This is a genomic window from Nonomuraea cavernae, assembly GCF_040655715.1.
GTDB classification, from domain to species: domain Bacteria; phylum Actinomycetota; class Actinomycetes; order Streptosporangiales; family Streptosporangiaceae; genus Nonomuraea; species Nonomuraea cavernae_A.
In genome coordinates, this window is sequence record NZ_JBFAKL010000025.1 from 1 (window position 1) to 112,657 (window position 112,657).

110 protein-coding genes are annotated in these 112,657 nt (G+C 70.1%); 67 read left to right on the forward strand and 43 right to left on the reverse strand.

The genetic code is table 11. The annotated features are described in order from the left end of the window. Window positions 1–120 precede the first annotated feature (120 nt). The 5 genes from AB0I38_RS30045 to AB0I38_RS30065 are packed head-to-tail and all read right to left on the reverse strand — an operon-like array spanning window position 121 to window position 4,223. Window positions 121–912, reverse strand: a complete 792-nt coding sequence (locus AB0I38_RS30045; RefSeq protein WP_358485530.1) for a hypothetical protein — start codon at window positions 910–912, stop codon at window positions 121–123. After that, entirely contained in the window at window positions 909–1,745 is an 837-nt protein-coding gene (locus AB0I38_RS30050; RefSeq protein WP_358485539.1) for a class I SAM-dependent methyltransferase, read from the reverse strand. Before AB0I38_RS30050 ends, AB0I38_RS30045 begins: the two co-directional genes overlap by 4 nt. Before the next feature lie 37 nt (window positions 1,746–1,782). Then, entirely contained in the window at window positions 1,783–2,298 is a 516-nt protein-coding gene (locus tag AB0I38_RS30055) for a topology modulation protein (RefSeq protein WP_358485545.1), read from the reverse strand. A 42-nt stretch (window positions 2,299–2,340) separates the two neighbouring features. Next, window positions 2,341–3,411, reverse strand: a complete 1,071-nt coding sequence (locus AB0I38_RS30060) for a glycosyltransferase family protein (RefSeq protein WP_358485549.1) — start codon at window positions 3,409–3,411, stop codon at window positions 2,341–2,343. Then, window positions 3,396–4,223 carry a carbamoyltransferase C-terminal domain-containing protein gene (locus tag AB0I38_RS30065; RefSeq protein ID WP_358485561.1) on the reverse strand — a complete coding sequence of 276 codons (828 nt, stop codon included), beginning with the start codon at window positions 4,221–4,223 and terminating at the stop codon, window positions 3,396–3,398. Before AB0I38_RS30065 ends, AB0I38_RS30060 begins: the two co-directional genes overlap by 16 nt. A 112-nt stretch (window positions 4,224–4,335) precedes the next feature. Here AB0I38_RS30065 and AB0I38_RS30070 point away from each other — a divergent pair, with 112 nt between their 5' ends. Both AB0I38_RS30070 and AB0I38_RS30075 read left to right on the forward strand, forming a co-directional pair. Next, window positions 4,336–4,686 (forward strand): VOC family protein, encoded by a 351-nt coding sequence (locus tag AB0I38_RS30070; protein WP_358485568.1) that lies wholly within the window; start codon window positions 4,336–4,338, stop codon window positions 4,684–4,686. A gap of 231 nt (window positions 4,687–4,917) precedes the next feature. Then, window positions 4,918–5,082 (forward strand): hypothetical protein, encoded by a 165-nt coding sequence (locus tag AB0I38_RS30075; protein WP_358485572.1) that lies wholly within the window; start codon window positions 4,918–4,920, stop codon window positions 5,080–5,082. Between the two features lie 19 nt (window positions 5,083–5,101). Here the strand turns inward: AB0I38_RS30075 and AB0I38_RS30080 are convergent, their stop codons facing one another. Then, window positions 5,102–6,769, reverse strand: coding sequence for a hypothetical protein (locus AB0I38_RS30080; protein ID WP_358485577.1), 1,668 nt, complete (start codon window positions 6,767–6,769; stop codon window positions 5,102–5,104). Between the two features lie 170 nt (window positions 6,770–6,939). On the opposite strand from AB0I38_RS30080, the gene AB0I38_RS30085 reads away from it, so the two are divergent. Further along, a complete protein-coding gene (locus AB0I38_RS30085) occupies window positions 6,940–7,482 on the forward strand; it encodes a transposase (RefSeq protein ID WP_436838792.1) in 543 nt (180 codons plus the stop codon). Between the two features lie 209 nt (window positions 7,483–7,691). Here the strand turns inward: AB0I38_RS30085 and AB0I38_RS30090 are convergent, their stop codons facing one another. Beyond that, complete coding sequence (locus AB0I38_RS30090; RefSeq protein ID WP_358485583.1) at window positions 7,692–8,036, reverse strand: hypothetical protein; 345 nt, start codon at window positions 8,034–8,036, stop codon at window positions 7,692–7,694. A gap of 101 nt (window positions 8,037–8,137) precedes the next feature. Here AB0I38_RS30090 and AB0I38_RS30095 point away from each other — a divergent pair, with 101 nt between their 5' ends. Continuing rightward, window positions 8,138–8,755 carry a hypothetical protein gene (locus tag AB0I38_RS30095; protein ID WP_358485590.1) on the forward strand — a complete coding sequence of 206 codons (618 nt, stop codon included), beginning with the start codon at window positions 8,138–8,140 and terminating at the stop codon, window positions 8,753–8,755. Window positions 8,756–8,779: 24 nt separating this feature from the next. Here the strand turns inward: AB0I38_RS30095 and AB0I38_RS30100 are convergent, their stop codons facing one another. The 4 genes from AB0I38_RS30100 to AB0I38_RS30115 all read right to left on the reverse strand — a co-directional run bounded on the left by AB0I38_RS30100 (window position 8,780) and on the right by AB0I38_RS30115 (window position 11,408). Continuing rightward, the gene (locus AB0I38_RS30100; protein ID WP_358485595.1) at window positions 8,780–9,235 is read right to left on the reverse strand and encodes a hypothetical protein; all 456 of its coding nucleotides are present in this window, start codon (window positions 9,233–9,235) and stop codon (window positions 8,780–8,782) included. Window positions 9,236–9,418: 183 nt separating this feature from the next. Then, complete coding sequence (locus tag AB0I38_RS30105) at window positions 9,419–9,784, reverse strand: hypothetical protein (protein WP_358485601.1); 366 nt, start codon at window positions 9,782–9,784, stop codon at window positions 9,419–9,421. 106 nt (window positions 9,785–9,890) lie between these two features. Continuing rightward, window positions 9,891–10,820 carry a CU044_5270 family protein gene (locus AB0I38_RS30110; RefSeq protein WP_358485609.1) on the reverse strand — a complete coding sequence of 310 codons (930 nt, stop codon included), beginning with the start codon at window positions 10,818–10,820 and terminating at the stop codon, window positions 9,891–9,893. 3 nt (window positions 10,821–10,823) lie between these two features. Beyond that, complete coding sequence (locus tag AB0I38_RS30115) at window positions 10,824–11,408, reverse strand: RNA polymerase sigma factor (protein WP_358485616.1); 585 nt, start codon at window positions 11,406–11,408, stop codon at window positions 10,824–10,826. Between the two features lie 458 nt (window positions 11,409–11,866). Here AB0I38_RS30115 and AB0I38_RS30120 point away from each other — a divergent pair, with 458 nt between their 5' ends. Next, window positions 11,867–12,250, forward strand: coding sequence for a hypothetical protein (locus AB0I38_RS30120; protein WP_358485621.1), 384 nt, complete (start codon window positions 11,867–11,869; stop codon window positions 12,248–12,250). On the opposite strand, the gene AB0I38_RS30125 is transcribed toward AB0I38_RS30120, so the two are convergent. From AB0I38_RS30125 to AB0I38_RS30145, 5 genes are all read right to left on the reverse strand, one after another. Further along, window positions 12,216–13,085: a pentapeptide repeat-containing protein gene (locus AB0I38_RS30125; protein WP_358485625.1), complete on the reverse strand. Its 870-nt coding sequence runs from the start codon at window positions 13,083–13,085 to the stop codon at window positions 12,216–12,218. The two genes, AB0I38_RS30120 and AB0I38_RS30125, sit on opposite strands and share 35 nt — an antisense overlap. A 153-nt stretch (window positions 13,086–13,238) precedes the next feature. Next, entirely contained in the window at window positions 13,239–13,859 is a 621-nt protein-coding gene (locus AB0I38_RS30130; RefSeq protein WP_358485640.1) for a TetR/AcrR family transcriptional regulator, read from the reverse strand. Next, window positions 13,856–15,364 (reverse strand): FAD-dependent oxidoreductase, encoded by a 1,509-nt coding sequence (locus AB0I38_RS30135; RefSeq protein ID WP_358485646.1) that lies wholly within the window; start codon window positions 15,362–15,364, stop codon window positions 13,856–13,858. Before AB0I38_RS30135 ends, AB0I38_RS30130 begins: the two co-directional genes overlap by 4 nt. 229 nt (window positions 15,365–15,593) lie before the next feature. Beyond that, window positions 15,594–15,716: a hypothetical protein gene (locus AB0I38_RS30140; RefSeq protein WP_358485652.1), complete on the reverse strand. Its 123-nt coding sequence runs from the start codon at window positions 15,714–15,716 to the stop codon at window positions 15,594–15,596. A gap of 759 nt (window positions 15,717–16,475) precedes the next feature. After that, window positions 16,476–16,817, reverse strand: coding sequence for a hypothetical protein (locus AB0I38_RS30145; RefSeq protein ID WP_358485659.1), 342 nt, complete (start codon window positions 16,815–16,817; stop codon window positions 16,476–16,478). 576 nt (window positions 16,818–17,393) lie between these two features. Between AB0I38_RS30145 and AB0I38_RS30150 the strand changes: the two genes are divergently transcribed. Continuing rightward, entirely contained in the window at window positions 17,394–17,537 is a 144-nt protein-coding gene (locus tag AB0I38_RS30150; RefSeq protein WP_358485664.1) for a hypothetical protein, read from the forward strand. A gap of 622 nt (window positions 17,538–18,159) precedes the next feature. After that, window positions 18,160–24,078, forward strand: coding sequence for an RHS repeat domain-containing protein (locus AB0I38_RS30155; RefSeq protein ID WP_358485669.1), 5,919 nt, complete (start codon window positions 18,160–18,162; stop codon window positions 24,076–24,078). A gap of 327 nt (window positions 24,079–24,405) precedes the next feature. Here AB0I38_RS30155 and AB0I38_RS30160 read toward each other — a convergent pair whose 3' ends face one another. Further along, the gene (locus tag AB0I38_RS30160; protein WP_358485674.1) at window positions 24,406–24,771 is read right to left on the reverse strand and encodes a hypothetical protein; all 366 of its coding nucleotides are present in this window, start codon (window positions 24,769–24,771) and stop codon (window positions 24,406–24,408) included. A 180-nt stretch (window positions 24,772–24,951) separates the two neighbouring features. On the opposite strand from AB0I38_RS30160, the gene AB0I38_RS30165 reads away from it, so the two are divergent. Together AB0I38_RS30165 and AB0I38_RS30170 are read left to right on the forward strand one after the other, a co-directional pair. Then, window positions 24,952–25,788: an alpha/beta fold hydrolase gene (locus AB0I38_RS30165; RefSeq protein ID WP_358485680.1), complete on the forward strand. Its 837-nt coding sequence runs from the start codon at window positions 24,952–24,954 to the stop codon at window positions 25,786–25,788. Next, entirely contained in the window at window positions 25,781–26,344 is a 564-nt protein-coding gene (locus tag AB0I38_RS30170) for a TetR/AcrR family transcriptional regulator (protein WP_358485692.1), read from the forward strand. The genes AB0I38_RS30165 and AB0I38_RS30170 overlap by 8 nt, the downstream gene beginning before the upstream one ends. Window positions 26,345–26,471: 127 nt before the next feature. Here AB0I38_RS30170 and AB0I38_RS30175 read toward each other — a convergent pair whose 3' ends face one another. Then, window positions 26,472–27,890, reverse strand: coding sequence for an MFS transporter (locus tag AB0I38_RS30175; protein ID WP_358485700.1), 1,419 nt, complete (start codon window positions 27,888–27,890; stop codon window positions 26,472–26,474). 102 nt (window positions 27,891–27,992) lie between these two features. On the opposite strand from AB0I38_RS30175, the gene AB0I38_RS30180 reads away from it, so the two are divergent. Then, window positions 27,993–28,856 (forward strand): helix-turn-helix transcriptional regulator, encoded by an 864-nt coding sequence (locus AB0I38_RS30180; RefSeq protein ID WP_358485707.1) that lies wholly within the window; start codon window positions 27,993–27,995, stop codon window positions 28,854–28,856. Here AB0I38_RS30180 and AB0I38_RS30185 read toward each other — a convergent pair whose 3' ends face one another. Then, window positions 28,857–30,053, reverse strand: coding sequence for an MFS transporter (locus AB0I38_RS30185; protein WP_358486458.1), 1,197 nt, complete (start codon window positions 30,051–30,053; stop codon window positions 28,857–28,859). It lies immediately after the preceding gene. A gap of 632 nt (window positions 30,054–30,685) precedes the next feature. Here AB0I38_RS30185 and helR point away from each other — a divergent pair. After that, on the forward strand, window positions 30,686–32,833 hold the full coding sequence (helR, locus tag AB0I38_RS30190; protein ID WP_358485716.1) for an RNA polymerase recycling motor ATPase HelR: 2,148 nt from the start codon (window positions 30,686–30,688) through the stop codon (window positions 32,831–32,833). 93 nt (window positions 32,834–32,926) lie between these two features. On the opposite strand, the gene AB0I38_RS30195 is transcribed toward helR, so the two are convergent. Further along, on the reverse strand, window positions 32,927–33,256 hold the full coding sequence (locus tag AB0I38_RS30195) for a hypothetical protein (protein ID WP_358485721.1): 330 nt from the start codon (window positions 33,254–33,256) through the stop codon (window positions 32,927–32,929). Window positions 33,257–33,527: 271 nt separating this feature from the next. Here AB0I38_RS30195 and AB0I38_RS30200 point away from each other — a divergent pair, with 271 nt between their 5' ends. Further along, a complete protein-coding gene (locus AB0I38_RS30200; RefSeq protein WP_358485729.1) occupies window positions 33,528–34,259 on the forward strand; it encodes a UTRA domain-containing protein in 732 nt (243 codons plus the stop codon). Between the two features lie 45 nt (window positions 34,260–34,304). Here AB0I38_RS30200 and AB0I38_RS30205 read toward each other — a convergent pair whose 3' ends face one another. Continuing rightward, window positions 34,305–35,180: a hypothetical protein gene (locus AB0I38_RS30205; RefSeq protein ID WP_358485735.1), complete on the reverse strand. Its 876-nt coding sequence runs from the start codon at window positions 35,178–35,180 to the stop codon at window positions 34,305–34,307. A gap of 132 nt (window positions 35,181–35,312) precedes the next feature. Here AB0I38_RS30205 and AB0I38_RS30210 point away from each other — a divergent pair, with 132 nt between their 5' ends. The 6 genes from AB0I38_RS30210 (at window position 35,313) to AB0I38_RS30235 (ending at window position 43,168) form a co-directional block, all read left to right on the forward strand. Then, entirely contained in the window at window positions 35,313–35,816 is a 504-nt protein-coding gene (locus AB0I38_RS30210; protein ID WP_358485741.1) for a hypothetical protein, read from the forward strand. Beyond that, the gene (locus AB0I38_RS30215; protein ID WP_358485746.1) at window positions 35,816–37,222 is read left to right on the forward strand and encodes a hypothetical protein; all 1,407 of its coding nucleotides are present in this window, start codon (window positions 35,816–35,818) and stop codon (window positions 37,220–37,222) included. The genes AB0I38_RS30210 and AB0I38_RS30215 overlap by 1 nt, the downstream gene beginning before the upstream one ends. Then, complete coding sequence (locus AB0I38_RS30220) at window positions 37,219–38,517, forward strand: vWA domain-containing protein (RefSeq protein WP_358485755.1); 1,299 nt, start codon at window positions 37,219–37,221, stop codon at window positions 38,515–38,517. Before AB0I38_RS30215 ends, AB0I38_RS30220 begins: the two co-directional genes overlap by 4 nt. Window positions 38,518–38,530: 13 nt before the next feature. Next, the gene (locus AB0I38_RS30225) at window positions 38,531–39,643 is read left to right on the forward strand and encodes an ATP-binding protein (RefSeq protein ID WP_358485762.1); all 1,113 of its coding nucleotides are present in this window, start codon (window positions 38,531–38,533) and stop codon (window positions 39,641–39,643) included. Continuing rightward, window positions 39,640–42,423 carry a DUF5682 family protein gene (locus AB0I38_RS30230; RefSeq protein ID WP_358485768.1) on the forward strand — a complete coding sequence of 928 codons (2,784 nt, stop codon included), beginning with the start codon at window positions 39,640–39,642 and terminating at the stop codon, window positions 42,421–42,423. Before AB0I38_RS30225 ends, AB0I38_RS30230 begins: the two co-directional genes overlap by 4 nt. 181 nt (window positions 42,424–42,604) lie before the next feature. Continuing rightward, window positions 42,605–43,168, forward strand: a complete 564-nt coding sequence (locus AB0I38_RS30235; RefSeq protein ID WP_358485777.1) for a GNAT family N-acetyltransferase — start codon at window positions 42,605–42,607, stop codon at window positions 43,166–43,168. A 340-nt stretch (window positions 43,169–43,508) separates the two neighbouring features. On the opposite strand, the gene AB0I38_RS30240 is transcribed toward AB0I38_RS30235, so the two are convergent. The 3 genes from AB0I38_RS30240 to AB0I38_RS30250 form a co-directional block, all read right to left on the reverse strand. Beyond that, entirely contained in the window at window positions 43,509–43,724 is a 216-nt protein-coding gene (locus tag AB0I38_RS30240) for a sensor histidine kinase (RefSeq protein ID WP_358485787.1), read from the reverse strand. A gap of 205 nt (window positions 43,725–43,929) precedes the next feature. Further along, window positions 43,930–44,409 carry a hypothetical protein gene (locus AB0I38_RS30245; protein ID WP_358485794.1) on the reverse strand — a complete coding sequence of 160 codons (480 nt, stop codon included), beginning with the start codon at window positions 44,407–44,409 and terminating at the stop codon, window positions 43,930–43,932. Window positions 44,410–45,008: 599 nt separating this feature from the next. Then, window positions 45,009–45,620 carry a DUF6461 domain-containing protein gene (locus AB0I38_RS30250; protein ID WP_358485802.1) on the reverse strand — a complete coding sequence of 204 codons (612 nt, stop codon included), beginning with the start codon at window positions 45,618–45,620 and terminating at the stop codon, window positions 45,009–45,011. 196 nt (window positions 45,621–45,816) lie between these two features. Between AB0I38_RS30250 and AB0I38_RS30255 the strand changes: the two genes are divergently transcribed. The 6 genes from AB0I38_RS30255 to AB0I38_RS30280 all read left to right on the forward strand — a co-directional run bounded on the left by AB0I38_RS30255 (window position 45,817) and on the right by AB0I38_RS30280 (window position 51,545). Further along, window positions 45,817–46,548 carry a PIG-L deacetylase family protein gene (locus AB0I38_RS30255; RefSeq protein WP_358485809.1) on the forward strand — a complete coding sequence of 244 codons (732 nt, stop codon included), beginning with the start codon at window positions 45,817–45,819 and terminating at the stop codon, window positions 46,546–46,548. Between the two features lie 12 nt (window positions 46,549–46,560). Beyond that, on the forward strand, window positions 46,561–47,262 hold the full coding sequence (locus AB0I38_RS30260) for a 4-carboxy-4-hydroxy-2-oxoadipate aldolase/oxaloacetate decarboxylase (protein WP_358485816.1): 702 nt from the start codon (window positions 46,561–46,563) through the stop codon (window positions 47,260–47,262). Window positions 47,263–47,362: 100 nt separating this feature from the next. Further along, complete coding sequence (locus tag AB0I38_RS30265) at window positions 47,363–48,556, forward strand: 4-oxalomesaconate tautomerase (protein WP_358485824.1); 1,194 nt, start codon at window positions 47,363–47,365, stop codon at window positions 48,554–48,556. A gap of 172 nt (window positions 48,557–48,728) precedes the next feature. Continuing rightward, window positions 48,729–49,682 (forward strand): VOC family protein, encoded by a 954-nt coding sequence (locus AB0I38_RS30270; protein WP_358485835.1) that lies wholly within the window; start codon window positions 48,729–48,731, stop codon window positions 49,680–49,682. A 181-nt stretch (window positions 49,683–49,863) separates the two neighbouring features. After that, window positions 49,864–50,535, forward strand: coding sequence for a GntR family transcriptional regulator (locus AB0I38_RS30275; RefSeq protein WP_358485841.1), 672 nt, complete (start codon window positions 49,864–49,866; stop codon window positions 50,533–50,535). A gap of 344 nt (window positions 50,536–50,879) precedes the next feature. Then, the gene (locus tag AB0I38_RS30280; RefSeq protein ID WP_358485848.1) at window positions 50,880–51,545 is read left to right on the forward strand and encodes a DUF2306 domain-containing protein; all 666 of its coding nucleotides are present in this window, start codon (window positions 50,880–50,882) and stop codon (window positions 51,543–51,545) included. A gap of 100 nt (window positions 51,546–51,645) precedes the next feature. Here the strand turns inward: AB0I38_RS30280 and AB0I38_RS30285 are convergent, their stop codons facing one another. From AB0I38_RS30285 to AB0I38_RS30310, 6 genes are all read right to left on the reverse strand, one after another. Further along, window positions 51,646–52,395 carry a hypothetical protein gene (locus AB0I38_RS30285; RefSeq protein ID WP_358485857.1) on the reverse strand — a complete coding sequence of 250 codons (750 nt, stop codon included), beginning with the start codon at window positions 52,393–52,395 and terminating at the stop codon, window positions 51,646–51,648. Then, window positions 52,392–53,723 (reverse strand): vWA domain-containing protein, encoded by a 1,332-nt coding sequence (locus AB0I38_RS30290; RefSeq protein ID WP_358485863.1) that lies wholly within the window; start codon window positions 53,721–53,723, stop codon window positions 52,392–52,394. Before AB0I38_RS30290 ends, AB0I38_RS30285 begins: the two co-directional genes overlap by 4 nt. Beyond that, the gene (locus AB0I38_RS30295; RefSeq protein WP_358485870.1) at window positions 53,720–54,793 is read right to left on the reverse strand and encodes an AAA family ATPase; all 1,074 of its coding nucleotides are present in this window, start codon (window positions 54,791–54,793) and stop codon (window positions 53,720–53,722) included. The genes AB0I38_RS30290 and AB0I38_RS30295 overlap by 4 nt, the downstream gene beginning before the upstream one ends. Before the next feature lie 109 nt (window positions 54,794–54,902). Further along, window positions 54,903–55,046: a hypothetical protein gene (locus AB0I38_RS30300; protein WP_358485875.1), complete on the reverse strand. Its 144-nt coding sequence runs from the start codon at window positions 55,044–55,046 to the stop codon at window positions 54,903–54,905. Between the two features lie 88 nt (window positions 55,047–55,134). After that, a complete protein-coding gene (locus AB0I38_RS30305; RefSeq protein ID WP_358485882.1) occupies window positions 55,135–55,797 on the reverse strand; it encodes a response regulator transcription factor in 663 nt (220 codons plus the stop codon). Beyond that, window positions 55,794–57,017, reverse strand: coding sequence for a sensor histidine kinase (locus AB0I38_RS30310; protein ID WP_358485889.1), 1,224 nt, complete (start codon window positions 57,015–57,017; stop codon window positions 55,794–55,796). The genes AB0I38_RS30305 and AB0I38_RS30310 overlap by 4 nt, the downstream gene beginning before the upstream one ends. Window positions 57,018–57,104: 87 nt before the next feature. Between AB0I38_RS30310 and AB0I38_RS30315 the strand changes: the two genes are divergently transcribed. From AB0I38_RS30315 to AB0I38_RS30330, 4 genes are all read left to right on the forward strand, one after another. Beyond that, window positions 57,105–58,022 (forward strand): ATP-binding cassette domain-containing protein, encoded by a 918-nt coding sequence (locus tag AB0I38_RS30315; protein ID WP_358485901.1) that lies wholly within the window; start codon window positions 57,105–57,107, stop codon window positions 58,020–58,022. Then, entirely contained in the window at window positions 58,019–59,587 is a 1,569-nt protein-coding gene (locus AB0I38_RS30320; RefSeq protein ID WP_358485906.1) for a hypothetical protein, read from the forward strand. Before AB0I38_RS30315 ends, AB0I38_RS30320 begins: the two co-directional genes overlap by 4 nt. Before the next feature lie 84 nt (window positions 59,588–59,671). Continuing rightward, complete coding sequence (locus AB0I38_RS30325) at window positions 59,672–60,436, forward strand: ABC transporter permease (protein WP_358485912.1); 765 nt, start codon at window positions 59,672–59,674, stop codon at window positions 60,434–60,436. Window positions 60,437–60,557: 121 nt separating this feature from the next. Further along, window positions 60,558–61,499: an SPFH domain-containing protein gene (locus AB0I38_RS30330; protein WP_358485919.1), complete on the forward strand. Its 942-nt coding sequence runs from the start codon at window positions 60,558–60,560 to the stop codon at window positions 61,497–61,499. Window positions 61,500–61,614: 115 nt separating this feature from the next. Here AB0I38_RS30330 and AB0I38_RS30335 read toward each other — a convergent pair whose 3' ends face one another. After that, the gene (locus AB0I38_RS30335) at window positions 61,615–62,118 is read right to left on the reverse strand and encodes an Lrp/AsnC family transcriptional regulator (protein WP_358485931.1); all 504 of its coding nucleotides are present in this window, start codon (window positions 62,116–62,118) and stop codon (window positions 61,615–61,617) included. A 324-nt stretch (window positions 62,119–62,442) separates the two neighbouring features. Between AB0I38_RS30335 and AB0I38_RS30340 the strand changes: the two genes are divergently transcribed. Genes AB0I38_RS30340 through AB0I38_RS30375 form a run of 8 tightly spaced genes read left to right on the forward strand, consistent with a single transcriptional unit; the run spans window position 62,443 to window position 68,749 of the window. Then, a complete protein-coding gene (locus tag AB0I38_RS30340; RefSeq protein ID WP_358485938.1) occupies window positions 62,443–62,850 on the forward strand; it encodes a nuclear transport factor 2 family protein in 408 nt (135 codons plus the stop codon). Between the two features lie 21 nt (window positions 62,851–62,871). Beyond that, the gene (locus AB0I38_RS30345; RefSeq protein WP_358485948.1) at window positions 62,872–64,425 is read left to right on the forward strand and encodes an AMP-binding protein; all 1,554 of its coding nucleotides are present in this window, start codon (window positions 62,872–62,874) and stop codon (window positions 64,423–64,425) included. Then, window positions 64,418–64,876, forward strand: a complete 459-nt coding sequence (locus tag AB0I38_RS30350) for a hypothetical protein (RefSeq protein WP_358485953.1) — start codon at window positions 64,418–64,420, stop codon at window positions 64,874–64,876. The genes AB0I38_RS30345 and AB0I38_RS30350 overlap by 8 nt, the downstream gene beginning before the upstream one ends. Next, window positions 64,876–65,304 carry a MaoC family dehydratase gene (locus AB0I38_RS30355; protein WP_358485958.1) on the forward strand — a complete coding sequence of 143 codons (429 nt, stop codon included), beginning with the start codon at window positions 64,876–64,878 and terminating at the stop codon, window positions 65,302–65,304. Before AB0I38_RS30350 ends, AB0I38_RS30355 begins: the two co-directional genes overlap by 1 nt. Further along, entirely contained in the window at window positions 65,301–65,738 is a 438-nt protein-coding gene (locus AB0I38_RS30360; protein WP_358485961.1) for an acyl-CoA thioesterase, read from the forward strand. The genes AB0I38_RS30355 and AB0I38_RS30360 overlap by 4 nt, the downstream gene beginning before the upstream one ends. Before the next feature lie 23 nt (window positions 65,739–65,761). Further along, window positions 65,762–66,358: a nuclear transport factor 2 family protein gene (locus AB0I38_RS30365; protein ID WP_358485965.1), complete on the forward strand. Its 597-nt coding sequence runs from the start codon at window positions 65,762–65,764 to the stop codon at window positions 66,356–66,358. A gap of 38 nt (window positions 66,359–66,396) precedes the next feature. Continuing rightward, a complete protein-coding gene (locus AB0I38_RS30370) occupies window positions 66,397–67,995 on the forward strand; it encodes an AMP-binding protein (protein WP_358485971.1) in 1,599 nt (532 codons plus the stop codon). Beyond that, window positions 67,985–68,749 carry an enoyl-CoA hydratase/isomerase family protein gene (locus AB0I38_RS30375; protein ID WP_358485980.1) on the forward strand — a complete coding sequence of 255 codons (765 nt, stop codon included), beginning with the start codon at window positions 67,985–67,987 and terminating at the stop codon, window positions 68,747–68,749. Before AB0I38_RS30370 ends, AB0I38_RS30375 begins: the two co-directional genes overlap by 11 nt. Window positions 68,750–68,753: 4 nt before the next feature. On the opposite strand, the gene AB0I38_RS30380 is transcribed toward AB0I38_RS30375, so the two are convergent. After that, complete coding sequence (locus AB0I38_RS30380) at window positions 68,754–69,515, reverse strand: SDR family NAD(P)-dependent oxidoreductase (RefSeq protein WP_358485988.1); 762 nt, start codon at window positions 69,513–69,515, stop codon at window positions 68,754–68,756. A gap of 121 nt (window positions 69,516–69,636) precedes the next feature. Between AB0I38_RS30380 and AB0I38_RS30385 the strand changes: the two genes are divergently transcribed. The 9 genes from AB0I38_RS30385 to AB0I38_RS30425 all read left to right on the forward strand — a co-directional run bounded on the left by AB0I38_RS30385 (window position 69,637) and on the right by AB0I38_RS30425 (window position 78,200). Further along, window positions 69,637–70,797 carry an acyl-CoA dehydrogenase family protein gene (locus AB0I38_RS30385; RefSeq protein WP_358485997.1) on the forward strand — a complete coding sequence of 387 codons (1,161 nt, stop codon included), beginning with the start codon at window positions 69,637–69,639 and terminating at the stop codon, window positions 70,795–70,797. Next, window positions 70,797–71,594: an amidohydrolase family protein gene (locus tag AB0I38_RS30390; RefSeq protein WP_358486007.1), complete on the forward strand. Its 798-nt coding sequence runs from the start codon at window positions 70,797–70,799 to the stop codon at window positions 71,592–71,594. The genes AB0I38_RS30385 and AB0I38_RS30390 overlap by 1 nt, the downstream gene beginning before the upstream one ends. 2 nt (window positions 71,595–71,596) lie before the next feature. Then, window positions 71,597–72,787, forward strand: coding sequence for an NAD(P)/FAD-dependent oxidoreductase (locus AB0I38_RS30395; protein WP_358486016.1), 1,191 nt, complete (start codon window positions 71,597–71,599; stop codon window positions 72,785–72,787). A 93-nt stretch (window positions 72,788–72,880) separates the two neighbouring features. After that, window positions 72,881–74,059, forward strand: coding sequence for an ABC transporter substrate-binding protein (locus AB0I38_RS30400; RefSeq protein ID WP_358486021.1), 1,179 nt, complete (start codon window positions 72,881–72,883; stop codon window positions 74,057–74,059). 236 nt (window positions 74,060–74,295) lie between these two features. Continuing rightward, a complete protein-coding gene (locus AB0I38_RS30405) occupies window positions 74,296–75,186 on the forward strand; it encodes a branched-chain amino acid ABC transporter permease (protein WP_358486032.1) in 891 nt (296 codons plus the stop codon). Then, the gene (locus AB0I38_RS30410) at window positions 75,183–76,097 is read left to right on the forward strand and encodes a branched-chain amino acid ABC transporter permease (RefSeq protein ID WP_358486043.1); all 915 of its coding nucleotides are present in this window, start codon (window positions 75,183–75,185) and stop codon (window positions 76,095–76,097) included. The genes AB0I38_RS30405 and AB0I38_RS30410 overlap by 4 nt, the downstream gene beginning before the upstream one ends. Continuing rightward, the gene (locus tag AB0I38_RS30415) at window positions 76,094–76,858 is read left to right on the forward strand and encodes an ABC transporter ATP-binding protein (protein ID WP_358486051.1); all 765 of its coding nucleotides are present in this window, start codon (window positions 76,094–76,096) and stop codon (window positions 76,856–76,858) included. Before AB0I38_RS30410 ends, AB0I38_RS30415 begins: the two co-directional genes overlap by 4 nt. After that, window positions 76,851–77,573, forward strand: coding sequence for an ABC transporter ATP-binding protein (locus tag AB0I38_RS30420; RefSeq protein ID WP_358486057.1), 723 nt, complete (start codon window positions 76,851–76,853; stop codon window positions 77,571–77,573). Before AB0I38_RS30415 ends, AB0I38_RS30420 begins: the two co-directional genes overlap by 8 nt. Window positions 77,574–77,657: 84 nt before the next feature. Then, complete coding sequence (locus tag AB0I38_RS30425) at window positions 77,658–78,200, forward strand: hypothetical protein (RefSeq protein WP_358486063.1); 543 nt, start codon at window positions 77,658–77,660, stop codon at window positions 78,198–78,200. Window positions 78,201–78,267: 67 nt separating this feature from the next. On the opposite strand, the gene AB0I38_RS30430 is transcribed toward AB0I38_RS30425, so the two are convergent. Further along, the gene (locus AB0I38_RS30430) at window positions 78,268–79,116 is read right to left on the reverse strand and encodes an enoyl-CoA hydratase/isomerase family protein (protein WP_358486069.1); all 849 of its coding nucleotides are present in this window, start codon (window positions 79,114–79,116) and stop codon (window positions 78,268–78,270) included. A gap of 167 nt (window positions 79,117–79,283) precedes the next feature. On the opposite strand from AB0I38_RS30430, the gene AB0I38_RS30435 reads away from it, so the two are divergent. Further along, window positions 79,284–80,024, forward strand: coding sequence for a FadR/GntR family transcriptional regulator (locus tag AB0I38_RS30435; protein WP_358486076.1), 741 nt, complete (start codon window positions 79,284–79,286; stop codon window positions 80,022–80,024). A 112-nt stretch (window positions 80,025–80,136) separates the two neighbouring features. Here the strand turns inward: AB0I38_RS30435 and AB0I38_RS30440 are convergent, their stop codons facing one another. Further along, window positions 80,137–80,445 (reverse strand): ferredoxin, encoded by a 309-nt coding sequence (locus AB0I38_RS30440; RefSeq protein ID WP_358486082.1) that lies wholly within the window; start codon window positions 80,443–80,445, stop codon window positions 80,137–80,139. A 107-nt stretch (window positions 80,446–80,552) separates the two neighbouring features. On the opposite strand from AB0I38_RS30440, the gene AB0I38_RS30445 reads away from it, so the two are divergent. After that, window positions 80,553–81,698 carry a cytochrome P450 gene (locus AB0I38_RS30445; protein WP_358486100.1) on the forward strand — a complete coding sequence of 382 codons (1,146 nt, stop codon included), beginning with the start codon at window positions 80,553–80,555 and terminating at the stop codon, window positions 81,696–81,698. Between the two features lie 91 nt (window positions 81,699–81,789). Here AB0I38_RS30445 and AB0I38_RS30450 read toward each other — a convergent pair whose 3' ends face one another. From AB0I38_RS30450 to AB0I38_RS30465, 4 genes are all read right to left on the reverse strand, one after another. Next, window positions 81,790–82,827, reverse strand: coding sequence for an LLM class flavin-dependent oxidoreductase (locus AB0I38_RS30450; protein ID WP_358486113.1), 1,038 nt, complete (start codon window positions 82,825–82,827; stop codon window positions 81,790–81,792). Window positions 82,828–82,877: 50 nt separating this feature from the next. After that, entirely contained in the window at window positions 82,878–83,645 is a 768-nt protein-coding gene (locus AB0I38_RS30455) for a crotonase/enoyl-CoA hydratase family protein (protein ID WP_358486122.1), read from the reverse strand. Further along, a complete protein-coding gene (locus AB0I38_RS30460; RefSeq protein ID WP_358486136.1) occupies window positions 83,642–84,406 on the reverse strand; it encodes an SDR family NAD(P)-dependent oxidoreductase in 765 nt (254 codons plus the stop codon). The genes AB0I38_RS30455 and AB0I38_RS30460 overlap by 4 nt, the downstream gene beginning before the upstream one ends. 108 nt (window positions 84,407–84,514) lie before the next feature. Next, window positions 84,515–85,702: a thiolase family protein gene (locus AB0I38_RS30465; RefSeq protein ID WP_358486146.1), complete on the reverse strand. Its 1,188-nt coding sequence runs from the start codon at window positions 85,700–85,702 to the stop codon at window positions 84,515–84,517. 136 nt (window positions 85,703–85,838) lie between these two features. Between AB0I38_RS30465 and AB0I38_RS30470 the strand changes: the two genes are divergently transcribed. The 13 genes from AB0I38_RS30470 (at window position 85,839) to AB0I38_RS30530 (ending at window position 101,302) form a co-directional block, all read left to right on the forward strand. Further along, complete coding sequence (locus AB0I38_RS30470) at window positions 85,839–86,999, forward strand: acyl-CoA dehydrogenase family protein (protein ID WP_358486467.1); 1,161 nt, start codon at window positions 85,839–85,841, stop codon at window positions 86,997–86,999. A gap of 32 nt (window positions 87,000–87,031) precedes the next feature. Then, window positions 87,032–87,805, forward strand: coding sequence for an SDR family NAD(P)-dependent oxidoreductase (locus tag AB0I38_RS30475; RefSeq protein ID WP_358486156.1), 774 nt, complete (start codon window positions 87,032–87,034; stop codon window positions 87,803–87,805). Between the two features lie 95 nt (window positions 87,806–87,900). Continuing rightward, window positions 87,901–89,550 carry an AMP-binding protein gene (locus tag AB0I38_RS30480; protein WP_358486165.1) on the forward strand — a complete coding sequence of 550 codons (1,650 nt, stop codon included), beginning with the start codon at window positions 87,901–87,903 and terminating at the stop codon, window positions 89,548–89,550. Between the two features lie 26 nt (window positions 89,551–89,576). Then, window positions 89,577–90,743 (forward strand): acyl-CoA dehydrogenase family protein, encoded by a 1,167-nt coding sequence (locus AB0I38_RS30485; RefSeq protein ID WP_189128079.1) that lies wholly within the window; start codon window positions 89,577–89,579, stop codon window positions 90,741–90,743. Next, window positions 90,743–91,678, forward strand: a complete 936-nt coding sequence (locus AB0I38_RS30490; protein WP_358486181.1) for an HpcH/HpaI aldolase/citrate lyase family protein — start codon at window positions 90,743–90,745, stop codon at window positions 91,676–91,678. Before AB0I38_RS30485 ends, AB0I38_RS30490 begins: the two co-directional genes overlap by 1 nt. Next, a complete protein-coding gene (locus AB0I38_RS30495) occupies window positions 91,675–92,160 on the forward strand; it encodes a MaoC family dehydratase (protein ID WP_225263988.1) in 486 nt (161 codons plus the stop codon). The genes AB0I38_RS30490 and AB0I38_RS30495 overlap by 4 nt, the downstream gene beginning before the upstream one ends. Beyond that, on the forward strand, window positions 92,157–93,635 hold the full coding sequence (locus AB0I38_RS30500; protein ID WP_358486189.1) for an aldehyde dehydrogenase family protein: 1,479 nt from the start codon (window positions 92,157–92,159) through the stop codon (window positions 93,633–93,635). The genes AB0I38_RS30495 and AB0I38_RS30500 overlap by 4 nt, the downstream gene beginning before the upstream one ends. 27 nt (window positions 93,636–93,662) lie before the next feature. Beyond that, window positions 93,663–94,883, forward strand: coding sequence for a CaiB/BaiF CoA transferase family protein (locus AB0I38_RS30505; protein WP_358486192.1), 1,221 nt, complete (start codon window positions 93,663–93,665; stop codon window positions 94,881–94,883). Window positions 94,884–94,933: 50 nt separating this feature from the next. After that, on the forward strand, window positions 94,934–95,356 hold the full coding sequence (locus AB0I38_RS30510; RefSeq protein WP_358486194.1) for a PAS domain-containing protein: 423 nt from the start codon (window positions 94,934–94,936) through the stop codon (window positions 95,354–95,356). Next, entirely contained in the window at window positions 95,356–95,907 is a 552-nt protein-coding gene (locus AB0I38_RS30515; RefSeq protein ID WP_358486196.1) for a hypothetical protein, read from the forward strand. The genes AB0I38_RS30510 and AB0I38_RS30515 overlap by 1 nt, the downstream gene beginning before the upstream one ends. A 209-nt stretch (window positions 95,908–96,116) precedes the next feature. Then, window positions 96,117–99,617 (forward strand): indolepyruvate ferredoxin oxidoreductase family protein, encoded by a 3,501-nt coding sequence (locus AB0I38_RS30520; protein ID WP_358486198.1) that lies wholly within the window; start codon window positions 96,117–96,119, stop codon window positions 99,615–99,617. A gap of 195 nt (window positions 99,618–99,812) precedes the next feature. After that, the gene (locus AB0I38_RS30525; protein WP_358486206.1) at window positions 99,813–101,033 is read left to right on the forward strand and encodes a cytochrome P450; all 1,221 of its coding nucleotides are present in this window, start codon (window positions 99,813–99,815) and stop codon (window positions 101,031–101,033) included. A 50-nt stretch (window positions 101,034–101,083) separates the two neighbouring features. After that, window positions 101,084–101,302 carry a ferredoxin gene (locus AB0I38_RS30530; RefSeq protein WP_358486214.1) on the forward strand — a complete coding sequence of 73 codons (219 nt, stop codon included), beginning with the start codon at window positions 101,084–101,086 and terminating at the stop codon, window positions 101,300–101,302. Window positions 101,303–101,461: 159 nt separating this feature from the next. On the opposite strand, the gene AB0I38_RS30535 is transcribed toward AB0I38_RS30530, so the two are convergent. The 4 genes from AB0I38_RS30535 to AB0I38_RS30550 form a co-directional block, all read right to left on the reverse strand. Then, window positions 101,462–102,145 carry an SDR family NAD(P)-dependent oxidoreductase gene (locus AB0I38_RS30535; protein WP_358486220.1) on the reverse strand — a complete coding sequence of 228 codons (684 nt, stop codon included), beginning with the start codon at window positions 102,143–102,145 and terminating at the stop codon, window positions 101,462–101,464. A gap of 80 nt (window positions 102,146–102,225) precedes the next feature. Beyond that, window positions 102,226–103,023: a sugar phosphate isomerase/epimerase family protein gene (locus AB0I38_RS30540; RefSeq protein WP_358486226.1), complete on the reverse strand. Its 798-nt coding sequence runs from the start codon at window positions 103,021–103,023 to the stop codon at window positions 102,226–102,228. Window positions 103,024–103,329: 306 nt separating this feature from the next. Then, a complete protein-coding gene (locus AB0I38_RS30545) occupies window positions 103,330–103,965 on the reverse strand; it encodes a GyrI-like domain-containing protein (protein WP_358486234.1) in 636 nt (211 codons plus the stop codon). After that, window positions 103,949–104,482, reverse strand: coding sequence for a PadR family transcriptional regulator (locus AB0I38_RS30550; RefSeq protein WP_358486241.1), 534 nt, complete (start codon window positions 104,480–104,482; stop codon window positions 103,949–103,951). Before AB0I38_RS30550 ends, AB0I38_RS30545 begins: the two co-directional genes overlap by 17 nt. A gap of 209 nt (window positions 104,483–104,691) precedes the next feature. On the opposite strand from AB0I38_RS30550, the gene AB0I38_RS30555 reads away from it, so the two are divergent. The 7 genes from AB0I38_RS30555 (at window position 104,692) to AB0I38_RS30585 (ending at window position 111,516) form a co-directional block, all read left to right on the forward strand. Next, complete coding sequence (locus tag AB0I38_RS30555; RefSeq protein WP_358486245.1) at window positions 104,692–105,906, forward strand: ABC transporter substrate-binding protein; 1,215 nt, start codon at window positions 104,692–104,694, stop codon at window positions 105,904–105,906. A 75-nt stretch (window positions 105,907–105,981) separates the two neighbouring features. After that, complete coding sequence (locus AB0I38_RS30560) at window positions 105,982–106,842, forward strand: branched-chain amino acid ABC transporter permease (RefSeq protein WP_358486252.1); 861 nt, start codon at window positions 105,982–105,984, stop codon at window positions 106,840–106,842. A 46-nt stretch (window positions 106,843–106,888) separates the two neighbouring features. Beyond that, a complete protein-coding gene (locus tag AB0I38_RS30565) occupies window positions 106,889–107,911 on the forward strand; it encodes a branched-chain amino acid ABC transporter permease (RefSeq protein ID WP_358486262.1) in 1,023 nt (340 codons plus the stop codon). After that, window positions 107,908–108,735, forward strand: a complete 828-nt coding sequence (locus AB0I38_RS30570; RefSeq protein WP_358486269.1) for an ABC transporter ATP-binding protein — start codon at window positions 107,908–107,910, stop codon at window positions 108,733–108,735. Before AB0I38_RS30565 ends, AB0I38_RS30570 begins: the two co-directional genes overlap by 4 nt. Next, window positions 108,719–109,423, forward strand: a complete 705-nt coding sequence (locus AB0I38_RS30575; protein ID WP_358486274.1) for an ABC transporter ATP-binding protein — start codon at window positions 108,719–108,721, stop codon at window positions 109,421–109,423. Before AB0I38_RS30570 ends, AB0I38_RS30575 begins: the two co-directional genes overlap by 17 nt. Before the next feature lie 99 nt (window positions 109,424–109,522). Beyond that, window positions 109,523–110,182, forward strand: a complete 660-nt coding sequence (locus tag AB0I38_RS30580; protein ID WP_358486278.1) for a hypothetical protein — start codon at window positions 109,523–109,525, stop codon at window positions 110,180–110,182. Between the two features lie 89 nt (window positions 110,183–110,271). Further along, the gene (locus AB0I38_RS30585) at window positions 110,272–111,516 is read left to right on the forward strand and encodes an MFS transporter (protein ID WP_358486285.1); all 1,245 of its coding nucleotides are present in this window, start codon (window positions 110,272–110,274) and stop codon (window positions 111,514–111,516) included. A gap of 1 nt (window position 111,517) precedes the next feature. On the opposite strand, the gene AB0I38_RS30590 is transcribed toward AB0I38_RS30585, so the two are convergent. Then, window positions 111,518–112,543, reverse strand: coding sequence for an amidohydrolase family protein (locus AB0I38_RS30590; protein ID WP_358486292.1), 1,026 nt, complete (start codon window positions 112,541–112,543; stop codon window positions 111,518–111,520). Between the last annotated feature and the right edge of the window lie 114 nt (window positions 112,544–112,657).

The window sequence follows — 112,657 nt, forward strand, 5'->3', positions numbered from 1 at the left end:
CCACCCCTGGAAGTACTCAATGAGTCCCTCTCAACCCAAACAGCCGCATAGGCTACGCCCATAAGACGGCTGTCCGGAATCTCCGTGGCCCCTCAGGGGTTGCTGCACGAGGTCCTCCGGTCAACGGGATGGGGACGCCGGGGGTGTGGTGGCGGCCAGTCCGTCCAGTGAGGGGCGAAGGCCGGGCCACGAGTGGCGGTATCCGCCGGTGCCGAGGTAGGGCAGGGTGAGTATGTGGTGCAGGTCGGTGTAGCCGAGGAAACCGGCGGCCGTGACCGGGGTGAGACCGGCATCGAGCAGGGCTTTGTTGTAGCAGGTGAGCGCGGTCGCGATGTGACCGGGCAGGATCGGGCCGTGCGTCATGGCGAGGGTGACCACCAGCTTGGCCAAGTCGTAGCCGAACGGGGCCAGCGTGAGGTCATCGACGTTCACCATGACCGGACCTTCGGCGGTGATGAGCACGTTGCGCGGGTTGGTGTCCTTGTAGAACGCGGCCGGCGCGAGCGGGTCGGCTTGCAGGAGTCGTTGGGCGGCGACGAGCTGGTAGGGGGTGATCAGGCCGGCCTGCAGGTGGCGGTGGAGCGCGACCTGGCGGGGGGAGACGAAGTCGGCCAGTACGCTCCCGGCGGGCAGCGGGTGCGGCGTGGTGAGCTGGGCTCGGTGCAGGTCGTTCTGCCAGGCGGTGGTGTGCGCTCGGCCGAGGATGCTGGCGAGCGCGGGCAGGTCGGAGACGGTGGCGTGGCGGCCCTGCACGAATGCGAAGTCGATGCGGCGTTCGTGCACCGTCACGATGGGTGGCTGCCGAAGCGGCTGGGCGTGCTGGGCGAGCCAGGCGTGATGGGCCGCGGCCCGGCGGACGGCGTCGCGGGTGGCGTACGGCTTGGCGAAGTAGGTCATGTCGGGTGGGTTCATGTCGGTGTGGCGGTCAGGTAGGTGATGGTGGACGTCGCGGTGACGGGCTCGTCCGGCCAGGCGGCGCGCAGTCTGGTGGCGATGGCGTCGGGGTCGGTGGCCAGGCCGGGAGGCAGCTTGTACTTCGGGGTGGTGGCCAGATAGGCCGCGACGTGGTCCAGCCCGGCGAAGGCGAAGCGGTGCTTCTCCTCCAGCGTGGCCAGGACACGGAGATGGCCGGCGGTGAGATCGGCCAGGTTGCCGCCGTGCGCTGCGGCGTACAGGCTCGGCCGGTCCGCGGCGCCCGGGTCGAGTCCGGCGGCGGCCACCAGCCGGTCCAGTTCTCGGTAGCTGTCGGCGGATTTGGTCACCAGGATCGCGACCCCGCCTGGTGCGAGGACGCGGGCGATCTCGGCGATCACCGTGTGCGGGTCGGGCGCGTGGTAGAGGCAGAACGCGGCCGCTGCGAAGTCGCAGCCGTCATCGGGTAGGGGCAGGTGGTGGAAGTCGGCCTGCACGAACTCCACCGCGGCGGCCACGGCAGGGCTGAGGGCTGCCAGGCGGGCGCGGGCGGCGGCGAGCATCGCGGCCGACGCGTCCAGGCCCACCAGCCTGCGGGGGCGGAGTCGTTCAGCCAGGACCAGACTGCTGGTGCCCCGCCCGCAGCCGATGTCGGCGACCACCGACCGGCTGGGGTCGTCCACGTAGCAGGCGGCGACCTTGGCGATGACGTCGGCGACGGGCCGTCCGTGCGTTTTGGCGCGGTGCAGGGCGGAGGTGCGGGCCGCCAGACGGCCGCTGTCTCGGTAGAGGCCTGCGGTGGCGGCCGGGTCGGTGAAGACGCTGCCGGTCATGCCTGCCCACCGCCTGTGGTGCGGGGGCGGCCGGGGTTCAGCGGCCGGCGGCCACCTGCTCCAGCCAGCGGCGGGCGTGGGCGCGGCTGCGCAGCACCACTATCTGCGTGCTGTCTCTGGTGTGCTGGCGGATCTTGGCCAGCACCTGCGGCCGCATCCGCCGCCGGTAGGAGGCGACGTACCGGACGAACGACCAGTTGATGCGGTTGTAGACGCCCGCGTCGTGCTGACCGGCGCCGTGGCGGGCCTGCCGGGACAGGACGCCCCACAATGCGGCGACGGTGGGGACGTCCACCAGGATCACGGTGTCGCACGCCTGCAGCCGTACGTGCAGCGTGGAGTTGTAGTTGCCGTCGATGACCCATCGCGGCTCGGCGACCAGCTCGCGTTGGATCGTCTCGAACTTCTCCGCTGGCAGGGGGGTCCACTCGTCGTCGTAGTAGACCGCGTCGAGATGGGTGACCGGCGCATCGAGCAGGCGGCCGAGCTCGCGTGCCACGTACGACTTGCCGCTGCCGCCCGACCCGATGACGGCGACCCGGGACATGTGCATGGTTCTCCACGATAGTCGGGACAGCAGGACGCCGAGGGCTGGTCATGAGCGTCCCCCTGCCGGTTGCACGTCTCGGTTGGCGGTGAGCGGAGCGAGCATCTCGTTTAGGTTCTGGAGTTGGCGGCTGAGCCGGAACAACTCCAGCCGCTCCAGACACGCGGCCAGGAGGTTCACGTGCTCGTGGCTGCCTCGGATGTTGTCGAGCCAGTGCAGGGAACGGATCGTGTCGCCGCCCGAGTTCACGATCAGCTGCGGCGGCACGAACATGTGGACGCGGTTGATGGTGGCGGGCGCGAGCGGTAAGCACCCGGCCAGGACCGCCTCGAAGATGCGTTGTGTCATCTGCCCGGCGGCGGCGTACCGGTCCGGCAGCAGCAGCACCGTGGCGAGGCTCTGGCCGTACAGGGAGGCGACCTCAGTGAAAGGCACCCGGCCGATGAAGTTGAGGTTTGGCCAGCGGCTCGTGTGGGTCCACTTGCCGGCGATCAGGTGTCGTGTGCGGGCCGCCGCGGGCGCGAAGTACCGGTCGAACGCGGCGTTGCGGCCGTGCTGGTTGCCGATGTAGCACAGCGGGTTCGGCCGTTCCCGCTGGGCGAGTTTGACCGGGTCGGCCGCGTCCAGGAGCACGTCATCCAGCGGGAACAGCAACGGTACGGTGCCGCGGCGTGGGGTGAGAGTGGCCTCGCACACGACGACGTTGGGCCGCTGGCGCACGGGGTGGTGGGCGGGGAGTTGCCGGTCCTTGTCCCAGATGACGGTGGGGGTGTGGGCGCGGTGGGTGTAGTGGTAGAGCAGCCGGTTCTGCCGGTGCAGGTCGCAGGTGTGGCCGGGGCTGCCGCAGATCGTGGTGTTGCGGCCGGAGATGGGCCAGCGCCACTCCAGGAACAGCACATCGACGGGCGGGAGCCCGGCGTCGAACAGATGGCTGTCGGCGATGTGGTCTCCGGCTTCGGTCAGGTCCCGGTTCGGCTGGAGGAACACGACCTCGTGGTCGGCCGCGATGATGCCGTCGATGAAGGGGCGGCGATGGCTGCGGCCGCCGTCCGGGGTGTCGGTGATGCCGGGGCCGAGGAACCCCCAGAAGCTGTAGCCGATCTTCACTTGGTGATCCACCGGCCTTCCAGCAGCAGGGCGTCCAGGCCGCTTTCGGCGAGGCACTCCAGCGCCATGTCTGGGGGGCCGCAGATGGGCTTGCCCTTGACGTTCAATGAGGTGTTGATGAGGACCGGAACGCCGGTCCGGCGGGCGAACGATTCCAGGACGGCGTGCACGAACGAGTTGTCGTCCTTGGTGACGGTCTGCACGCGCGCGGTGCCGTTGGCGTGCACGACCGCGGGGATCTGCTCGCGCGCCAGGGCGGTCACTCCGGATGCCATCGACATGTACGGCGACTCCTGGCCGAGGGTGAAGTACTCGGCGGCGCGCTCGGCCGTGACCATGGGCGCGAACGGCCGGAACGGCTCGCGGTACTTCACCGTGTCGTTCAGCCGGGCCACCACGCCCGGCTCCAGGGGGGAGGCGAGGATCGACCGGTTCCCGAGCGCTCGTGGACCCGCTTCGATCCGGCCCCGGAACAGGCCGACGATGTCGCCCTGGGCGATCTGGTCGGCCAGGAACTCGGCCGGGTCACCGGGCACTGGCAGTTCGGACAGCTGGGGCCAGCGGGTGAGGTCCGGCAGGTGGCCGGCGAAGGACGGCCCGAGATAGCAGGCCCCGACGATGCCCGACAGCGGCAGCGGGCTCGCCTGGAGATGGACGGTCGCGGCCGCGCCGATGGCCGTGCCCGCGTCGCCCGGAGCCGGAGGTACGAACACCTCGTCGAACAGCCCCGACTCGGCGATCTTCCCGACGGCGCGGCTGGTCGCCAGTCCGTGCGATCTGTCGGACGTGTTAGTCCGCGCGGGCGTGTCGAATCCTCTTGTCATGTTGGCCCGCTTGGAAGCGCGAGTCTAGTGGACTGGAATTGCCACTTCTGCTCGTATCCCGGCTCGACCCCGCGACCTCGCCGGGCCGCCGGTCCTGTCTATGCTCAAGCCCATGGCACTGGAATGGGAACAGATCATCGTCGACTCCACCGACCCTGTCGCATTCGGGCGCTGGTGGGCCGAGGCTCTCGGCTGGGTTGTGGTCGACGAATCTGAGGAGATCGTCGAGATCCGGCCTGAGCCGGACCGGATGCCGGGGCTGCTCTTCGTGCCTGTCGCCCAGGGCAAGACGTCGAAGAACCGGCTCCACCCCGACTTCCGCCCCGACGACCAGGAGGCCGAGGTCGCCCGGCTGCTCTCCCTCCGTCCGGCGCGTCGACACCGTGCAGACGAGCAGCACTGGGTGACCATCCTCGACCCAGAGGGCAACGAGTTCTGCGTCCCGGGTGAACGGAAGAGCTGAGCGGAAGCACTGAGCGGAGGCCGGCAGTTATTCGAGGCCCCGAGTCGTACGGCGGAGCTCGAACCCCCTCGACGTTGCAGCAGGTCAGAGCGCTCAAGATCCACCCATGGCCGGAATTCCCGTTATCTCGACTCGACCCGTCCCTTGACCTGCCGGTCCGCGTCGGCATGTCGAATCCGACAACCAACTGACACGGAGCCGCGGATTTCGACATCGAAACGCGGATCCTACATGACGGCCGGCTCGTGCTCGGCCGCCGCTTCGGTCGTCGTGGCCGGGCGGCCCGTCGCTGCGCTGGGCATCGTGCTGTCCGCGCGGCGCGCCTGCGAGCTGCCCCGCCTGGTGGAGCCCCTGCGCGCCGCCGCGGCGGGCATCGCCGGGGCCTACGAGAGGTAAGCCCCGGCTCACTGGGACGCTATCCCGCCGGCTCGACGACGGTGACCACGTGATTGGTGCTCGTTCCCTTGACGGTCGAGCTCCCGACCAGCGTGACGGTGTAGGTGTGCTTCCCGGCCGTGGCCGGCGTGTCGGTGAAGGCGAACGTCCCGTCGGTGGCGGCGGCCAGTTTCTGACCCTTGGTGGTGACGGTGCCGTCCGGCGCGACGGCCCTGCGGCTGACGGTGACCGTCGTGCGCGGGTAGACGACGCCCTCGGCGGCAAAGGTGCCTCTGAACTCCAGCAACTCGCCGACGACGCCCGTCGCGGGCCCGGTCACGATGAGCGCCGGTTCGTTCCTGGCCACGGTGACGGTCGCCGTCGCGTAGGCCCCGTCGTACCAGGAGTTGCCCGGCCAGGACAGGCGATACCTGAACGCCCCGATGCCCGGTGGGGTGTCGGTGAACTCGTAGGTCCCGTCCGCCGCTGTGGTGACCTCCCGGAAGGGCCGGTCGGTGCCGTCGGGGAGCCAGCTGTACAGTTCCAGCGTCTGCACGCCGGGGGTCGCCCCGGTGCTGAGCGTGAGCCGTCCGCTGATGGTCAGCGGCTTGAGCGCGTTCGCCTCGGCGGGCGCCGTCAGGGTCAGGGCCGAGGAGTGGTAGGGCGCGGACGGCAGCCGCCAGAGGTGCATGCGCCCGGTGCCGGGCTCCTTCAGCACCGCGAAGGTGTAGATGCCGTAGAAGCCGATGCTACCCGGCACCAGCGCCTTTCCCTGGTGGCCGGCCGTGTAGATCACCTCTCTCGTGGTCGCGTCGTAGACCACGAGCTCCGCCGCGTCACCCGCGACCGAGTTCCAGCCGCCCACGACGTAGTAGCCGTTCTCGCTGGACGCGACGGTGGCGGCCAGGTCGTGCCCGGCCGGCCCCTTCTCGTCGTAGGCGTGAGCCCGGTCGAAGGTCGTGGTGTCCCAGGCGTCGAAGCGGTGGGCGCCGGACGGCACCGGCAGCACCGCCGACCCTTGGTAGGCAAGGGCCAGGTCCTCCAAAGGCGGCAGCCCGTCCGCGTCGCCGAGGATCTCGCCGAGCGGGTTGCCCGGGTCGCGGTTGACGTCGTACAGCCTGACGGTGGCGGGGCTGACTCCCGGCTCCGACACGGCGAGGAGGGCGCCGGCGACCGCGACCAGCGGAGGCCGGGTCGTGGCCGGCCCGACCTTGACGAGGATGGGGGTCGCCCGCACGTCGAGCGCGACGACCCCTCCCTCACCCGCCCCGCCGCAGCCGTATCCGATCCACAGCCGGTTGTGGGCCTGCGCCAGCGTGGACGGGCACGGATACGCGGACAGATCGATGCGCCGGGTGACGGCGACCGTGGCGGTGTCGATCTCGATCACCTCATGCGTACCGCTCAGCGTCGCGTACACCTTCCTGGCGCCGTCCGGCGCGGACAGGGCGGTGACTCCGGACAGGCCGCCGATCGTGGTAACGGCCTCGCCGTCGAGGTGCGTGACCACGATCCGGTCGTCGGCGGCGACGAAGACCTTGCCGTGGCCGGCCACCAGGTCCCCGCCTTTGCCCGCGACCCCGAGGTCGGCGACGAGGTCGGCGGCCGCGGTGGCGGGGGCTGGGGCGGCGAGCAGGCTCGCCGCCAGGAGCAGGGACCCGGCCGAGGCGACTAATCGGCCGATGCGTTCAGAGGCTGATGGACGCACATGCACTCCGTTCCGAAAGACGATCTTCTTTCTTCGAACGTATATTCGCATGTTGTGGCATCGCTGTGAAGGGCTAGTCGCAATGCCGTGACGCTGTTGGCGATCTTTGGGAGGGCATTCAGGCTGGAGGTGTCGGCTGGACTGTGGGCCGGTCGAGGAGGGCGAGGGTGATGTCGCTGCATCCACGAGTGAGCGCGGGGATTCCCGCGAAGACGGCGGAGTTAGCCTGGAAGGTGTGTCCGAAGGGCACACCGGCGATGCTGGTCCGGGATCGACTCGGAGAGATCTTCGATGATGAGGAGTTCGCCGACTGGTACCCGGTCGACGGGCGGCCTTCGCTGTCTGCGGCGCAGTTGGCGCTGGTCAGCGTGTTGCAGTTTGCCGAGGACTACTCCGACCGGCAAGCGGCCCGCGCCGTCGCGGTGCGGATCGACTGGAAGTACGCGCTGGGTCTGGAGTTGGAGGACGCCGGGTTCGACTACTCGGTGTTGTGTGAGTTCCGGGCTCGGCTGGCTGAACAGCCCGAACGCGCCGACCGGCTGCTGGGCATGATGCTGGATCGCTTGCACGTGGCTGGGCTGGTCAAGCAGCGGGGGCGACAGCGCACCGATGCGACCCACGTGCTGGCCGCGCCCCACCTGGTCCTCACCAAGGGCGACTCCCACCGCCTCGCCCAGGCCCTCGTCGGTAAGGGCGTCACCCCGCTCACCTGACCACCCCTCAGGACAACCCCGGCCACCAGTCTGGATTTCTGCTGGCCACCAACCGAGACAACCCAAGACCGTCTACCTGGGCATCCTCATGGCCGTTGACAGGAGTAGATGCGCGTAGCGGCGCGGAACTCTATCCGAGGGCGGCCGACTGGACCCTGCCCGGCCCGGCGCGTGCCCTTCCATGACCGGAGCGAGGGTGGTCTTACGGTCTATCCAGGGCTCACGGTGGCCTCCCACCGATCGACCCGACCGAACGACGGCGCCCACCGGCACACCGCCAGAGCCGTATCAATGATCTGGCGCACGGTTACCTCTTCACGCGCGTACCAGTCCGCCAGCAGCGCCCCGACGGCGCCCCCGATCGCAACCCCACCCAGCCGGGCCTCTTTCTTCGTCAGCCCACACTGGCCGTTCAAGATCTCGCCCAGCACGATCGCCAGCGGATCACGCCGTGGCTCGTCCCTGCGCAGGTGATTTGCCTCCACATACAGCATCCGGTACACCTGCCGCTTTTCCGTCGCGTGCTCGATATACGCCGAAACCGCCGCACCCACCCGAGCAGACTCCCCGCCGTCGCTGCCCGCGATCCTTTAGCGGATCAGCGTGGTCGTGTCATCGGTGCAGCGCTCCACGACCCACCCATGCCGGTCGGAAGGTGAAGGTCACCCAGGCCGCCGCAGACCTGATCCCCCGGAGCGCGTGGATGCGGTTGCGCACCGGACACGGCAGCAAGGGCATCCGCCACTACGACTGGGCGATGCTGGCCATCACCAGCGACGAGACACACAACGGGCAGCACGACGGGCACGGTGCGCCGCTGGTGCGTCGACATCGCTACACCGGCACCCTGTCGTTCTACCGCTGCTGGAGCCCCGAGCCGGTCCTGCTCTCCCGTCTGATCTTCGTGGCATGCGCAAGGTGGAGAATCGAAGAAGATCACCAACTCGTTAAGCAGACCTGCGGCCTGGACAAAGGCCAGGTCATCCGCTGGACCCCCTGGCACCGCTGGAGCGCGATCTCCCTGCCGGCCTACCTCTTCCTGGCCGTTGCGCTGGCCCGCCAGCGTCTCCTCGACGGCGATCTGCCCGAGGAAGCACAGATGGTGCCCATCGCCATCCCCAAACTCCTGCGACAGTTACGCGACATCGTGATCCCCGCCCCACTTCGCGAACAGGCGCACAAGCTGACCTGGTCCCTGTGGCGCCGCCGCAAACAGTACCGATCCCGCCCAGCTCACCTGCGCTGGCACGCCTACGCCGAGGCAACACCATGATCACAACGATCTACGATCGCCGTGTCAAGATCGTGAAACATTGAGACTGGACACGTCCAGATATACCAGGGAGCTACTATCAATAGACTCCTTCTTAATCTTCTCTAGAACTTCTGGATGGTCTTCGAAGTATGCCGGATGATACGGGCGCAGTTCCAGGTACGTGTCTTTCCAGCGGGCAGATGCCATTCCTATAATCGTTGGGCGATTCTCCGCTTCGATCATCCAATCACGGGCGGCGAGGAGATTCGCAGCCCTATCGAGTGCCTCTCGCCCGTTCATCCCGCCGACATCAATGATCATCGTTTCCGAAATTTGGGTCCCGCCGCCTTCTGTATCACTTTCATGAGCAAACTCCGCTCGCACCCGACCTATGCCGCGGACGTCTTCAAGAGCCGCTAGATCGACTCGCAGCGTCACCGAGGCCGGCGGCCCTAGGCAACCTGTGACCACGGTGAGTAGACCGAGGACGGCGGCCACGAGTCGACTGGGGCGAGTTCTTGCCGTGCGCGCCACTGTCAATCGCACTGGTCCCAGCCTATTCTGTTGCACTCCCAGTATTCGTCGACGGCGTTGCCGGGTGCCAGCCACGGGAGCTTTTTCCTTCGGCGCTCTATTCCCGTGGCCCTGCTCTCGCTGTTCGCCACTTTTAGCATGTTGACTTTAAAGCCACTTTCTGCCCACGTTCGAAATTATCGCTATTGATCTTAGTGTTTCCCGATGTGGGTTGTCCGCCGTAACTCCGGAGCACCCGCAGTAGGCGATCGCCGCCTCGATGTCGTTCTTCTTCGGATTCTTGCTATCTTCCGCAACTCCCGCGAAAGAGTCAACAACGAGGGGCATTACCAAGCTTGTGTGCCTTTGTTTGTATCTCCCAGAGTAGAACGGCAGTGAGTAGTGCACGTTCCAGTTGTGGCCGGCCCGCTTCGGTGGGAAGGTGCCCGCATTGGCCTTCGGGTTGAGCGCCTTCTCGATGTGCTGAATGACTTTGAGGAAGTTGCTGTCCCGGCTCTTGGACATCACGAACACTCGGGGGACCGAAGGCATGACGCAGCCCCCGATCCGGCACGACGAGCACGGGAGCATTCTGAATGATCTCCCGATCCCGCGCGGATGTCGTGCCTGATCGACTGACTCAGGGCGTGTCACCCGCCCGGTCCACGATTCCCGAGCCGAGCACCGACATGCCCACGCTCTGGCCGTCCTGCACGGCCTTCACTCCCATGTAGCGGTAGTCGCCCGGGTCGAGCACGTAACAGAGCTTGCCGTGCTCGCCCGCGTCGAAGACCACGCCGATGCCGGGGCGGCCGTCCATGTCCGTGGCGCCCTCCTCGACAGAGACGTGGGAGATCTTCGCCAGCGCCCGGAACATGGCCGCGGCCGTGTCCGGCGGGATCACGGGCCCGAACTTCAGGTACCACCCGATCGTCCCGAACACCTTGGCGTCCTCTGCGATCTCGGGCGGGCAGGACGGCCCGCAGACCGACAGCGGCGTACGGTCCTGAGCGCCGTCGCGGAAGTGCCGCAACAGCGCGTCGGGATCCGTGGGCAGGGCCTCCACTTCTTGCTGGGTGCGCCGCACGTTCGTCGGTCCCTTCTCCGTCGGACCTACCTTCAGCTCCTCGCCCTCCGTACGCAGCGCCGACCTGAGGCCGTCCATGCGGTTCCAAATCTCGAACGTTGGCAGCTCGGCGCCCATATGCTGTGACTCCTTGAGGTAGAACCACTGGTCGGGCCGGATCTCGGCGGCCGTGCTACGGGCCGCCACGAGCGCGGCGTGCTCCAGCACTGTCGCCGCACCGCTCGGTCGGGCCGCCTCGCTCGACAGGGTCGGCCGTGCCTCCTGCCCGCCCCCGCCGGGCAGGACGAGGACCGCCGCGGTCGCGGCCGCCAGCACACCCGCCGTGGCCAGCGTGAGCCCGAACCTCATCCGATACGCGGGTCGCGCACGTCGCGAGGGAGCCCGCTCCATGTGGTCGGCCATCTTGAGCCGGACTTCCGACACGTCGGGCCGCTCGGGAACCTCGCCGCGCATCTCGCGCAGCATCTCGATCTCGTTCACCATGGTCTATCCCTCTTCCGGATCGACGCCGGACAGCACCCGGCGGAGTTTGGTCCTCGCTCTGTTCACCCGCGACCGGACGGTCCCCACGGGCACGCCGAGCGCCGCCGCGGCCTCCTCGTACGTCAGCTCCGCCCAGACCACCAGCAACAACGTGTCCCGGTGCGCCTGGGAGAGCCCGGCCAACGCCTTCGCCAGCCGTCTGCGTGCCGCGCTCGCGCTCACCCGCCGGTTCACCTCGTCCGTGAACGACTCGGTCGCCGGGTCGATCCCGGTGCGGCTCAACGCCTTGTACAGGCCGATCTCCCGGCGCCGGTGCCTGCTCACCAGGTTGGTGGTGATCCCGTACAGCCAGGACCGTTCGTCGCCTCTGCTCCCGTCATACGACGCCAGATTCTGCAGAGCCACGGCGAATGTCTCGGCCACGATGTCGTCGGCGGGCTCAGGGCCCAGGCGCCGGATGACGTAGCGCTTCAGCTCGGGGGCGTGCGAGGTGAACAGGGTGGCGAACCGCTCGGATTCGCGCCAGGGCGGTGGGTCCTCGGCGGCGTGGGGCCGGGGTAGGGGAGCCGCCCGGCTTTCGTTTCGCATCTGTCGCCTCTCGGATCTCCTCGGACATGACACGAGTAATTGCCATGAACGCGGGCGGAGGTTCCACAATTCTCGACGATCCTGGACGGACTCAGAGCGGTGTGCCGCCCGAGGCGTTCTCGGGCGGAGTCGCTTCCATGCTGGGGAGCGTGGTCGGCTCGGCGGTATCGCGCTCGGCGCGGGAAACGATCACCCAGTACGTGGGAAGCGATCTCCTGGAAGATTCTTCCTCCGCTGGTCAACGCGACTCGTGAACACCCCCGCAATGGCGCTCGGCTGAGTGGAACCAGGAGCAGTGGCTGTTCACCGGCGACCCAGACAAGGAGGCCACGGCGGTCTGGCAGTGCCACCGTGCCGGCTGCCACGTCGCGGAATGCGCTTGTGGGGTGACAAGCGATCCTGAGGCGGGCTCTGTCCTCATGGTGGCTTGATCGATAAGGTGTTCGACCATGGGCGTCTTGGTCGACTACTTCACGGCGGACTCTGATGAGTCGGCCGAGCGGGCTCTGTCCGGCGGGCCGGGGTATGTGAAGCTTCCGTATGTCGACTGCAAGGGCTGGATCGACGAACTCGGCGACCTGGTGGCCGAGCTCAGCGGGCGCGACGTCAGCGAGTTCGGCGACAGCGAGGTCGTCGTGGACGACGGTGAGGTATCGGGCGTGGACCGGGTGATGCCGGAGACGGTCGCCGCGCTCGCCGTCATAGAAGATGCGCAGCTGCGTGAGTATGCCGAGGACGAACTGCTCAACGACTACGAGATCGAACGCATCACCGCCTTGCGGGACCTGGCCCGCGAGGCGGTGCGGCTCAGCCACGGGATGTATCGCTGGATGTGCGTCTGAACACGTCGAACAGCTCTTCGCGGAGGGCGGGCGGGAGCTTGCGGCCCAGGCTCGCCGGGCTTACCAGAGCCTGATCGTCGGTCCATGCGCGCGCCGTGTCGGCGAGGAACTCCAGTGCGGAACGGGCCTCTTGGCGATGCTTCTCGTCCGGCCAGCTGTCGACCAGCGGCAGCACCGAACTCGCCCGCTCGGCGATCCGGTCGAGGAGCGCGTAGCCGGGCAGGCCAGGCAAGCGCTGGGCCCGCAGGTCAATGTGGCGGAAGGAAACGTCATCGAGTTCGGCGGCGGTGAAGTCATTGCCGGTGAAGTCGTTGTGGCCTCTGCCGAGTACGGCCTGGTCGCGATCGGCCGGGCGGCCCCAGAAGTTCATGCTCCGTACGCGGCCGAGAAAGACGCAATCGACGAACTCGGCCTCGAAGGTGGTCGTCTGCCCTCGCAGCCGAGATCGGTCGAACACGCACCGCTCAAACCGCACGTTGCCGAAGAAGGTTAGCTCCGCGAAGCGGGTGCGGCGGAAGGTGCAGTTGCGGAAGACGGTCTGCGGCCACGTGGCGCCGTCCCACTCCTGTCCGCCGATGCCCGTGCTGCCCATCAACAGCTGCTCGAAGGCGGCGCCGGAGAAGTCGCATCCGTCGAACTCGCTGCCATAGGCGATGAAGCAGAGGAACCGCGTCTCCGTGAAGTCCACGCTCACCAGCCGTGCGCGGTCGAAGGTCACATCGGTCACACCGGTGGGCAGCTGGAACCGCTGGTCACTGAGCTCTCCGCGAGCGATCCTCGCGCTTCGCCACCCTTCATTGGTCGGCTCGAGGGTGAAGCGCTCAGACGTGTTCACGTTGGCCGCCTGAAAGTAGGAGATTCATGCGCGGAGTCTCGCATTCGACCCCGACAAACCCCCTCCTCGATCATCCGAATCGGCTGGCGGCCTGGCATGATGCGGGCGCTGAGCGCCCTGCCGGTACTGCACCGGCCGACTCTGGGTGAGCGGTCAAGCGCCTGAAGCAGGCGGATACAGCCCGGCCTGGCGGTAGACGGCGGTGAGGTAGCGCAGCATCTCGGTGGTGTCCGGCGGGTCCGGCTGCAGCACGCGGTAGGTGACCGCGCCGGCCATCATGTCGATCAGCACGTCCAGGTCGGCGTCGGCGGCCACGGTGCCGTCCTGCTGGGCGCGCCGCAGCATCGCGGCGGCCAGCTCGCGGCGGGGCAGGATGTAGTGCTGCCAGTAGACGGCCATCAGCTGCGGGTGGCTGACGGCCGAGCCCATGATGCGGGCGACCAGTGCGCGAAAGCCGGGGCTGGCGGCCATCTCGGCCGCCGCGGGCAGCACGCGCTCGACGATGTCGCGCGGGGTCAGGGCGTAGACGTCGGCGGCCGACGGCGTGACCTCGGCGCGGACCCGCTGCTCGATGGCCTGGGCGAGCAGGTCCTCCTTGCTGCTCCAGCGGCGATACAGGGTCAGCTTGCCCACGCCGGCGCGTTTGGCGACCTGCTCGATGCTGGTGCCCTCGACGCCGCGCTCCACGAACAGCTCCAGCGCGGCAGCCAGGATCGCGGTATCGGTCTCGGGATCACGCGGACGTCCCCGCCCCCGTCCTTCGGCGGCGGTCATCCCAGGGCTCCGTCCAGCCAGCGGGTGACCTCGGCCGGGCCGCCTTGGCAGGCCAGGTGGCCGTCCGGGCGCACGAGCAGGGCCGGGCTGTTCCCTGAGCCGGAGGAGCGAAGCTGGACGACGCGCTCGCCGAGCCGCCGCCGGGCGGCCTGGAAGGCGGCGTCCGTGCCGGTGCCGTGACCGAGGACCGCCCACGCACCGCGTAGCTCGGTGTGCAGCCGGGTGCGGCTGCCGTCGCCGCGTTCGCAGTCCAGGTCGGGCACACGGTCGCCGGGGCGGAGCTTGCCGCCCCGGCTGCCGATGACCCGTCCTGCGAGCGTCTTGCCGAGCGGGCCGCGGCGGTAGCTCACCCACAGCTGCGAGGTCGTGTAGGTGGTCCACCGCTGGATCCAAGCCTGGCTGAAGATGCGCATCAGCACCTGATCACGAAGGAAGCGGCCGAGCGGGCCAGCGGCGATGTTGACCTTGGTGGCGGCGGTGCTGCCCCGCAGCACCGCGGTGGCCAGCGGGCGGCGTTCGGCCTGGTAGGTGTCCAGCAGCGCCACTTCGGCGCGGCCCTGGATGACCAGAGCGAGCTTCCACGCCAGGTTCTCGGCATCGCCGAGCCCGGTCAGCATGCCCTGCCCGCCGAACGGGGCGTGCACGTGCGCGGCGTCCCCGGCCAGCAGGATGCGCCCGGCCCGGTAGGCCTCGGCCAGGCGGCGGTGCACGCGAAACAGCGACGCCCAGGTCACCTCGCCCAGCCGCAGGCCGGGCAGGCCGGTGCGCTCAGGCAGGATGCGCCGCATGCGCTCGGCGATCTGCTCCTCGCTCGGCTTGTCGACGGTGAAGGCGGCGTCGTAGGCGAGCAGCCGCCACTGATCTCCCGGCATCGGCATCGCGCCCAGCATCCCCTCGGCGTGCGCCCAGCCGCTGGTCCCCGACCGGTCCAGGGCGGGCTCGCCCTCAAGGCGTCCGTCGAGGAGCAGGAACCGCTCACTGACCTTCACTCCCGGAAAGCCGATGCCAGCCTGCGTGCGCACGGTGCTGCCAGTCCCGTCACAGCCGACCATCCACCGGGCCCGCACGGTGCGGCCGTCGCCGAGCGTCGCGGTGACGCCGGTCGTGTCCTGGCGGGCCTCGACCAGCGCCAAGCCCCATTCCGGGCGGACGCCCAGCTCGGCCAGGCGCTTGCGCAGTCGCGCCTCCACCCGTGCCTGGGAGATCACCATCGGGGGTGCGGCGGTGCCGAGCCCGGGGTCGCCGAACCGGATGCGCATCATCGGACGGTCCCCGGCGTAGGTGGTGATCGTCATGGCCTGCACCGACTCCTGCGGCAGGCCGCCCAGGGCGTCCAGCCGATCGAGCACCTCCGAGCCGCGCGCGTGCACGAAGTTCGCCCGCGACGTGGCGGCCGGAGCTGCGGCCTTGTCGATCACGCGTACCGAGACGCCGTGCTGGAGCAGCCCGCAGGCCAGCGCCAGGCCGACCGGTCCCGCACCGACCACCAGAACATCCGTGTCCACCGCCGCCACCTCACTGATTAATTTACGAGACGGTACCGTAAAATAAATTATGCCGATGGTGGTCCGTTCTGTCCAGACAGTGCTCCGCTCGCCGCTGTGCCGGCCCGTCAGTCGGCCCGCCGCTCCTGTGCACGGTCCTGGGCGAGCACGGCAAGGGCGTCTTCGACGGTGGCCGGCACGTCGAGATGTTCGTGGCCGGCGGGCAGGACGGAGGCGCCGCCCGTGACGATCAGGCGGCCGCCGAACAGAGCGCGTGGGCGGCGTCCTTAAGGACGCCGTACCCGGCGTCATACAGCCGCACGATGTCCACCGGCGAGCCGGACAGCTGCATCAGCGGCACGGCGCCGCGCATGCGGAACCTGATGGAGAAATCGTCGTGGCCCCAAGGGGCGGAACGGGGGTCAGGCGTCGGACGGAGGCTTCCTGCTGAAGGACATGGCACCCGCCGAAGGAGCCGTGACGCGGTCACACGAGGTAGCGCAGCCACAGGGACACCCACCACGCGGGCGTCAGACGTCGCTGCACCCCACCCGGCAGAATCCTGACTCGTGCGGCTCTGGAGCACTGATCAAAACGCTCGAAGCATAACTTCCGCATGATCATTCAATAAGAGCTAATTTTGCGACAATCATGCACGGACCGCGACGTGCCAGACAAAAGAGGCTAAAGCTATAGATGAGACGCCAGTGACAGCGTGATGTGTCTTCGTAACCGCATCGGCCATGCCCGTGTCTCCACCGCCGGTCAGAATCTCGAGCACCCACTGGATGCACTGAAGGCGGCCGGATGAGCGGGTGGTCGCCGACAAGAAGTCCGGCAAGACCGCCGAGCGCCCGGAACTGGCGGCTTGTCACACGTTCCTGACCGCTGGCGACACACCGAGCAGGTGCTTGAGTAGCTCGACCTCGCCGACGACGAACGCGAAGCCCTCGAAGGCGACCGTGAAGCAGTCGCGGCCCTCGCCGAACGTCCCGTCAACACCCCGATCCCGGCGGACCCACCCTGAACGAGCTCGGCGGCGAACAGCGCCTTCGTCTCCCTCACGGCCGTGAGGGAGACGAAGGCGCGTCCTCAGAAGCCAACTCAGACGGGGGAGGACGACTCGTGACCCCTATCCGTCAGCTGGCAGCGTCAAGCGCAAGCGCTCGACCGTCCGCAAGACCTCGGCACGGTTCTTGGCGGTCTTGAGCCATGTGGGCAGGCGCTCTACCAGACTTGCCGGAGCCCAGGCCACAAGATCTCCACGTTCGCGCAGCTTCGCGGCCACGTAGGCCTCCAAGAGGTCGAGATGCCGGACGTTATAGGCCCACAGCACATGTCCGCAGCAACTCGCCTGCAACCACACCGGCCGCTGGAAGAAAGGATCAACAGGACCGCCGGCGACAGCGGAGCCGACCGTCTCGTCCTTGAAGTAGCCACACTCTCTACAGCGCAAGCGCCGGCGGAAGTTCATGACCCCGGTGGAAGCCGCCTCACCGTCCTCAAGCGTCCCTGGATGCGCCAAGACGACAGCGCACCCGTCGCACCGAGGACAGCACACCAGCACCTCGTCGATGAAGTCGTACCCGTGCTTCCGTTCGCGCCGGTCTCGGAACCGGTCACCAGGATCCGATGCACTCCCTGTCACTCGATCAGCCTGCCAGAGGCCCATCGCGATACAGAGCCGACACCCGTCTTACCCGATCCGAGCACCATCAGCTCTCCGCTCACCGGCCAGCACGGTTGCCGCATGTTCGCGATAACGTGCGCTGGCCGTACGCCTGCCCGCAGGTCGCCGCCCCGGCCGCCGCTCCACCACCCCCCTGCCAAACCCGTCCCGAAGCGTGACGCCTTCCTCGCCGACCAACCGCCGGCAGTACACGAGCAGTACTGGACGGGGCAGCTGAGGCCAAAGAGCGCATCCACAACCCCAGCCACCCACCGCCTCGGACGAACCTTCCCCACTGCCATCTGTCGAGGCCGATGTCAAGGCCTCGGTCGAACCTGCGAGCCCGCCTGCGCATCGGCCGGTGGTGAGAACGTCACCAGCATGGGGCGGGCTCGGCTGATCGAGATCTCCGACGACCAAGAAGCCGAGACAATCGGCCAGGGCGACGCCGCCCCGGCCTCTGCGCCCACGGGGGCCGTGCCATGGGCGAGCGAGGCCGACCCGGTCAAACGCCGCCGCTGGTAAACCGGCCAAGAGCTTAACGCCGCCCTAGTCAGTAGGGGGCGGCTACGTAGTACGCCTCCCGGGTGGGCAGGTCCTTGCCACGGTGCCGCCAGGCGCGCGGCGACCCGTGCGAAACTGGCTGCTCGCGGGATCGCCCTGCCGCTCGTGGCCGGGTGCGCCGGCATCTTGAGGGTGCCTGCCGCGGCGGGGAGGTAGCGCGGGCCGTGGAAGTTGTACGCGACCGCGTTCACCTCCTCGGGGCTGATGTCCGCCTCGGTCAGCAGCCAGGTGACTGCCTGCTCGGGGTAGGCGCGGGTGTGCTTCACCTGCGACAGGCGTTCCTCCTCCACGAACCCGACCAGCTCGCCCGTTGACCAGGAGAGCCGCGGCGGAGTCGTGGGTGTAGGAGCACAGGCCGAGCACGATGTCAGGGGCGCGCATGAGTGTCATACGGTCACCGCCAGCCCGTCGGTGCAGGCCCGCAGGGTGGTGTACCAGGTGCGAAGCCCTTCCCCGAGCGGCCCGTCGATTGCGCCGGCTACCTGGACTGCCTGGTCGCCCGAAGATCGAGCACCTATGACGGACTTATGACGGCGAGAGTTCAGACTGTGCCTGTTTTGACTTCTCACCCCCCGGAGTCATCGTGCTCAGCAGAATCGTCATCGTCCTCACCCTGTTATGGAGCGGCCTGACCTTGCCCGCGGTCGAGGCCGTAGCCGCCCCAGCGAAGCCGGAGCTGCACTGGCGCACGGCGCTAGAGAAATCGGACGCCGCGCCAGGCTCGCCACCGGTCGAAAAGATCCGGTCGGCACCCGAGGTGGACAGCACTTCGGCACCCAAGCCGAAACGCACCCAGCTCCCCGCCGCCACGTCGGCCGAGGTGAGACTGGATGCGAAACCGCAGCGCGTCGGACCGCTGGAGGTGAGCGGGGCCGCCGGTACGACCGCGCGGGTGGAGGTGCTGGAAGAGCGGGCGAGCCTGCCGGGACTGGTGTTCCGGATCTCGGCGGCCACCAAGGTCTCCGTCGACTTCGGAAGCTTCGCCGAGCGCTACGGCGCGGGATACGCCGACCGGCTCAAGCTCGTCCGGCTCCCGGAGTGCGCCCTGACCGCCGACTGCGACCGCGAGCGCGCGCCCTCGCTCAAGGACGGCACCGACCGCCCGGTCGTGCCGTCGGTGAAGAACGGAACCAAGCTGAGCGCGGAGGTTCCCGCCGGATTGTTCGCTGTCACGGCCGGCCCCGAAGGCGAGGAGGGCTCGTTCAGGGCGACGCCGCTGGCGCTCTCGGGCGACTGGCAGGTCGTCACGGGATCGGGGAACTTCGCCTACAACTACGACGTGCCGCTGCAGAAGGCGCCGGCGGGGCCGACCCCATCGCTGCGCCTCAGCTACTCCTCCGGCACGGTCGACGGCATGGTGTCGGGCAAGAACACCCAGAGCGGCCCGGTCGGGCTGGGCTGGGGAGACTTCGCCGACTCCTTCATCGAGCGCCGCTACCACTCCTGCCGCGCCGACGGCCAGGGCTCCGATGATCTGTGCTGGAAGTCCGACAACGCCACCATCTCGCTCAACGGCCGGTCCGGAGAGCTGGTGCCGCTGCCCGGGACGCCGACGAAGCAGTGGCGGCTCAAGGACGATCCACGATGGCGGATCGAGCAGCTGACCGGTGCGAAGAACGGCGACAACGACGGCGAGCACTGGAAGGTGACGACCCCCGAAGGAGTGCAGTATTTCTTCGGCCGTGGCGTCAACCCCGACGTCGTCGGGGTGGAGACCCACTCGGTGTGGACGGTGCCGGTGTTCGGCGACGACGCGGGCGAGCCGTGCAACGCCGAGGCTCCGCTGCCGTGGTGCGTGCAGGCGTGGCGGTGGAACCTGGACCTGGTCATCGACCCGCATGACAACGTGCAGCAGTACGAGTACATCAAGGAGATCAACTACTACGCCGCGCTGAACGGCTGGCCCGGCTTCGAGCGTACGGAGTACGTGCGCGGCGGCGCCCTGCACCTCCTCAAGTACGGCAAGCGGCGCGCTGCGAACGAGACCGAGCCGTCGGCCCGGGTCACTTTCGATCTCGACTACCGGTGCGTCGACCTGGCCGCGGCCTGCCAGGAGCCGGCCCCGGCCACAGCCGCGAACTATCCCGACACCCCGGTCGACCTGATGTGCTTCACCGCCGTGTGCACCGAGCACGCCCCGACGTTCTTCACCGCGTTGCGGTACGTGTCGCTGACCACGCAGGTCGAGGTGGGCGGCGACGAGTTCGTCGACGTGGACCGGATCACGCTCTCGCACGCCTTCCCGGACCCGGATCCGAACCGGACCGGGGACCAGAAGCTGTATCTGGCAGCGATCCAGCGCAAGGGCCTGTCGGCGGAGCCGCAGATCACGATGCCGCCGGTGACCTTCTTTCCGGTGCTGCTGAACAACCGGGTCGACACGGCGGGCGGCTTGTCGGCGATGCCGCACTACCGGGTCGGCGTGGTGACGAACGAGACCGGTGGCCAGGTGATCGTCACCTACGGCCGGCCGCACCCGTGCCCCAGCCCGATCCCCAATCCGCCGAACTGGCACCTGAACACCCGCAACTGCTTCCCGCACTGGCATGCCCCCGATGGCGGGACCGCCGGGTTCGCGGTGTTCCACAAGTACGTGGTGACCCAGGTGGAACAGCGTGACACCGTCGGCGGCAGCCCCGCGATGATCACCTCCTACAAGTACGGTGACCAGGTCCGCGCGGGCTTCCCCAACGGGGCCTGGCATCATGACCGGGACGAGTTCGTCTCCAACTCCAACCAGACCTGGTCAGAATGGCGCGGCTACGCCGACATGCTGGTCGCCCAGGCCGCCAGCCGTACCCAATATCGGCTCTTCCGCGGCATGAACGGCGACAGGCTGGCCGGGGACCCGTTCCCGGGACCGGGCTCGCGGGTGGCCAAGACCTCCAGCCTGGACGGCACCGTCACCAACGTCAACGACGACGACTGGCTGGCCGGGGGAGTGCTCGACCAGCAGGAGCTGCGCGGCGACGGCAGCGTCGAGCACGGCACCGTGACCGGCTATCACGTGCAGCGCACCGTCGACGCCGCCGGGCCCGATCCGCTGGACGACGCCTGGTTCGTCATGCCGAACGACTGGGTGGAGCGGCGGCGCAACCCCGTCGATGGCAGCATGGTGCGCAGCCGGTCCCAGACCGTCTACAACGGGCTGCTGGGCACGGCGGACAAGGTGATCGATCACGGCTGGCTGGCCTCGACCGGTGATGAGCGGTGCACGGTGACCGTGCCCACGGTGAACTCCGACCGGTGGCTGCTGGACCTGCCCGCCTCGGTCACCCGGTACGGCAACGCCACGTGCGACGGGGCCGAGCTGGCCCGGGAGGAGTTCGCCTACGACGGTGGAGCGTTCGGCGCTACGCCGACGCGCGGCGATCAGACCGGTTCCCGCGTCAAGCTCACCGCGGCGCCGACCTGGGCGACGACCACCACGACCTACGACAGGCTGGGACGGCCGCTGACGGTGACCGATCCCAACGGACGCACCACCACGACCGCCCACACTCCGGCGATCAGGTATCCAGCGACCACGACGGTCACCAACTCCCTGGGGCACAGGACGACGACGACCTGGTTCCGCCCCCGGCAGGCGCCCGAGGCGACCTTCGACGCACGGGGCAAGAAGACCACCTTCGCCTACGACGCGCTGGGCCGTACGCGCACCGTGCACCGGCCGACGGAGCAGGGTGGGTCCGCGTCGCACGAGTTCGCCTACGACCTCGACCCCGACAGAGCCAAGCCAGGCGTGGTCCGGACCCGCAGGCTTCAGGACACCACCAGGTACGTGGACTCCTGGGTCCTGCACGACAGCTGGCTGCGACCGCGCCAGGCCCACACGTTGTCCCCCGAATCCGGCAAGGCGATCGTCAGCGACACCCGATACGAAGGACGTGGCCTGGTCGCCGCCACCTCCCAGCCGCAGGCCCTGACCGGCGCGGCCGGAGCCGGCCTGTTCCCCATCCCGGCAGGAGGCTGGGCGAACGACGAGACGACCGCTCATGACGAACTCCGCCGCCCCATCTGGCAGGTCTCCTCGGCCGCGGGCACCATCCGGCGCTCGGTGGTCACCGACTACACCTACGACTCGGTGACCACGACTCCGCATCCCCAGGCAGGGGGAGTCGTCCGTACGGTCAGCGACGCCCACGGGCGGGTGATCAGGATGGAGGAACGTGACGGCACCGCCTGGCGCCTGACCCGCTATGGCTACGACCAGGCCGACCGGCTCACCACCATCACCGATCCGGCGGGCAACACCATCACCAACACCTACGACCTCGCCGGGCGCAAGATCGCCATGAACGATCCGGACATGGGCGCCTGGACCTACGGATTCGACGCGGCCGGCAACCAGACCCGGGCGACCAACGCCGCCGGGGGACAGGTGCACACGCTCTACGACGCGCTGAGCCGCCCGAAGGAACGCCGCAAGGATTCCCCGGCAGGCACGCTGCTGGCCAAGTGGGAGTATGACGCGACGGGGGAGACGGGCCTGCTGAACAGGACCACCCGCGTGGAGGGCGGCGACTCCTACGTGGTCGACGTCACCGGCTACGACGGCCGGGCCCGGCCCACCGGCCAGACCTGGACCTTCCCCGACGCGAGCTACACCGTCGGCTACGGCTACGACGCCGCCGACCACCCCACCCGGATCACCTACCCGGCCGTCGGCGGGCTGCCCGCCGAGACCGTGAACACCACCTACAACGACGTGGGCCTGGCGACCTCCATGGCCGGCGCCGCCGAGTACGTCTGGTCCGCCCTGTACGACGACCGGGCCCGCTCGGTGTGGAACCTGTCGGGATCCCGGACGGTGCCTTTCAGCCGGATGACGGAATACGACGCCGACCAGCGCGTCAAGGCGATCAAGGCGGGCGGCGGCAACACCACGCTGCAAGACCTGCGCTTCACCTACGACGACACCTTCGGCCACGTCGTCGACCGGCTCACGACCCTGAACGGGCAATCCTGGCGCGAGTGCTTCGACCACGACGACCGCCAACGCCTCACCCGCGCCTTCACCACAACAGGCACCTGTACGGCCGGCACACCCGGCACGGGTGCCAACGCCTACGACCACACCTACACTCTCAGCGCCGACGGCAACCTCACCCGGCGGGTCGAGAGCGGCACGCAGATCGCCTACACCTACCCAACGGCAGGCGGTACGCGTCCGCACGCGCCCACCGCGGTCGGCGGCAACACCTACACGTGGAACGCCAACGGCGACCTGGCGAGCCGTACCGTCTCAGGGCGGACCGAGACACTCACCTGGAGCCCCGAACGGCTTCTCCTCGCCGCGGGAACCTCCAGCTTCGTCTACGACGCCGACGGCAAGCGCCTGCAGCGCAAGACCCCCGCGGGCACCACCCGCTACATCGACGGCCACGAGATCACCGGATCGAAGGCGGTCCGCACCTACAGCTTCAACGGCACACCCATCGCGATCCGCACGGCCACCCGCGTGGAGTTCCTGGCCACCGACAACCAGGGATCGGTTCAGCTCACCGTCCCGGCCGGTTCAGAGACGCCCAGTCACATCAGGTCCTACCAGCCGTACGGTAAGCCGCGCGGCACCGACAGGGCCGACACCGACCGCGGCTGGATCAGCCAGATCGAGGACAGCTCCACCGGGCTCAACTACCTCAACGCCCGCTACTACGACCCATCGATGGGACGGTTCGTCTCCCCTGATCCGCTCTTCGACGTCGCCCGGCCACAGACCATCAACCCCTATGCCTACGGGCTCAACAACCCTACGGCCTTCTCCGACCCCAGCGGCCTGATTCCCGACGACTGCGCCAATGGGAAGGTCACGTGCACGCACAACGGAAAGGGATGGACCAACGCCCAGCCGACCCCCAAGCCGGCGCCGGCCATCATGGACGCCTGCGCCCCGGGTACCCCTGGGAACACCGAATGCGGCTCCAGCCTGGAGGGCAGCACCATCACCGGCGGTGAGGACCTCACCGTCGATGACCTCGCCGAGCGGGTGGTCGGCGGCACTGACAACGCGCTCGACGTCCTCGATCTCGGCCTGGAGTTCTGCACCGATTCCCACGGCTGCGCCAGGATCACCGAGTTCTTCGCGGTGGCCGACGACATCGGGTATGCGGTCGGCGCCATCGGTCTCGTCATGGACTGCGGGTCAGAGGGCTTTACCAGCCAGGCGTGTGTCAAGGGGGCGGTCCTGACGGGCGGCCAGTTGATCCCAGGGGTGGGGGTCATCTTCCTCACCCTGGACGTGCTGGACCAGTTCGGACTCGTGGATCCGGTCATCGACGCCCTGCAGGAGATGTTCACCAGCGACGGACGGAGCCCCGTGCGGACGTGTGACTCCGGGTCCAGGCCGGAATACGGATGCACGCACCTGCCCAGTGGTGGGCAGGGCGAGTACACCGGATCGGCCGGCGTTCCGCCGCCATGCACGGGCTGCGCAGCTCCACAGGCAGGCCCCTGCCCGCTGAGGGGGTGCGACCACAACAGTTACAACCTGAATGACTGATCACTGGCTAGGGGGCGTTCCGGCCGGAACGCCCCCCTTTGTCGTGGCGCGGTGATCCCTCAGATGATCGTTCTCCACGTTGTATGGGCGCGGGGATCGAAGAGGAGGTCGCAACCGCGGTCCCGGGCGGAGCGCCCGCCCGGCCCCGCATCTCCGCATGGCTCGACATCCGCGGCCGCCGCCCGGCCCTCCTCGGCCACGCTTCCCTTGACACCTCGGCTCGGTGTTTCCGCGCCGGCACAGCCGAGCAGGCCGCCCGTCGTCAACCGCGTCTGCGACCGGCACTTCACGTTCCCATGTGGGGCGCCGGCCGGTGTGGTGCGCCGGCTACCGCTTCCCGACGGTGTAGGTCAGGTGGGTCACCCGGGATGATGCGTCCGTAAGGTGATTCGCTCGGTCCCAATACAGCTGGCTGCCGGACTCGCCGGGCGGGATCTCTATCGGGGATCCGGTTGATCCGCCCGTGGCCAGATTGAGGAACCGGATGGAGTGGGTCTTGTGGCCGCTGCGATCAATATAGGCGGCCGTCGTTCCGTCCATATGGAGCGTGCCGCCCAGAGTGCCCTGTCCGACCCGTACCACCCCCCAGGTCTCGGTCGAATAGACCGTGGCGACCCCCTGCCCGCGGGTGAGCAGATACTTGTTGTCCGGGCTGAAACTCACCGGGATCTGCCCGGCAGGCAGCGTGTGCACTTCACCTTGCGGCAACTGTCGTCGGCGTGGCGGACGACACTCTTCCCTGCTGCCGCCGGAGGTCCCAGACCCACCGTCAGGACCGCCGCAACCGAAAACAGTCACCGATTCGTCGTTTGACAGGGTTGGCTAATGAGATTAGCTTTTAGCTAACGATGTTAGCCAGCCCTGGGAGATGTCATGACCGAGCACCTTGCCGTCGCCGGCGGCACGATCGCTTACGAGGTGGCGGGGTCCGGCCCGCTGATCGTCCTCGCGCACGGCATGGGCGACAGCCGAGCCGCGTACCGTGCTGTGATCCCGCCGCTGGTGGCGGCGGGCTATCGGGTCGCCGCGGTCGATCTGCGCGGCTGCGGCGAGTCCAGCGTCGGCTGGCCGGCCTGGAGCCGCACCGCCATCGCCGGTGACCTGCTCGCCCTGATCCGCCACCTGGGCGGCCCGGCGGTGCTCGTCGGCCACTCCATCTCCGGCGGCGCCGCCACCATCGCCGCGGCGCAGGAGCCCTCGCTGATCAGCGCGGTCGTCGAGCTGGCGCCGTTCACCCGCAAGCAGTCGATCCGCCTCGGCGACCTGCGGGTGAAGCGCTTCCGGCAGGGCATGCTGCGGCTGCTCGGCGCCGGCGTGTTCGGCAGCGTGCCACTCTGGCGCTCGTACCTCGACGTGGCCTACCCCGGCGTGAAGCCCGCCGGCTGGGCCGAACGGCTCGGCCGCATCGACTCCCGGCTGCGCGAGCCGGGCCGGATGAAGGCCATGCGGGGCATGGGCCGCAGCGCCCCGACGGACGCCGGCGCGCAGCTCGGCAACGTCCGCTGCCCGGTCCTGGTCGTGATGGGCACGCTCGACCCCGACTGGGCCGACCCGCACGCCGAGGGCTCGGCGATCGTTGACGCCCTGCCGTCCGGCCTCGGTCGCCTTGAGATGATCGAGGGCGCCGGGCACTATCCGCACGACCAGTTCCCCGACCAGGTGATTTCGCTCATGGTCGCCTTCCTCCGAACGGACGCCGCTCGTGCCTAGGGTCGGCCTGGACCCGGCGGCCGTGGTCGCGGCCGGTGCCGCCCTCGCAGATGAGGTGGGCCTCGCCAACCTGACGATGGGTTTGCTGGCCGAGCGGGTGGGCGTGCGTCCCCCGTCCCTGTACAAGCACGTGGGCGGCCAGGAAGACCTCAACCGGCGCATCGCGGCCTTGGCGTTGAGCGAGGCCGCCGACGCCGTCGGCGGCGCGGTCCAGGGGTACGCGGGCCGCGACGCCCTGGCTGCCGCGGCGCGCGCCTTCCGCGCCTTCGTCCTGGAGCACCCCGGCCGATACGCCGCGACGATCGGCGTGGAACCGTCCGGCCCGGACGATCCGGTGGCCATCGCGGGGCAGCGGCTGCTCGGCGCGTTCATGGCGGTCCTGCGCGGTTACGAGATCGCGGAGTCCGACACCGACCACGCCCTGCGCATGCTCCGCAGCCTCTGCCACGGCTTCGCCACGTTGCAGGCGGCTAACGGCTTCCAGTGGAGCGCCGACGTCGACGAGAGCTTTGAGTGGCTGATCGCGTTCGCCGACCGGGGCCTGCGCGCTGGTTGAGCGCATCGAGATCAGAGCGACGCTCAAGCATCGGTGACGCAGGACGCCTTGAAGGACCACCGTCCCTTCTCGGTCGACGCAAGGCCCGTCAACCTTGGGAACATTCAGGACGACGGGCATCGTGTCCTCAGCGCTTCGGCGTGGCGGGGAGGCGCAGGAAGGTCGCCACCAGGAGAGCTGTGACGATCGCGAGGGCGGCGTTGACGCCGATCGCGAACCGCAGCCCGGGAAGAAGGGACGAAGCGACCTGGCTCATGGCGAGAGCGGACATGACCGGCGTGCCGAGGGTGATGCCGACCTGCTGGCTCATGGTGACCAGTCCGGTCGCGAGCCCTTGCTGCTCGCTCGGGACGCCGGCGGTGGCGGTGACGACGTAACCGACGATCGCGACGAGGTTCGCGACCCCGCCGACAAAGGTGACGACGAGCAGTGCGATGAGCCATCCGCGGTCGTCTCCGACGAAGGCGAGCGGGATCGTCGCGGCTGCTTGAACGACGAAGCCGACGATGATCGCGGTCTTCGATCCGGTTCTGCCGATGACCTTCGGGGCGAGGAGCCCGCCGACGACGGTTCCCGTGCCGAGGACGGCGAGGATGAGGCCCGCACCCACGGCGCTGTGACCGAGGATCTCCTGGAGGTAGAGGGTCAGCAGGAACACGAGCGAGGTTTCGGTCGCGAAGGCGAGGAGTCCCGCGATGTTGCCCCACGCGACGTTGCTGCGCCGCAGCAGCGCGGGGGCGACGAGCGGTTCGGACACCCGGGACTCGACGGCCCAGAAGATCGCGAAGAACACGACGGCGGCGATGATCGGCCCCCATGAGGCGGGGCTGCGCCAGCCCGCCTCGCCGGCGGTGGCGATGCCGTAGACCAGGGCGACGAGGCCGGACGTGACGGTGATCGCGCCGGGAAGATCGAGGCGGGGACGCCTCTCGGCCGGCTTCTCGGCCAGGACGAACGGGGCGGTGAGGAGCACGGCGATGGCGACGGCGACGTTGATGAGGAACGCCCATCGCCAGCTCACCCCGCCGGTGAGGACGCCGCCGAGCACCGCGCCGATGGTGAAACCGGCGGCCATGAGGGCGCCGTTGAGACCGAGGGCACGCGAGCGTGCCGGACCTTCACCGAACATCGTGGTCAGCAGCGACAGGGCGGCGGGGGTGACCATCGCGGTGGCGATGCCCTGGCCGACGCGAGCCGCGAGCAGGAGGACGGGCTCTTGGGCCAGGCCACCGGCGAGGGAGGAAACGCCGAGCAGCACGATGCCGAGGAGGAAGAGTCGTTTGCGGCCGAACAGGTCCGCGACGCGACCGAAGAGCAGAGTGAACCCGGCGGCGCAGAGCGCGAACGACGTGACGATCCATTGCAGATCACCGGTGGCGAAACCGAGGTCGCGGCCGATGTGCGGCAGCGCGACGTTGAGGATGGAGAAGTCCACCGCGAGCGTGAAGTTCGCCGTGAGGAGCACGGCCAGCACGACCCGCTGGCGCGAGGACAACCGCTCGGGGACAGCGGACGATGGTGAAGGAGACGTTTCGATGTCCAGCATGTGATCCACACTCGGCCGCCCCGCCGTACGCAGCCAGAACCCCCGGTTGCCTACCACTGAGGAGGACAGGCTCCGGCCGTCGCGATCGGCGAGAATGGCGGGATGGCAGTACAGCCCGCGCACCAGGACCGGCCGGTGACCGAGCTCGGCGAGTTCCTCCGCTCACGCCGCGATCGGCTCACCCCCGAAGACGCCGGTGTGCGCAGCTACGGCCGCCGCCGGGTGCCCGGTCTGCGGCGCGAAGAGCTCGCGCAGCTCGCCGGGGTGTCGGTGACCTATCTGACCCGCCTGGAGCAGGGGCAGTCGCAGAACGCCTCCGACGCGGTCATCGACGCTCTGGCCCGGGCCCTGCGTCTGGACGCGGATGAGCGGGCGCACCTGTTCGCGCTCGCTCACCCGGCTCCGGTCAAACGCCCTCGCCCGCCGAAGCCGGAGAGCGCCAAGCCCGGCGCCGAGCAGCTTCTGCACGCGATGGGTGATGTCCCCGCTGTGCTGCTGGGCCGGTTCAACGACGTCCTCGCCTGGAACCGGGCCGGGCACCTCCTGCTGGCCGGACACCTCGACTTCACCGCCCCCGCGAGGCCGGTGGATCGGCCGAACCAGCTCCGCATGCTGTTCCTCGATCCACACACCCGCGACCTCTACCTCGATTGGGCGGCCGAGGCGGCGCTCGCGGTGGCCTCACTGCGCTACGTCGCGGCTCAGTTCGCCGGCGACCGGCGCCTGGCCGAACTAGTCGGAGAGCTCAGCCTGAACAGCCCGGAGTTCGCCTCGTTGTGGGCCGGTCACGCCGTGAAGCTGTGCACGAGTGGTTCGAAACGGTTCCGCCATCCCGAGATCGGCGCCCTCACGCTTGACTACGAGGTGCTGCATCTGCCCGAAGGCAACGGTCAGCGCATCCTGACCCACGCCGCCAAGCCTGGCAGCACCTCGTACGCGGCCCTGCGGTTGCTGACCTCCCTGTGATCAGCCGTGCACATCCCCTGGCCGGTGCGGCCGGGTACGGGTGAGCACGATGAGGGTGAGGCCGATCCCGGTGAGGACCGCGCCGGTGACGCCGGGGCTGCGCAGGCCGTAGCCCAGGTCGATGGCGGCTCCGGCGAGAACGACCCCTAGGGTGTTGCCTAGGTTGAACGCGGCGATGTTCGCCGCCGACGCGAGCGTCGCCGCGCCTTGGGCGTGACGGAGGACGCGCGCCTGGAGTCCGGGCACGGTGGCGAACCCGACCGCGCCGAGCAGCATCAGCAGGATCGCGCTGGGAAGCGGCATCGACGCGACGGCCCGCAGCGTCAGGATCACGATGGGCAGCGCGATCGCGAGAACGAGAACAGCGTTGTCGGCGTTCTTGTCGGCTGCGCGGCCGCCGAGGATGTTCCCCGCGAACAGGCCGAGGCCGAACAGGACGAGCAGCCACGGGATGGCGGACGCCGGGTAGCCGGTGACCTCGCGCAGGAGCGGCTCGACATAGGTGAAGACACCGAACATGCCGCCGAAGACGAGCGCGGTCGTGAGCAGAGACGCGAGCACCTGCGGCCTCGCGAGAGCGCGGAACTGCCGGCCGAGAGGTAGTTGATCCGGCTCTGGCTCTGTCCGGGGCACCAGCGCCGCCAGACCGAGCAGCGCGATGACGCCGATCGCGCTGATGATCCAGAACGCCATCCGCCAGCCCACCTGCTGCCCCACGAACGCGCCCGCCGGCACACCGAGCACATTGGCGACGGTGAGACCGGCGAACAACGCCGCGACGGCCGATGCCTGCTTCGAAGGCGAGACCAGCGACCCGGCGAGGACGGCCCCGATTCCGAAGAACCCACCATGAGCGAGGGCGGCGATGATCCGCCCGGCGAACATCACCGTGAAGTCAGGGGACCACGCGGAGAGGACGTTGCCGATGATGAAGAACGCCAGCAGCAGTACGAGCGCGTACTTGGGCGGCCGTCTCATCAGTAACGGGGTGAGGACGAGCGCGCCGGGAACCACGGCGAGCGCGTAGGCGCCGACGAGGTGGCCCGCTTCGCTGATCGTCACCCCCAGGTCCGTGGACACCTCGGTGAGCAAACCTGCGATGACGAATTCGGTGAGTCCGATACCGAACCCCCCGAGACTGAGCGCCAAAAGCGCGGGTCCGGCTTTCTGGGAGCCGCCCGTACCAGTGGCCCGCACGGTCCTGATCGCTGTTGGACCGGGGGTGTCGAACGTCATTGGGCCTCGCCGTCGTTCTCGGGTCGATCATCGGGCCACACGGGTATCTGTGGCCGATGCTGGACTTCGAGACTGGAACGAGAGTGCGACGGCAGCCATCTCCCTGATCTGCCTACCATTGCCAGGGATACTTTCGTTCGCCCTGATGCCCTGGCGCGGCCAACGCAGCCCACGTTGCCGATCAGGCGGACGCGACGAACGTCACCAACCGGTGCCGACAAGGCGACGGTCGCCGGCCTGCGACCGGGTGACGACGCCGGCCAGGCCTTGGGCGAGGTGTCCGGCTACAGCGGACTATGGAGGAAAAGGGGGACTACTCACCCCTTTCCACTCTCAACGTATAGCGCACCGGGGGGCTTGCGGCAAGACCCGGGTCGTGCCGCAGAATCGTGGGCCGAGGCCAGAACCTGCGGAAACGGGGGACACGAAGTGCGGGTGTTGTTGTCGACGTATGGGTCGTGGGGGGACATCGAACCGCTGGCGGGACTCGCGGCGCGGTCGGTCGAGAAAGGCCGCGGGCCCGCGTGAACCACGCTGGATCGTCGAGCCAGGATCCCAATGATCGCAAGCGCCCTCACACTGGAGCTACTGACGTGACCCCGCTGACCACCAGCGCGTTTGACCTTCCCGACCATCTTTTCCCCAAGGCCGATCCGAAGCTGATCGCCGGTGATGAGCGGCACTTCGCGGCCATCGCGGAGAGCCTTGAGCGGTCGATCGCCGATCTGTCGGACCGCCTCGACGCCGAGCGCAAGGCGCCCGGTGGCATCGGCCGGGCGGTGCTGGACCGGGACCTGGAGATCCACCGGCTGACCGCTCGCCTGCGTGCCCTGCGTCGCTTCGGTCTGGACCTGTGCCTCGGGCACATGGTCGGCGCGGACGACCCCGAGCCCGTGTACGTCGGACGACTCGGCCTCACGGACAGCGCGGGTCGCCGGCTGCTGCTCGACTGGCGCTCACCCGCGGCTGAGCCGTTCTTCGGAGCCACCCACGCCAACCCGATGGGGCTGGCGAGCCGCCGCCGGTATCGCTGGACCCGCGGCCGGATCAGCGATTACTGGGACGAGGTGTTCACCTCTGACGGGTTCGAAGGGCACGCCGCGCTCGACGACCAGTCGGCCTTCATCGCCAGCCTGGGCGGCAACCGGTCGGCGCGGATGCGAGACGTGCTCGGCACCATCCAGGCCGACCAGGACGCCATCATCCGCGCGGGATCGCGCGGCGCTCTCGTCGTCGACGGCGGTCCGGGCACGGGCAAGACCGTCGTCGCTCTGCACCGCTCCGCCTACCTCCTCTACGCGGACCCTCGCCTCGGTCACCACCGGGGCGGCGTGCTGTTCGTCGGTCCGCACCAGCCCTACCTGGCCTATGTCGCCGACGTCCTGCCCAGCCTCGGAGAGGAGGGCGTACAGACCTGCACCCTGCGGGACCTCGTCGCCGAAGGAGCCGCGGCGGCGATCGAGGCCGACCCGGGCGTGGCCCTGCTGAAGTCGTCGGCGGACCTGGTGAAGGCGATCGAGCCGGCCGTCAGGTTCTACGAGAACCCGCCCACCGAGGGGATGACGGTCACGACCCCCTGGTCCGACATCTGGCTGAGCGCCGACGATTGGGCCGAGGCGTTCGACGCACCGGATCCCGGCACCCCGCACAACGAGGCGCGCGACCAGATCTGGGAGGAGCTGCTCACGATCCTGGCCGACAAGCACGAGGAAGAGATCTCGGTCGAGCTGCTCCGCAGGTCGCTGCTGCGGGACAGGGAGCTGCTCGCGACCTTCAACCGCGCGTGGCCGCTACTCGAAGCGACTGACCTCGTCGGAGACCTGTGGTCGGTGCCCGCCTACCTGCGGCTGTGCGCTCCCTGGCTCAGCCCCGGCGACGTCCGGAAGCTGCAGCGCGCTGACGCCCAGGCCTGGACGGTGTCCGACCTGCCGCTCCTGGACGCGGCACGGCAGCGGCTCGGCGACCCGGAGGTGTCACGACGCAAGCGCCGGCAGGAAACCGCTCTCGCCGCCCAGCGCGAGCGCATGGCCCAAGTCGTCGACACCCTGATCGAGGCCGATGACGACGGCGAAGGCCTCGTGACACAGCTGCGCCGAGCGGACCTCCAGCGGAATCTGGTCGACGAGTCCGAGCTGCCCACCCTCGAACCGGACCTGCTCGCCGGCCCGTTCGCGCACATCGTCGTGGACGAGGCTCAGGAACTGACAGACGCGGAGTGGCAGATGCTCCTGCTCCGGTGCCCGTCGCGGAGCTTCACCATCGTCGGGGATCGTGCCCAGGCCCGGCACGGGTTCACGGAGTCGTGGCAGGAACGGCTCAAGCGGATCGGCCTCGACCGGGTCGACCTGGCCTCCCTGAGCGTCAACTACCGGACGCCGGAGGAGATCATGGCGGAAGCCGAGCCGGTCATCCGGGCCGTGCTGCCGGACGCCAACGTGCCGACCTCCATCCGCAGCGGCGGCATCCCCGTCGTGCACGGATCCGCTTCGGAGCTGAGCTCGATCCTCGACACCTGGCTCGCCGCGCATGCCGACGGGATCGCCTGCGTCATCGGCGATCCCACGTTCCGGACGACGTCCCGCGTCCGGTCGCTGACCCCGGAGCTGGCGAAGGGGCTCGAGTTCGACCTGGTCGTCCTCATCGACCCGGAGGCGTTCGGCGATGGCATCGAAGGAGCGGTCGACCGCTATGTCGCGATGACCCGGGCGACCCGGCAACTCGTCATCCTCACGAGCTCCTGACGCCGGGCTCAACGGCAGGGACGCGAGCCCCAGCACCCGCGCTGAGGCTCCTTCAACAGGATCTCGCCTCCGCGGGCCCGGCAAGGCGAGATCTCAGATCGTCTCCGTAAGGGGACACTGGTTCCGGAGATCGACATAACGGAAGGCGATCCGGCGCGCAGCTCGTGACGGCTCAATGGCTGGGTGGCGAGCGTAGAGCACGCGCTTGCGGCGGTCGTCCCAGCCCGCCCGCCACCAGTGCCACTCGCCGTCGCACCACACCACCAGTCCCACCCAGACGGACACCAGGGCAAGGCCGTGGCCGCTGTGTACGTCAGCATGTATGCCGTGGTCGGTCTCAAGGGCCTGGCGCAGGAGATCTGCGGACAGTACGGCCTGCGTCTTCTTGCCGTTCCTGGGTACGGCGATAATCTGGTTCTGCATCGTTGACGCCCAAAGCTCTCGATGCTTCGGACCCCCGTCTGCGGGCGGTGTTACAGCACTGTTTGTCCCGTAGGCGGGGGTCTGCTGTAGGCCCCGATTTAGGGGGGCTAAAGTCGAGAGTATGGCCCTGATCGAGCCCTCGCAATAGGAGGGCTGAAGTGCGGCGAATGTCGGTCGCTGAGGAGGCAACGCCCGGATGGACTTGAAGACGCTGAGGGAAGTCGCGCAGGTCAGCGATCCCGTGGAACGAGCCCGTATCCTCAGTCGACTCATGACCGAGGAACAGGGACTGGTGACCGAGGCGGCCAAGATGCGGCGGCAGGCCATCGCCGAGGCACGGGAATCCGGCATGAGCCTGGAGGAGATCGCCGGGCGGCTTGGCGTCTCGCCAGGACGCATCTCACAGATGCGGAAGGGGCCGACCGCTCGCGCTCCGGAAGGCCCTGCCTCACCGGCTCCTCGGGTGCTGGTGCACCGGGCGCTGCCCACCGAACCCGCCGTACGAGGTTCCAAGTCCCTCTTCCTGGCGGAGGCGGAACGGCAGGGACTCAAGGCCGGTCGGCGGATGCTCTACGTCGGGCTGGAGCCCGCGAACGATCATGTCGCGGCCTGCCTGCGGGTGGAGCCTGGAACGGACATCGTGGCCCGGCGCAAGGTGATGACGGCCAACGACGTGCCGGTGCGCATGGCGACGAGCTACTTCCGCGCCGACCTGTTCGGTGACACCAGACTTGCCGAGCCGGAGTTCGTGCAGCCGTCGCTACAGTCCGCGTTGATCGCTCTGGGCTACGCGTTCGGCCATGCGGAGGAGCACCTGACCGCCCGGACACCGACCGCCTTCGAGCGCGAGACGTTGGAGCTCGAGCCTGGCGAATGGATCGTTCAGGTGCTCCGGGCCGGCTACTCCACCGAGGACACGCCCGTCCACGTTCTGGAGACGATCTGCGCCGCGAACCGGCATATCTTCTCCATCGGTCAGGTCTCCGGTTACGACGAGTTCTGAGATTTCGCATGTTGCGGCGCAGCCTCGGGTGGGAGGCGCCTCGGGTCAGGCCCTGGCCGCGGGGGCCGAGGGCGGCTCAGCGCTGTTGGTGTGAAGGACGAGGCCGCCATCGTTTGCGGGACGGAACCCCAGTCCATGGAGTTCGGGAACGTCGATCGCGGTGACCACGCGCAGGGCGCCGGTCTCGGCCGCCTCGCAGACCGCGTGACGCACCAGCGCATGGCGTACCTCCGATGGGACGCCGGGCTGGACGTGCGCAAGGTCGAGACGGGCGGTGGTGTGCTGCTCGTCCTCCCAGGACGTGGCCGCCTGACCGACGAAGGGTTCCCCGCGGGCGTTGTCGACGTAGGCCTGCAGCCAGCAGGCAAGGCTGCCTTCGACGATCAGCTTTCTGGGAATGGTCACATCCATCCCCGCCTCGGCCAGCCAGAAGCCGGCATCGGAGGCAAGCGGGGGGACCAGTGCCGACGGCGATCTCGGAAGGGGATGGCCCTCCTCCCGGTCATCTCCTGAGAGGGCGAGCATGCCGTCGTCGAGTGGAACCGAACCGATGAAGAACCCGGCGGGGCAGAGGTCTGGGGCATCGTGGGTGTCCAACACGACGTTCCCGTCCCGGATCGTCCGGCGGCTTCGACGCACCAGCCCGGTCGCGAGTTCCTCGGCGAGGCGACCCGCGACGTCCGCGGCCCATTCGTCCGCCGAGGCCACCGGCAGGCCGGTCCACGGACTCTCCGGCACCGTCGGGAACGCGACCTCGATGGCGTAGGTGTTGGGATCTCGCCGCCAGCGGAAGATCACCAACATGCTGTCGGGCTCCGCGATGACGTCGACGCCGGAGTAGCCGTCCGTCACAGCGCCCGTACGCAGCAAGCAGGTCCTGACCGCTCCGAGGATCTCTTCACGGGACCAGTCGATCGGCACAGGTCCAGACTCCCACACCCTTCCTCCCATCGGATCGAGCCCGTCAGCTGAAGATCGCGGATCGCCTCCCTTTGTCGGTGGGCTCCGCTACATTTCCGGTTCGTTGATCAAGAGGCCTGGAGGTCAAAGATCGTGAACGCGGACCCAACCGCGTGGGAGCGGCGCAGCGTCACCCTCGTGGTGCCGCCCGTCCAGCCGCGCAAGCTGGCGAAGGTGCCCTTCGTCGAGCTGGCCGACGGGCGGCTGCAGGGCGTCGTGTCGAGCGGGTCGGACATCGGGCGGGTGTACGTGTCCTTCATCGCCGCCGGAACCCACGGCTTCAGTTGCAGCACCAACAACAACCGGCCGTGCGGCGGCCTCTACAGCTCGCCCTGCAAGCACCTGCACGCGCTGGCCGCCGAGGCCATCGTGCAGTACGGCGCCGGGCGGGTCGCTCGCTACCTGCGCGTCGACGGCGCCGACACCGTCGAATCCGGTCACGACCTGATCGGCCGCCTGAACGGCGGGCCCGAGCAGGGGTCGGCGGCCGTGGTGTTCAGCCGGTTCCTTCGCCACCTGAGCTACCTGGAGCTGCCGGCCACCTCGGCGCCCGTCGCCGAGCTGCACTGGTTCCCATCGACGGGGGCGGTGCGCTGATGATCGAGGTGCAACTCGGCGCGCTGAACGCCGACCTGCCACCGGGTGTCGAGGAGGCCCTCGACCTGGTCGCGGCCTTCGACGACGCGCTCGCGGGCGGCCTGGGACGGCTCAGCGAGCAGGGCGCGCGGGCGGTCACCTGCCTGGCGGCGGCCGTGGCGGCGAGCCCGCTCGGCGACCGGGCCGTCGAGGCGGCGGAGAAGGTCGCCACCGGGTCCGTCGCGGGCGAGCATCTGACGATCCTGGCCGGGGCGCGCGCCGCGCTGCTCGGCGCGGTCGCCGACGCCCTGCTGGCCCGCCTCGACGAGGCCCTTGGACGGTCCCGGGCCCCGTGGCGGGAAGCCGCCGCGGGCGCGGCCGCCGCCGTGCCGGAGAACCTGCTCGCCGGGGCTCGGGCATGGCTGCACGAGCTGGCCATCACCGGATGGCGCGGCGTCGGGCACGACCTCGTCGCCGCCTCCGACCAGGCCGTCGAGACCATGCTCGCGGAGCCCGCGCTGCGCAGGCCCGCCGTGCTGCTCGACGGGCTGGCCGCCGAGCTGCGCGCCTCCAGCCCGGTGTCCACGATGGAGAAGCTGCCCGCCCGCCGCTGGGCCGACCTGTGGACCCGCGCCCTGATGCTCACCCAGCCGGGCCGGCTCGGCGCCGGCGACCAGGGCGTCCCGGTGTCCGGACGACTGCTCATCCTCGGGGCCGACGTGCACGAGCACGCCACCGTCGTCCAGGTCCAGGTGCACGGCCTGCTGGAGCCGAAGGAGGGCGGCGAGCCCCGGCTGGTGCGCACCGCGATCTCCGCCACCAAGGTCGACACCATCGTCGGCCCGGCCGTGTGGGGAGTGCTGGGGGACTACCCGGTGCTGCTCGGCGCGCTGGCCAGGCACCTCTCGCTCGACCTCACCGACATGCCGCTGCTGGCCGGTGGCGACCTGCTGTGGGACGAGGGCAAGGCGGTGACGGGCGCGCTCGCCGCGCCGTTCGCGACCGCCCGCGTCCAGCTCGCCGGCGCGCTCGCCCCCGCCGGACCGCCGCTCGACCGGCACCCGGTGGCCATCGCCGAGCCCGTGCTCGTCGAGGGCTACAAGGCGGCCAAGGTCGACGGCGGCATCGAGTTCCGGCTCGACGGCCAGGCCATCACGGTCGCCGCCGACCGGCTGCCCGGCTGCGGCCCGCTCACGCCCCAGCTGCTGGCCACCTCCACGGCCTGCCTCGGCCTGCTGCGCTGGGACGGCCGCTGGCTGCTGCAGCCGCTCGCCGTCCAGTCGACGGTCAAGCGCCAGCCGGTCGCCGCGCACAACGGCGACTGGGCGCTCGGCCCCACCGACCCGAAGGTGGTCAAGTCCCTGGCCAGGTCGGGCGACGCGGTGGCCGTACTCCGCGAACGAGCAGGACGGTTGCTGCGGAAATGACCGATACCCGCGCCGAGGAGAACCGGCGCCAGGTGCTGCTCTGGCGGCTGCTGGCCCGCGTGTTCGACACCGAGGAGCAGCCGGGGCTCGAGGCGGCCAGCGTGGCCGTCGTCGACGCGCTCGGGCTGCCACCCGCCCTGCTCGACCCGTCGGTGTCCGTCGACACGCTGGTGCAGCGCTTTCCCGAGCTGGCGGCGGAGTTCCGCGACCTGATGGTGCCCGGCGACGACGAGCAGCCGCGCGATCGGGCCCGCACCGCCGCCCTGGCCTCCAAGCTGCTGCTCAACCTGTTCGCCACCGGCACCGGCGACGTCACCGCCACCCGGCTGGCCGCCTGGCAGCAGGACGCCGGCTGGTTCGAGCAGGCACTCGGCTGCGAGCCGGGCGGGCTGCGCGCCCAGCCGGGCCAGAACGGGCTCGGCGGCCTGCTCGCCGGGCTCGAAGGCGACCTGGTCAAGCGCATGCGGCTGCGCGAGGTGCTCGCCGACCCCGCGCTGTCGCGGCAGCTCACGCCCAGCATGTCGCTCATCGAGCAGTTGCTGCTCGACAAGGACAACCTGTCGGGCGTCGCGCTGGCCAACGCCAAGGCGTTGATCCGCCGCTACGTCGACGAGGTCGCGCAGGTGCTGCGTACCCAGGTGCAGCAGACCAGCGCCGGCACCATCGATCGGTCGGTGCCGCCCAAGCGGGTCTTCCGCAACCTCGACATCGAGCGCACGATCTGGAAGAACCTCACCAACTGGAGCCCCGAGGACGAGCGGCTCTACGTGGACCGGCTCTTCTACCGGCACACCGCCAAGCGCACCGTCCCGGCCCGCATGATCGTGGTCGTCGACCAGTCGGGCTCGATGGTGGACGCGATGGTCAACTGCACCATCCTGGCCTCCATCTTCGCCGGGCTGCCCAAGGTCGACGTGCACCTGATCGCCTACGACACCCGGGCGCTCGACCTGACCCCGTGGGTGCACGACCCGTTCGAGGTGCTGCTGCGCACCCGGCTCGGCGGCGGCACCGACGGCATGGTCGCGATGAGCCTGGCCCGCCCCAAGATCATGGACCCGCGCAACACCGCGCTGGTGTGGATCTCCGACTTCTACGACAACCAGGCGGTGCAGACCGAGTTCGAGTCGCTGCACCGCTCGGGCGTGAAGCTGATCCCCGTCGGGTCCGTCAACAGCTCGGGTCACCAGAGCGTGGACCCCTGGTTCAAGCAGAAGCTGAAGGACCTGGGCACGCCGGTGATCTCCGGCCACATCCGCAAACTCGTGTTCGAGCTCAAGAACTTCCTCAACTAGGAGAATCCCCGCAATGACCGAGATGCTGCGTGCCCCCGCCGAGGCCAAGTACGCCGAGGAGCTCGACTGGCTGGAGTCGATCGACGACGGCCCCAAGCCGTTCTCCTGGCGGCTCAGCCCTCGCATGGTCCGCCTGTTCGTGCTCGGCTCCGAGCGCTCCGACGGCCTGGACCGGGAGATCCCGCAGAAGTGGTTCGGCGACCGGAGCTTCGTCGAGCGCGCCATCGTCACGCTGGCCTCGGACCGGGGCCTGCTGCTGATCGGCGACCCCGGCACCGGCAAGAGCTGGCTCGCCGAGCTGCTCGCCGCCGCCATCTCCCGCAACTCCACCCTGGTCGTCCAGGGCACCGCGGGCACCACCGAGGACCACATCAAGTACTCATGGAACGTCTCCATGGTGATCGCCAAGGGGCAGTCGCGCGACTCGATGATCCCCTCGCCCATCATGACGGCGATGGAACAGGGCGTGATCGGCCGCTTCGAGGAGTTGACCCGCTCCACCAGCGACGTGCAGGACGCACTCATCTCCATCCTGTCGGAGAAGTACGTGTCCATCCCCGAGCTCGACGACGACAACATCGTCTTCGCCCAGCCCGGGTTCTCCATCATCGCCACCGCCAACAGCCGTGACCGGGGCGTCAACGACCTGTCGTCGGCGCTCAAGCGGCGCTTCAACTTCGTCCGCATCCCCGTCGTGACGAACAAGAAGAGCGAGGCGGAGATCGTCCGCTTCCGCACCGTCGAGCTGCTCCGCCGGCACAACATCGACCTGGAGCTGCCGCCCACGCTGCTCGACATCCTGCTGCAGAGCTTCGCCGACCTGCGCGCCGCCGCCGCGTCGGCCCAGAGCGACGACGGCAAGCTGGAGTCCGCGCTGTCCACGGCCGAGCAGATCGGCGTGCTGGAGGACGCGATCCTGCACAGCAACTTCTTCGGCGACCGCACGCTCAAGGCCGAGACGCTGGCCGGTTCGCTGGTCGGCTCGCTGGCCCGGCGCACCCCTGAGGACCTGGCCATCCTCAACAAGTACTGGCACGGGGTCGTCGAGCCGCGCAGCAAGAAGGACGGCGGCGAGTGGCAGGGCTTCCTCGAAGGCGGTCGTCAGGCGATCGCCACGCTGTCATGAGCACCTTCGGCGCTCTCCGCCGGCAGTTGGACGACGCCGCCGAGACCTTCGCCGGCTCGCCCGGCGCCCTGTCCGAGATCCTCACGGGCATGGTCGACGACGTCGACCGGGCGCTGGGCGAGCGGCTGGAGATCTTCCCGGTGTGCCACCACTCGCCGGCCTCGGCCGTGGCCATGGCCAGGCGGCTGCGCGACAAGCAGCCGCAGGTCATCTACCTGGAGATGTGCGAGGATCTGCGGCCGCTCCTCGACGAGCTGCGCACCTGCAAGCTGCCGGTGGCGCTGCAGGCGTTCGCCACCGAGCTCGACGGTTTCCCCGAAAGCTGGGGGCCGCTCAGCGTCGTCGCGCCCATCACCGAGGCGTCCGCCGAATACCAGGCCATCGCCTACGCGCTCGACACCCCCGGCGTCGAGCTGGTGCTGGTGGACCGCTCCTCCGACCACGTCTTCCAGTGGCACCCGCGGGAGGAGCCCGGCAAACCCGCCGAGGAGGCCGCCCTGCACGGTGACGCGGTCGGCGTCGAGATCGGCGACCTGCGGCCCCGCTTCGCCGAGCTCGAAGAGCACCTGCTGCACCACGGCAAGGTCCGCCACTGGTCGGAGTGGTGGGACCAGTACGTCGAACAGCCGCTCTCCGGAGCCGACTACGACACCTACCGCCAGGTCATGGTGCTGATCGGCGGCCTGTTCCGGCGGCTGCGTCCGCACGACGCCGCCAAGCTGGACCGCGACGAGGACCGCGAGCGCCACATGTGGACCCGCATGCGCGAGCACCTGGCCGCGACCGGCGCCGACCCCGAGCGCTGCCTGTACGTGTGCGGAGCCTTCCACGCGGCCAGCCGAGTCGAGGAGTTCGGCCTGGACGCGGCGCGCACGGACTTCGACATCTCTCCGCGCACCGCCACGAAGTGGCTGTACGGCCTCATCCCGTCCAGCCACTCGGCCATCGAGGCACAGTTCGGGCTGGCCCCCGGATCGGTGTCGATCGCCGCCGCCACCTACGACAAGGCCGTCACCCGGGGCGGCGTCAAGCCGTACGCGCTCAAGGGGCAGCAGAAGGGCAAGCGGCCCGGCACGAAGCCGCCCGCCGCGCCGGTGGTGGTGGCCGACCAGCTGTCCGAGTTCCTGTCCAAGCCGCCGGAGCGCGACCCGCTCGACGAGGCCGAGCTGCTCGGCTGGTGTGTCGACATCGTGCGGCTGGCCCGGCGCAACGGCTACCTGTCCAGCACGGCCGACGCCATCGCCGTGTACGAGACGTCCATCCTGCTCGCCGGGATGCGCGGCCGGGCCAGGCCGACGCCGTACGACTTCCAGGACGCGGCGGTCACCTGCATCGAGAAGGACACCGTGCCCGGCCGCCGGGACGTGCGGCGGCTGTGCGAGATCCTGCTCGGCGGCGACCGGATCGGCGAGGTCGGCTACCAGTCGATGCCGCCGCTGGCCCAGGACGTGTTCGAGCGGCTCGCGCCACTCGGCTACGACATGAGGAAGCGGGCCGTGCACCGGGTGCTGCTCGACCTGAACGCCGACCCGGAGCTGGAGCCGTGCTCGCACCTGCTGTGGGTGCTGCGGCGGCTGATGCCCGAGCACGCCGTACGGCCCATCATGGGCAGCCGGCGGCTGGGCGAGCGGTCCGTCCAGGAGAGCTGGGACGTCGCGCTCGGCCACCACCAGCGGGCGCTCATCGAGCTCGGCTACGAGGGCGTCACCGTCGAGCAGGTGCTGGAGCAGCGGCTGCGGCGCGGCGTGTGGGAGCCGAAGGCGACCGCCGCCGACGCGCTCCAGGCGGTCGAGGAGGCCATCCTGTTCCTGGGCGGCCGGCGCTTCACCGACGAACTCGGGGCGCGGGCCGTGGAACTGCTCGCCGCCGAGCGGAGCGTGGACGACGCGCCCGACGTGCTGCGGCGGGTCCGGCGGCTGCTGGCCCACTACCGGGCCACCGAGCCGGCGCTGCCCGAGTGGTGCGAGCGGTTCGTCACCACCGGTTACGCGCAGTACTGCACGCTGCTGCCCACCGCGTTCGTGGCCGAGGACGTCGGGGTGCGGCAGGTGGCGGCCATGCTCGGCTTCCTGTCGTCCATGGAGAGCCTGGCGCTGTCGCTCGGCTGCGACCGGGCGCAGCTCGAACTGGCCGTGCGGCAGTCGCATCCGGAGACGCCGGGCAAGATCGCGCTGCTGTGGGCGGCGCAGTTCCAGCTCGGCGTGCTGACGATCGGCGAGCTGCGGGAGCGGTGCGCCGAGCTGCTGGCCAACCCGCTGGTGGTGCCGTCGTTCCCGCAGTACCTGAGCGGGTTCGTGCAGGCGCTGGAGGCGGCTCCGGTGTTGACGCCGTTCGTGGTGGAGGTGATCTCCGGGGCGTTCGCGCGGCTGCCGGACGGGGTGCTGCTGCCGTGGCTGCCGACGCTCATCCAGACACTGCGTGAGGAGGCTCCGGAGCTGGTCCCGGTGCTGATCAGGGAGGCCGGCCGTACCTTCCCGGCCACCCTTTCGGCCGTGGACACCTGGGTGCCGCCGTGGTCGGGCCCGTCCGGGCCGGGCGGGGCGGAGGGTATGGCTGCCACGGGTGCCGGTGCTGCCGGTGGGCCGGTCGCGGAGCTCCTCGCCGCCCACCCTGCCGCCACGGACGCTCTGGCTGCGCTCCTCGGCTGCGAGGGTGCCTGGAAGTCCCTCACCCCAGCGGGCACCACTCCCGGCCACGACGCGTCCGGTGGGTCGCCGGAGGTGGCCGCCCTGGTGGCGCGGCATCCCGCCGCGGTGGACGCCGTCGCCGCCTTGCTGTAAGGCGGCACCAGCGTCTCCGGCGGGCCGGCGTGGACGAGCTGGCCCGGAGGTGAGATCCCTCCGGGCCACCCGGCGTCAGGGAAACGGCGGGGAGTGACGGGAAACCGGTCAGTGCGGGGCGTCCGTGCCACCATCGACCTCGCCGTCAGGCCCATACGTGGCTATGGCACCCTCTAAGCCTATGCACTTCAGGACAGGCACAACGGATGACGCCGAACTTATCGCAGCGCTGCACACCGAGAGCTGGCAGACTGCCTACGCCGGAATCATGCCTGCCACCTACCTCAACGGACCGCTGCAGGAAGCGCGCAGGGCCATCTGGACCACGCGACTCTCGTGGTCCACGCTTGAGTTCGTAGAAGAGAACTCCGTCTTGCTGGTCGTAGCGGTAGAGGGCATCGAGCTTCAGGGATTCGTCTATCTGTTCCTGCAGCCCGACGGCCGGGTTCTGCTGGAAAACCTGCACGTGCTCCCCACACGCAAACGCTCGGGCATCGGTCGTCAGCTCATGCGTCACGCCTTCACCTGGGCAGCCGCCCATCATTTCGGTAAGGCCATCTACCTCGAGGTGCTCCGTGATAACGCGCCGGCCATCGGCTTCTACGAGCGAAGCGGCGGCCAGGTCACACGAGAGTTCGTGGAACGCTTCCCGGCAGGCTTTGAACTACCCGTAGTCGAGTACACCTGGGACCCAGACGCCGTCCAAGCCTTGGCGCACACGGGCGTCACACCTCTCGCGCCATAGACTGAGCACCCCTCATAGCGCACGAACTGCTCATCGGCGAACAACTCGCCCAGCTCATTTCCGCACCCGAACTGGCAACGACATCTCCCGCCGCCCCCGATACATCACCCGGATCGCCTCAGCCACAGAGGCGATGGCTCCGGCCACGGACACGGCTGCACAGACACCGAAACACCTCAAACGCAGCCGGGATAAGGGGGAACGACCGCCCCTTATGATTCACCTGAACCCCAACCAGATCACGGACCACACCACGCGCGCCGCGAGTTAGCCAGCAGGGTCGATCAGGAAGGGCGATCTTCTCCGGCTCGCCTAAGCCTGTCGAGGATCTCGAAGTTATTCAGCCCATGCCGTGCTCCGCCGTGCTCGCATCGTTCTTCCCGTCGTCCTCGATCCGCAACACGATCATCTCAGGCTCGTACTCGATGGTCAGCACGATGGAGGCGGGTCCCGCGTGCCGCAGCGCGTTCGTGATCGCCTCCTGGGCGATGCGATAGGCGGCTCGATCGACTTCGGGTGGCAGATCCCCGCGGGTGCCGAGCACGACGGCCCGCACGCTCAGCCCAGCCGCCTCGGCTCACTCCGTCAGCAGCGGGAGGCGGGCCAGTCCGGCCTCCCGCTCGTCGACGTCGGCCCGCCGGAGCACGCCGAGCGTCGCGCGGAGCTCCCACGTCGCCCGTGTCCGGACTCCTTGACGGCGAGCAAGGCCTGGTGCCTTCCCAGGCAAACGAACGCCGGCGGCTGCCGACAAGCCAACCCTGCTATGGCCTTGGCAACCAGAATTGCAGCTTAAAAAGATCGGCTCCGTATATATTGCTAGGAAATTCCGGATCCGTTTCATTCTTTGGGGTTTTTGCACAAATGCGCACCAACCAGTTCGCGCCCTGTCGACCAAGATCGAACGGGATGTAGTAGTCAGGCTCGTCTCCCGCATAACTCACTGCGACGATCCGCCCTGAGGCGAGGAAAAGCTCTCCCTCCCATGATCTGCCCCAGGAAGAGTCCATGGGGAGTGGCGGCCCGTCCCAGAGTTCGTAACGGACGTATGTTCTTTTTCCTTGCTCGACACTGAGTGTCACGCCATTGGGCCCGACGTCAATCCATGAGTTCGGGCCTGGACGCCCAGTATCCCAAATCGTAGCGTCGCTTGCGAAATCTCCTTCCTCCACTCCCGCATCCGCGACTCCAAAGAAGTCGGAAATTCCTTGGCGCTCGGAAAATTCGCTGATCAGTTCAGTCATATCGCTAGGCTCTTCCTGAAAGTGCATGATACGAAAACAGATCACCCGGGCCGGAGTTCCGGTCCGGGTGATTGAGCACCTTGACCGGCGACTCAGGTGTAGGGGCAGGACTTGGTGTGGGGGTGGGCGAGGACGGGTCGCTGACGGCGGATCGATTCCTTCGACTAGTTCCTCGTCTGTGATCTGTTCAGGAGAGCAGGCGTCCATCAATGAGAGCTCAGTCGAGCTGTTGGCAGCCTTAGCCTTCTCCAGGATTTCCTCGGTGGTATCGCCAAGCCCTTTAGGAATTGCCGTTTCGCCCGGATACATGTTCCCTGCATCGGCCCACGCCTTGTCCTCTTCGTAGAAGCCGGGGGAACTTCCTGGCCAGCGGGATGCTGATCGGGATGCGGGAGCGCGCCGTGACCGCTGGAGATGGCCGACGACATCACCGTGGTCGGCGAGGCTGGCGACGGTGGTGAGGCCGTCGAGCTGTGCCGTACGGCTCGTCGCCGGGGCCCATGGTCAGGCCGGCGAGAAACCCGATACGCCCTAATTGCTTTTGGGCCCTGCGCGAGGCTTGGCGAGAGAGGCGCCGCTCCTGTGCGCGTCAGGACAGATCAGTCCTCAAGAGGTTCGGCGCCGAGGAATCGCAGCTCCAGCATCGCTGGGGAGAAGGGGAAACCGGTGATCCTGCTCGCCAGGGCGAACGAACGCTCCATCGGGAAGTCGATGGCCGCCGAGTCGTCGTCGAGGTCGTATTCGGGGTCGAGGCCGACCTCGCGCATCTCTGTGACGAAGCGGTCCGGGGCGCTGCCCGACCGTGCGTCCGGCAGCGTCGGGTCGAACCAGACGACCGGTTTGCCGTCGACGATGTAGGCGAAGGTGTCCGAGGCGTAGTCGTGACGGCAGACCGACACGACCTCGGTCCCCTGCGAGACCCGGGCCATGATCTCGGGGTCGACGGCCATCTGCCATCCGCCCGGTTCGATGGCCAGGGTCCAGTCACCGACCTTCGCGGCGCCGATATGGCCGGCCGCGTCGTCCCTCATGCTCTCCACGGAGAGCTCGGCCACCTCGTCGGACGTGACCTCCGCCATGGTGCTCTCGTCCACGCCGAACCGGCGGAGGACCTCCTCTGGGGAGAGCTCCCGGACGAAGGACACGCAGTAGATCTCACCCAGTGCCTCGTGCTCGGAGAGCCAGGAGAATTCTTCGGGGGTCTCTGTCATCACCACTCCTTTGATCAAGTGAGCGGCATGATCGCAGGAGTCACCGACAGAACGGTTGTGGCGAGAGGATGGTTGGGAATATTGTTGACAATCTCGTAGATAATCACGTTGGCGACCCTAGGCCACTGCTGGGGCCGAGTTGTTCCCATGGGGACGATCCGGCTGTGTCGTCGCCCCCATAGGAGAAGGATCGGGTATGCGGACCAAGGGACCCCTGCTGGTCATCACCGCTCACCCAGGAGACTTCGTGTGGCGCGCCGGCGGGGCCATCGCGCTGGCGACCCAGAGCGGGCAGCGCGCGGTGATCGCGTGTCTCAGTTTCGGCGAGCGGGGCGAGTCCGCCGGCCTGTGGCGCAAGGGCCACACCTTGGACGAGGTCAAGGCCGTGCGGCGCGAGGAGGGCGAGAAGGCGGCCACCGCGCTGGGCGGCGAGGTGGTCTTCTTCGACGCCGGTGACTACCCGTTGGTCGAGACGCCGGAGCTGACCCGGTCGCTGGTCGAGTTGTATCGGAGTCTGCAGCCGTCCGTCGTGCTGACGCACGCGCCGAGCGACCCGTACAACATCGACCATCCCGTCGCCGGTGAGATCGCCCGCAGGACGCGCATCCTCGCCCAGGCCGCGGGCGTGCCGGGTGACGGCGAGGTGATCGGCGCGCCTCCGGTGTTCTGTTTCGAGCCGCACCAGCCGGAGGTATGCGACTTCAAGCCCGACGTGCTGCTGGACATCACGCCGGTGTGGGAGCGGAAGCTCGCGGCGATGCGCAGTCTCGCCGCGCAGGGCCACCTGGTGGACTACTACACCGACCTGGGCCGCCGTCGCGGGGTGCAGGCCAAGCGCAACAGCGGGCCGAACCTGGGGCTGCCCGTGGACACGTTCGCCGAGGCCTACCAGCGGGTCTACCCGCAGGTCACCTCCGAGCTGGCCTAGGAGGGGCTTGGCATGGCAGGGCACTATGTCGTACGGAACGTGACGCGGCCCGATCCCGAGGTGGTCAGGGGACTACGCGATGCCGGGGTGGCCACGGTGCACGAGGCGGCGGGGCGCACGGGGCTCGTGGCCCCGGCCGTCAGCCCCTGGCAGGACGGCGCGGTGATCGCGGGACCCGCGATCACGGTGTCGAGCCACCCCGGCGACAACCTGATGATCCACGCGGCGGTGGAGATGTGCCAGGAGGGCGACGTGCTCGTGGTGACGACGACGTCCCCCTCCACCGACGGCATGTTCGGCGACCTGCTCGCCGCGTCGCTGCGGGCCAGGGGAGTGGTGGGCCTCGTGACGGACGCCGGGGTGCGCGACATCGCCGCCCTGCGCGCGATGGGGTTCCCCGTCTGGGCGCGCGCCGTGTCGGCGCAGGGCACCGTCAAGGCCAGCCCCGGCTCCGTCAACGTCCCGGTGGTCTGCGGCGGCCAGGTGGTACGTCCCGGCGACGTCGTGGTCGCCGACGACGACGGGGTCATGTGCGTGCCGGCCCGGTCGGCCGAGGACGTACTGGACCGGTCACGGGCCCGGATCGCCGCCGAGGAGGACAAGCGGGCGGCGCTGAGCTCCGGAGTGCTCGGCCTCGACATGTACGGCCTGCGCGAGGTGCTCGCCCGGCTGGGCGTCACCTATGTGGACGACCTGCCCGAGGAAGGCTCGTGAAGCGGCGCGTCGCCCTGCTCCGGCTCGGTGAGGCCGGCTACCCGGTGTCCCGGCGGCTTGGAGTCCGCGGCTTCGACCTCGCACGGACGGGACGCCCGGTGTGAACACCGTCGAAGAGATCGAGGACGCGGGGATCCGGTGCGCGCTGATGCGCGGCGGCACCTCCAAGGGGGCCTACTTCCTGGCCGAGGACCTGCCCACCGAGGAGGACCGGCGCGACGACCTGCTGCTGCGGCTGATGGGCTCGCCCGACGCCCGGCAGATCGACGGCATCGGCGGCGGCCATCCGCTGACGAGCAAGGTCGCCGTGGTGTCGCGCTCGGCGGACCCGGAGGCCGACGTCGACTACCTGTTCCTGCAGGTGCAGGTCACCGAGGCCGGGGTCTCGGCGCGGCAGACCTGCGGCAACATCCTGGCCGGCGTCGCGCCGTTCGCCATCGAGCGAGGGCTGGTGCCGCCGGCAGGTGACACCACCCGGGTACGTATCCGCATCGTCAACGGCGGCGGCGTGGCGACCGCCACCGTGGACACGCGTGACGGGCGGGTGAGGTACGCGGGCGGCACGCTCATCTCGGGAGTGCCGTTCCCGGCCGCGCCGGTGACCCTCGACTTCGCCGGTACGGAGGGCGCCACCTGCGGCAGCCTGCTGCCCACCGGGTCGGTCCGCGACGAGATCGCCGGTGTGGAGACGACCTGCGTCGACAACGGCATGCCCGTGGTGCTGATCGCCGCCCGGGCGCTCGGCGTGACGGGCTACGAGTCTCCCGCCGAGTTGGAGGGCGACGAGACGCTCAAGGCGAAGGTCGAGGAGATCCGGCTGCGGGCCGGTGAGCTCATGGGGCTGGGCGACGTACGCGCGACCACCGTGCCCAAGATGACCCTGGTGGCCGCGCCCCGCGACGGGGGCACGCTCTCGACCCGGACCTTCATCCCGCACCGGGTGCACACCTCCATCGGTGTGCTGGGGGCGGTCTCCGTCGCCACCGCCGTCCTCATCGAGGGCTCGGTCGCCTCCGAGGTCGTCGCCGAGGTCGCCTCCAAGGGGGCCTCCGAGGTCGCGTCCAAGAGGGCCTCCGAGGGAGCCCGCGAGGCGGCCGGTGGGGCCGGGAGCGATGGCGGTGCGGCCGTGACCACGGCACCGGGGGACACCCTGCGGATCGAGCATCCGACCGGCTTCTTCGACACCGCGATCGAGGTGTCGGGCAGCGGGGCGGACCTGCGCGTCCGCCGTTCGGGAGTGGTGCGCACCGCGCGGAAACTCTTCGACGGCCGGGTCTGGCCGCGCGAGCGCTGAGTCCCAGCCGTCCACCCGAAGTGCCGTCCTCCCGAAGTGCCGTCCTCCCGAAGTGCCGTCCGAATGCCGTTCATCCGAAATGCCGTCCACCTGAAGTTTTGAGAACCCAGGCGCCGCGAGCCGCCTCGTCATGGCGCCACCAGAGCAGAGCAGCAGATCAAGAGGAGATCCGATGCGGCCAGAAGCGTTCCGCGACATCGCCCACGTGGGCTCGGTCGAGCTTTTCACCTCGGTGCCGGAGGAGACGCGTGACTTCTTCGTCGACCTGATGGCGATGAAGGAGGTCCACCGGGAAGGCGACTCGATCTACGTGCACTCGTGGGACGACTACGAGCGGTACACCGTGAAGATCACCGGCCGGGACCGGGCCGGAGTGGGCCGGACCTTCCTGCGTGCGGCGAGCCCGGAGGCGCTGCGGCGCCGGGTCGCGGCCATCGAGGAGGCCGGGCTCGGCACGGGATGGAGTGACGCGGAGTTCGGGCTCGGGCCGGTCTACCTCTTCACCGACCCCGACGGCCACGAGATGGGCCTTTACTACGAGACGGAGAGGTACGTCGCGACCGAGGAGCACCGGCCGTCGCTGAAGAACCAGGCCTCGGCCTTCCCCGGCAGAGGGGCCAACGTCCGGCGTCTCGACCACGTGAACTTCCTCGCCTCGGACGTGCCGGCCGCCTCCGCCTTCATGTCCGGCACGCTGGGCGCCCGGGCCACCGAGCAGATCGTCACCGACGAGGGCGAGACGGCCGCCATCTGGTACTCGGTCTCCGACAAGTCCTACGACCTCGTCTACACCTCCGACTGGCTCGGCGCGCGAGGACGGCTGCACCACGTGGCGTTCGCGACAGACACCCGCGAGGACATCCTGCGGGCAGCCGACGTGTTCCTCGAGGCGGGCGTCCACATCGAGACCGGCCCCCACAAGCACGCCATCCAGCAGACGTTCTTCCTCTATGTCTGGGAGCCCGGCGGCAACCGCATCGAGCTGTGCAACGCCGGCGCCCGGCTGATCCTGGCCCCCGACTGGGAGGTCATCACGTGGACGCAGGCGGAGCGCGCCAAGGGCCAGGCCTGGGGGCTGAAGACCATCGAGTCGTTCCACACGCACGGAACCCCGGTGATCGACTGACGCCCACGCGCCGCACGCCTGCCCGCATGGCGGCACGCCCGGCCAGGGTCGCGCGCCTGCGCACCCGCACGGCGGCACGCGGCCGGGGGGACGGACGCGGAGATCATGGTGTCGTTCTCGGCACTTATACTGTTGACACCTTCAGTCGCCGCCCCGCGGCGACCGACACGGGAGGAAGGGCATGGGACCGGGCGATCCCCAGGATCTGGTCGTGGTGAAGATCCGCCGCGCGGTGCTGGACGGGCACTTCGCCCCGGGGCAACGTCTCGTCGAATCCGAGCTGTGCGATCTCTACCAGGTCAGCCGGTCCACTGTGCGGCAGGCGCTGCGAGAGCTCGTCGCCGACGGCCTCATCGAGGTGCAGCGCAACAAGGGCGCGCGGGTCCGCACGATCTCGACCGCGGAGGCGGTGGAGATCACCGAGGTGCGGATGGTGCTTGAGGGTCTGCTGGCGGCGAAGGCGGCGGAGCGGGTGACGCCCGAGCAGGCCGAGAGGCTGCTCGGCATCAAGGACGCGATGCGCGAGCGGGTGGCGGCGCACGACCCGCTGGCCTACTCCGATCTCAACGCCTCGCTGCACGCCCTCATCCAGGAGATCGCCGGGCAGGTGACCGCCCGCACCATCCTGGTACGGCTCCAGGCCCAGCTCGTCCGTCACCAGTTCCGGCTGTCGCTGCAGCCGGGGCGATCCGCCGTCTCGCTCGGCCAGCACGAGAAGATCGTCGACGCCGTCGTCGCCCGCGACCCGGCCGGTGCGGAGGCCGCGATGCGCGAGCACCTGCGCGACGTGATCACCCAGATCTCGCAGTCCACGACGCCCCCCGCAGGGGCAGCGGTGCTGGCCACACCCTGACCTGCCGTCCGAGCTGCGCGGGCACGTCTACGCGCTGGTCCAGCAGGCCAAGAGCGGCCACCGCCCGGCTTCCTGAGCACGCCGGGTGCCCGCTGCACCCGCAGGCGCGCGCCAGGGCTCATCGGCCGAAAGTACGCCTGGCCGGGTGGCCGATCGGCTGGTTCGGATCGGGCCGTTCTCCTGATGAGCCGCGTCGCCTCGATCGTCATGATCGGGGCATGACCGACGAGAGCACGTCAGGACATCTCCCGTTCCCCCCGCCGCCGCGAAGCGGCCGCCCGGCAGACGACCGGAACCGGGCGAGGGTTTCCCCCGCCGCTTCCGCCACGCGGGCGGGGTGGCTCGTGCCCGCCGCGTTGATTCTGCTCAGCGCCGTTCCCATGGTCGCGGGCGCCGTGCGCCTCAACGAACTGGCCGGGGGTGCGGCGATCACGCCGGAGAACGCACGGTTCTTCGCGGCACCCCTGCCCGTGGTGGCGCACATTCTGTGCGTCAGCCTGTACTGCGTTCTGGGGGCCTTCCAGTTCGCCGCGGGTTTCCGTCGGCGGAGGCCCGGCTGGCACCGCGCCGCCGGGCGGCTCCTGATCCCGTGCGGACTGGGCGCAGCGCTCACGGGTCTCTGGATGACCCTGTTCTATTCCAGTCCCCCCGGTGACGGTGAGCTCCTCGCCGGCCTCCGGCTCGTGTTCGGCACGGCCATGGTCGTGGTCATCCTCCTCGGCCTCGCCGCGATCCGGCGGCGGGACATCGGCCGGCACCGCGCATGGATGATCCGCGGTTACGCGCTCGGGCAGGGGGCGGGCACACAGGCGCTGACTCTTGCGCTGTGGTTCCTGATCGCCGGCGCCCCCGGAGAGCTGCCCCGGGCCCTGCTCGTGGGCGCCGGGTGGGTGATCAACCTCGTGGTGGCCGAGTGGGTCATCCGGAGGCGTCCGCGCACATCGACTAGGCCGGGGCTCCGGTCCGCTGCGGGCACCAGGGCTGGTAAGACCGCCACGGCACGGGGCTGACCTGCTCCCGGCGGCCCAGATGAGCGGCCGGGCCGACTCCCGGCCCGTCACCCGGCGGCGGCCCCTCGGCGCCGCGGCTCATGCTTCTCACCTCTCTCGGTCAGGGCTCGTCGCCCTCGGTCAATGCCCGCAGCACCATGGCCTGCTCGACGTCGGTGCCCTCGGCCCGCATCCGGGCCGCCTCCTCACCGGTGAAACCCGCCGCACGCCAGGCCGCCACCTCGTCGATCGGCACCTCGGCCCGCCAGAACTCGGCCATCAGGGAGATGGCGTCCTGCCCCGAGGTGAGCACCCGTTCGGCCTCGCGGGCGGACAGGCCGAGCGCTTCGAAGACCCGTGCCTGTCCCGGCTCGATGCCGCGTTTCGCCCACTCCACCGCGTGGCCGCCCGTCCAGTCCGCCTCCACGTAGGCGCGTGCCCGGCCCGCCGGGATGCCGGCACGCAGTAGCTCCCGCATGCTGTGGGAGCGTTTTTCATCAGCGAACGCGCCGCCCGGCTTCTCGTCCCGGCGCAGCAGCCGCCACAGCCGGTTGCGCGGGTGCGGGCGTTCCCCGGCGAGATGCCGGTCGGCCGCCTCCTCGGGCGAATACCCCAGCTCACGCCACCGCACCGCGTCCCGCGGGGTCATGCCGGCCCGCAGCCACAGATCCACGGTGTACGGGGTGGCTCCGGCGGTGCGCCACGATCGCGCGTCGGCGGCGGTGTAGACGCCGGACGTGCGCCACCGCTCCGCGTCGCTGATCGAGAAGCCGTCGTCGATCCACTGCCGGGCCTCAGCGATGGTGAAACCACGTTGCCGCCACTCGTGCAGCGGCTCGGGACTCGGCTCGTCGGCGTACACCGTTGTCATGACCTTCCTTTCGCCGGCGCCCGCACGTCCGCCGGAATGCGGGCCACGGACGCCCAGTCGGGCGCGTGCCCGCCGTCGCCGATCAGGCAGACCACCACATGCGCCGGAGGGCGCTGCCTGGGCCACGGCGTCTCGCCGTCGGTCAGCACGATGACCAGGCCGGGCCGGGGCCGCAGGGCCATCGCCGCGGCGATGCCGGCCCGCATGTCGGTGCCACCGCCACCGACCAGTTCGATGTCGCTCGTCCGGCGCACCACCTGGACGGGGTGCGGGTGGACGTCGCAGCAGAACGCCCGCAGCCGCCGGTTGGGACCGGCCACGCCGTCGATGATCCCGGTTACCTCGGCGAGCAGCCGGTTCAGCACGTCGTTGGTGACACTGCCGGAGGTGTCGATCGCCAGCACCGTGTCCGGGACCGCGCGCACCATCGACGGCGGCACGATGTCGCCGTACGCGCCGGCGCGGCGCGACGGGCGGCGATAGCTGAAATCGACCTGCCCGGCCACCGTACTCAGCCCGCGCCGGATCATCGCGCCCAGGCGTGCCCGCCAGTTCACCGAGGGGCGCAGGCGCTCCTCGGCCCAGCGGCGCCAGCCTGACGGCACCTCGCCGCGCGCGCTGATCCGATCCTGGAGGCCGGCCGCGATGGAGCATTCGAGCAGTTCCCGGTCGAGCTGGGTGAGCCCGTTGCCGGAGCCGCTGTCCTCGTACGCGCGCTCCCGCCCGTCCACCGCGCTGCCGCAGTCGATCGCCTCGGCCAATGCCCGCCCGCCGCGGCCCATCGCCTGGGCCAGCACGTCGAGCATCGGCACGTACTCCTCCGCGGTGCGATGGGCAGGAAGGCCCAGTTCGGCAGGCGACACCACGCCCGCCAGGCCGCGCGGGTGCTCCGCCTCCAGGTCGTCGTTGATCTCGGCGTCGGCGGCCTGGTTCCAGCGGTGGGCCTCCTCATCGCGCACCACGCCGGCGGCGTGGCTCACCTTGTGTCCCGGCTCCGGCCGCACCGGAGAGCGGGCCGCGTGACCACGCACCAGGTGACCCACCTGGTGCAGCATCCACCAGCCGACCTCCTCGACGGGGGTGGCCAGCGCGGTGCCCGGTTCCACGTACAGGTTCCACCGAGTGTCGGCGGGAAAGGCGCGGAATTCCGGGCCGGCGACGGGCACGCCAGTGTCCTCGTCCAGTGCTGGTTCCAGGATGACCGGGTTGAGGGCGAAGACGGCCGAGGCGAGGTACGGCGCCTGGTGCGCCGCCCACAGCCGCGCGACGGCGATCCGGGCGCGTACCGCCTCTTCGCAGGCGAGAGCACGGGGGCTGTCGGCGGTCATCGCAGGAGCCCCGCCGAGCGCAGCACCGGGGCGAGTTCGAGCATCGTCCTGGGCAGGGTCGCACCCTCGGGCCGGCAGCGGGCCAGCGACCGGGCCGCGGTCGCCGCCACATCCGGTGTCGTGCGCGCGACCCGTGCCACCACCGCCCACGCCCGCTCCCACGTGTCGGTCGTGCCGTCCGACCGCACGTACGCCACCACCGCGCCGAGCAGTGCATGCAACCGGTCGAGCCGCTCCGGCAGGCGGGCCTGCGGGTCGTTCAGCAGGGTCTCCGGGGCGGGCAGGTCGAGGTTGCGGCGCCAGGAGAGCAGCTCGAAACCGGCCGCCTCACCGACCGCGCCGAGCACCAGCTCGGCCAGGACCGGCTCGCCGGCGCCCAGGTGCTCGCACGCCGCGACCGCCCGGGCGGCCATCTCCCAGCTACGCGGGCTGGGCCAGCCACGGCCCGCACGGTCGGGACTGCCGGGCACCGCCAGCACAAGTGTCGGCCGCACCCGCAGGAACGCTCCGACCAGCGCCCGGGCGCCGGCCACTTCGGCGGGCCCCACGGTGTCCTTCACGTTGAACTCCGGCACGGGGAAGCCGCCGGCGAAGCCCTCGGCGATGTCCTCGGCCGAGACCGTCCAGTTCAGGTGAATGAGCCGGTTGGCCAGCGGCGCGGACAGGTCCCAGCCGTCGGCGGCCTGTTCCGGCGGGTTGGCGGCGGCGACGATCCGCGCCTGCTCCGGCAGCACCAGGTCGCCGACCGTGCGCTCCAGCACCACCCGCAGCATGGCGGCCTGCACGGCCGGCGGCGCGGTGGTCAGCTCGTCGAGGAACAGCAGGCCGCACCCCTCGGCGGCGAGCCGCTCGGCCCATCGCGGCGGCGCGAACCAGGTGCTGCCGTCACGCAGCACCGGCAGCCCGGAGAAGTCGCTGGGCTCGCGAATCGAGCCGACCACCACCTCGACCGGCAGGCCGGCGGCCGCGCCGAGCGCGGTCACCGCGGATGTCTTACCGGTACCCGGCGCACCCCATAAGATGACCGGCAGATTGGCTGTCACCGCGACCGTGAGAGCCTCTCGTGTCACTGATGGCGCCGCCAAATCGTCCTCCTCGCCGGCTGCCCGGACCGTTTTCGGGCAGCACGTGTCGGAACGTCGAGCCGTGACCGCCGACGTTCGGTGTGGTGTCTGTCAGCTATTCCTGGTTGCCGGACAGGCTCCGGCCGCCGTACTTCCTGTGCACCGCCTGCTTGCTGATGCCCCAAGCGGCGGCGAGCGAGCTCATCGGGTCGTCGGCGTTCACCGCCCGGGCGAGCACTGCGATGCTGTCTGCCTCCACGCCGTCATCCTAGGTTGACGAGCGCCGCGCGTCAACCAAAGATGACGGCGCGCCCTGGCTGGCCGGGTGATCGCCCGCTCCGCGGAGATCAGGCCGTCGTGATCCGATACCCCACGCCGGGCGTGGTGGTGATGGCCGGAGGGGCGCCGAGTTTGCGGCGCAGCCGGCCGATGGTGACCGTGACGGTATTGGTCAGAGGGTTCGCGTGCTCGTCCCATACCTGTTCGAGCAGGTCCTCGGCGCTGAGGAAGGCGGGGGCGGCGCGCAGGAGTGCTTCGAGCAGGGCGAACTCCTTGACCGACAGGTCCAGGTGACGGCCGTCGCGGGTGGCGGTGCGGCGCAGCGGATCGAGCTCGATGCCGGCCGCGCGCAGCGTACGAGGCCGGGAGGAGGGCCGGCGGCGGGCCAGGGCGCGGACGCGCAGTACCAGCTCGGGGAAGTGGAAGGGCTTGGCCAGGTAGTCGTCGGCACCCAGGGTCAGGCCGCTGACCCGGTCGACGGGAGAGTCGGCGGCGGTCAGCATCAGGACCATGACGCGGTCGTCGCGTTCGGTGATCATCTGACAGAGCGTGTCGCCGTGGATGCCCGGTAGGTCGCGGTCGAGGACGACCACGTCGTAGGCGTTGAGGTCGAGCTTGGCGGCGGCTTCCAGACCGTCGTGGGCCACGTCCACGGCCAGGCCCTGATCGCTCAGACCTTCGACGAGCACGGCGGCGAGGGCGCGGGCGTCCTCGACCACGAGCACCCTCATGCCGGGACCTCCGCCGGGACGGCCGCCAAGGGCAGCGAGACGGCGACTCGGAGACCGCCTTCCGGCCGGGCCCGCAGGTCGAGGGCGCCGCCGTGCGCGGCGGCGATGGCCGCGACGATCGACAGGCCGAGCCCGGAGCCGTCGCCGGAGCGGGTGCGGTCGGCGCCGAGCCGCTGGAAGGGCTGGGCCAGCCGATCGACCTGCTCCTGATCGAGAACGCGGCCGCCGGTCTCGACGACGAGCCGAGCCGTCGTGCCGTGGGCGGAGGCGGCGACTCGGATCCAGCCGCCTTCCTGGTTGTGGGTGATGGCGTTGTCGACGACGTTGTCGATCATGCGGGTGAGGAGCGTGCTGTTTCCCTGCGTCCACGCACCGTCGTCGCCTGCGGTGCCCGGAGCGCCGGCGGCGCCGGGGGAGTGGACGAGGCCGGAGCGGACGGTGAGCCGTTTGGCGGCGATGTCGGCGGCCCGGGCGTCCAGGGCCTCGGCGGCCAGACGGGCGAGCGGGAGCGTGGTGCGGTCGGACAGGGCGCCGTGCTGGGCGCGCGCGAGGATGAGGAAGCCTTCGAGGAGCCGGTCGACCTGGTCGAGCTCGGTGCGGAGCCGGCCGGCCAGCGCCGCGGTCTGCGCCGGCACGGGCTCCGGCTTGGCCAGGGCCACGTCCAGGGACGCGCGCATGGTGGTCAGCGGGGTGCGGAGCTCATGAGAGGCGTCGGCCACGAACCGCCGCTGCGCGGCGAACGAGCTCTCCAGTCGTTCCAGCAGTTCGTCGATGGTGTCGGCGAGGTCCTTGACCTCGTCGGCGGGGCCCTGCGCGGCCAGCCGCTCGTGCAGGTTGTCGGCGGAGATCCGGCGGGTGGCCGTGGTGATCGTCCGCAGCGGGCGCAGCACCCGGCTCGCGACGACCCGGCCCAGCACGACCGACACCACGCCCATGACCGCCAGCGCCACCGCCGAGCCGATCAGGAGCTGGCGCGACTGGGCCGCGTGCGCGTCCGACAGCTGGGCCTGGAGCCAGTCGATGCGATCGGCGGCCGCGGCGAGCGTGGCCGGCTCGACCGGCGCGGTCCCTGCGGGCACAGACTGGGTGACCTGGGTCCCGCCGAGGCCCACGAGGTTGGTGATGGCCAGCAATCCGACGCCGGACAGCAGGAACATGACTCCGTACAGAACGGTGAAGCGCCGTCGTGCGGTGCGCGCCGGTCGTCGCCACTTTCTCATGAGGTCCAGGATGCCGGGCCGGACCTAACAGCGATATGACGGCATCCGTTCGGCCCGTGTTAGGGCCGGGCCCGTACAACCGACCGCATGCGAGCAACCATCGAAGTCAACGCGCTGCGCAAACGGTTCGGCCGGACCACGGCGCTGGACGGCATGTCGTTCACCGTGCTGCCGGGACAGGTCACCGGGTTCGTCGGCCCCAACGGGGCGGGCAAGTCCACCACGATGCGGGTGATCCTCGGCCTGGACGCGGCCGACGAGGGCCACGCGCTGATCGGCGGGCAGCCGTACCCGAGCCTGCGCGACCCGCTCAGCCACGTCGGTGCGCTACTGGACGCGTCCGCGCTGCAACCCGGGCGCACCGCGCGCGACCACCTGCTGTGGCTGGCCCACTCCCAAGGCCTTTCCGGCAGGCGGGTCGACGAGGTGCTCGAACAGGTGGGGCTGCGCTCCGCGGCCCGGCGCAGGGCGGGCGGCTTCTCGCTCGGCATGCGGCAGCGGCTCGGCATCGCGGCCGCGTTGCTCGGGGACCCGCCGGTGCTCATGCTGGACGAGCCGGTCAACGGCCTGGACCCCGAGGGCATCGTATGGATGCGCGGCCTCCTGCGGTCACTGGCCGGCGAGGGCCGGACCCTGCTGGTGTCCAGCCATCTGATGGGCGAACTGGAGGACACCGCCGACCAGCTCGTGGTGGTGGGCAAGGGCCGCGTCATCGCCGACACCAGCGTGGCCGACCTCATCACGACCGCCTCCCATGGCCGGGTCACCCTGCGTACGGCGGCGCGCGCCGCGGCGATGTCGGTGCTGGGCCAGGCCGGCGCCACGCTGGCCGTCACCGATCGCGACGCTCTCGTCGTCTCAGGACTGCCGTCCGAGCACATCGTGGCCGTCCTCAACGCGAACGCGGTGCCGTTCTCCGAAGTGGCGGCGCATCGGGTGACGCTGGAGCAGGCCTACCTGGACCTCACCGGCGACGCGGTCGAATACCGGGGAGCGGCACGATGAGCACCATCGCACCGCGCTCCGAGCCGCGGACCGGGCGCGGGGACTTCGGGCGGCTGCTGCGCGCCGAGTGGACCAAGTTCAGGACGGTGCGCGGCTGGGTGGTCACCATGACGGCGGCGGCGCTGGTCACCGTGCTGCTCGGGCTGCTGTCCGCGTCCGGTGAGCACTCCTCGTGCGGCGCCGGCCCGGTCGAGACCGCCTGCCCGCCGCCTCTGCTCGGTCCGGGCGGCGAAGCGGTGGACGACTCCTTCTTCTTCGTGCACCGGTCACTGGCCGGGGACGGTGGCATCACCGCCCGCCTCACCTCCCTGACCGGCGTGATCCGCAAGCCCGACGTCATCCCGGGGCAACGGAACACGGTCGCCGGGGTCGTGCCGTGGGCGAAGGCCGGAATCATGATCAAGGAAAGCACCAGGCGGGGCTCACCGTACGCGGCGGTCATGATGACCGGCGAGCACGGGGTGCGGATGCAGCACGACTTCACCCACGACGTGGCCGGCCGGCCGGGCGGCGTCTCCGGGCAGTCGGCGCGCTGGCTGCGGCTGACCCGCTCCGGCGACACCCTCATGGGATACGAGTCCGCCGACGGCACGAACTGGACCCACATCGGCACCTCCTCCCTGGCCGGGCTGCCGGCGACCGTCCAGGTCGGACTGTTCGCGGCCTCCCCGGGCGATCTGACGGTCACGCAGGGGGATCTCGGCGGGTCCGTCGCGGCGGTCCGCTTCAGCGAGACCACCGGCGAGTTCGACCAGGTCAAGCTGGAGGGCGAGGTGTCCGGGGCGTGGCGCGACGACGACATCCGCGGCGGCCCCCTCGGACCCGACGGGTCGGTGCACCATCCAGGCCGTGCCGCCCGGTCCGGCGGCACCTTCTCCGTCACCGGCGTCGGCGACATCGCGCCGGTCATAGAGGGCCCGTTCGCCGAACGCCCCCTCGGCAGCGTGCTGACCGGGCTGATCCTGGTGATCGTGGTGGCGGTCATGTTCATCACCGCCGAGTACCGGCACGGCCTGATCCGGGTCACCCTGCTGGCGGGCCCGCGCCGCGGCCGGACGCTGGCGGCCAAGGCCCTGGCGCTCGGCCTGGTCACCTTCGCCGCCGCCCTGCCCGCCGTCGCGATCACGTTCACGGCCGGCGGGCGGATCCTGCGAGCCAACGGCAACGTCATCCTCCCGGTGCCGGTGCTCACCCAGGTGCGCGTCGTGGCCGGCATGGCGGTGGTGTTCGCGCTGGTGGCCGTGCTCGCCCTCGCCCTCGGCGCGCTGCTGCGGCGCGGCGTCGCGGCGGTCATCACCGCCGTCGCGGTGATCGTGGTGCCGCTCGTCCTCGCGACCACCTCGATCCTGCCCGACAGCGCCGCGCGATGGCTGCTGCGCGTCACCCCGGCGGCCGGCTTCGCCGTCCAGCAGAGCATCCCCGAGTACGCGCACGTGCTCGGCCACTACGCGCCCACCGCCGGGTTCTACCCGCTGCCGCCGTGGGCCGGCCTCACCGTGCTGGCCGCTCATACCGCGCTCGCCCTCGGCGCGGCCGTCCTCCGGCTCCGCCGGAGGGACGCGTGAGTCACCTGGACGTTCGCTGGACTCGCGGGAGGGACGCATGAGACATCACCACCTGTACGTCGGCCGGCGCCGCTGGAGGAGCGTATGAGAAGGCACCTGCATGCGGAGTGGACGAAACTCCGCACCCTGGCGGGCACCGGCCGGCTGCTGCTCACGATCGTGGTGCTGACCGTCGCCGTGAGCGTCGCGGCCGCCGCCGTCGTGTCCTGTGCCTCGGACGGCTGCGGCTACGATCCCGCCAAGATCAGCCTCTTCGGGGTCCAGGTGAGCCAGGCGGCCGTCGCCGTCCTGGCCGTCCTGGCGATCACCGGTGAATACGGCACCGGCATGATCCGCGTCACCCTGACGGCCCTGCCGCATCGGATCGGTGTGCTGGCCGCCAAGGCGATCCTCCTGGCCGGGCTGACCCTGACCGCCGGGAGCGTCGCCGTGCTCGTCTCCGCGCTTGCCGCGCGGGGCGTCCTGCTCGACAACGGCTTCGCCCCCGAGACGCTCGTCCTCACCAGCGGCCCCATGCTGCGCGCCGCCGTCGGCTCGGTCCTCTACCTGGTGCTGATCGCGCTGTTCAGCCTGGGGGTCGCCACCGCCGTACGGGACTCCGCGACCGCAATCGGGGTCGTGCTCGGCCTGCTCTACCTCTTCCCCGCCCTCCTCCTGGTGATCGCCGACGAGGACTGGCAGCGGATCGTGTGGCAGATCTCCCCGATGAACGCCGGGCTCGCCATCCAGGCCACCACCGACCTCGCCGGCATGCCCCTCAGCCCCTGGGCGGGCTTGGGCGTGCCGGCCGCCTGGGCCGTCGCGGCGCTGCTGGGCGGCGGGCTGCTGCTACGGGTGCGCGACGCGTAGCGCCCAGCGCGGGGTTTCGGCGGCGGCTGGGCCGACGCCGGCTGATATCGCCTTCTTGACCAGGTCGTGAGGATCGCCTGACCCGGCTCGGACCTAGCCTTGGAGTGGAAGGGATAGGCCGATGATCATCAATATCGTGCTCGGGCTGATCGCCCTCCTCATCATCTGGACGGCGCTCAGCGGCATTCGAATCGTCAACCAGGTCGAGCGCGGCGTGGTCTTCCGCCTCGGGCAGGCCCAGCGGAAGATCCGTCAGCCAGGTCTCAACCTGATCATTCCGGTCGTGGACCGGATGAAGAAGGTGAACGTACAGATCGTCACGATGCCGGTGCCCGTGCAGGAGGGCATCACCCGTGACAACGTCTCGGTCCAGGTCGACGCCGTCGCCTACTTCCGCGTGCAGGATCCGCTGCGCGCGGCCGTCCAGGTGCAGAACTACCTGTTCGCCGTGGAGCAGGTGGCGCAGACGTCGCTCCGGTCGATCATCGGCAAGAGCGAGCTGGACGACCTGCTGTCCAACCGCGAGGAGCTGAACAGGGGCCTGGCGCTGATGATCGACAGCCCGGCGCTCGGCTGGGGCATCCACATCGACCGGGTGGAGATCAAGGACGTCCATCTGCCGGAGTCCATGAAGCGCTCGGTGGCCAGGCAGGCCGAGGCGGAACGGGAACGGCGGGCCCGCGTGATCACCGCCGAAGGTGAGTTCCAGGCGTCCCGGAAGCTGGCCGACGCCTCGGCGATCATGTCCGAGACGCCGGGCGCGCTCCAGCTGCGGCTCCTGCAGACCGTGGTGGAGGTCGCGGCGGAGAAGTCGTCCACGCTGGTCATGCCGTTGCCGGTGGAGCTGCTGCGCTTCTTCGACCGCAGCGCGCGTCCCGCCGAACACGCCGAATCCGCCCAACACGCCGAATCCGTCGAATCCGCCGAGCGCGGTGCCGCGCGGTCGCCGGCCGGAGAGCCGCGCGAACTCGCGGACCCGGCGACGCCCGAGCTGGCGTCCGCCGACGAGATCGTGCGCAGGTCCTTCGCCTACCACGCGGGTGAGGAGACCGACCGGCGGTAGCCCGGCTCGCGGCGGGTCGTCCGTCGAAACCGGCGGCCGGGGGATGGGCGCGTGGCCGGCTCGCCGGTGACGCCGGCGGCCGGTGGATCGGCTCGCGGCGTGCCCGCCGGTGACGTCAGCGGCGCCGGCCGCCGCTGCGGCCGCGGCCCTGTTCGCTGGTCAGCGTCTCCAGCAGCGGGCCGAGGCGATACTGCACCGGGGTCGTCAGGGCGATCTCGGTGGTCGAGCGGACGACGCCGCGGATGGTCAGGACCTCCTGGATCAGCGACTGGAGCTCGGCGTGGCTGCGGCAGGCGACCCGGGCCATCACGTCGCTGGTGCCGGTGGTGGTGCAGACCTCCAGCACGTGGCTGAGCCGGCCGAGCCCGTCGGTGACCTCCTGCAGGGCGCCCTGCGCGAGCTGCAGGTGCAGGAACGCGGTCACCGGCAGGCCGAGGCGTTCGAGATCGACGCGGGCGCTGAAGCCCGCGAGGATCCCCGACTCGGCGAGCCGCTGGTAGCGGGCCTGGACGGTGTTGCGGGCGACCCCGAGTTTGGCCGCGAGCTCGCTGGTGCCGGCGCGGGGGTCGTCGGACAGCGCGATCAGGAGCTCCGCGTCGAGCCGGTCGATGCTGGTCAAGCGCTCACCTGTCGTCGGTCGCCGTGGCTGCTGGCTGAGCAGAAAGCTCAAGATTATCGCAGAGTGCTGACATTCCGACCATCTCTCTTCGGATCAGCGGATATGGGCGTCAGCTTCGATGAACCCTCAAGCCGCCCCCGTCCCGCGACGGGGCGACGGCGGACGTCGCCGACGACATCGCGGGCGGCCGGGAGGACGGGCCGGACCATCCCGGGATCGGGCCATAGACGGTGCCGCTATTCATGCCTATGATGCGCAAGAGATGCACCAAGGGATCGGCCTTGTTGTGAGGTCGCGCGTGCTCTCATCCGAACGGAGACCCCCATGCCAGATCGTGGAGCGATCGAGAACGTCCTCAACCGGTACTCGCTGGCGTACGACGAGAACGACATGGCCGACATGGCCGACTGCTTCGCCGAGGACGCGGTCCTCACCATGAGCATCCAGGGCGGCTCCCTGATCGGCCCCTTCGAGGGACGCGCGGCCATCGTGAAGCTGATGGCGGACTCGCTCGCCTCGCAGAACGACCAGCGCCGTCACCTGGGCACCAACCTGATCGTGCGCGGCGGCGACGAGGACTCGGCCCAGGCCGTCTCGTACCTCACCCTCATCGCGATCCAGGACGACACCCTCAAGGTGCTCTCCACGGGGCGTTACGAGGACGAACTGGTCCGCCAGGACGGCACGTGGCGCCTGAGCAAGCGGCACATCGCCCTCGACCTTCCGTACTGACAGACCAGGACAGGTAGCGACATGAATCAGGGACTCATCCCCGCGAAGTGGGCCGCGCTGACCCCCGACAGGCAGGCGGTCTACGACGCGCCCAACGACCGCCGGCTCTCCTGGCGCGAATTCGACGCCTTGGTGCGCAGGCTGGCCAACGGGCTCCGCGGCCTCGGCCTGCGGCCGGGGGACCGGGTCGCGATGTTGTCACGCAACTGCGCCGAATATCAGGCGCTCTACTACGCCGCCGGCCGTGCCGGGCTGGTGACCCAGCCGCTCAACTGGCGGCTGGCCGCCTCCGAGCTCGCGGCCATCGTGCGGGACGCGACCCCCCAGGTCGTGATCAGCGCTTCGGAGTGGTCGGACGTGATCGGTGAGCTGCAGCGGCAGGTCGACGTGCCGCACTGGCTGGAGTTCGGCGACGACGGCGACGGCAGCCTCGACCGGCTGATCGGCTCGGCGTCGGACGACGAGCCGGAGTGGGCCTCCAAGATCGCCGACGACGACCCGTTCTTCATCCTCTACACGGGTGGGACGACGGGCAAGTCCAAGGGAGCGCTGCACACGCATCGCAGCGCCGCGGCCGGCATGCTCAACCAGACCGTCGCCGAGCGGATCGTTCCCTCGGACGTCTACATGCTGACCGGGCAGATGTACCACATCCCCATCGTCCTGGCGATGAACTACATGAAGCACGGCTGCCCGCTGGTCCTGGTGAACTTCGAGGCCAAGCAGGCCCTGGAGATCATCGAGGCGGAGCGCGTCTCGGCCTTCCTCGGCATCACCACGATGCTCAACTGGATGATGGCGGTCCCGGGCTTCAGCGGCTACGACATCTCCAGCCTGCGCAACATCCAGTACGGCGGCGGCCCCATGCCGTCCAGCATCGTGCGCCAGGCGCTGAACTCGTTCCCGTGCACCCTCATCCAGGGCTACGGCCAGACCGAGGGCACGACGATGTGCTTCCTGTCGCAGGAGGACCACGCCGCCGCCGTCGCGGGCGTCCACGAGGAGCGGCTGCGGTCCTGCGGACGCGAGGGTTTCGTGACCACCGTGCGCGTGGTGGACCCGCTCGGCAACGAGGTGCCCCGTGACGGCAGGACGCCGGGCCAGATCATCGTCCGGTCCGAGGCGAACATGGTCGGTTACTGGAACCAGCCCCAGCTGACCGCCCAGACGCTGCGGGACGGCTGGATGTGGACGGGCGACATCGCCACCTGGGACGAGGACCGCTACGTCTTCATCGTCGACCGGGCCAAGGACATGATCATCTCCGGTGGTGAGAACATCTTCAGTGTGCAGGTGGAAGAGGCCATCGCCCGTCACCCGGCCGTGCTCGAATGCGCCGTCATCGGGGTGCCGGACGAGGAGTGGGGCGAGTCGGTGAAGGCGGTGGTGGTGCTCAAGCCCGGTCAGCAGGCGACCGAGCACGACATCATCGAGGAGGCGCGCGCACACCTGGCCGGATACCAGAAGCCGCGTTCGGTGGACTTCGTCTCCGAGCTCCCCAAGGCGCCCACGGGCAAGATCCTCAAGCGCGATCTGCGTGCTCCGTACTGGGCGGACCAGGAAAGAAATGTCTGACAGCAGCCTCGGGACACCGTCGCCGGAGCAGGTGAAGGCGCAGATCGGGCGGCGGTTCCCCGGCGGGACGTTCACCGTGGAGCCGTGGCGCGCCTGGCTGGTCGCGGACGTGGTCCTCGACGAGCCGGGCGGCGAGGTGGCACACCCCCTCTTCGTCTGGCTCGCCGCGACCGGCGCCACCGGCCTGACCTGGGACGACCTGTTCGGCTGGTTCGGCGCCCGGGCGAGCGACGGGCCGATGTTCGGCGAGCACGAGACCACGGTGCACCGCCCGCTGAGAGTGGGCGGCGTCTACCAGGTCAGCGGCGAGATCACCTCGGCGGAGCGCAAGGTAGGACGCTCCGCCGGGCCGTTCGACGTGGTCGGCTACCAGCTGGAGCTGTACGACGAGGCCGACGGCGCGCACGTCGCCACCTGCTGGAACTCGATCGTCTTTCCCCGGAGGAGCTGATGGACGTCGCGGTGGGCGCCGAACTACCCGAGTGGCACGTGCCCTCGGTCAGCGCCGAGAAGATGAAGACGACGGCGGCGCTGCTCGCCGACCCCAACCCGATCCACTTCGACGCGGAGGCGGTCCGCGCGCTGGGCATGGGTGACCGGCCCGTCAACCAGGGGCCGCTCAACATGGGCTACGTCATGAACATGCTGGCGGCCTGGAGCGGCGGGCACGACCGGCTGCGCCGGCTCCGCGTCCGTTTCCTCGGCAACGTGTTCGCGGGTGACCAGCTGCGCGCCGGCGGCGTCGTGACCGCGGTCCGGGAGGAGAACGGCGACCGGCTGGCCGACTGCGAGGTCTTCCTCACCGTCGTCGGCGGCGAACCGGTCCTGAAGGGGACGGCGACCGTCGCTCTGGCACCCGCTACCGAGGAGACACGTTGACACAGCGGCCCGACCGGCTCACCTTCCAGCTCGCCTACGGCGACTGCGACGTCGTGGGCATCGCCTACTTCGGCATCTACTACCGCTGGATGGAGCGCGCCTACACCACGTGGCTGTACTCGCAGGGCATCAGGAGCGGCGAGATGCAGGAGCACCTGGGGATCCTCACCGTGGGCATCAGCTCCGGAGCCACCTATGTCCAGGCGGTCAAGGTGTTCGACGAGCTGACCTGCCAGGTCGTCCTCGACCGGATCGGCGCCAGCTCGTACGTGATCGGCTACGAGTTCACCCGGGACGACGAGCTGGTGACCCGGGGGCAGATGACGTACGCCTGCCGCGACCTGGACTGGAAGAAGGCCCCGGTCCCGGAGAAGCTGCGGGCCGTCCTGGAGTCGCTGCCCGCTCCCCGCTTCGACGTGCCGAAGGGCGGCTGACCGTGGCGGGCCAAAGACCACGCGTGACCGTGAACCTCTCCCGCCTGATCGACGCCCGGACGAGCGTCCGTCATCCCCCGGAAGCCGGCCCGGACGCGTGGCAGGCCGAGCTGCGCGACCTGCGGGACCGGGAGGCGATCCGGGACCTGGCGCTGCTCTACACCCGCGCGGTGGACGATCACGACATCGACGCGGTGGTCGGCATGTACACCGAGGACGGCGTCTTCGAACGTCGCGGCGTGAGCGCGGCCGGGCACGCGGCGGTCCGGGCGGCCTACGCGGAGGCGATGGGCCTCTACCGGCTGACCCTGCACACGCTCGACGCCCACGTCGTCGAGCTCGCTCCCGGCCGGACGGCCGTGGGCTGGGCCGCCGGGCACGCGGAGCTCGTGACCAGGAAGACCGCCGTCATGGCGGCCTACCGCTACGACGACGCCTACCGGTGCGCCGGCGACCGCTGGTTGTTCGCGCACCGGTCGATCACCTTCATGTACGCCGTGCCGATGGAGGAGATGAGCAGGGGCCTGACCGCGTCCGACCGGATGCGCTGGCCCGGAGCGGCGCCCGGACGAGCCGACTACCCCGAGTCCCTGCCCACCTGGACGACCTACCGCGACTGAGCCGGCGCCGGCCGCGGGTCAAGCTGAGAGGACCGGTCGTGAGAGAGCTGCGCGGATCTGCGGCGCTGACCATCGGAGACTGGCTCACCGGCGCGGCGGACCGGGCGGGCCAGGACGCCTCGCTGCTGATCGCCGGTGAGCAGGCCGCCTACCGTGATCTCGACGCCGGCGCCACAGCCCTGGCCTCGGGCTTCCTGGCGCTCGGGCTGCGCCCCGGTGACCGCGTGTGCCTGCTGATGAGGGCCGGGATCGCCTCCGTGCGGGTGTGGTTCGGGCTGGCGCGGGCCGGCCTGGTGGAGGTGCCGCTCAACGTCTCCAGCGGCGCCTTCCTCCTGCGCTACTACCTGGAGCACTCCGGCGCCTCGGTGGTGGTCTGTGACGCCGACCTCGAACCGCTGGCGCGCGAGTGCGCGGCGGGCATCCCGGCGATCAGGCACCTGGTGATCGACGAGGACGCCGCGGAGCGGGAGGCCGTACCCGCGACGGGCGGACCGGCGCGGCACCGGCTGGCCGATCTCGCGGCGCACCCGGCAGGGGCCCTGCCCGCCGTCGAGCCGTCCGACACCGCCGTCATCCTCTACACCTCCGGCACCACCGGGCCGCCGAAGGGGGTGCTGCTGAGTCATCAGGCGAACGTCAACCTGGCCCGGCACACCGTGAACCTGCTCGGTTACACCTCACGGGACCGGCTCTACAGCGTGTTCCCGCTGTTTCACAGCAACGCGAGGTACTGCAGCGTAATGGCGGCGATGGAGGCCGGCGCGGACCTGGTGATGGACCGCACGTTCTCGGCGAGCCGGTTCTGGGACATCTGCCGGAGTCACGGCGTCACCGCGTTCAACTACCAGGGCGCGATGCTGAGCATCCTGCACAAGCGGCCCCCGCGCCCCGACGACGCCGACAACCCGGTACGGCTGGCCTTCGGCGCGCCCTGCCCGCCCGAGATCTTCGCCGGCTTCGAGCGGCGCTTCGGCCTGCGGCTCACCGAGATCTACGGCAGCACCGAGGTGGCGATCGTCACGGACATGCCGCCGTCGGACCGCAGGATCGGAACGGCGGGGAACGCCTCGGTCAACTACGAGGTCTCCGTCGTCGACGAGCACGACCGCCGCCTGCCGGCGAGCACGCCGGGAGAGATCGTCGTCCGGCCGAAACGACCCGGATGGATGTTCGACGGCTACCACGCCATGCCGGAGGCCACCGCCACGAGCTGGCGCAACCTCTGGTTCCACACGGGCGACCGCGGCCTGCTGGACGAGGACGGATACCTGGTGTTCCTCGACCGCCTCAAGGACACCATCCGCCGCCGCGGCGAGAACGTCTCGTCGTGGGAGATCGAGCGGGTGGTGGCCGAGCACCCGGGGGTCGCCCAGGTCGCCGCCTACGGGGTGCCCTCCGAACTGTCCGAGGAGGAGGTCGTGGTCGCGATCGTGCCGGTGGGGCCGGATCCGTTCGATCCGGCGGAACTGGCCGCGTACTGCGAGGGACGGCTGACCCGCTTCGCCGTCCCACGTTACGTGCGGGTCATGGCGGAGCTGCCGATGACGCCGAGCCAGCGCGTGGAGAAGTACAAGCTGCGTGCCGAAGGTGTCACCGCGGACACCTGGGACCGGGAGGGCACCGAACATGTCACGTGAGATGCTGCGCTTCACCCTGACCGAGCCCGCCGCCGGGGTCCTCCTGATCACCATGGCCCGGCCGGAGAAGCTGAACGCCATGGACCAGACATGGTTCCACGAGCTGCGCGAGCTGATGGAGGGGCTGGGCCACGGCGACGGGGTGCGCGCGGCGGTGCTCACCGGCGCCGGACGGGCGTTCTCCGCCGGCGGGGACATCGACATGTTCCACGACCTCGACGGCCAGGTGAGCAAGGTGCGGCCGCACCTGCGGCTGGTCTACGACGCCTTCCACTCGGTCGAGCGGTGCGCCGTGCCCGTCGTCGCCGCGGTCAACGGGCTCGCCTTCGGCGGGGGCACGGAGTTGGCCCTGGCGTGTGACATCGTGCTGGCCGGATGCTCCGCGCGGTTCGCGTTCAAGGAACCCACCGTGGGGCTGACGCCCGGCTACGGCGTCGTCCGCGGGCCCCAGGTGATGGGCAGGCACTGGACCCGCTATCTGGCGCTGACCGGCCGCGCCATCGACGCCGACCGCGCCCGGAGCGCTGGGCTGGTGCAGGAGGTGCACCCCGACGAGTCGTTGCTCGACGAGGCCGTCGCGCTGGCCGCGGAGATCGCCGGCAATCCGCCGCTCGCCGTCCAGGTCGGCAAGGCGTTCATCAACCGCGACACGGGAGGCGGGTTCAACGAGTCAGTGGAGGCCACGGCCCTGTTGTTCGGGACCGGCGAACATCACGACGCGGTGGCCGCGTTCCGGGCGGAACGCGGCCGCTGACCGGTCAGGGCTGCCCGCCGTCGACCGGCAGGATCGCCCCCGTCGTGTAGCTCGACGCGTCGCTGGCGAGGTAGAGGGCGGCGCCGACGATCTCGCTCGGCTCCCCGCCGCGCTTGAGGGCGAACCGCTGCGCGCGGGCGTCGAACGTCTCGCGGTCCCACGACTTGCTGACGTCGGTGAAGAAGGTGCCGGCCATGATGGCGTTGCATCGCACGCGGGGCCCGAAGGTGTGCGCGAAGCCCGCGGTGAGCGCGTTGAGGCCGGCCTTGGCCGCCGCGTAGGGCAGCACGTCGGCGCGCGGCCGGGTGGAGGCGGCGCTGCTGATGTTGATGATCGAGCCGCCGGCGCCGCTCGCCATCCGCGAGCCGACGAGCGCCGTCAGCCGGAACGCCCCCTTGAGGTTGACCCCGATGACCTTGTCGAACAGGGTCTCGGTGACCTCGGTGACGTCGTCGTACCGGGGCGACATGCCGGCGTTGTTCACCAGGACGTCGACGTGGCCGAACTCCTCGTACGCCGCCTCGACGAGGCCGTCCAGCTCGTCCCAGTGCCCGACGTGCACGGCGTAGGGCAGGGCGCGGCGGCCGGTGCTCTCGGTTATCTCCCGCGCGTACGCGGCGCAGCTCGCGCCGTCGCGGCTGGCGATCACGACGTCCGCTCCCGCGGCGGCGAACCCGGCCACCATGGCGCGGCCCAGCCCTCTGCTGCCTCCGGTGACCAGGGCGACCTTGCCGGAGAGGTCGAATGAGGGGGTCTCGGGTCCCATGGGCGCGGCTCCTTCTGCGGGGGGACTGGGGGGTGCCCGACGTGGGCGTGCGGGCTTCCAGCCTAATCTATTTATCGCTATGGTTAGCATAAATAGCCCCTGCTGATCGAGTGAGTGATCGATGAACGCTGCAGACCATGGCCTGTTCGAGCTTCCGGCGCGGTACCGATCCTTGCGCGACGAGGCGAGACGGCTGGCCGACTCGGTGGCCGATCGGGCCGCGGTCGCCGACGAGGCCGACCACGTCGACCCCGTGATGCGGAAGGCGCTGGCCGCCAGCGGCCTGGTGGAGACCGTGGTGGCGCGGGAGTTCGGCGGCCGTTTCGACCAGGTCGACTCCCTGGCGGTGACCGTGGTGCGCGAGACCCTCGCCGGCGTGAGCGGGCACCTGGACTCGCTCTACGCGATGCAGGGCATCGGCGGCTACGCGCTGTGGGCGGCCGGAGACGACCAGCTGCGCGCGCGGTGGCTGCCCAAGATGGCGAAGTGCGAGGCGATCGGCGCCCTGGCGCTCACCGAACCCCAGGCGGGCTCCGACCTCAAGTCGATCAGCACGACGATCGTCCGCGACGGCGGTGAGCTCGTGCTCAACGGGCACAAGTCGTTCATCACCAACGCCGGCGACGCCGACTTCTACTGCGTGTTCGGCCGGGAGGGCGACGGCTACTCCATGGTGCTCGTCCCCGCCGACGCCCCGGGCGTCGTCGTCGACCATCCGCACCAGATCATCGCTCCGCACGTGCTCGGCGACGTGGTGCTCGACGACGTGCGGGTGCCGGCCGATCACCGGATCGGCGAGCCGGGCAAGGCGTTCACGATCGCGCTGGCCACGCTCGCCACGTTCCGGGTCTCCGTGGCCGGCGCGGCGGTCGGCCTCGCCCAGGCCGCGCTGGACGAGGCGGTGCGGCACACGACCGGCCGGGAGCAGTTCGGCGTGCCCCTGGCCAGGCTCGGCCCGGTCCCCAACGCGCTGGCCCTGTCCTGGGTGGAGATCGAGATGGCACGCTCACTGACCTACCGCGCGGCGGCGGCCTCCGCCCGCGACCCGCTGGCCAACCTGCACCTGTCCTCCATGGCGAAGGTCGGCGCGACGGAGATCGCCGGCCGGGTGGCCGACCGCTGCGTCCAGGTCATGGGCAGGTTCGGCCTGGTCCGCGGCAGCGTGATCGAGCGGCTTTACCGCGAGGCCAGGCCGATGCGGGTCTATGAGGGGGCCACCGAGGTCGTGCTCGACTCCCTCGCCAAGCAGCTGGTCAAGCCGTACCTGCGAAAGGACGCCTGATGATCATCGATGCGCACTGTCACGTGTGGCCCGACCACATCGCGGCGAAGGTGCTCGCCGACCGCCCCGCCGGTCTCGACGCGGTGCACGACGGCACCCTCGACGGCCTGCGCCGGACGATGGACAACGCCGGGATCGACCTGGCCATGTGCCTGGGCGTGGCGACCGTGGCCCGAACCGTCGAACGCACCAACGAGTTCATCGGGTCCATCGACCGCTCCAGGTTCATCCCGTTCGGCACGGTGCACCCCGACCTGAGCGTCGAGGAGAACCTGGCGTCGCTGAGCCGCCACGGCATCGGCGGAGTGAAGCTGCACCCGCTCTTCCAGGAGGTGTCGCTCGCCGATCCGCGCGTGGTCGAACTGCTGGCGGGCCTGGCCGAGGCGGGGATCGTCGTCATCACGCACGCGGGCGCGGGCAGCGATGAGGCGTCCAACGAGCGGGGGGCGCCCCGCCACCTGCGTGCCCTGCTGGACGCCGTGCCCGATCTGACGCTCATCGCCTGCCACTACGGCGGATACCACCGGCTGGACGAGGCCGAGGAGCTGATCATCGGTTCGCGTGCCGTCCTGGAGACCTCCTGGCCGCCCCGCCTCGCCGACCTGGACCCCGACCGGCTCAGGGGCATCATCGCCGCGCACGGCGCCGGACGCATGGTGTACGGCTCCGACTGGCCCATGGCCGACCCCGCCGCGGAGATCGCGGCCATCCGGGCACTCGGTCTCGACCCCGAGGACGAGGCCGCGATCCTCGGCGGCACTCTCGCCGGCCTGCTCGGCATCGCGAAGGCCGGCTGAGCGTGGACGTGGTCGTCGTCGGCGCGTCCCTCGCGGGGGTCCGCACCGTCCAGGCGCTGCGCCGCAAAGGACTCGACGGACGCGTCACCCTGGTGGGGAGCGAGCCTCACCTGCCCTACGATCGGCCTCCCCTGTCGAAGGCCTTCCTGCTCGGCGCGATCGACGACTCCTCCGTCGCCCTGCTCACCGCCGAGCAGGCCAAGGAACTGGAGGTCGAGCTGCGCCTGGGCGCGCCCGCGACGCGAGTCGACCGCGCCGGCCGGACCGTCCACCTGGAGGACGGCGGCCGCCTGCCGTTCGACGTCCTGATCGCCGCCACGGGCGCCACGCCGCGGACCGTGCCGGACCGGCACCTGCCTCCCGGGGTGCACACGTTGCGCACCCTCGACGACGCCGTCGCGGTCCGGGACGCGCTCGCGGGCGGGCCCCGGGTGGCGGTCGTCGGCGGCGGCTTCATCGGAGCGGAGGTCGCCTGCGCCGCCAGGACTCTCGGGCTGGACGTGACCGTCGTCGACCCGGCGCCCACCCTCATGACCCGGGGGCTGGGACCGGTGCTCGGTGACGTGATGGCGGGGAGACATGGCTCCATGGGCGTCTCGCTGCGGATGGGCCGGAGCGTCTCGCGATGGCGTGGGAGCTCGCGGGTGGAGGAACTCCTCCTGGACGACGGGTCCGTCGTGGCGGCGGACCTGGTCGTGGTGGGCGTCGGCGCGAGCCCCGCCGTCGGCTGGCTCCGCGGAAGCGGTCTGGACATCTCGGACGGCGTCGGTTGCGACGCCACGCTGCGCGCCACGGGAACGGATGACGTCTACGCGGTCGGCGACGTCGCGCGCTGGCACTCCACGAGATACGGGGGAGCCCTGCGGCTGGAGCACTGGACGAGCGCCGGAGAACAGGCCATGGCGGTGGCCGCCACGGTGACCGGGACGCCCACGGTGTTCGACTCGCTCCCTTACGTCTGGTCCGACCAGACGGGTGGCCGCCTTCAGATCTTCGGCCGCGTCCTGCCCGGCGACGAGGTCGTCTTCGTCACGGGCGGCCCCGGCGAGGAGCGCTTCGCGGCGATCACGGGAGGTCAGGGCGCGCTGCACGCCGTGGTGGCGTTCAACGCCCTGCCCGACGCGATGCGCTATCGGAAGCTGCTCCTGCAGGGGGCCGAATGGGTCGCCGGTCGTGGAGTCGTCCAGTCGTAGTCCGTCAGCCCTGGACAAGCCGTCCCGGCTCCCTCTAGCGTGAGCGATGGTAATCATAGGCATGATTACCATGCATATTTCCAGGAGGATCGGATGCGTGGAATTCTGCTCGCCTCGTTAGGGCGAGGCATCCCCGTCACGCTGGCCATGGCCGGCCTGCTCGCCCTCACCGCCTGTGGCTCCGGCGGTGAAGCGGCGGTGAGCACCGAAGGCGGACTGCCCGCGGAGATCAAGATCATGACGATCAAGGATCGGACCGGACCGGTGGCGTTCACCGGCCTGTCCACGATCAAGGGCATCGAGCTGGCGGTCGAACAGATCAACGCCGAGAAGTTCCTGGGGGACACCAAGATCGTCCTTGAGTCCAAGGATCCGGCGGGCAAGGCGCAGACGGCGGCGAGCCAGATGACGGCCGCGATCCAGGACAAGAGCTATGCCGCCGTCTTCGGTCCGGTGGCGAGCGACCAGGCGGCGGCGACCTCGCCCCTGGCCGAGCGCGGGAAGATGCCCATCATCTACAGCCAGGCGGGCAGCGAGGGCGTGGTCATCGGCAAGTACACCTTCCGGGCCACCCCGCCGATGACGAGCTACTACCGCGTCATCGGGGACCACATCAAGTCCAAGAACGTCAAGACCCTCGGCGTCGTCTACAACACGACCCTGCCCACCCTCAAGGAGGTCGCCGAGAAGGTGCTGCCCGAGATGGGCACTCAGCTCGGGTTCTCGGTCGTGTCGAGCGCCGCCGTGCAGATGACCACGCAGGACTTCGCCGCGCCGATCTCCAAGGTGGTCAAGGAGAAGCCGGACGCCATCGCGCTGCTGCTGGTCGGAGGGCAGAATCCCACGGCCATGCGGCAGCTGCGGCAGGCCGGATTCGATGGGCTCGTGCTCGGCAACACCGCCGCCGGCGCCGGCAACCTCAAGCCCGCCGGTCAGGACGGCGCCGGAATGACGTGGCCGTCCGACTTCCACCCTGACCAGCCGGGTGAGTCGACCAAGAAGTTCGTCGACCTCTACCAGGCCAAGTTCAACGAGCGGCCGCTGAACTACGCGGCCGAGGGCTACGACTCGGCCTGGTGGCTGGCCCGGGCCGTCAAGCAGGCCGGAGGCGCCTCACGTGACGACATCCAGCGCGGTCTGGACGTCGTCGCGGCCGAAGGGTTCGAGGGGGCGATGGGCAAGCTCGCCTTCGAGAACCGGGACATGCGGCTGACCGGTGTGATCGTCCAGTGGAACGGCACGGAGGAGGTGCTGATCGGGGGCGGCTCCTGAGCCCGGCGTCACCGGTGGACGGCGGTCCGCCGGTGACGCGCCCAGCGCGGTGACGGCCCTCGGCGCCGACGGGGCTCACCCGGGACCTGGCCCGCGCCCCGAGGTCGTCACCGGCTCTGGACAAGGCGGCTGACGCCCTCTACTGTTCTGGAACTAACTATGAGAATGATGCTCATATATTGTCTCGCAGGGGATCCGATGGGCCGACAACGTACCCCGAAATGGAGTGAGTCCCGATGCTCCAGGATCTGATCAACGCGCTCTCGCTCGGATCGATCTATCTGCTCTTCGCCCTCGGCATGAGCCTGGTCTGGGGCACCGTCGGCATCCTGAACTTCGCCCATGGCGCGATCTTCATGTTCGCGGCCTTCGTGTCCTCCATCATCACCGACCAGGTACGGCTGCCGCTGCCCGCGCTGATCGTGATCGGCGCGGCGGTGGGGGCGCTGCTCTCCGTGGCCGTCCAGATGCTGGCGTTCCAGCCCATCATGCGAAGGGCCAAGGACCATCGCAGCGGTGAGATGCAGATCCTCATCGGCGGCATCGGCGTGGCGGCCATCCCGCTGGCCATCGCCGAGGAGGTGACCGGCAGCAACCCGTTCGGCTTCGCCGGCTCCAGCTACGTGACGTCCACCTTCTCGCTGCTGGGCGTCCGCGTCACCAGCACCCAGCTCATGGTCGTCGCCGCGGCACTGGTCATCGGAATCGGGGTCATCGTCTGGCTGCGCTTCTCGCGCTCCGGCCTCGCGCTGCGCTCGATCGGCGTCGACCCCGAGACGGCTTCCCTGATGGGCGTCAACCGGCGCGTGCTCAGCCTGAGCACCATGGCCGTCGCCGGCGGCCTCGCCGGGCTGGCCGGCGTGCTGCTCACCTACAACCTCGGCGCGATCACGCCCGAAAGCGGAGACGTCCTGCTGATCAAGGCGTTCGCCGCCGTCATCCTCGGCGGCGTCGGAAGCATGGCCGGCGTGATCGTCGGCGCCTACGTGCTGGCCGCGGCCGAGACGATCGTGCTGACCCAAACCTCCGGCCTGTGGGTCGACGCGGTCTCCTTCGGCTTCATCTTCGCCGTACTCCTGTTCAAGAGCGAGGGACTCTTCGGCCGTAGAGAGGTGCGCCGGACATGATCGCCTGGTACGACACCAACATCATCCTGATCCAGTCCACCTTCGTCGGACTGCTCATGGCGCTGAGCCTGCAGGTGCCCATCCGCTTCGGCGTGTTCTCCTTCGCGGGGATCGGCTGCTACGGCATCGGCGCCTACGTCGCCGCCATCATGACCATCCGGTACGAGTGGCCGGCGGTGGCCGCCATCGGCGCGGGCATGCTGATCGCCGGAGTGGTGGGCTACCTGCTCGCTCTGACGGTTCGCCGGCTGGGCGGCCTCTACCTGGGCATGGCCACGATCGCGTTCGACCTCATCGTCGGCGTGCTGGCCGTCAACGGCGGCGACCTGACCGGCGGCCCCAGCGGGCTGTTCGGCGCGCTGGCCGACGTCACCACCCTCCACCTGGTGCTGATCTCGGCGGTGGTGGTCGGGCTGCTCGCCTACAGCGAGCGGGGAGCCATCGGCCGCCGGGTGGAGGCGGTCAGGGAGGATCCCGAACTCGCCGCCTCGATGGGCATCGACGTGCGGCGGCACCGGCAGGCGGCGTTCGTGATCAGCGCGCTGCTGGGCGCCTGCGCCGGCGGGCTCAACGTGCTGCTGCGCACCACGATCGCCCCCACCGACATCGGCTTCTCCCTGGTGGTGCTGGCCCTGACGATGATCATCGTCGGCGGCTCACGATCCTGGGCGGGTGCCCTGATCGGCGCGATGATCTTCACCTGGCTGCCGAGCTTCCTGGAGTTCTCCGGTCAATGGCAGAAGGTGATCTACGGCGTCATCGTCGCGCTCGCGGCGATCTGGGTGCCGGGAGGCCTGCTCGGGATGATGACCGACGCCTACCGGTCCTGGCAACGCTCCCGGCGCGACGCCGGATCCGGAGACGGTGACCGGACCCCACTCGGGTCGCGAGCAGAGGGGACACCCGCTTGAGCGGCATTCAAGACCAGAGCACCCCGCTCCTTCAGGTGAAGGACGCCGCCGTGCACTTCGGCGGAGTCAAGGCGGTGGACGGCCTGTCGATCGACCTCACCGAGGGAAGCATCTTCGGCGTCCTCGGTCCCAACGGCTCCGGCAAGAGCACACTGCTGGCCGCGCTCACCCGGTTCGTCGACCTGACCGCGGGCTCGCTCCGTCTGGACGGCGAGGAGTACCACCGGATCCCCGCCGCGATGTTCGCCCGGCGTGGCGTGGCGCGCACCTTCCAGACCGTACGGCTGCTGCCCGGCCTGACCGTGGAGGAGAACGTCAGGCTGGGCGCCGACCGGGTCCGGGGGAGGGGTATCCGAGAGCGGGGCAAAGGTGACGACGGCGTGGCCGAGGCGATCGGGCGGACCGGTCTGCGCGGCCTGGAACGGCATCGGCCGGGCGAGCTCTCCTACGGGGCGCAGCGCCGGGTGGAGATCGCCCGCGCGATCGTCGCGAAGCCCAGGCTGCTGCTCCTCGACGAGCCCACGGCCGGCATGAACCAGTCGGAGCGGCAGGAGATCTCGGCGCTGCTCCGCGAACTGCGGGAAGAGGGGCTGACCCAGGTGCTCGTGGAACACGACGTCCAGATGATGGTCGACACGTGCGACCACCTCTTCGCGATGAACTTCGGCAAGCTCATCGCGGACGGCGTCCCGGCCTCCGTCGTACGTGAGCCGGCGGTGCGCGAGGCGTACCTGGGGAAGCGGTGGAGCGAGCATGTTTGAGATCAGGGATCTGCACGTCAGCTACGGCAAGGTCACCGCGGTGCGAGGCGTGACCCTGACGGCCAGGCCGGGCACGGTCACCCTGGTCCTCGGCGCCAACGGCGCGGGCAAGACGACCACGCTCAGATCGGCCGCCGGGCTGCACAAGCCCGACTCGGGCGAGGTCGTGCTCGACGGCACGGCCATCACCGGCCGGCCCGCGCACTGGATCGTCAAGCGGGGGCTGGTGCTCGTCCCGGAGGGACGCCGCGTCTTCGCTCCGCTGACGGTGCTGGAGAACCTGCGGATGGGCGGCTACACCACCGCCCGCGGTGAGATGGCGGGCATCCTCGACCGTGTCTTCGAGATGTTCCCGGTGCTCAGGGAGCGGCAGGACGGCCCGGCGGGGCTGCTGTCCGGCGGCGAGCAGCAGATGCTGGCCTTCGGGCGGGCGCTGATGGCCCAGCCGAAGATCATGATGCTGGACGAGCCGTCCATGGGGCTGGCGCCGACGATGGTCGAGACCGTCCTGGGCAGCATCCGCACCATGGCCGACTCCGGGATCGGGGTCCTGATGGTGGAGCAGAACGCCGAGGCGGGGCTGGAGGTCGCGGACGACGTGGCCGTCGTGTCCCGGGGTGAGGTCGTCTTCAGCGGGACGGCCAAGGAGGCCGCTTCCCACTCGTCGGTGCTGCGGGCCTTCCTCGGCGATGCCGCCCTGGTCACCGAGAACTGACACCGGCCGCGTGGGACCGGGAGGCGTGGTGACGTCGCCGGCCGTCGCCGGCCGTGAGCCCGGCGAGTAAAGGAGGAGAACCCCATGGGCAGGACGGGAATCGACGACCTTGAGGATCTGCGCCCCCTGCGGCTCGACGCCGATGCCCGGCGCGAGCTGCTGGCCGTTCAGACCGAGTGCACCTTCACCTTCACCACCCCCGATGGCTGGGCGGCCGGAGTGGTCATGAGCTTCCTCTACGAGGAGGACCGCTTCTGGCTGACCGCCGTGCGCGACCGCGCGCACGCGAAGGCCGTCGGGATCGACCCCCGGGTGACCATCGTCGTCTCGAACGCGGGCACCTCCCTGCCCGGCCGCCGCATGCTGGCGGTCCGTGGGGTGGCTCTGACGCGCCACGACGAGGACACCAGGAGGTGGTTTCTGCCGCGGCTCGCGGCCAAGCTCGCGCCCGAGGATCCCGGCGAGATGGTGCGGCTGCTCGACAGCCCCGGGCGGGTGGTCCTGGAGGTGCGCCCGGTGCGGATCGCGGTCAGCCACGACTCCCGCAAGCTGCCGGGCGACGGCCGCGGCGGTTCGCCGCACGCGGCCCGTGACACGACGGTCGCCCGTGACACGACGGGCAGGTAGCGGGCCGCCCATCGGGCTCGGGCGACGGACGCGGGGTCGGTGACCCGCGGGGCCGACCGGACGGACGCTATTGGGGGTCGGCGAACCGCGGCCTGCGCTTCTCGAGGAAGGCGGTGGCTCCCTCGATCATGTCCTCGCTGCCGATCGCCTGGACCAGCATGCCGATGCCCGAACTGAAGGAGTCACGCGCCGCGTTCCACCAGATGTTCGAGCTGATCTTGGCGATCTCCAGGTAGCGGGGGCTCAGGGCGGCGAGCTCGTCGCACCACGCCCGTACGGTGGCCTCGACCTGGTCGTCGTCGACCACCTCGTTGACCAGCCCCATGGCGAGCGCCTGCTCCGCGGAGTACCTGCGGCACAGGAACGACAGCTCCTTGGCGCGCTTCTCGCCGATCTGGACGCCCATGACGTTCGTCGCCCCGGTCACCGGCGCGCTGCCCACCCGCGGCCCCGTCTGCCCGAACGTGGCCGAGCGGCCGGCGATCGCCAGGTCGCACGCCACGACCAGCTCGTTGCCGCCCCCGGCCGCCGGGCCGTTCACGGCCGCGATGACGGGTCTCGGGCAGTTCCTGATCGCGTCGAACAGCCGTAGCGACGCGCTGTACAGCCGCCGCATGTCACCGCTCGTCGGCTGCCGGAGGCTTCCCAGAGCCCCGCCGGCGCAAAAGCCGCCGCCGTTTCCGGTCAGCACCACGGTCCGGTAGGAAGCGGTATCCTCAAGGATCTCGCTTATCTGTTGTGCCATCGCCTCGTCGTACGCATTCCTGCGTTCCGGCCTGTTCAAGCGAATCCAGAGCGTGGAGTCAACGACCTCTGTTAGGACACTCGTCACTGAAACAACCTTCCAGGAATGGCGGGGTCGTTGTGATGACAGTCGCTTGATCAGCGACGACATCGTGGGGCGGGCAGCTGCCATGACGCCCGCGCCCGAAGGGTCTGGCTCGCACCGCCTGTAAATCCATGCTAATGTTGCTCATAATCACAGGCCGAGTCAATGTTGCGTGCGTCACATATGCGGGCACCACAGTGGTTCTGTGGGGTGGCAAGATCTAAGTGGCAAACTCGACGTCGAAGGGCACAGCCATGGTGAACAACTCGCCGCGTCCGCAGAAAGCGGCAATGCTCATTGCCCAGCGCATCATCAATGACGCCATCAAGCAGGGGCTCGGCCCAGGCGACCTGCTATCTGCCGAGAAGTCGATGCTGGAGACCTACGGCACCGGCAGGGGCACCCTTCGTGAGGCGCTGCGGCTGCTGGAGGTCCAGGGGGTCATTTCCCTGAAGCCGGGGCCCAAGGGAGGGCCCGTCCTGCAAACGCCGGACGCGTCGCATCTGTCCAGCACGGTCATCCTGCTGATGCAGTTGAAAGAAGCGCCATTCCGGAGCATTGTCGAAGTGCGCTCCGCCATGGAGCCCATGATCAGCCGCCTGGCGGCCGAACGCATATCCAACGAGTCATTGGACGAGCTGGGCGCCACGATTCAGCTCATGAGTGACGATATGGACGACGAGGATACGTTCCTGGAAGCCAATAAGCGCTTTCACGACGTCATCGCCTGGTCCTCGGGCAATCCATTGTTCGGATATCTGGTCGAGTCGTTGCTGGGCATCATGGACGGCACCGTCATAGGCATCGACTATCCGCCCATCCGGCGCAAGGCCATACTCAAGGCCCATGGGGAGATCTTCAAGGCGCTGACCTCGCGTGATCCCAAGCAGTCGGAGGAGCGCATGCGGGAGCACATCCAGGAGTACGTGACGTACGCGGAGCGAAAGTTCCCCAATGTGCTGGGCCAGGTCATCCGCTGGGGTTCCATCAAGTAAAACCCCTTTCTGGCGTGAGCGGCCGGCTCCTTGAGGTCGCTCCGTGCCCTTCCTTCTGATGTGCCCTTTCTGACGTGACCGTTTCGGGGCCGGTGTTCGGGCGCCGCCGGGGTCACTCCACGGTGATGGCCCGTTCGGGGCAGCTCTGCTGCGCGAGGACGGCCGCGTCCTCGCGCTCGCGAGGAAGCTCGCCGCTGATGACGACGTGTGCCTGGCCGTCTTCCTCCCGTGGCTCGAAGATCTCCGGTGTCGTCATGTAGCAGACACCGTGACCTTGGCAAACGTTGAGATCAACGGACACCCGCATGCTTTCCTCCTTGACGCCCCGGCCGTGGTCGCCGTGGGCTCGATGTTGACACCGCTCGAATCTAGTATAACCATGAATATAGTATCGTCGAGGTCTCCTGAGAGGAAGGTGCATCGATGTCGTCCCCGGACCGGTGCCCTGTTGTTCATTTCGATCACCACTCCCCGGAGCATGCCGCGGATCCGGTCGGCGCCTATCGGAAACTGAGGGCGGAGCATCCCGTGGCCTGGACCGAAGCCCATGGGGGTTACTGGGTGCTGTCAGACTACGAGAGCGTCTTCGAGGCCGCGCGGGACGACTACACGTTCTCGTCCGCTCGCACGTCCTATGGCGGCGAGGGACTTTCGGTGACCATCCCCAAGACCCCGATGCACCTGCACATCCCGATCGAGATCGACCCGCCCGACTTCAGGAAATATCGGAAGCTGGTCAACTTGATCACGGCTCCGGCCGCCGTCGAGCGGATGCTCGACATGATCTCCCATTACACGACCTGGTTCATCGACCGGGTGATCGAGGCCGGCGAGGCCGACTTCGCGGAGATCATCGGGGTGCCCTCGATCGTGACGATCGACTGGCTCGGGCTCCCGGTCGAGGAGTGGTCACGTTACTCTTCGGCGCACCGGGCCACCCTGTCGGCCGTGGCGGACAGCCCGGAGTTCCGGCAGGCGGTCGAGGTGGACCTGCCCTACCTGTCCAAGCAGATGTGGGAGGTCATCGCCGAACGGCGCCTCAACCCGGCCGACGACGTGATCAGCTTCCTGGTCCAGCAGCAGGTCGACGACAGGCCGCTCACCGACGAGGAGGTCTTCGCCATTGTCGACCTGCTGATCTCCGGCGGCGTCGGCACGACCGCCTCGCTCGTCGGGCAGACCCTCGTGTGGCTCTACCAGAACCCGGACGTGCGCCTGCGCATCAAGGACGACCCCAGCCTCCTCGACCGGGCGATCGAGGAGTTCCTGCGCTACTTCTCGCCCACCCAGGCGCTGGCCCGCACCGTCACCAAGGACGTCGAGTTCCAGGGCTGCCCGATGCGGACCGGCGACCGCGTCCTGCTGGCCTGGGGGTCGGCCAACCGTGACGAGGCCGGGGGCTTCGAGAACCCCGACGAGCTGGACATCGACCGCTGGCCCAACCGGCACACCAGCTTCGGCGTCGGCCTGCACCGCTGCGCCGGTTCGCACCTCGGGCGGGCCATGGCGCGCAGCCTGATCGGCCAGATCATCGAGCGGATGCCCGACTACGAGATCGACCTCGAAGGTCTCGTCCCCTACGCCCGGCAGGGTGTCAACATCGGGTTCCACAAGATCCCGGCACGCTTCACCCCCGGACCGCGCCGGTTGCCACGCGACGACCGGTCCGGGTGACGGCAGGCTGTCGCGCGACGACCGGTCGGGGTGATGGCCGGCTGCCGCGCGACGACCGGTCCGGCTGACGGCAGGCCGTCGCGCGGACCGGTCAGGCCCGCTGGAGGAAGTCCGCGAACTCCACCGACTCCAGGTCGCGCAGCGGCGCCACGATCTCCCGGCCCACCTCGTCCAGGTAGGCCGTGGCGTCGGCCGCCGACATCCCCGGCCAGTGCGGGCGTACCAGCAGCTGTCCCATCGGCAGCCGGCGTGCCAGCTCGCGCACCTGCCGGCGGCACTCCTCGGCGTCGCCGAGGATCACATGGTCCGCGACGGTCGAGGCGAACCGCTCACGGACCTGCTCCTGGGTCAGCGCCTCCATGCCCCGGTCGGCGTACGCCTCGTACTTGCCCCGGGCGACCGCCTCGAAGCGCCGCAGCGCGTCGTCGCGATCGCCGCCGATCATGAGCTCGCGGCGTACCGGGAGCCGGCCGAGCGGCAGCCCGAGGGCCGCTCGCTCGGCGGCGAACACCCGCGCCAGCGCGTCGACCTCGTCCACGGTCTGCTGCGGTGTCACGGTCCACGCGTCGGTCAGCCGCGCGGCGCGGCGCACGCCGAGCTGCTTCTGCGCGCCCATCCAGATCGGCGGGCTCGGCTGCTGCAGCGGCCTGAGGTGCGTGGGCACGTCGTCGAGCTGCCAGAACTTCCCGGAGAACGACACCCGGTCCCGCGACCACAGCAGACGCATGATCGTGAGCAGCTCCTCCAGTCGCTGGTAGCGCTCCTTGAAGGGCACGCCCAGCCGTTCGTACTCGTGGGGCAGGTAACCGGTGCCGACCGCCACTACGAGCTTGCCGCCGGTCAGGATGTCGAGGGTGGCGAGCTCCTCGGCCAGCATGACCGGGTGGTACAGCGGGCCGATGACGATGCTCGTGCCGAGCTTCACCCCGTCGTCGAGCTCCGCCGCCAGCCGCGACAGCAGCGGGATGGGCTGCATCCACCGGTAGCCGTCGTACAGGAAGTGCTGCCCGATGGTCAGGTAGGTGAAGCCGTTGCGCTGGGCGGCCTCCGCCGTACGGAGGAGGAGGTCGAGGTGCTCGCGTGCGGGCACCTCGACCCGCTCGTCACCCATCAGGATTCCGAATTCCATCTGTCAGCCGACCTTTCCTTGCGCATCCGGTGGCGTGCTGGGTGGTGTGCTCATCGGCCACGCCACCGAGGTGCCCGCTTCTCCGTGAACGCCAGGGCTCCCTCGCGGGCGTCCTCGGAGGAACGCACCGGCTCGGACAGCTTGCGCTGCTCGTCGAACTCCGTGGCCGAGTCCCAGTCGCGCGCGTTCGCGATGATCTGCTTCGTGGCACGGACCGCCAGGGGGCCGTTGGCCGCGATCCGTTCCGCCAGCTCGAGCGCGGCGGCCAGCGCCTGGCCGGGCGGGACCAGCCGGTTGACGAGCCCGGCCGCGTCGGCGCGCCTGGCGTCGACCAGCTCACCGGTCAGCGCCCACTCCATCGCGTGGTGGTAGGGGATCCGCCGGGACAGGCGCATCAGGCCGCCGCCCCCGGCCACCAGGCTCCGCCTGACCTCGGGCAGTCCGAACCTGGCGTCCTCCGCGGCCACCAGCAGGTCGCACGCCAGGGCGATCTCGAAGCCGCCCGCCAGCGCGTAGCCCTCGACGGCGGCGATGATCGGTTTGCGCGGAGGCGCCTCGACGATTCCGGCGAACCCGCGCACCGGCACCGAGGGGCGTTCCCCGGCGAGGAACGCCTTCAGATCCATCCCCGCGCAGAACGTGCCTCCGGCGCCGGTGATGACGCCGGCGAAGAGCGAGTCGTCCTCGTCCAGCAGCCGCATCGCGTCGGCGATCGCCTCGGCGGTCACGGTGTTGATCGCGTTGCGCGCCTCGGGACGGTTGATCGTGACGACCAGAACGTTGCCGTGCCGTTCGGTCAGCACCTGCTGGTCGCTCATCGGGCCTGCATCCTGATCGCGCCGTCCAGCCGGATGGTCTCACCGTTCAGCATGGGGTTCTCCAGGATGTGCATGGCGAGTGCCGCGTACTCGTCCGGCGCTCCGAGGCGGGAGGGGTGCGGCACCGCCGCGGCGAGCTTGTCCAGCACCTCCCGCGGGTGCCTGCTCAGGATGGGGGTGTCGAAGACGCCCGGGGCGATGGTGTTCACCCGGACGAGCTTCCGGGCGAGATCGCGGGCGGCGACCAGGGTCATCCCGACCACGCCGGCCTTGGCCGAGGCGTAGGGGATCTGGCCGATCTGCCCTTCCCAGGCGGCGACGGAGGCGGTCAGCACGCAGACGCCGCGCTCCCCGCCGACCGGCTCGTTCGTCACCATCCGGGCCGCGGCCAGCCGCAGCGCGTTGAACGTGCCGACGAGGTTGATCCTGACGATGGCCTGGTAGTCGTCCAGCGATCCGGGGCTGCCGTCGCGCTCCACCACCCGCACGGTGCCTCCGCGTCCGGCGCAGTGCACCAGGGTGCGCAGCGGATGCCGCTCCGCCGCCTGGTCGAAGGCCGCGGACAGAGCGCCGGGATCGGTCACGTCGGCCGGGGCGAAGACGGCCTGTTCGCCGAACTCCTTGGCGACCTCGGCGCCGCTGGAGGCCGGCAGGTCAACGATGACCACGAACACCCCGGCACGGGTGAGCCGGCGGACGGTCGCCAGGCCGAGACCGGAGGCGCCTCCGGTCACCACGGCCGAACTGTCGGTCAGGTCCATGACATCACCATCATTCCTTTCTGCGAAGTCAGCTTCCGCGCGGCCGCTGGGGAACGGCCGTCGCGAGGTCAGCTTCCGCGAGACCGCTGGGGGACGGTCGCCGCGAGGTCAGCCGGCGAGGATCTCGACGACGGTGGCGTTCGCCATGCCGCCCGCCTCACACATGGTCTGGAGGCCGAGACGTCCGCCGGTCTGCTCGAGATGGTTGATCATCGTGGTCATCAGCCGGCAGCCGGAGGCGCCCAGCGGATGCCCCAGGGCGATGGCCCCGCCACGCGGATTGAGCCGGTTCTCGGCGATCGGGTGCTCGGCCCGCCAGGCCAGCGGCACGCTGGCGAACGCCTCGTTCACCTCGGCGGCGTCGATGTTGCCGATCGACAGCCCGGCCCGCGCGAGCACCTTGCCGGTGGCGGCGATCGGGCCGGTCAGCATGAGCAGGGGGTCGTCGCCGCAGACGGCCGAGGCGAGCAGCCGGGCGCGGGGCCGAAGTCCGAGCTCCCTGGCGCGTTCCTCGCTCATGATCAGCAGAGCGCTCGCGCCGTCGGTGAGCTGGGACGAGTTGCCCGCGGTGATCTTGAAGTCGAGATGGGGGAAGTGCCGGGCATGGTCGCTCCCGGCGAAGGCGGGAGCGAGCGCGGCGAGCCGTTCGCCGGTGGTGCCGGGGCGGATGGTCTCGTCGTTGTCGAAGACGCCCGCCGCGTCCGGCAGGGCGATGGGCACGATCTCGCCCGCGAAGTCGCCGTTCTGAGCGGCCTCGGCGGCGAGGGCGTGCGACCGGGCCGCGTAGTCGTCGAGCTGGGCGCGCGAGAGGGACCACTTGTGCGCCACGAGTTCCGCTGAGACGCCCTGCGGGACCAGCAGGGGATAACGCGCCTTCACGCCGGCGCCGAACGGGTCCTTGTCCATCCGGGCGGAGCCCATCGGGACCCTGCTCATGGATTCGACTCCGGCGGCGATCACCATGTCGTACGCCCCCGCCATGACGCCCTGCACCGCGAAGTCGATCGCCTGCTGGCCCGAGCCGCACTTGCGCTCGATGGTCACGGACGGCACGTGCTCGGGGAAGCCCGCGGCGAGCACGGCCTGGCGTCCCGGGGTGGCCGACTGCTCGCCGGCCTGCCCGACGCAGCCCACCAGCACGTCATCGACGAGGCCGGGGTCGATTCCCTGTCGCCGGACCAGCGCGGAGAGCACCTGCGCGAGCAGGTCCACGGGGTGGGTTCCCGCCAACGCTCCGGACTGCTTGCCGCGGCCCATGGGGGACCGCACGGCGTCGACGATCACGGCAGCTGGCACGTTATGTCTCCTATCTATATATATGATTAATATATACCTTCTGAACACCGTCGGGCGAGTACGGGCTTGACGAATAATCCATGTTCACCAATATCATAGATAACACCTTGATGAGGGAGGTCCCATGAGTGTCCGGATGCCAGACGGTGACACTGACGAACTGAGGGCGCTACGTGAAGCGGCCGCCGCCGTCGCCCTTGACCGATATGCGCCCGTGGCAGAGCAGTGGGACGAGCAGCGCACCCCGTTCCCCCATGACGAACGCCGCTATCTGGGCGGTCTGGGCTACCTGGGAATCGCGCTGCCTGAGCGGTTCGGCGGTGGCGGGGCGACACTGAGAGAGGCCCTGGTCGTCATCGAGGAACTGGCCAAGCAGTGCCGGCCCGCGGCGTTCCAGGTCTTCGAGTCCAACACCGGGCCCGCCCAGGTGGTCAGCCTCATCGGCACGGACGATCAGCGGGAGCGCTACCTGCCCGGCATCATCAGCGGTGAAACGACGATGGCGGTGGCCATCTCCGAACCGGACGCCGGATCGGCGGCGACCGACATGACGACCCGCGCCGTCAGGTCCGGCGAGACGTTCGTGGTCAACGGCCTGAAGCGGTGGATCTCGAACGGCAGCGAAGCCGACTCCTATCTGGTCTACGCCCGCATGAGCGAGGAACCGGGCTCCAAGGGCATCGGGGCGGTCATCGTCGACGCCGACACCCCGGGTGTCAGCTTCGGCAAGCCTGAGCGGCTGATGGGTTTTCGCGGCATCCCGTCCGCCGACGTCATCTTCGAGGACGTACGCGTCCCGGCGGAGAACCTCCTGATCGGGCCGGGCGGCTTCCGCCGGCTGTTCACGGCGTTCTCCATCGAGCGGCTCGGCAACTCGACCATGAGCCTGGCCATCGGGCAGGCCGCGTTCGACCGGAGCATCGCCTACGCCCAGGAGCGCGAGCAGTTCGGCAAGCCTCTGGTCGAGTTCCAGAGCGTCCAGATGTCGCTGGCGGACATGGCGATGCAGGTGGAGGCGACCAGGCTGCTGATCCGGCGGGCGGTGGAGAACGCGGGCGCGGGCCTGCCCGACCCGCTGGAGGTCTCGCTCGCCAAGTGCACCGCCAACGAGATGGCCAAGCGGGTCACCGACCTCGCCATGCAGATCCACGGCGGCAACGGCTACACCGAGGAGTACGGCATCGAACGGCTGCACAGGGACGCCCACGGGTGGGCCCTGGCCGGGGGGACCCCTAGCATGCAGCGCATCCGCATCGTCTCCGAACTGCTCGGGCGCACCTTCGACCAGCGGCGCTGACCCACTCGGCACGACCAGACCAGGGAGAACTCATGTCATCACGACTTCAGGGCCGCGTCGCCGCGGTCATCGGCGGCGGTTCGGGGATGGGCCGCGCCATCTGCCACCGGCTCGCCGCCGAGGGGGCGAAGGTCTACGTCGCCGACCTGAACGGCGACTCGGCGACCACCGTGGCCAAGGAGGTCGAGGAGCAGGGCGGCGTCGCCGTGCCCCAGCAGGTCGACGCCACCAGCGTCGCCGCCCTGCGCGCGCTCTACGCGCGCATCGAGGCGGAGGACGGGGTCCTGCACATCATGCACAACCAGGTGGGCATGCCCGGCGCCGCCGGTCTGGACATCTCCGAAGAGGAGTTCCAGCGCAACATCGACGTCAACGTCAAGAGCGTCTTCTTCAGCGCGACGCTCGCGTTCGACCTGCTCAAGAAGGCCGGCAAGAAGGGCTCCGTCACCATGACGGCGTCGACCTCGGCCCTGGTCGGATCCCCGTTCAGCCCCATCTACTCGATGACCAAGGCGTCCCTGGTCGGCTTCACCCGGGCGCTGGCCCTGGCCGGCGCGCCCGACGGCATCAGGGTCAACTGCATCTGCCCGGGTACGGTGGAGACCCCGATGCTGGCCTCCTTCTTCGGGCGCGAGCGGGGCGCCGACGTGACGGCGCTGGCGGCGGACTTCGTGGCCGGCATCCCGCTGGGCCGGGCGGCGCAGCCCGCGGAGATCGCCTCGGTGGTGGCGTTCCTGGCCAGCGACGACGCCAGCTTCGTCACGGGCGTCACGGTCCCGGTCGACGGCGGCCTCGTGGCCAAGTAGGCCGCACAGGCCAGTCGACCGCGGAGCAGGCCGCTCCCGTTTCCGCCCGCCGCCGGGTCGCCCGGCATGTCCCCGTCGTTGGAGGTTCCACCGCGATGACCCGCACGTACACGGATTTGAAGCCGACATTCGAGGATGCCGGGCTCTGGACCTCGCCCAAGGTCCTGCGCCACCACGCGGCGCGCCGGCCCGGCGACACCTTTCTGATCGCTCCGGAGGAGGGGCGGCAGTGGACCTACGCCGAGATGCTCGACGCCGCCGAACGCGTGTCCGGTGGTCTGCTCGCGGCGGGCGCCGAGTCCGGTGACCGGGTCCTCGTCATGGCGGCCAACTCCTCCCAGTTCATCCGCACCTGGCTGGGCAGCGCGGTCGCCGGGCTGGTGGAGGTGCCGATCAACACGGCCTACGAGGGCGAGTTCCTGCGCCATCAGAGCACGGTCGTCGCACCCCGCTGGGCGGTGATCGACGACGTGTTCGCCGAGCGGTTCGTCGCCATCGCCGAGCACGTGCGGGGCATCGAGAAGTTCTGGGTCATCGACACGGGCGGCGCCGACCGCGCGGTGTCGGCGTTGCGGGCCCATGGCTGGCAGGCGGAGCCGTGGACCGCCTTCGAGCAGGCGGCGGCGAAGGCGGGCACGGACCCGGAGATGAGCGACCTGGCCTCGATCTTCTTCACCTCCGGCACCACCGGGCCGTCCAAGGGGGTGGCCATGCCGCACGCGCAGATGTACTTCTTCGGTGAGGAGGTGGTGTCCCTCACCAGGCTGACGAGCGAGGACACCTACTTCACCTGCACCCCCTTGTTCCACGGCAACGCGCAGTTCATGGCGGCCTACCCGGCGCTGATCGCCGGCGCCCGGCTGGTGGTGCGGTCGAAGTTCAGCGCCAGCCGCTGGATCGACCAGCTCCGCGAACACGACGTGACGGTGACCAATCTGCTCGGCGTGATGATGGACTTCGTCTGGAAGCAGGCGCCGAGACAGGACGACCGCGACAACAGGCTCCGCTGCGTCTTCGCCGCCCCCACCGCGTCGTCGATCCTGCGTGAGTTCAAGGAGCGGTTCGGCATCGAGGCCTTCGTCGAGGTCTTCGGCCTCACCGAGACCTCCGCCCCGATCCTGTCGCCGTACGGCGAGGACCGGCCGGCCGGCGCGGCCGGTCTCCAGGCCGCCGACTGGTTCGACATCCGGCTGGTGGACCCGGCGACCGACGAGGAGGTCGCGGTCGGCGAGGTCGGAGAGCTGGTGGTCAGGCCACGGCGGCCGTGGACGTGCAGCATGGGCTACTACGGCATGCCGGACAAGACCGTCGAGGCGTGGCGTAACCTCTGGTTCCACACCGGTGACGCGCTGCGCCAGGACGCCGACGGCTGGTTCTACTTCGTGGACCGCTACAAGGACGCCCTGCGCCGGCGCGGCGAGAACATCAGCTCCTACGAGCTCGAGCAGGCGATCTACGGCCACGAGGCCGTGCTCGAGTGCGCGGTGATCGGCGTCGCGGCGGACGTCGAGGCGGGGGAGGACGAGGTGATGGCGGTCATCACCACCTCCCGCCCGGTCGACGCGGCGGAGATCTGGGCCTTCTGCGAGGGCAGGATCCCGGCCTTCGCCGTGCCGCGCTTCATCCGGTTCGTCGAGGCGCTGCCCAAGACGCCGTCGGAGAAGGTGCGCAAGGCGGCGCTCCGCGACGAGGGGATCACGTCCTCGACGTACGACCGGACCGTGTGGGCCGCCGGTCGTGGCTGACGACAGCAGAGAGAGTGGAGGACACCATGGACTTCCGCGCTGACCCTCTTCACGAGGAGATCCGGCAGGCCGTCCGCAGGGTCTGCGCGGATTTCCCGGACGAGTACTGGATGGAGCGCGACGAGAACAAGGAATTCCCCTGGGAGTTCTACGACGCCATCGCCAAGAGCGGCTGGCTCGGGCTGACCATCCCCACCGAGTACGACGGCGGCGGGCTCGGCGTGACCGAGGCGGCGATCGTCGAGCAGGAGATCTCCGCGTCGGGCGCCGGGATGGGCGGCTGCACCGCGGTCCACATCGGCATCTTCGGCTTCGAGTCGCTCATCAAGTACGGAAGCGAGCAGCTCAAGCGGCGGTTCCTGCCCCGGGCGGTGGCCGGCGACCTGCATGTGTCGTTCGCGGTGACCGAGCCGGACGCGGGCACCGACACCACCAACATCTCCACCTTCGCCCGCAAGGTCGACGGAGGCTTCCTCGTCTCCGGCAAGAAGGTGTGGATCAGCAAGGCGCAGGAGGCCGAACGGCTCTTCCTGCTCTGCCGCACGTCGCGGCGGGAGGACTCGCCGAAGCGGACGGCGGGCATGACGCTCTTCTTCGCCCCTCTGGACCGCGAACGGATCACGATCCGCAGGATCCCCAAGATGGGGCGCAACGCGGTCGACACCAACGAACTGTTCATCGACGACCTGTTCGTCCCCGACGAGGACGTCATCGGCGAGGTGGGGCAGGGCTTCAAGGCGATCCTCGCCGGGCTCAACGCCGAACGGGTGATCTCGGCGAACGCCGCGCTCGGCCTCGGCAGAGCGGCCCTGCGCCGGGCGACCGAGTACGCCAAGGAGCGCAACGTCTTCGGCCGGCCGATCGGCCAGAACCAGGGCATCGCCTTCCAGCTCGCGGAGGCCCGGATGCGGCTCGACGCGGCCGAGTTGATGTGCCAGAAGGCGGCCTGGCTCATCGACAACGACCTTCCGCACGCCGAACAGGCCAACGAGGCGAAGTACCTGGCCGCGGAGGCGGGATTCCACGCGGCGGACGTCGCCATCTCCGTGCACGGCGGCTACGGATACAGCAAGGAGTTCCACGTGGAGCGGTACTTCCGTGAGGCACGGCTGATGCGGATCGCGCCGATCAGCCAGGAGATGGTGCTCAACTACCTGGCCGAGCACGTTCTCGGCCTGCCCAGGAGCTACTGATGAGGCCGTACCGATCCATCCTCTTCGTCCCCGGGCACAAGCCGGCCTGGGCGGAGAAGGCGCTCAGGTCGGGCGCCGACGCGATCATCCTGGACCTTGAGGACTCCGTACCCGCCGGGGAGAAGGCCGCCGCCAGAGCGGCGGTGGCCGGCTCGATCGGGCGCCTGCGCTCGCTCGACGCCACGGTCGGCATCGGGGTGCGGGTCAACGGCCTGTCGACCCGCCTGACCGGAGCCGACCTCGAAGAGGTCGTCGTGCCCGGCCTCGACGTCGTCTTCGCCCCCAAGATCGAGCGGGCGACCGACGTGCTCAGATACGACACGCTCCTCGATCACTTCGAGCATCGCAACGGGGTGACCGGCCTGGAGTACATCGTGCCGGTGGAGACGGTCAAGGCGATCCAGAACTGCGCCGAGATCGCCGCCGCCTCCCCGCGGGTCGGGGCGATGATCGGCCCCACCGCCGAGCACGCCGACATCGCTCGCGAGGTCGGGTTCGAATGGACGCCGGAGGGCCTGGAGACGCTGTACCTGCGCAGCCGCGTGCTGCTCGCCTGCCGGGGCGCGGGGCTGCACGCGCTGACCGGCCTCTGGGAGCGGATCGACGACCTGGACGGCCTGGAGACCTTCGCCCGCCAGGGACGCCGGCTCGGGTTCCGCGGCATGATCGCGATCCACCCGAGCCACGTGCCGGTGCTGAACTCGGTGTTCTCCGCCTCACCCGAGGAGATCGACTTCTACCAGGGCATGGTCTCCGCCTACGAGCGGGCGGCGCGGGAGGGCAGCGGCGCCCTGCGTTACCGGGGGCTGCACATCGACCGGGCCCACTACGACAAGGCGCTGCTCTGGCTGGAGAGCGCCCGCGCGCACCAGGAGTCACGCGAGGAGTCACGCGAGGAGTCACGCGAGGAGACGCACGAGGAGGCAGGGCGATGATGCGCGGACTCTACTTCGAGGAGTTCGAGGTGGGCCGGGTCTACCGGCATCCGTTCACCCGGACCGTCACCGAGATGGACAACATCATGTTCACCTCGCTCACCATGAACCTGCAGCCGCTGCATCTCGACGAGGAGTTCTCCAAGAAGACGATCCACGGCCGGCGGGTGGTCAACAGCCTGTTCACCGTCGCCCTGATCGGGGCCTTCCACGTCCCCGAACTCACCATGGGCACGACGCTCGGCAATCTCGGATACGACGAGATCACCTTCCCGCATCCGGTGTTCCATGGTGACACGCTGCGGGCCGAGACGACCATCGTGGACAAGCGGCTCTCCAAGAGCCGGGACGACTCCGGCATCGTGTGGTTCGAGCACCGGGGTTACAACCAGCACGACGTGCTGGTCTGCTTCTGCAAACGAGTCGGTTTGATGATGACCAGGCCGGCTGAGCCGGGCGAGAGTGAAGAAGGCGCGCGATGACCCAGACAGACGCTGCCCACCCGATGCGCGACTGGATCCCCCCGGTCAGGCGGCTCACCATCGGCGACCGGATGGTCGAGCCCGAGGGGGAGCGCTGGGACGTGTACAACCCGGCCACGGAAGAGGTGATCGCGAACGTCGGAGGCGCCTCGGCCGACCAGGTCGACGCGGCCGTGGCCGCCGCCCGCGAGGCGTTCGGCCCCTGGTCCAGGCTGTCGGGCGAGGAGCGGTCCCGGCACATCCACCGCCTCGCCGACGTCCTTGAGGCCGCCGCCGACCGGCTGCTGCCCTCGATCGTCAACGAGGTCGGCACACCCGTCTCGCTGGCGTCGTACCTGCAGGTCAGGATGGCGGTGGAGCAGCACCTGCGATGGGCGGCGGAGGCGGCGAAGATCGACCGCACCCAGCACCTCGGCGGCTGGAACGAGCCGGTGCCGACCATGAGCGACGTGGTGCACGAGCCGGTCGGCGTCGTGGCGGCCATCACCGGCTACAACTACCCGCTCAACCTGGCCGTGTTCAAGTTCGGCGCGGCCCTTGCCGCCGGCTGCACCGTCGTGCTGCTGCCGTCTCCCCGCACCCCGCTGACGACGCTCCTGCTCGGGGAGCTCATCCGCGAGGCCGGGCTGCCCCCGGGCGTCATGAACGTGATCATCGGCCAGGCGGACGTCGGCAAGCGGCTCTCCTCGCACCCCGGCGTCGACCGGGTCTCCTTCACCGGCTCCGACGGCGTCGGCGCGCAGATCATGGCCCAGGCGGCCCCCACCCTCAAGGGCGTGACGCTCGAACTCGGCGGCAAGTCCCCGAACATCGTCATGCCCGGCGTGGACGTCCGCAAGATCGCTGTCGAGATGCATCTCCGCTGGTCGCGCAACGCGGGTCAGGGCTGCGCGGCGCTGGCCCGGCTGCTCGTCCACGAGAGCTCCTACGACGAGTTCCTGGAGGCGGGCGCCGCGGCCTTCGACCAGATGATCGTCGGCGATCCGTGGGACCCCGCCACCAACATCGGCCCCATGATCCGGCCCGACCACCAGCAGCGCGTGCGCGGCTTCATCGACCAGGCGGTCGCGGAGGGCGGCTCGAAGCTGCTGGAGGTGACCCGGCCACTGCCGGACAAGGGCTGGTTCGTCAATCCGGTGCTGCTGGGCGGCCTGCCCGCCGACGCCCGTGCCGTGCAGGAGGAGATCTTCGGGCCGGTAGCGGTGATCATGCCGTTCAAGGACACCGAGGATGCGATCCGGCTGGCGAACGACACCCCGTACGGGCTGGCGGCCAACATCTGGTGCGACGACCCCGCGGAGGCGAGGCGCGTCGCCGAGCGGGTGCGCGCGGGCACCGTGTGGATCAACGGTGGCGGGAGCATGCGCCCGGACGCGCCGTTCGGCGGGTACGGCCGGTCCGGACTCGGCCGTGAGCTGGGCGAGTGGGGCATGCGCGAGTACCTCGAGGTCAAGCACATCCAGTGGCGGGTCTGAGCACGCCGTGAAGCAGAGGACAAGCAGGTGAACGAGCAGATGAAAACGGGGCCGCTCGACGGCATCCGGGTGCTCGAACTGGGCACGATGTACGCCGCGCCCACGGCCGGACGCATGCTGCGCGACTTCGGCGCCCAGGTCATCAAGGTGGAGGATCCGTCGACCGGCGACTTCGCCCGGCACTGGACGCCGCAGAAGGACGGACTGTCCCTCGGGTTCACCCGTCTCAACGCCGGAAAGCGCTCGGTCGGCATCGACCTGCGGACCGATGAGGGCCGTGGGCTGGTGCGCCGGCTCGCGGCCTCCGTCGACGTCGTCATCGAGTCGTTCCGCCCGGGGCGCCTGGAGGCCTGGGGCCTCGGCTACGAGGCGCTGTCGCAGGACAACCCGGGGCTGATCCTGACGCGGGTGTCCGGGTTCGGGCAGACCGGCCCCTACCGGGAACGGCCCGGTTTCGGGACCGTCGCCGAGACGGCCAGTGGGTTCGCCTTCATCAACGGCTGGCCCGACACGCCTCCCACCTCGCCGCCGTTCGGGTTCGCCGACTCGATCGCGGGGATCTCCGCCGCGATGGGCACGGCGATGGCGCTGTTCAAGAGAGAGCGCGCCGGCACCGGAGAGGTCGTCGACGTCGCGCTCTACGAGCCCCTGCTGTTCATTTTGGGCGACCTGGTCCTGAAGTACCAGGCCACCGGGGAGATCCAGAGACGTGAGGGCAACGGCACCGGGTCCGCCTCGCCGCGCGGCATCTACCAGGCGTCCGATGGCCGCTGGCTGTCCATCGCGGCGTCCAACCAGGGCATCGCCAAGCGGCTGTTCGACGCCATGGGCCGCCCGGAGCTGATCGAGGATCCGCGCTTCGCGACCAACGCCGACCGGATGGCCAACAACGAGGCCGTCCAGGCGGAGGTGACCGCCTGGGTCGCGTCCCGTCCGCGTGACGAGATCCTCGCCGTCCTGGACACGTTCGAGGTGGTGTCCGCGCCGGTCAACGACGCGAGCGACGTCCTGGCCGATCCGCACTTCCGGGAGCGGACGCTGGTGGAGCTGACGGGCAACTCCATCCTGGGGTCGGTCCTGATGCCGGGGCCCGTCCTGCACCTGGCCGGCTATGAGGGACCCGTCTACGAGGGGGTCCCCGCCATCGGCGAGCACACCAGGGAGGTGCTGGCGGACGTGCTCAAGCTGACGGAGGCCGAGCTCGACGCGCTGGCCGAACGGCGGGTGACGGCGCCGGCCTCCGCGTAGCGGGGCTCACGAGGCGTCAGCCGGACGCGGGCGGTGTCGTGTGATCCGGTATGAGGGCCGACGGGGCCGGCAACTCGGTCTTCGTCAAGACCTCCGGGTTCTCCCTCGATGAGCTCGTCGGCGCCCCGCACCGCATCGTGCGTCACCCCGGCATGCCGGCCGGGGTCTTCATGGCGCTGTGGGAACGCCTGCTCGCCGGGCGTCCGGCAGGGGCCTACATGCAGAACCTGGCCAAGGACGGCAGCCACTACTGGGTCTTCGCCACCATGACCCCCTCCGCGGGAGGCTTCCTCTCGGTCCGGATGGCGCCCCGGGCCGAGCTGCTCGAACGGGTCAAGGACGTGTACGAGCGTGTCGCCGAGGTCGAGTCCGAGGCGGCCGAACGCCCTGGGACGAAGCGCCGCGAAGTCCCCAGGAGGCCTCCGAGCTGGTCGCCGACACCGCGCCGGTGCTGTCCAACGTCGCCCGGGTGATGGCAAAGCCGACCCGCACCGCCGTGACCACGCTGGAGCGACTGGTGTCCAGGCTCACCGAGCTGCGCTCGAACGTCACGGATCTGCGGCTCGGGATCGCGCTGGCGAGCCTGCACAACGACATGGTCGCCGCGTTCGCCGCCGAGGTCGTGGACGGCGTCGCGCCGCGGACCGCGCTGCACGATGTGCCTCTGCTCTGCGATGCCATGCGGGGCAGCGTGCTGGAGATGTCGGCCAGGGCACAGTGGGTCAACCTGACACTCCGTGAGATCCTTTCCGAGATCGCCGAGGCGAACGATCGGCTGGAGGAGTTCCGCCTGTTCCTCGGGCAGTGGCGGATCCTCTTCATGCGTCACCGGGCCGAGGACGCCATCGGCGGCCTGATCCGCCCGATCGACGAGGAGTTCGCCGCGAGCCAGGGCGGCATGGACATGCTGGACGCCCTGGGCAATGAGCTGGAGGCGTCAGCCGTCCCGTTCGACGTCGCGGCGCTTGAAGCCCATCTCGCCAAGATCCGCACCGAGGCCATCCGCTCCCGCGACGCCTCCTGAGGCTGCCCGGGGGCTTGCCGAGGGCGCGATCAGGAGCTCCGCGCCGAGCCGGTCGATGCTGGTCGCTGTGCTCACCTGTCATCGCTCGCGGTGGGCGCTGACTGCGCAGCATGCTCAAAATTCCGGAAGAACGTTGACTAGCTGGATGCTCAAACCGCACATTAGCGCACAAATAAGTCAGCTATCTCAGCTTGATGAAAGAGGGCGCCGTGACCCAGACCGCCGAGCCCGTCGCCGGTGCGGAGCCCCGGATCAGTCTCGCCGACCGCTACCGCCCGGGAGCCCGTCGCGTGCTGCTGACGGGCGTCCAGGCCGTCGCCCGGTTGATCGCCGAGCAGCACGAGCGCGATGGACGGGCCGGCCTGCGCACCGCCACCTTCGTGTCCGGATACCAGGGCAGCCCGCTGGCCGGGCTCGACAAGACGCTCGCGGGCCTGAAGTCCCTGCGCGAGGAGCATGACCTGCGCCTGCTGCCCGGTCTCAACGAGGAACTGGGCGCGACGGCCGTCTGGGGCAGCCAGACCACGCTGCCCGCCGGGCGGCGGACCCATGACGGCGTCGTCGGCATCTGGTACGGCAAGGGCCCCGGCGTCGACCGGTCGGGCGACGCGATCCGCCACGCCTCCACCTACGGCGTCGACCCGCGCGGCGGGGTGCTGGCCCTGGCGGGCGACGATCCCGCGTCGTCGTCGTCCACGCTGCCGTGCGTCAGCGAGCGCGCGCTGGCCGCGATGGGGCTGCCGGTGCTCTACCCGCGCGACGCCGGAGAGCTCGTCACCCTCGGGCTGTACGGCATCGCGCTGTCCCGGGCCTCCGGCTGCTGGGTCGGCGTCAAGGTGGTCAGCGGTGTCGCGGACGGGATCTTCACCGTCGACCGCGACTTCGCCGGCCTGCGGATCGAGATCCCGCCGATCGAGTGGGAGGGGCGGCCCTGGACCTACCGGCAGCGCACCCTGCTCTCGCCGACCGACAGCCTGCTCGCCGAGGACGACCTGTTCGGCCCCAGGTGGGCGATGGTCGAGGCGTTCGGCGCCGCCAACCCGCTGGACGTGGTCGAGATCGACCCCGCGGACGCCTGGCTCGGGATCGCGGCGCCCGGGGCGACGTACGACGCGGTGCGGCAGGCCCTGCTCGACCTCGGCCTGGACGACGGAGCTCTGGAACGGGCCGGGATCCGGCTCCTGCGCATCGGCATGCCGTACCCGCTCGGGGCGGCCACCCTGCGGTCGTTCGCGCGCGGACTGCGCCGGATCGTCGTCGTGGAGGAGAAGACCGCCTTCGTGGAGAGCCAGGTGCGCGACCTCCTGTACGGCTCGCCCGGCGCGCCGGAGGTGCTGGGGAAGCGCGACGCCGACGGCAGGGCGCTGGTGCCCGCCGGCGGACTGCTGACCGCGGACCGGCTGGCCGGACCGCTGCGCCGGCTGCTCACCGGCCGGGTCGAGCTGGCGCCGCCCCCGCCGGCGCCCCGGATGACGCTCAGCCTGACCCCGGTGGCCGCCCGCAAGCCGTACTTCTGCAGCGGCTGCCCGCACAACCGGTCGACGGTGCTGCCCGAGGGGTCGCTGGGCGCCGGCGGCATCGGCTGCCACACCATGGTCACGATCGCCGACCGTGAGACCTCGCACGTCACGTCGCTGACGCAGATGGGCGGTGAGGGTGTCCAGTGGCTGGGGCAGGCGCAGTTCACCGACGTGCCGCACATCTTCCAGAACGTCGGCGACGGCACCTTCTTCCACTCCGGACAGCTCGCGCTGCAGGCCTGCGTGGCGGCCGGGGCGAACATCACCTACAAGATCCTCTACAACCAGGTCGTCGCGATGACCGGCGCACAGGACCCCCAGGGCGGCCTGAGCGTCCCGGCGCTGACCCGCAAACTGCACGCCGAGGGCGTGTCGCGGATCATCGTCTGCTCCGAGCAGCCGCGCGGCTACGCCAGGCGGGACCGGTTCGCGCCCGGAACCCTCGTCTGGCACCGTGACCGGCTCGACGAGGCGCAGCGGCTGCTGCGCGACGTCCCGGGCGTCACCGTGCTGATCTTCGACCAGCAGTGCGCGGCCGAGGCCAGGCGGCTGCGCAAGCGCGGCGCGCTCGCCGAGCGCGGCGAGCGCGTGGTCATCAACGAGAGCGTCTGCGAGGGGTGCGGCGACTGCGGCGTGCAGAGCAACTGCCTGTCCGTGCAGCCCGTCGACACCGAGCTGGGCCGCAAGACCCGGATCGACCAGACCTCCTGCAACACCGACTACACCTGCCTGCGGGGAGACTGCCCGTCGTTCGTCACGGTGCGGACCGGCGCGTCCCGCACAGGCGCCTCCGGCGCGCGGCCCGAGCCCCCGGCGGTGCCCGACCCCGCCCTGCCCGTGGCGAGCCCGACGTTCGACGTGTTCCTGGCCGGGATCGGCGGCACCGGCATCGTGACGGTCAACGCCGTCCTCGCCACCGCCGCGCTGCACGACGGGCTGCGCGGCACCGGTCTCGACCAGACCGGCCTGTCGCAGAAGGCCGGCCCGGTGACGTCACATCTGCGGCTCTCGACCGGCGACGGTGAGCCGGCCAACCGGGTCGGCGCCGGCCGGGCCGACACGGTGCTGGCGTTCGATCTGCTCGTGGCCACCGCCACCGGACACCTGGCCCTGGGCGATCCCGGCCGGACCGTCGCGATCGTCTCGACCAGCCGGACGCCGACGGGGGAGATGGTGTACGACCCCGGCGTCACCTACCCGGACACCGAGCCGATGCTGGCCCGGCTGCGGGGCGCCACGTCCACGCTGCACGAGCTGGACGCGCTGGGTGCGGCCGAGGCGCTGTTCGGCTCCACCGACGTGGCCAACCTGCTGGTCGTCGGCGCCGCGTTCCAGGCCGGGGCGCTGCCGCTGACCGCGCGGGCCATCGAGGGGGCGATCGCGCTCAACGGGGTGAAGGTCGATCTCAACACCGCGGCCTTCCGCTGGGGCCGGGTCAGCGTGGCCGACCCCGCCGCGTTCACGCGCGCCGTCTCGGAGGGCTCCGGCGGGCCCGCGCGGCCGGCCGTACCCGACGGGGCGGAGTTCCTGACCGGCAGGCCGATGCGGGGCGAGACCGCCCGGCTCACGGGCATCAGGGCGGCGGAGCTCCGCGCGCACTCCGGCGCCGCAGCGGCCCGGCGCTACGCCGGCCTCGTCGAGGCCGCGTGGACGGCGGAGCGGGCCGTGGGCGAGGCCACGGCCTTCGGCGAGGCCGTGGCCCGGGGCGCGCACCGGCTGTGGGCCTACAAGGACGAGTACGAGGTCGCCCGGCTGCTCACCCACCCCGCCATGGAGGCGGCGGTCGCCGCGCAGGCGCCGGGCGCCACGAAGGCGACCTACAACCTGCACCCGCCGATGCTGCGGTCGATGGGGGTCGGCCGCAAGCTCAAGCTGGGTCCCTGGTTCCGGCCGGTGCTGCGCGGGCTGGCGAGGGGCCGCGTGCTGAGGGGCACGCCGCTGGACCCGTTCGGATACGCGCGCGTCCGCCGGGTCGAGCGCGCGCTGGCGGCCGAGTACGAGGCCGTGGTCACCGAGCTGGCGCGGACGCTCGACGCCGAGGGCCACGACCGGGCGGTGGCCGTCGCCGAGTCCGCCGAGCTGGTGCGCGGCTACGAGGGCGTCAAGCTGGCGAACGTCGAGCGCTACCGGGAGCGGCGCGCCGAGCTGGGCGTCCCGCTCGGCGACGAGGTGCTGCGGCTGCTGCGCTGACCACGGCTTTCGGCGCCGGCCCGGTGGCGGATTTCGCCCCCACCAGGGTCATTAGTGTCAAGGGTTCTAACCACCCTTGTGCGCAGCATTCCGCGCCTGCCCGCGATCTTTAGGGTTAACCGCTGAGAAAGTATTGACGTGAGTGTTCTACCGACTACATGCTGAACGCCAGGCCCGATCCGGAGGAAGTCGCGCATGATCACCCCTGAAGCCAGCGTCGCCACGTTCACCATCAGCAGCTTCGAGGCGGCCAAGGACGTATACCGCCAGAAGGACCTGAGGCAGGCGCTGTACGACGAGGGAGAGGTCGTCATGAGCGACGTCCTGGTCAACCTGCACGGCGCCGAGCACCGCAAACGCCGCCGGGTCGAGAACCGCATCTTCCGCCGCGAGACCTTCGACCACTACGAGCGCGACCTGTTCCCCAAGGTGACGGAGCGGACCCTGGCGCCGTACGTCGTCAAGGGCGGCGTCGACCTGGTGCACCTGGGTCACGAGCTGATGCTCAACCTGGCCGCGCTGACCGCCGGGATCGACCGGCCGGAGGGCACCGCGGAGGAGACCCAGCGGCTCTACGACTACATGCAGTGGTTCATCAAGGGCGCGACGCTCGCGCACTCCACCGAGGACAAGCAGGCCCTGGCCGCCAGGATCAGCCAGGCCCTCGACGAGTGGGACGAGGAGTTCCTCCAGCCGTCCATCTCCCGGCGGAAGGAGGCGCTGGCGGCGCTGGAGGCGGGTGAGATCACCGAGAACGACCTGCCGAAGGACGTTCTCATGACGCTGCTGCGCGGCAACGCCGAGCTCGACCTGCCCGCCTACGTGCTGCGGCGCGAGATCGCCTTCTTCCTGCTGGCCGGCGCGCACACCAGCGCCACCGCGTTCGTACGGTCCATCGACCACATCCTGGGCTGGCTGGCCGACCACCCCGAGGACGCCGGGCGCGTCGCCACCGACCCCCTGTTCGTGCAGCGGTGCGTCCACGAGACCGTCCGGCTCAACCCCTCCAGCCCCGTCGGCATGAGGTGGGCGCTGGCTCCCGTGTCGCTCAAGTCCGGAACGGAGATCCCGGAGGGCGCCAAGGTCATCATCGACCTGCAGGCCGTCAACCGCGACCCCGAGGTGTTCGGGCCCGACGCCGCGGACTTCAACCCCTACCGCGAGCTGCCGGCGGGCGTCGGCCCGTTCGGCCTGTCGTTCGCCGCCGGCATCCACGTGTGCATCGGGCAGGACCTGGCGGCCGGCGTGGTGCCGCGTACGGACACCGACCCCGGCACCCACCTGTTCGGCCTCGTGCCCGGCGCGGTGCAGTATCTGTTCAACCAGGGAGTCCGGCGCGACCCGGCGAATCCGCCGCAGCGCGACGCCCACACGCAGCGCCCGTACTGGGGCACCTACCCGGCCCTGCTGGGCTGAGCGGGCACCGGGCGGGCATAGAGTTCGGCAGCGATCAGGTGAGGGAGCAGATGGGTTTCGAGGTACGGGTCGACAAGGACGTCTGCATCAGCTCGGGCAAGTGCGTCGCGGACGCGCCGGCGGCCTTCCGGTTCGACGACGACGAGATCGCCGAGCCCGTGGCCGGCGTGAGCGCGCTCGGCGACGACCATCTCGTCGAGATCGCGCGGAGCTGCCCGTCCGGCGCCATCCAGGTGTTCGACCAGGGGGTCGAGGTCACGCTCGACTGAACTCGGCCGAGCGCGTCGGCGGGTCGAGGTCACGCACGACTGAGCTCGGCCGAGCGCGCCGGCGCGGCCCGCGCCGGCGTCGCTCAGCAGGTCACGATCACCTTGCGGCCCGGGACGTCCGCGTCCGCCGCGAACGCGAACGCGAAGGCGGCGCCCACGTCAGCTCGCCGTCCATCCGCCGTCGACCGGCAGCAGGACCCCGTTGACGTACGACGCGGCGTCGGACAGCAGGAACGCGGCCACGGTGGCGATCTCCTCCGGCTCCCCGGCCCGGCCCGCCGGCACACGGGACATCAGCCAGGCCGTCTGGCCGGGATCGCCCAGCCGGTCGGCGGTCATCGGGGTGCGGATGACGCCGGGGGCGATGGCGTTCACCCGCGCGCCGACCGGGGCCAGCTCCACGGCGGCCGCCCGCGTCATGGCGGCGATCGCCCCCTTGGCGGCCACATAGTGGATCTGCCCGGCGACGGCGTTCGTGGCCACGACGGAGGCGATGTTGACCACCGCGCCGGTGCGCCGTTCGGCCGCCCAGCGCCGCGCCATGCCCCGGATGCCGAGGAACGTGCCGACGACGTGCACGTCGAGCATCCGGTGGAACTCCACCAGGTCCAGGTCGGCGATGTCGACCCGGCTGCGGATCCCGGCGCAGTTCACCAGGCCGTCGAGCGGGCCCGCCGCGTCGAGCGCCCGCTCCCACGCGGTCTCGTCGGTCGTGTCGAGGACCAGCCCGCCCTCGGGCGGGCGGAGGTCGGCCGGGATGGCGGTCCACCCGGTGTCGTTCAGGTGGCGGCAGACCGCCGCGCCGATCCCCGACCCGCCACCGGTCACGAGAACTCTTGCCATGACACTCCTTACCTCGTCTTACCTCGTCCTGGATCGTCGTCCGTGATCGTCGAGCAGGATCGTTGAGCTAGATCGTTGAGCTAGATCGCCGAGCGGCCCGGCCGGCCGGCGGACGCCAGCACCCGGCGGGTGCCGGCGAGCAGGTGCCTGGCCCTGGAGAGGTGGTCCGACCGGGCGGTGAGCCGGTCGGACTGCACCTCGACGCTGAGCGGGACGGCGGGACCCACCTGGGCCAGCAGCCGGCTGAGGGGCAGCGCGCCCTCGCCGGGGGCCAGGCGGTCGTGCCTCGCCTCCCAGGACAGCGCGTCGAGCCCCTGCGGCGCGTGCGCCGGCGCGTCGCAGAGCTGCACGTATCCGATGCGTTCCGCCGGGACGGCCGCGAGATCCTCCGGTGGCTCCCCGGCCCGGTGCAGGTGCAGCGCGTCCACGACCACGACGGCGTCGGCCAGGCCGTTCCCGTCCAGCAGGGCGAGCGCGGCGGCCAGGGTTGGCACACCGGTGAACCGCATGAATTCAAGGGCGATCCGGGTGGTATGGCCCCGCGCCGCCTCGTGGAGCCGGGTCAGGCCGGCCGCCGTGGCGGCCTCGTCCCGGTGCTCGCTCACGGTCAGCAGGAACCTGGCGCCGAGTGCCTCGGCCAGGTCGAGCAGCCGCCGCTGGTCGTCCAGGTGACTGTCCGGGCGCAGCCGCACCACCTCGACGTCGAGCACCGCCAGCCCGCTGTCGTCGGCCTGGCGGCGCAGCCGCGCCGCCTCGGCCAGGCTGACGGACGCCGGGTCGACCCGCAGTCCCGCCGCGTCGTACCCGGCGCTGCTCGCCGCCTGGAGGACCTGCGCGGGACCGGCATCCAGTACGGTTCCCGCCGCGAGTGAGATCACCCTGGTGACGCCCTTCGATCGGCTGGCCGCCAGCCACGACGGCGCGTCATAGTCGATAGCTCTTTACCGTCGTGGCCCATCGTCCAGGGGTTATGCGCCGGGCGGCAGGTGAGGACTCCGATCCGTCCTGCTGTCACCAGTCCTCCATGTCGACGAGGGGACGCCCGCGCCGCGGCCTCGTTACGGCCTGATGCGTTTCGGGCGATCGAGCGTCACTAGGACCCTAGCGCCGGAAGTTTCGTACGGCTAGCCTTCGCCGGACAGACGGTGCCGCCGAGCGCGGCCGGCCTCTCGCTGCGGACCTGCCTATTCCGCTGGAACGGCAGCCGCGCTGACCGGTTGCCTGAGGATGGTGCGCCGCTTCTCGGGTGCGGTCTTGCGAAAGTCGCTGAGGTAGATCTCGTGATGCTTGCCCACCATGTGCAACCCGTTGTCCGGGATGAACTCGTGATGCATCCGCGCCAGCACGCCGGCCTCGTCGTCGAACGAACCGACATGCAACGTCTGCACGCAGCGCCCCTCGGACAAGGACTCCAGACGGACGTCATCAAGGCGTGCCGGCCCGTTCTTGGCCCCGGCCCGCTCGACGGCAGTGGTGAACATGCTCTCGTCCACCCAGTCCGGAACCATGATCATCAAGGTCCAGTCCCAGCGAGACTTGTCACGTGAGGCCGTGAACGCGTCCATGTCACCGGCCCACCACAGACCTTCCAGGGGCATGACGACGTAGTCGCGGTCAAGGTCTCGTTTGCTGGCGAACTTCAGCTTGTAGGCCACCGGATAGAGCGCTTCGACCGCGTCGGAGAAGGCCACCGAGGTGTTCGGGTCACCATGGCCATCGATCATGAGGTATCGCAGATCGGGTACCTCCGTGATCTGGAACCGGCCTTGTTTCGCCTGGTAGGCGTCAATGCTCTTCTTGAAGTCAGCCTTGTTCGTCATCGGGCACCTGGGCTCGTTCGACGAGCCACGACCTTTCCGCCTCCAGGAGGCTCAGTGAGTACGAGAACACCTCGCGCGCCGGCGGCGGGAGGGGGGTTTGGGCTCGCTCGGCCGCCCGGACCGAGGCGATACGCTGCTCCACTCGCGCCAGCCTGACGCGTAGCGCCTGTGCGTAGTCCTCCTCCGTGAGCAGGGGCAGGTTCGCGAGGCCGACCAGAAGCGGGTGCGGAACCGGGCGAGGCGCCTCAATGAGGGCGAGCACGTTGCTCGCCGCGACCTCGCGTCCGGCGGGCGTGGAGTGGAAGACGCGGCGGGACTTCGCGGCGGCGGGAGCCTCCGGGACGTGGACCAAGCCTCGCTTCTCCAGCTTGGTGAGCAGGTAGTAGATCGAGGAGAACCCGATGTCGGTCCACTGCCGGATGCCGCGTTGCTCGATCTCCTGCTCCAGGTCATAGCCGTGCCGGGGCCGTTCGATGATCAAGCCCAGCACGGTCAGCTCGGACGGGGTCAACTCCATGGCCGTATTCTAGCACTAGAATAACAGGGAAGATCATGGTGAAGGCGCCGGCGCTCGGGGCTCGGCCGGGCCGCGTCTCAGGCGACTGGCTCACCACTCGATGGTGTGGTCGTCGTTAGGCTATTGACGACGCTCAGGCGAGCTTCATAGATTAACGGGACGTTGCGCGCGTAACACCAATTCCCCCCACGGCCCTTTCGGAGGACCGGATGGCTCGCAAGCCACACATGGTCGCAGCGGCACTCTTGGTCGCCGTACTCGCATCAGCCTGCGGAAACGTCTCCAGCGACGCCGGCGTGCCCGCCCGCTCGGGCGAGACGCCCCCAGGAATCACCACAGACGAGATCACACTCGGCGCTACCCTTCCCCTTACGGGCACGGCGGCGGTCGCCGGGCAGGGCCTCGAAGCCGGCTTGCGGATCGCCGCGGACGAGATCAACGCGGCCGGGGGGATCAACGGCCGCAAGGTCAAGCTCGTTCTGCTCGACGACGGCTTCACGCCCGACCGCGTCGTCACCAACGTGCGCCGCCTGGTCTCCCAGGAGAAGGTGTACGCGCTGGTCGCGCCGTCCGGCTCGCAGGGCCTGCCGGGCACGTGGTCCTTCATCGCCGACAACGGCACCCCGGTCTGGGGCCCGGTCTCCCCGGCCGACCCCAAGCAGCAGGAGGTCTACCTGCTGAGCGCCACCCGGGCGAGCCAGCAGCAGGTCGCGATCGACTACTTCGCCCAGCAGGGCTCCAAGAAGCTCGCGGTCATCAAACAGGACAACGACCTCGGCGTCTCCATGAAGCTGGCGCTCGACCTCCAGATGCCCAAGCACCCCGACGTGAAGATCGTGGCGAACGAGGACGTCCAGCCCGGCTCGACCGACGTCAGCTCGGCGGTGAACAAGGTCATCGCGGCCAAGCCCGAGGCGCTGCTGCTGGCGACCGACAACAACCAGGCCGCCCTGATCCTGCAGCACCTGCGCCAGCGCAACATCACCATCCCGGTCTTCGCCGACCAGGGCGGCGCCGGCACCGGCGGCACGAGCGCGGTGGGACCCGCCGGCGCCGCGGCCGAGGGCTTCATCGGCGGCATGCAGGCCGACGTCGTCTCGACCGACAACCCGAGCGTCGAGCACTGGCGCTCGCTCGCCAAGAAGTACCAGGGCCAGCAGGGCGAAAGCGGCTTCTCGCTGCAGACCTACAGCTTCCTGAAGGCCTTCGGCGAGCTGGTCAAGCGGCTGGGCGACGACGTCTCCTACGCCAACTTCAACAAGACCGCCGAGAGCCTGGCCGACAACCCGATCTCGCTGGGCTCCATCCCGGACATCGCCTGCGGCAAGCTGCCCGACGGCCACACCTGCGCACAGCAGGCGGGCCTGGCGGAGTTCAAGGACGGCAAGTGGACGGTCCTGCAGAAATTCACGCCGCCGAAGTAGGCCGCTCGGCCGGCCGGGCGCGCACCGCCCGCGCCGGCCGGTCCCCCCAGTCGTCCTGCACCGAAGCGGAGAGACATGTTGCAGACAGTGCTCAGCGGACTGGAGTCCGGAAGCTGGTTCGCGCTGCTGGGCCTGGCCATCGTGGTGGTGATGAAGGCGGCCGACGTCCCGAACTTCGCGATGGCGGAGATCGGCCTGGTGGCCACCTACGTGGGCACGGTGCTGAACGCCGCCGGAATCTCGTTCTGGCCGGCCGTCGTCGTCACCCTGGTCATCGGCACGCTGCTCGCGATCGTCATCGATTTGGCGCTCATGCGCAAACTGGCGAAGTACGGCCACTTCCCGCTGCTCCTCATGACCATCGGCCTGTCCCTGGCGTTGAACGCCCTCATCGGGCTGATCTGGGGGCACGAACCCCGCAGCTTCACCGCCCCGTGGTCCGGCAACCACCTCGACCTCGGCGGCCTCGACGTCAGCTGGGCGCAGATCGTCACCATCGCGGCCGGCGCGCTCGGCGCGATCGGCATCACCGCCTTCTTCCGCTCGCCGATGGGCGCGCAGATGCGGGCCGTGGCCGAGAACCGGGAGACCGCGCGGCTGGTCGGCGTCAACGCCGGCCGCCTGTCCGCGATCGCCTGGGGACTGGGCGGCCTCATCGCGAGCATGGCCGTCATGCTGCAGGCCCAGTCGACGCTGGTCTCGACCCACTCGGCGGCCTCGCTCATCATCTACGGGTTCGTCGCCGCCACCATGGGCGGCTTCGTCTCGCTGTTCGGCACCTTCGCCGGAGGTCTCGCGCTGGGCATCATCCAGCAGCTGGTCGGCACCTACATCTCGACGTCGGCGCAGTTCGCCGTCGCTCTGCTGGCCGTCTTCCTGGTGCTCATGCTCCGCCCCGGCGGATTCACCAAGGGGATGAGGCTGAGAGATGTCTGAGCCGGGACGGGCCACAGCGACGACCACGCACACGGAGGATCCGACCATGGCCATCGCCGGTGCCGAGGCGGTCACCGACCAGAGCGCACGCGCCGTTCAGCGCACCAAGGGGCTGGTGGCGGTCGTGGCGCTGCTGCTGCTCTTCGCGGCGCCCTTCGTCCTCAACTCCTACCTCCTGTTCGTGCTGAACCTCACCCTCGTGTACGCCGTCGCCACCCTCGGCTTCAACCTGCTCGTGGGCTGGTCGGGTCAGATCGGGCTGGCGCACGCCGCGCTGTTCGCGATCGGCGCGTACGGCAGCGCGATCGCCATGGAGCAGGGGGTGCCGTTCCTCGTCACGATTCCGCTCGTCGGGCTCGCCGCGGGCGGCCTGGCCGTGCTCATCGGCTTTCCGGCGATCCGGCTCACGGGCTTCTTCCTGGCCATCGCCACCCTGGCGCTGGGAATGGCCATCGTCGAGCTGCTCAAGGGGGCACGCGCGGTGACCGGCGGCGGAGGCGGCCTGAACGTCGAAGTGTTCACGCTGCCCGGCATCAATGGCAGCGCGTCGACGTACTTCATCACCCTCGCCGTCGCCGCCGTCGCCTTCTTCCTGGTGCGCAGGTCGCTCATCGGGCGGTTCGGCCGCACCCTGCAGGCCGTGCGGCACCTGGGGCAGCTGTCCGGGTCGCTCGGAATCTCGGCGCTGAGATACCGGCTGCTCGCCTTCGGGCTGTCGGGCTTCATCGCCGCCATCGCCGGATCGCTGTACGGCCAGCTGCAGACGTTCGTGTTCCCGGCCATGTTCGAGATGAACCTGCTGGTCCCGATGCTCGTCATGGTGTTCGTGGGCGGAGCGGGCTCACACTGGGGGCCGCTCATCGGCGCGGCGTTCGCGGTGGTGCTGATCGAGCTCTTCCAGGACCTGGGAGACCTGCAGGCCATCGCCTACGGCGTGGTCCTCATGGTGGCGATCGCCGTTCTGCCCGGCGGGCTCGTCTCCCTGTTCGCCACATTCAGAGACTCACGGTCGATCGGGCGGCTGCTCGCGCGACGGACCGGGTCGACGCGTTCGGAGGTGAGTGGATGAGGTCCATCGACACCTCAGCGGGCCCGGCGACGCCGGACTCCGCCGCCGGCCACCCGGTCGTCGAGCTGGACGGGATCCGGATGTCGTTCGGTGGCAACGTCGTCCTCGACGACGTCACGCTGCCGGTGCGGCCCGGGTTCACCGGCCTGATCGGCCCCAACGGCGCCGGCAAGACCACCTGCCTCAACGTGATCTCGGGCTACCTGCGCCCCGACCGGGGGGACGTGCGGCTCGGCGGGCAGAGCGTCGTGGGCGGATCGGCCCACCAGATCGCGGGGCTCGGGGTGTCGCGCACCTTCCAGACGCCGCGCCTGATCCCGCACCTGTCGGCCACCGAGAACGTGCTGGCCGGCGCCGGACGCCACTACCGCGGCGGGCACCTGGCCGAGCTGTTCGGCTTCCCGGCCGCGCGGCGCGACGAGAGACGGCTGCGCGGCCAGGCCCGCGAGCTGCTGGAGACGTTCGGGCTGGGCGAGCACCCCGACCGCGCCGCGAGCCGGTTCCCCATCGGCAGCCAGAAGATCATCGAGGTCGCCCGGGGGCTGCTGAACGAGCCCCGGCTGCTCCTGCTGGACGAGCCGGCGGCGGGTCTCGGCGCGGAGGACGTCGACCGGCTGGTCACCGGGCTCACCAGCTGGGCGGCGGACCACGACGCGGCCGTGCTGATCATCGAGCACGACCTCGAACTGATCACCCGGCTCTGCCCGGCGGTCGCCGTCCTGCACTTCGGCCGCATCATCCAGTCCGGAGCCCCGGCGGACGTGCTGCGCGACCCCGTCGTTGTCGAGGCCTACCTAGGAGCCGACTTTGCTGCTGGAGATTGACGACGCCCGCACCGGCTACGGGCGGCTGGAGGTCCTGCACGGCGTCTCGCTGAACGTGGCCGAAGGCGAGATCATCACCGTGCTCGGTCCCAACGGCACCGGCAAGACGACGCTGATGCGGCTGCTCTCCGGCGTGGTGCCACTGTGGTCCGGCCGGGTCCGCTTCGACGGCTCCGACCTGCTCAAGACGACACCGGAGAAGCGCGCGTCGCTCGGCCTGTGCCAGCTGCCCGAAGGGCGCGGCATCTTCCAGACGCTGACCGTGGGCGAGAACCTCCACCTCGGGACGGCGAGCCGCAAGGCGTCCGCCGCGCGGGTCCGCGCCGACCGCGACCGCGTCCTGGGCGTCTTCCCCGAGCTGGCCGGACGCCTGACGGCCTCGGCGTCCTCCCTGTCGGGAGGGCAGCAGCAGATGCTCGCCCTGGCCCGGGCGATGATGGGCCGGCCCCGGCTGCTGCTGATCGACGAGCTGTCGTTCGGGCTGGCGCCCAGGATCGTGCACGACCTGTTCGAGGTGGTGCGCGAGCTGCGCGACGACGGAGTCACCTTCCTCATCGTCGAGCAGCAGGCGTCGGCGCTGCGCGTGTCCGACCGTACGTACGTCATGCGCAACGGGCGCAACGAGCTCGACCGGGCCTCGGACGAACTACTGGCCTCGGACGAGCTGGTCGCGTCGTACCTGCGCTGACGTCGTAACCGACTGACGTGACGGCGTCCGCGTGAAGAGGTGTTCGCGCGGGAGAGTCACCGCGCCGAAGAGCCGTACCCGAGCCGAAGAGGAGACCCCGTGGCTGCCGACCCTCCGCACCTGACGCCCCTGCCGGAGCGGTTGCGCCTGATGGATCCACCGCCCGCGGACGCCGTCCTCGCGCTGGTCGAGGAGGAGCACGCCCGGTGGCGGCAGCTGCACGACCGGCTGATCTCCCTCATCGCCGGCCTGCTGGACATAGCGGCCGGCGACCGCGCCCTCGACGACGTCATCTCCCTGCTGATCGGCGAGGCCACCGTCGGGCTGGACGAGCTGGTCGGCACGCGCGTCGACGCGGGCGAGGTGGCGGCGCTGCTGCGCGCCCACGGCTCGGTGGGCACCGTCGAGGCCGACGGCGCGACGACGACGTTCCGCCACGCCTGCGGCAGCGGGGGCCGGTACTGGCGCGACAACCCCGCGACGGCGACGGTGGCCGAAGGGGAGGTGCCGGGAGTCCCGGCGGGACGGCCGAGATATTGCGCCCGGTGCGTGCGCACCATCGACACCCACGGCGGGCGAGCCTGGACGGTCGCGCCGCCGGCCGCGCCGGACATGCCGTGCGTATGGACGGTGTCCACAGACGTCACCGCGGATCCGGGCCACGATCCGGGCGTCGGTCCGGGCCACGGTCTGAGCCAGGGACCGGGTGTCGGTCCGGGCGATGGCCTGAATGACGGCCTGAGCGACGGGGCGTTCTGACTCGCTCCCGCCCGGCCGGTCCCGAGCGGGGCACGGCCGAGGCTCGGGCGGCGGGCGGGCGGTCTCCGCGCGGCCGGGGGATGTGGGCGGTGATCACCGTGTGCAGCCTGGCCATCGGGCTCGGCGCCGGCCCCGGCTTCCTGTTCGGGTTCGTCGGTCCGGCGTTGCAGGAGGAGTTGCGCGTCAGCCGCGCGGGCCTGGGCCTGCTGATCGGGTTGTTCTTCGGGTTCACCGGCCTGACGTCGCTGCTCGCGGCCCGCTGGGGGGCGCGGCTCGGCGCCCGGCGCTGCCTGACCCTGAACATGGTCACCGTCGCCCTCGGCGGGGTCGCCGCCGCGCTGTGGGGGAGCTATCCGGTCCTGGCGGTCGTGGCCGTGATGGCCGGCGCCGCCTACGCGTTCGGCAACGTGGGCACCAACCTCGCGGTCATGGCGGTCGTCCGGCCGGGTATCGGCGGGTTCGCGCTGACTCTCAAGACGGCTGGTGTGCCGGCGATCGCGAGCGTGCTGGCGCTGGGCGGCGGATGGGCCGAAACGGCCGGTTGGCGCGCGGTGGCCTGGGCGCTGGCGGTCGCGGGCGGCGTCGCGGCGCTCGCCGTGCTGCTCGTCCTGCCCCGGAGCGGCGGCTCCGCGGTCACGGTCCGCCCGGAGCCGCCCCTGCGGCGGGGCTTCTGGACGCTGCCCCTCGCCGCCTTCCTGTTCATCTGCGGCACGCAGCCGCTGCAGTCATGGATGGTGACGTACGTGCACGACGAGGCCGGGCTGCCGCTGGCGCAGGCCGGGCCGCTCATGGCCGCCGGGACGGCGTTCGGCCTGACGGGCATGCTCGGCGCGGCGCGATGGGCCGACCGGCTGGGGGCGCGGCGGCGGGCGGTGTTCGTCGCGCTGCTCTGCGTGGTGGCGGCGGTGGGCGTCGCCGGGGTGCTCGCCGGGGCCCGCTGGTGGCTGCCTCTCCTGGCGGCCGGGGCGGTGCTGGGCGTGTCGGCGAACCTCGCCGGCGCCGGGCTGACGCACGCGGTCGTCATCGACCGGGCGCCCGAGTCCGTGGGCCGGGCGTCCGGGGTCACGATGACCGGCTACTACGCGGGCACCCTGGTCGCGCCCTGGGGCTTCGGCGCGCTGGCCGACGCCACCGACGGCTACGAGGCGCCCTGGACGGTGTGCCTCGTGCTCCTGCTGCTCGCGGCCGCCGCGTACGGATGGGCCCACCGGATGCTGCCCGTCCAGCCCACACCGGGCACGAATACTCCAGGCACGGGCCCTCCGAACACGGGCCCTCCGAACACGGGCACTCCGGGCACGAGGGGAGCGGGGCCGGGCGCTCGTCCGCACTGACTCATGCGAGGCGCAGGAGCCGGGCGGCGTTGCCGGACAGGACCGGCATGAGGTCGCCCACCTCGTCCGTCGCCCGGGCGCCCCCGGCGTCCCACCCGGCGAAGTTGGTGCCGAAGACCAGCCTGTCGGTGCCCACCACCTCGACGAGGAGCTCCAGCGAACGCTCGCTGTGCACGTGCGTGTCGAGCCACAACCGGCGCAGGTACGGCTCGATGCCGTTCTCCAGCAGGAAGCCGGGCACCCAGGGCCGCGGCGCCGCCACCGCCCGGGCCAGCCGCCCGGCGACGTACGCCAGCGCGCCGCCGCCGTGGGACAGGCACACGTCCAACCGGGGATGCCGGTCGAGCACGCCGCCGAAGACGAGGGCGGCCACCGCGAGCGTCTCGTCATAGGCGAACCCGAACAGCAGGTCCAGGTCGAACCTGCGCAGCCGGGGGTCGTCGGGCGGGCCGCCCGCGCCGATGGGCGTCGGGTGCACGAACACCGGCACGTCCAGGTCGACGGCCGCCTCGTACAGGGCGTCCATCGCCGGGTCGTCCAGCGGGCGTCCCGGATCGGTGTCGATGTAGGCGGCCAGCAGCCCCAGGTCCCGTACGGCCCGCTCCAACTCGGCGACCGACGCGGCGACGTCCCGCAGGGGGAGCTGCGCCGCGCCCATCAACCGCCCGGGGTGAGCGCTGACGAGCTCGGCCAGGGCGTCGTTGTGCGCCCGGCAGTAGCGGACGGCCGTGGCCGGGTCGAGGTCGTTGAAGTAGGTCAGCGGGTTGGGGGACAGCAGCTGGCGGTGGATCCCGGCGGCGTCCATGCCGTCGAGCCGGACGTTCACGTCCATGAACGCGCTTCCCTCGTACCGGACACCGTGCAGCACGTAGTCGCCGACCCGGTAGAACGGCCGCCCGTCGGGTGAGGCGCCGAGCTCGGGGCCGGCCGCGCCGGCGGCTCCCTGCGTCATGGGGAGCACCGCGTGGGCGTGCACGTCGATCACGCCGAGATCTCGCGCGGGAACGGCCTGGTCATGATCGGTCACAGTGGCTCCTTCGGCGGCCGCGAGCGGGAAATCGCGGAGAGCGGTATGGACGGATACGCCTATGTCATACTAGCGTCGTTGGTGTTATAGCGACGCATATGCACAGGTGTGAAG

Excerpts from the sequence above, each read along its gene's own strand:
- AB0I38_RS30045 (WP_358485530.1), bottom strand. The coding sequence starts at position 912 with ATGAACCCACCCGACATGACCTACTTCGCCAAGCCGTACGCCACCCGC.
- AB0I38_RS30050 (WP_358485539.1), bottom strand. The coding sequence starts at position 1,745 with ATGACCGGCAGCGTCTTCACCGACCCGGCCGCCACCGCAGGCCTCTAC.
- AB0I38_RS30055 (WP_358485545.1), bottom strand. The coding sequence starts at position 2,298 with ATGCACATGTCCCGGGTCGCCGTCATCGGGTCGGGCGGCAGCGGCAAG.
- AB0I38_RS30065 (WP_358485561.1), bottom strand. The coding sequence starts at position 4,223 with ATGACAAGAGGATTCGACACGCCCGCGCGGACTAACACGTCCGACAGA.
- AB0I38_RS30070 (WP_358485568.1), top strand. The coding sequence starts at position 4,336 with ATGGCACTGGAATGGGAACAGATCATCGTCGACTCCACCGACCCTGTC.
- AB0I38_RS30075 (WP_358485572.1), top strand. The coding sequence starts at position 4,918 with ATGACGGCCGGCTCGTGCTCGGCCGCCGCTTCGGTCGTCGTGGCCGGG.
- AB0I38_RS30085 (WP_436838792.1), top strand. The coding sequence starts at position 6,940 with ATGTCGCTGCATCCACGAGTGAGCGCGGGGATTCCCGCGAAGACGGCG.
- AB0I38_RS30110 (WP_358485609.1), bottom strand. The coding sequence starts at position 10,820 with ATGGTGAACGAGATCGAGATGCTGCGCGAGATGCGCGGCGAGGTTCCC.
- AB0I38_RS30115 (WP_358485616.1), bottom strand. The coding sequence starts at position 11,408 with ATGCGAAACGAAAGCCGGGCGGCTCCCCTACCCCGGCCCCACGCCGCC.
- AB0I38_RS30130 (WP_358485640.1), bottom strand. The coding sequence starts at position 13,859 with ATGACCGCCGCCGAAGGACGGGGGCGGGGACGTCCGCGTGATCCCGAG.
- AB0I38_RS30140 (WP_358485652.1), bottom strand. The coding sequence starts at position 15,716 with ATGCGCGGCGCCGTGCCGCTGATGCAGCTGTCCGGCTCGCCGGTGGAC.
- AB0I38_RS30145 (WP_358485659.1), bottom strand. The coding sequence starts at position 16,817 with ATGAACTTCCGCCGGCGCTTGCGCTGTAGAGAGTGTGGCTACTTCAAG.
- AB0I38_RS30150 (WP_358485664.1), top strand. The coding sequence starts at position 17,394 with ATGGGGCGGGCTCGGCTGATCGAGATCTCCGACGACCAAGAAGCCGAG.
- AB0I38_RS30165 (WP_358485680.1), top strand. The coding sequence starts at position 24,952 with ATGACCGAGCACCTTGCCGTCGCCGGCGGCACGATCGCTTACGAGGTG.
- AB0I38_RS30175 (WP_358485700.1), bottom strand. The coding sequence starts at position 27,890 with ATGCTGGACATCGAAACGTCTCCTTCACCATCGTCCGCTGTCCCCGAG.
- AB0I38_RS30180 (WP_358485707.1), top strand. The coding sequence starts at position 27,993 with ATGGCAGTACAGCCCGCGCACCAGGACCGGCCGGTGACCGAGCTCGGC.
- AB0I38_RS30195 (WP_358485721.1), bottom strand. The coding sequence starts at position 33,256 with ATGCAGAACCAGATTATCGCCGTACCCAGGAACGGCAAGAAGACGCAG.
- AB0I38_RS30200 (WP_358485729.1), top strand. The coding sequence starts at position 33,528 with ATGACCGAGGAACAGGGACTGGTGACCGAGGCGGCCAAGATGCGGCGG.
- AB0I38_RS30215 (WP_358485746.1), top strand. The coding sequence starts at position 35,816 with ATGATCGAGGTGCAACTCGGCGCGCTGAACGCCGACCTGCCACCGGGT.
- AB0I38_RS30220 (WP_358485755.1), top strand. The coding sequence starts at position 37,219 with ATGACCGATACCCGCGCCGAGGAGAACCGGCGCCAGGTGCTGCTCTGG.
- AB0I38_RS30225 (WP_358485762.1), top strand. The coding sequence starts at position 38,531 with ATGACCGAGATGCTGCGTGCCCCCGCCGAGGCCAAGTACGCCGAGGAG.
- AB0I38_RS30230 (WP_358485768.1), top strand. The coding sequence starts at position 39,640 with ATGAGCACCTTCGGCGCTCTCCGCCGGCAGTTGGACGACGCCGCCGAG.
- AB0I38_RS30235 (WP_358485777.1), top strand. The coding sequence starts at position 42,605 with ATGCACTTCAGGACAGGCACAACGGATGACGCCGAACTTATCGCAGCG.
- AB0I38_RS30245 (WP_358485794.1), bottom strand. The coding sequence starts at position 44,409 with ATGACTGAACTGATCAGCGAATTTTCCGAGCGCCAAGGAATTTCCGAC.
- AB0I38_RS30250 (WP_358485802.1), bottom strand. The coding sequence starts at position 45,620 with ATGACAGAGACCCCCGAAGAATTCTCCTGGCTCTCCGAGCACGAGGCA.
- AB0I38_RS30255 (WP_358485809.1), top strand. The coding sequence starts at position 45,817 with ATGCGGACCAAGGGACCCCTGCTGGTCATCACCGCTCACCCAGGAGAC.
- AB0I38_RS30260 (WP_358485816.1), top strand. The coding sequence starts at position 46,561 with ATGGCAGGGCACTATGTCGTACGGAACGTGACGCGGCCCGATCCCGAG.
- AB0I38_RS30270 (WP_358485835.1), top strand. The coding sequence starts at position 48,729 with ATGCGGCCAGAAGCGTTCCGCGACATCGCCCACGTGGGCTCGGTCGAG.
- AB0I38_RS30275 (WP_358485841.1), top strand. The coding sequence starts at position 49,864 with ATGGGACCGGGCGATCCCCAGGATCTGGTCGTGGTGAAGATCCGCCGC.
- AB0I38_RS30285 (WP_358485857.1), bottom strand. The coding sequence starts at position 52,395 with ATGACAACGGTGTACGCCGACGAGCCGAGTCCCGAGCCGCTGCACGAG.
- AB0I38_RS30290 (WP_358485863.1), bottom strand. The coding sequence starts at position 53,723 with ATGACCGCCGACAGCCCCCGTGCTCTCGCCTGCGAAGAGGCGGTACGC.
- AB0I38_RS30305 (WP_358485882.1), bottom strand. The coding sequence starts at position 55,797 with ATGAGGGTGCTCGTGGTCGAGGACGCCCGCGCCCTCGCCGCCGTGCTC.
- AB0I38_RS30310 (WP_358485889.1), bottom strand. The coding sequence starts at position 57,017 with ATGAGAAAGTGGCGACGACCGGCGCGCACCGCACGACGGCGCTTCACC.
- AB0I38_RS30315 (WP_358485901.1), top strand. The coding sequence starts at position 57,105 with ATGCGAGCAACCATCGAAGTCAACGCGCTGCGCAAACGGTTCGGCCGG.
- AB0I38_RS30320 (WP_358485906.1), top strand. The coding sequence starts at position 58,019 with ATGAGCACCATCGCACCGCGCTCCGAGCCGCGGACCGGGCGCGGGGAC.
- AB0I38_RS30325 (WP_358485912.1), top strand. The coding sequence starts at position 59,672 with ATGAGAAGGCACCTGCATGCGGAGTGGACGAAACTCCGCACCCTGGCG.
- AB0I38_RS30330 (WP_358485919.1), top strand. The coding sequence starts at position 60,558 with ATGATCATCAATATCGTGCTCGGGCTGATCGCCCTCCTCATCATCTGG.
- AB0I38_RS30340 (WP_358485938.1), top strand. The coding sequence starts at position 62,443 with ATGCCAGATCGTGGAGCGATCGAGAACGTCCTCAACCGGTACTCGCTG.
- AB0I38_RS30345 (WP_358485948.1), top strand. The coding sequence starts at position 62,872 with ATGAATCAGGGACTCATCCCCGCGAAGTGGGCCGCGCTGACCCCCGAC.
- AB0I38_RS30350 (WP_358485953.1), top strand. The coding sequence starts at position 64,418 with ATGTCTGACAGCAGCCTCGGGACACCGTCGCCGGAGCAGGTGAAGGCG.
- AB0I38_RS30355 (WP_358485958.1), top strand. The coding sequence starts at position 64,876 with ATGGACGTCGCGGTGGGCGCCGAACTACCCGAGTGGCACGTGCCCTCG.
- AB0I38_RS30375 (WP_358485980.1), top strand. The coding sequence starts at position 67,985 with ATGTCACGTGAGATGCTGCGCTTCACCCTGACCGAGCCCGCCGCCGGG.
- AB0I38_RS30380 (WP_358485988.1), bottom strand. The coding sequence starts at position 69,515 with ATGGGACCCGAGACCCCCTCATTCGACCTCTCCGGCAAGGTCGCCCTG.
- AB0I38_RS30385 (WP_358485997.1), top strand. The coding sequence starts at position 69,637 with ATGAACGCTGCAGACCATGGCCTGTTCGAGCTTCCGGCGCGGTACCGA.
- AB0I38_RS30390 (WP_358486007.1), top strand. The coding sequence starts at position 70,797 with ATGATCATCGATGCGCACTGTCACGTGTGGCCCGACCACATCGCGGCG.
- AB0I38_RS30400 (WP_358486021.1), top strand. The coding sequence starts at position 72,881 with ATGCGTGGAATTCTGCTCGCCTCGTTAGGGCGAGGCATCCCCGTCACG.
- AB0I38_RS30405 (WP_358486032.1), top strand. The coding sequence starts at position 74,296 with ATGCTCCAGGATCTGATCAACGCGCTCTCGCTCGGATCGATCTATCTG.
- AB0I38_RS30410 (WP_358486043.1), top strand. The coding sequence starts at position 75,183 with ATGATCGCCTGGTACGACACCAACATCATCCTGATCCAGTCCACCTTC.
- AB0I38_RS30420 (WP_358486057.1), top strand. The coding sequence starts at position 76,851 with ATGTTTGAGATCAGGGATCTGCACGTCAGCTACGGCAAGGTCACCGCG.
- AB0I38_RS30425 (WP_358486063.1), top strand. The coding sequence starts at position 77,658 with ATGGGCAGGACGGGAATCGACGACCTTGAGGATCTGCGCCCCCTGCGG.
- AB0I38_RS30430 (WP_358486069.1), bottom strand. The coding sequence starts at position 79,116 with ATGGCAGCTGCCCGCCCCACGATGTCGTCGCTGATCAAGCGACTGTCA.
- AB0I38_RS30435 (WP_358486076.1), top strand. The coding sequence starts at position 79,284 with ATGGTGAACAACTCGCCGCGTCCGCAGAAAGCGGCAATGCTCATTGCC.
- AB0I38_RS30440 (WP_358486082.1), bottom strand. The coding sequence starts at position 80,445 with ATGCACCTTCCTCTCAGGAGACCTCGACGATACTATATTCATGGTTAT.
- AB0I38_RS30450 (WP_358486113.1), bottom strand. The coding sequence starts at position 82,827 with ATGGAATTCGGAATCCTGATGGGTGACGAGCGGGTCGAGGTGCCCGCA.
- AB0I38_RS30455 (WP_358486122.1), bottom strand. The coding sequence starts at position 83,645 with ATGAGCGACCAGCAGGTGCTGACCGAACGGCACGGCAACGTTCTGGTC.
- AB0I38_RS30460 (WP_358486136.1), bottom strand. The coding sequence starts at position 84,406 with ATGGACCTGACCGACAGTTCGGCCGTGGTGACCGGAGGCGCCTCCGGT.
- AB0I38_RS30470 (WP_358486467.1), top strand. The coding sequence starts at position 85,839 with ATGCCAGACGGTGACACTGACGAACTGAGGGCGCTACGTGAAGCGGCC.
- AB0I38_RS30475 (WP_358486156.1), top strand. The coding sequence starts at position 87,032 with ATGTCATCACGACTTCAGGGCCGCGTCGCCGCGGTCATCGGCGGCGGT.
- AB0I38_RS30480 (WP_358486165.1), top strand. The coding sequence starts at position 87,901 with ATGACCCGCACGTACACGGATTTGAAGCCGACATTCGAGGATGCCGGG.
- AB0I38_RS30485 (WP_189128079.1), top strand. The coding sequence starts at position 89,577 with ATGGACTTCCGCGCTGACCCTCTTCACGAGGAGATCCGGCAGGCCGTC.
- AB0I38_RS30490 (WP_358486181.1), top strand. The coding sequence starts at position 90,743 with ATGAGGCCGTACCGATCCATCCTCTTCGTCCCCGGGCACAAGCCGGCC.
- AB0I38_RS30495 (WP_225263988.1), top strand. The coding sequence starts at position 91,675 with ATGATGCGCGGACTCTACTTCGAGGAGTTCGAGGTGGGCCGGGTCTAC.
- AB0I38_RS30500 (WP_358486189.1), top strand. The coding sequence starts at position 92,157 with ATGACCCAGACAGACGCTGCCCACCCGATGCGCGACTGGATCCCCCCG.
- AB0I38_RS30510 (WP_358486194.1), top strand. The coding sequence starts at position 94,934 with ATGAGGGCCGACGGGGCCGGCAACTCGGTCTTCGTCAAGACCTCCGGG.
- AB0I38_RS30515 (WP_358486196.1), top strand. The coding sequence starts at position 95,356 with ATGGCAAAGCCGACCCGCACCGCCGTGACCACGCTGGAGCGACTGGTG.
- AB0I38_RS30525 (WP_358486206.1), top strand. The coding sequence starts at position 99,813 with ATGATCACCCCTGAAGCCAGCGTCGCCACGTTCACCATCAGCAGCTTC.
- AB0I38_RS30530 (WP_358486214.1), top strand. The coding sequence starts at position 101,084 with ATGGGTTTCGAGGTACGGGTCGACAAGGACGTCTGCATCAGCTCGGGC.
- AB0I38_RS30535 (WP_358486220.1), bottom strand. The coding sequence starts at position 102,145 with ATGGCAAGAGTTCTCGTGACCGGTGGCGGGTCGGGGATCGGCGCGGCG.
- AB0I38_RS30545 (WP_358486234.1), bottom strand. The coding sequence starts at position 103,965 with ATGACGAACAAGGCTGACTTCAAGAAGAGCATTGACGCCTACCAGGCG.
- AB0I38_RS30550 (WP_358486241.1), bottom strand. The coding sequence starts at position 104,482 with ATGGAGTTGACCCCGTCCGAGCTGACCGTGCTGGGCTTGATCATCGAA.
- AB0I38_RS30555 (WP_358486245.1), top strand. The coding sequence starts at position 104,692 with ATGGCTCGCAAGCCACACATGGTCGCAGCGGCACTCTTGGTCGCCGTA.
- AB0I38_RS30560 (WP_358486252.1), top strand. The coding sequence starts at position 105,982 with ATGTTGCAGACAGTGCTCAGCGGACTGGAGTCCGGAAGCTGGTTCGCG.
- AB0I38_RS30565 (WP_358486262.1), top strand. The coding sequence starts at position 106,889 with ATGGCCATCGCCGGTGCCGAGGCGGTCACCGACCAGAGCGCACGCGCC.
- AB0I38_RS30570 (WP_358486269.1), top strand. The coding sequence starts at position 107,908 with ATGAGGTCCATCGACACCTCAGCGGGCCCGGCGACGCCGGACTCCGCC.